This is a genomic window from Asticcacaulis sp. P2_C5, assembly GCF_056404555.1.
The window spans coordinates 1-115343 of the sequence record NZ_JBFUDU010000006.1 but is presented as its reverse complement, the minus strand read 5'-3'; the positions used below and the strand labels follow the sequence as shown (position 1 = coordinate 115343).

Here is a 115343-nt window from a genome sequence, read left to right as displayed (position 1 = left end):
GCGTACAGATGCTGGCGGCCGCTTTCGAGATGCAGCAGATGCGTGCCACGCGGCACTGTGGCGTGGTGGAAATATCGCGCATCCAGTTGGTTGCCTATACGGTGCATGTCTTCATGGCTGCACACGCTGTCCCATTCGCCGCGCACAACAAGAGTAGGGCGGCTCAGTCCGGCGGGGTCATAGGCGGGGCGTCCGCTCCACGCCGCAGATATGTCGTTGTAGGGCGCAGACGGCACCCGAACCGCCGGCGGGCTCCGCATCGAGCTTTCAGCATCACTATTCAACCAGTCCGTCGCCCACGCCGCGAAATGCGCCTGCGACAGTACGGCAGTTTCGCCGGCCGGCACGTCGGCGGTGAACCGGACATATTGATCCTGAACCGAAATTAGCAGGTCTTCGCGCAGTTCCGGTACGGCGGGACCGTCGCGCCGGGCAATCGGGCCGAACAGCGCCAGCGCCTTTAGTCGTCTCGGATAGAGACAGGCAAAGGCGCCGGCGGGGAGGCTTCCCCAACTATGCGCCAATATCAGGATTTTCTCGTAACCTGTTGTCTTGATGATATAATCAACGGCGTCGAAAATCTGATCCGCCGCATCAAACCACGGCCGCCCGCGCGACCGGCCATGCCCGGCGAAGTCCAGCCCCCAGACGTCGAACCCGGCGGCCGACAGACTGTCGGCCCACGACACGCCATCGAAGCGATAGCCGATCGACAAGGCGATGGGGAAGGTCGAGCCGTGGACATACAGCACCGGCCAGCCTCTGCCTGCCTGCCGCCAAAGCGCCAATCCATTGTTGAATCCGTGTACCTGCATGGCGTGATTCATAGAGCCTTGACGCTTGATCATGCTTCGATCACCATCAAACCATGCTCGCCTTTTTCCGAGGTACTTGGTCCCATGAAACTCGGTCCTGACATAGCTCGCATAGCCGCCCTGATCGGCGACCCCGCACGCGCCAATATGCTGACGGCGCTGATGTCAGGTCGCGCCCTGACGTCTTCGGAACTGGCCCTCGAAGCCGGTGTCACGCCAGCCACCGCGTCTTCGCACCTCGCAAAACTGGCGGAAGCCAATCTGATCCAACCCACGGCCCAGGGCCGGCATCGCTACTGGCGCCTGTCCGATCCGCAGGTCGCGGCTGTGCTGGAAAGCCTGATGGGCCTGGCCGCGCGTGACGGCACCACCCGCGTCCGCACCGGCCCGAAGGAGCCGGCGTTGCGCAAGGCGCGCGTTTGCTACGACCATCTGGCCGGCGATTACGGCGTGCGACTGTATGACAGCCTGATCGAAAAAGCCGTTATCAGCCAATCTGGCGAACGCCTGACACTTGGTCCCGCCGCCAACCGCTTCATCGAAGACCTCGCCCTTGACTTGGGCCCGTCGACCCGCCCGACCTGTCGCGCCTGCCTCGACTGGAGCGTTCGCCAGCATCACCTCGCCGGGCGTCTCGGCACGGCACTGCTCAACCGGTTTTTCCAACTGGGCTGGGCGCATCGCGACCCCGCCAGCCGCGCCGTTCATTTCACCGCCGACGGTGAACGCCAATTCTTGCTGCAGATTCGTCCAGCCGATGCGGCAGCCTGATCTATTCGACCAAAAAGTGCGCCTGCAAGGTGGCAATCGGATGGTCGCGCTGCTCCTGCCACGCGGTCACCTCGACATTGGCCACCGTCCGCCCGACGCGATTGAGCACTGCCCGCGCATAGGTCCTGACCGGCTTGCCTGAACGCAGATATTGGACCGTGACATTGATCGGCTTGGGGATGTGGTCGAAGCGTTCCGAAAACGCCAGTTGCGCCATGGCCGTGATTTCCATGAACGCCCCGATCACCCCGCCATGCAGGGCAGGGATCATCGGATTGCCGATCAGCTTGTCGTCGAACGGCAGATGCGCCGTCAACTCGTCGCCGGCCAGTTCGATCTGCACGCCCAGAAAGCCGGCGAACGGAATGGATTTAAGAACCTCTGCCGGGTGACAGGGCTCGCTCCGGTTCATCTTGCCCAGATCTGCGCTCATGCCTTGGCCTTCAATGTCGGAGAGGAGATGATAAAGGCCGCCTGTGCTGCCGCCACGGGATCGTCCGGGCTGACCTCGTAGGCAAAGGCGCGGACGAAACCCACGCTGCGCGTCAGCTTATAGCACTTGGCCGTCGCTTTCAAATCGTTGTCGGGCATGGCCGGGCGCATATAGTCGATACGCAGGTCCAAAGTGGCGATCGGCTTGAATTCGTTGATCCGGTCCCACACGGCCATGCCGCATGTATTGTCGAGCAGGGCGGTCACCACGCCCGACGCGAAGACGCGCGTCTCCGGATCCCCGATCAGATCGGCGCGATAGGGCAGGACCATGGTGGTGCCGTTCTTGTCGCTGCCGACATAGCGCGCGCCAATCGCCTTCATATAGGGCGTGTGGTCGATAATGGTGGCGAACATCTCGGCGAAGGGCTGGCTCATGTCGGTAGTTTCGCCTATCTTGCCGCACGCGTCAAAGTGTAATCCCTGACGCAGCGCAGCAAAAAGTCCTTGCAAATTCAACCAAAGGGGCTTTTTTACATAACGTCATTCCTGCTCTTACGAAAGCCGCGCCATGTCCGCGTTTCTGGACTCCGTTCCCGCCGCCAAATCCGCTCTGGTCCTGTTCTCGGGTGGCCAGGATTCCAGCGTCTGCCTGGCCTGGGCGCTCAATACCTATGAACGCGTCGAAACCATCGGCTTTGACTATGGCCAGCGCCACGCGATCGAGATGATGGCACGTCAGACCGTCCTAATGCGCTTCCGCGAAGTCTACCCGCTGGCCCGCGCGCGCCTGGGTGACGACCATGTCTGCGACCTGAAGGGTTTTGGCGCCGTAGCCGAATCGTCTCTGACGCGCGAGTCGGCGATCGTTATGACCGAACGCGGCCTGCCGTCGTCCTTTGTCCCCGGTCGTAACCTTGTCTTCTTCGTCTATGCCGCCGCAGTGGCCGATCGCCGCGGTATCGACCATCTGGTCGGCGGTATGTGCGAAACCGATTTTTCCGGTTATCCCGACTGCCGGGCCGATACGCTGAAGGCGATGGAAACGGTCCTTAATCTCGGCGTCGAGCGGCCCTTCACCATCGATACGCCGTTGATGTATCTCAACAAGGCGCAGACCTGGGCCATGTCCCAGGACCTGGGTGGTACGGCCCTGGTCGATCTGATCCTGGAAGAGACTCACACCTGCTACATGGGGGAACGCGGCGAGCGCCATCCGTGGGGCTATGGCTGCGGCGACTGCCCGGCGTGCCAGTTGCGAAAAACAGGCTTCGAGCACTTTCTCGAGATGAAACAACACGCGGAGCGGTGAGCCGAGGGCGTGATCTACAGATTTTTGGTTCGCGCAACGCAGTGACGGCACGTCTTCTACGGTGGAATTTTTGATCACGAAAAGCACGAAAATCAGAAAAGCACGAATGGGAGAGGGCTGCATCTTCCTCGCCCGAAGGGCATTCGACCACGTTGCGGCCCACTTGAGTTAATGCGCTTCGCGCGGTCCACTGCAACTTTCATTCGTGCTTTTCTGATTTTCGTGCTTTTCGTGATCCAAGATTCCACTATCGAAGACGTGCGGTCACCACGTTGCGCGAAACCATTCTACACTCAGTTGGGAGTTACGAAAACCTGTGTTTATCCGCGACATCAGCGGACAAACCCTTAGCTTTTCACAGCCATGTACAGTTTCAAAGAAATCTTCCTGACCCTGCAGGGCGAGGGCGGCCAAGCCGGTCGCGTCAACGTCTTTGCGCGTTTCGCCGGTTGCAACCTGTGGAGCGGGCGTGAGCAGGACCGCGCCACGGCGGCCTGCGATTTCTGTGACACCGACTTTGTCGGCACGGATGGCGAAAATGGCGGCAAGTTCGCGACACCCCACGATGTCGTCGCGGCCCTCGACGCCGTTTGGGGCGAGGGCAGGGCAACCGAGAAGGCCGTGGTCTTTACGGGCGGCGAACCTTTGCTGCAATTGGATACCGACCTGGTAACCGCTGTAAAATCAGCCGGTTACTTCATTGCTGTCGAAACCAATGGCACTTTGCAAGCGCCCGCTGGCATCGACTGGGTCTGCGTATCGCCCAAGGGTGAAAATCGCTTGCGCCAGACAAGCGGTCAGGAGCTTAAACTTGTCTGGCCGCAAGCAAGTGTAAATCCGTCCGAATTTCTGGAAATGAATTTCGAGCGCTTTTATCTACAGCCCAAGGATTCTGCCGATCAGGCTGCCAATACGCAGTCTGTCATCGACTATTGCCTGGCCCATCCGCAATGGCGGATGAGCGTGCAGACCCATAAGCTGGTGGGCTTGAAATAGAGTTAGTCTTCGCCGCCCTGGCCGCCGGCGGTCATCTCGGCTGTACTGATCGCGCAGCCCTTCAGGGTCTTGCCGTCAATTGTCGCTTCCGCGGTCAGGGGATAGACGCGATCGCTCATGCCGTCCGAACAGGATTTGTCGCTGAGCGTGACGCTGAGGGCGCCGCTGGTCAGGCTGGCCGCATTGCCTTTGAGCGCGAACGCGGCCCCGGCGAAGTGTCGGCCCTGGTCTTCGGGTGTCGAATAGACGATGTCGCCGGCGGCGATTTGCAATCCCCAGAAGGGTTCCGTGCCATTGACGCTGACAGGCTGGCTCAGATCGATGCCGCCCAGCACCGGCGCCGACACCGGCTCCGGGACCGAACTGACTGCAGCAGCAGATGGCGCGGCCGCCGGTTCTCCGCCGGAAACTTCCGGTTGGCAGGCGCACAGGGCCAGCAGGGAAAGGCAAATGAGGGGTAAGCGTCGCGACATAACCGGTTCCTCTCAAATCAAAAAACACGGAACCTGTTCTCCAGGCCCCGCGTTTCAAAAAGCGTTCATTCCTGCGGGGAGGGGCTTACAGCAGTTCTTTATACAGGGTGAACACCTGCGTCAGGACCTTGCGATAGGTGTTCGCCCACTTCAACTGGCCAACATTGGTACCCAGAGCGGCGCCGGCAGCATCACTGAGCAGTGACTGCGTCGCGCGCGAGGCGAAGTCCAGAGCAGCCTTGTTCTTTTCCAGCTCGAGCTGGGCTTCTGCACGCTTGGTATCTGCTGCACTCGCCATATCTATGGTCTCCAAATAAATGAGTAACAACGGTCTTGTCGCTTGCTTTTCAACATTGTGCATCGCGAAAAAGCCACAGACAGTCGTTTTGGCGCCACCTGTGACTCCTTCGCCACGCATCGATTATTTACTTTTTATGCAGCGTCCAGCAGCACGACTTCGGCGTCTTCCAGTGCGGTAATCCGCAACTCGGCCTCGTCCTTGATCGCCGCGCCGTCGCGCGTGTCGAGTTCGACGCCATTGACGGCGACCCTGCCCTTGGCCACGACCAGGTAAAGGTACCGAGCGCCGCCCGTTTCCACAGGTCGGTAGGTCTCTGCCTGGTCCTTCAGCAGGGTGGCGCCCAGCAGCCGGGCCGGCGTATGGATCTTCAGCGCATCGCCGTCATTGTCGAAGCCCGAGGCCAAGGGCACGAATTTTCCCGCCCGATCGGTCTTGGGGAAGGGCTTGGCGCCCCAGCTCGGCGCATGACCGCGCTCGCTGGGCAGGACCCAGATCTGGAACAGCGTCGTCGGGACGTTTTCGACATTGTATTCGGCGTGGCGGATGCCGGTCCCGGCCGACATCACCTGAACGTCGCCGGCTTCGGTCCGGCCCTTATTGCCCAACGAATCCTCGTGGGTAATGGCACCTTCGCGAACATAGGTGATGATTTCCATATTGTCGTGCGGATGGGGCGGAAAGCCTGACTGCGGCGCGATCTCGTCGTCGTTCCACACGCGGATGGAACCCCAGCCCATCTTGGCCGGGTCGTAATAGCTGGCGAAGGAAAAATGGTGTTTGGCGTTCAGCCAGCCGTGATTGGCGCCACCCAGTTTGTCATAAGGCCGTTTGTCGATCATGGAAATCTCTCCCAAAAGCAGTGCCAGAAACAATGATGGGCGGTATATAAGTGTAACTGTATCGATTACAATAGGCCGACGCTATGTGCCCCACCACCGGTCTGGCCGCGATGGCGGAGGAAGGCGTCGAGCAGCACGCACGACATCATGGCCTCGGCCACCGGCACGGCGCGGATGCCGACGCACGGGTCGTGCCGGCCCTTGGTGAGCAGTTCAACCTCCTGGCCGGCCACATCGATGCTCTCACGCTTGGTCAGGATCGACGAAGTCGGTTTCAGCACCATTCGGGCTACGACCGGCTGGCCGGTGGAAATCCCGCCCAATATCCCGCCGGCGTGGTTGGAGCGGAACACCGGCACGCCGTTGTCCATCCGCATTTCGTCGGCATTGTCTTCGCCGGACAGTTCCGCCGCGCCGAAACCTTCGCCGATCTCGACCCCCTTGACGGCATTGATGGTCATCAGCCCGGCCGCCAGTTCGGAGTCGAGCTTGGCATAGAGCGGCGCGCCCCAGCCGGCCGGGACGCCATCGGCAACGACCTCTACAACGGCGCCGATACTGGAACCTGCCTTGCGGATGCCGTCGAGATAATCTTCCCACAGGGGGACGGATGCTGCGTCGGGCGAAAAGAACGGGTTTTCCGCCGTCTGGGCCCAATCCCAGTTGGCCCGGTCGACACGATGCTTGCCCAATTGGACGAGAGCGCCGCGTACCTCGATGCCGCCGACCAGGGTTTGCAGAACCTTTAGCGCTACGGCGCCGGCCGCGACACGCGCAGCGGTTTCCCGCGCACTGGACCGGCCGCCGCCGCGATAGTCGCGGACACCATACTTGGCGAAATAGGTATAGTCGGCGTGGCCTGGGCGGAATTGGCGGGCGATTTCGCCGTAATCCTTGGAGCGTTGATCGGTGTTTTCGATCAGGATCGAGATCGGCGTGCCCGTGGTAACACCTTCGAACACGCCGGACAGGATCTTTGCCTCGTCGGCCTCGCGGCGCTGGGTAACGAAGCGCGAGCCGCCGGGCTTGCGCCGGTCCATGGCCCACTGGATATCGGCTTCGCTCAGGCTGATGCCCGGCGGGCAGCCGTCGATAACGCAACCGAGCGCCGGCCCGTGGCTCTCGCCCCAGGTGGTAACACGAAACAGATGGCCGAAGGTGTTGTGCGACATAGGATTTCCTACATGAATTCCGGACGCAACGCGTTCGGCAAGGCCAAGCGGCCGCCCGAGCTAATGCGAGGAGCCATGCGGCGTTTGAGCTAAATCAAACGGCTAGGCTTTAGCCGCATTCATCTCAGGCTGCAATTTTTTTAGTGTGCAAATAGGTGCGGCTTCGCTCATATCTGACACCGTTGGTTGCGAGAGAAATCATTATGCTCAAGGCGCTTGGCAAAATCCCCTTCTGGCTGCGGACCGTCATAGCTTTTGCCGCTGGTATCGCCGTGGCACTCTATTGGGGCAAGGCTGCCCTGCCGGTGCTCGATCCGATCGGCAACACCTATATCCGCGCTATCAAGATGCTGGTGGCGCCGCTCGTCTTCTTTACCATTGCTGCCTCTGTGGCGCGACTTGGCCACGGCGAAGAGTCCGCCGGTGGGGGCCGGGCCGTGCGCCTGGGCATCTATACGATCTTCTGGTTCATGCTGACCTCCGCCATTGCCGTCTCGATCGGCCTGGCCATCGGCTACTATTTCCAGCCTGGCACGGGGCTGAGCGGTCTGCCTTTGGAAAATGTGACACCGAAGGTCATTCCGCCGGTCGTGGATGTCGTTACCGGCATCGTGCCATCTAATATCTTCAAGGCCTTTGCCGAAGGCCAGATCCTCAGCATCGTCTTTTTCGCTATTCTGGTGGGCGCTGCCCTCGGTGTACTGGGCCAAAAGACGCGCGAGCTGGGCGTCCTGGTTGAGCAGGGCTCGCAGGTCATGTTCCGCCTTACGCGCTGGATCATTCAGTTGACGCCGATCGGCGTCTTCGGCCTGATCGGCTCGGTCGTGGCGTCATATGGCCTTGAGGCGCTACGCCCGCTGATCCCCTATATCGGTCTGATCTATATGGGGTGCCTGATTGAAATCTTCCTTGTCTATCCAGCCCTGCTCAAACTGCATGGCCTGCGCATCCTGGGCTTCTACAAGGGTATTTTCCAGGCTCAGCAGACGGCCTTCTTTACCTGTTCGTCGATAGGCACCCTGCCGGTTTCGCTACAGGTAGCGGTCGATAATCTGAAACTGCAAAAGGGCTATGCCGGCTTTGCCTTGCCGCTGGGCGCCAATATGAAGATGGACGGCTGCGGCGCCATCTACCCAGCGATTTCCGCGATCTTCATTGCCAACTATTTCCACGTCCCCCTGACGCTGCAGCACTATATCATCATTGCCCTGGCCAGCATCCTGGGTTCGCTGGCGACGGCGGGCGTGCCGGGCGTGGCGACGGTCATGCTGACAGTTACCCTGTCGGCCGCCGGCTTGCCGCTGGAAGGGATTGCGCTGTTGGCGGCGATCGATCGTATCCTGGACATGATGCGCACGGCGACCAATGTGACCAGCCAACTGGTCTGCGCCACCCTGGTGTCGCGAGAAAACGGCCTGATCGAGGCGGGATCGCCTCTGCTGACAGATAAGCCGCTGGCTGGGCAGAGACCTGACTAGCTACCAAGCGCCGCCTTCTGCCGACCGGCGGCATCGAAATTCGACGGGTCCAGCCAGGCCTCCAGGCGCGCACGGACTTCGGGCCAATCCTCGACGATGACCGAGAACCAGGCCGTGTCGCGCCGCCGGCCCTTGGTCACCACGGCATTGCGAAACACGCCCTCGAAGGTAAATCCAAGCCGTAAAGCTGCCCGCACCGATGGCGCATTCAACTGGTCGCATTTCCACTCGTAACGCCGGTAACCGGCGTCGAAGGCCTGTTTCATCATCAGATACATGGCTTCGGTCGCCGCGGTCGATCTCTGCAGGCCGGGCGAAAAGGTCAGGCCGCCAACCTCGACCGATCCATTGCTCAGGTCGTAACGCATATAGCTGGCCAAGCCCACTGGCGCTTCGTTCCGACAAATAACAAATGTATGGAAGTCCCTGTTTTTGCTGTAGTCCTGGACAACGTCATCAAGTTCCTTCGCAGAGACAAAAGGCCTCCACGGCAGATAGCTGAACATGCGACCGTCGTCCTGGGCAAAGGCATCGAACAGCCCCTGGGCGAACCGCGTGTCGTAAAGGACGACCCGGCAGGTGCGTCCCTGCAGGGCCACGTCCGGCAATCGCTCACGAGCCGTCCAGCCGGGCAGGGCCTTGCCAACCGGGTGGCCGAAACCGTCCGGACGCACACCCAACGACGGGCTGATTGTATCGGGCCTTACGACGCCCATTTCAGCCGGAATTCGCTCAGGGCCTCCGCATAGGACGCCACCCGATTCATGGCCGCTTCCAGGCGGACATGCAGGTCGCCGGCGGGGCTGGAGTCTGTCGCCGGCAGCCCAAGCCCCTTCAGGCACAGGCTGGAGCCACGCGGCGCGTCCTTTTCGATCGCCACCTCGTGCGGGCCGTGCGGGGTGTCGATGCGTGCCAGCCCGCCGATGGCAAAGATGCGCGCCTCGACCTGCGCCGTCATCCAGATATCGTTACCCCACACCCGCACGCCATCGCCGGCTTCGATATGGATGCGGAAGATTTGGGCTTCGCGCACGGCGCCCTGGGTCGCCACACGAACAATGTCGCCATTGCGCAGGCCGGCCAGCAGGGGCACACTCAGGGTCTTCATCTGCGTCAGCGAGGTCAGCTTTTCATAGGGGCCCGACACTTCCAGAGCCGGTACGTCGCAGGTCGTGTCGCCGCCGTACAGCGCCTGGGCCAGGCTGATATCGAGGCGGACGGATCTTTCGAGATCACTTGGCGGCTTGGGTAAATTCGGAACCAGATCCGTGGCTTCACGGAAAATCTTGTTATCCGACATCAGCAATTCGCGGGCCAGCAGCAGGCGGCGCAACAGGGCGTCCGTCCCGCCGTTGATATCGGGATGGGCGTCCTTCAGCTTCAGGCGAAAGGCCGCGCGGACCTCATCATCGCTGGCCGGACCGGCCAGGCCCAAAGCTACCAGAGCCTCGGCGCGGTTGGCCGGCTCGGGGATCATTTCGATGACGGGGAAGGATTTGGGGGTCTTTTTTGCGCGGGCCATGGCGATCTCGGAATGGGAACGGCCTGTTATCTCCCGCAAACCCTTAACGCGCCGCTAACCATGTTTCATGGTTTCAAAATTCCCTCAGCCGCCCTATACCCACGTTCTGGAGCTTCATCATGTCCGATACCCTGATCCCCGCCAGCCCGTCCGATGCCGACTACGCCGAGGCCCACGCGGCGCATGCGGCGGAGATCGATGTCGCGGAGCCATTCTCCCTGTTTGCGCAGTGGCTGAAGGATGCCAGGGCAAAGGAACCCAACGACGCCAACGCCATGGCGGTGGCAACGGTCGACCCGGACGGCCTGCCTGATGTTCGTATGGTGCTGCTGAAGGATTTCGACGCCCAGGGCTTCGTCTTCTACACCAACACCCACAGCGCCAAGGGTCAACAGTTGATGGCCCACCCGAAAGCAGCCTTGCTGTTCCATTGGAAATCCCTGCGCCGTCAGGTCCGTATCCGCGGCGAGGTCACGACGGTCAGCGACGCCGAAGCCGATACCTATTTCGCCTCGCGCGCCCGCCAAAGCCAGATCGGCGCCTGGGCTTCGGATCAGTCGCAACCCCTGCCGGACCGGTTTGCCCTGGAAAAGCGCGTCGCCGAGTATGCGCTGAAGTTCGGCCTGGGGAAGATCGAGCGCCCGCCGCACTGGACGGGTTTTCGCGTGGCGCCGCTGAGTTTCGAATTCTGGCGCGACATGCCGTTCCGCCTGCATGATCGCGTACACCTGACACGCGTTGACGGTGGCTGGACCCGGGAAAAGCTGTATCCGTAGATCTACCAGGTCGCCGGATCGCTTTGGTACCAGGGCCTGATATCGGTCACCGTCATACCGGCGCTGCGTGCCGCTGCGACACCCTCGTCGCTGTCTTCGAAGACGTGACAGGCTGCGGGATCAATATTGAGGTTTTCGGCTGCCTTCAGGAACAAGTCGGGCGCTGGTTTCGGTACGCCGGTGTCTTCGATCGTCACAACCGTGTCGAACAGGTCGATAAGGCCGATAGCTGTCAGCGATGCCCTCACAACAGCCTTTTGCCCGGCGGAAGCCACCCCCAACCGCAGCCGCCCATGGTGTCGGCGCACCATGTTTTCCGTGAAGGGCACGGCCTTTACCGCGCCGACATGGTTGAGGAACATGGCAGGCGTGCGCACGCGAATATCTTCGTCATCGATGACGACGCCTGTTTCGGCTTCCAGGGCCGCGAGCAGTTGCCGTCGCGACAGACCGACGCGTGCGGCATAGAAGGCAGCCGTAAACTCGACATCGTAAACGGCGATGGCCTCGCGAAACGCACGAAAATGGGCGGCGAAGGTGTCGGCGAGCGTGCCGTCGCAATCGAAGATCAGGGCCTGAATATGGGCCTCGATCACGGGTACCGGGGGGAGTGACATCGGGCTTCTCTGCGCCATGACATAGGCCGGGTCAAGCCGACTGCAATATTTTCGAACCATGGCTGATATCGCCTCTACATGGCGGCAATTGGGGGCCGTATTGGCACGGTGCGCGACATGATGGGCGCCCCAGGACCAAGAGTAGGAAGCGTCAGTTCCAGTCCGCAAACGCGCCTGAGCGGTTGCCAGATGCGTGAAAACGTCCTACCGGCATGGCATCGCCATTTCGGATATGCCCATGTCGCTCAGCCAAGTCCTGTATCACCTGAAAGAAGGCGCCGACCAGGTCATCGAGACCTCCTGCGCCGTCGTCATCCTGAAGGGCACCAAGGCCTACAAGGTCAAGAAAAGCGTCGACTACGGCTTTCTCGACTTCACCTCGGCCGAAAAGCGCCGCGCCGCGCTGCTGCGCGAGTTACGCTACAACCAGCGCATGGCGGCGGACATCTATCTCGGCGTCGAGGAGATTGCCGGGGAAAGCGTCCTGGTCATGCGCCGCTTCGACACCGCCGGTGTGCTGGGCGAGCAAAGCGCCGTCCAGCCGGACTGGGCACCCGATCTTGATCTGATGCACGACCTGGGCCGCCTGATCGCCCGCTTTCATGCCGGATCGGAAATCTGTCGCGATAACCAACATATCAATAATATTAAATATGTCATTGATTCCAATAAGCGAAACATTGACGTCTTTCGCGATCAGTTGGGCCACGATGCCGTCGACGCCTATGATGCTGCCATCTATTCCGCCTATGACGCCGTGGAGCCCGACGTCTTGGCACGGTTTGCCGACGGCCATGTGCGGCATTGCCACGGCGACCTGCACCTCGGCAATATCCTGATCGAGAACAACGCGCCGGTCCTGTTCGACTGCATCGAGTTCAACGAGCGCCTCAGCCAGATCGACGTCCTTTACGATCTGGGCTTTCTGCTCATGGACCTGTGGGTGAGGGGGCATGGTGACGCCGCCAATCGCGTGCTCAATGTCTATCTCGAACAGGCTGCCCGCCTCGAAGACGACGTGCAGAGCGTCTATGCCGGGCTGAAACTCCTGCCACTCTATCTTTCGGTCCGCGCCGGTGTGCGCTGCCACGTCAATGCCAACTATGGCGGCGAAGGGCATTATGCCATGGATAAGGCGCGCATGTATCTTGAGGCTGCCCACCGTTTCCTCGATCTCAAACCAGCACAGCTTACCGCGATCGGGGGGTTGTCCGGTTCCGGCAAGAGCACGCGCGCCCGCCGGATAGCGCCGGACAGCGGCCGCGCGCCGGGCGCCGTGGTCCTGCGCAGCGATGAGATCCGCAAACGCCTGTGGGCCTGCCCGGAATATGAGGCCCTGCCGAAGGACGCCTATGCACCGGACGAGAACCACCGTGTCTATGCCGAGATGTTCACCCTGGCCCAGACCGTCGCCGGCACCGGCCAATCGGTCGTTCTGGACGCCACCTTCCGCGAAAACCCGTGGCGCGATCGGGCCGAGGCTCTCGCCGGGGAAGCGAATCTAAACTTTGTCGGACTCTGGCTCGATGTGCCGGCGGCTGACCGCATTCATCGCATTAATGCGCGGACGAAGGATGTTTCGGATGCAACGCCCGATGTCGCGGAGCGGCAGCAAGCTATTGATCTCAAAACGATTTCGTGGCAGATTGAAGTTTAGTCAAGCCGTAAAAACGCCCCAATCGCGGCGTTAACTATGTTTGGGGTAGGGGAAAGATACGGCACTTTATGGGAATTGGCGACGTTCGGCCGTGAATTTTATTCCGGGGGCTTCAACAAATTTTCGCGTTTTAAAGGTAAATTCGTGACGTGGCCTCACCGAGGTCTAAGCTAGGCGAATCCGTTCCACATGAAACCAATCACAATAAAAGGGAAAACCCATTCGTGACGGAAGACACGCCGACAACGAAAGCCCATAGTTCCAAGCCGAAAAAGGGTTTGGCCTTCGCCCATTTCGCCTTCATGGTCGCTCTGGTTACGCCCCTGTATCTGTTGGGCGTCATGATGGCCTGTCATCTGGGCTACCTGGATTACGACATTGGTTTCAAGACCCTGACCCTTATGGTCGCGCCGAAGCTGGCGCTGGGCGCCATCGCGGTCGCCGGCCTGTCCCTGCTGATCTCCCTTTTCAGGGCGCCCGGCCGCTATGGCCCGTGGGCGTTTGCGGCCGTCCTGATTTCGGCTGCGGTCCTGTGCGGCTTCTATGCCTATCAGAAGACGTTGAAAGCCAATCCGCCCATTGGCGACGTCGCGACCAACTGGGATGCGCCGGTCACCTTTTCAGACAAGTTGGTTGAGGCACGCGGGCCGGGGGCGCGCCGTGTCGAGGATCTGCCACGCGTGCCGCGCAATGAATCGATGGATTGGGGCGGCAAGACCATCCCCGAAATCAACGCCCAGTATTGCCCGCAGGCGCGGACCATTACCAAGAAACAGGGTGTAACGGCGGAACGGATCGCTGCCATGCTGACGGCGAACGACTATGTGGTGTTCGGCACGTCGGACTGGCGCGTCGAAGCGACCTATCAGGACAATTTCTTCGGTTTCAAGTCCGACGTCGCGATACGCCTGGACCCCCAGGGCATCGACGTCCGCTCGGTCGGCCGTTATCCCATGCCCGACCTCGGCGGCAATTGCCGGCGCGTCGTCGACATTATCCACAAGATCGAAGCCCTGTGACAGCTGGCCGGCCAGAGGTGGCTTAACTTTTGCTTAACCCTGATCAGATTTGACAGGGGTGACGCATGGCCGGGCACATAGTTCTATACGTTTCAAGGCGTACACAGCGTTTGATGGTGGCTCTGCTGGGTCTCGTTCTGGCACATACCCTGGTGGCCAGTTGCACACCTGAGCCGGTATCGCCCATGGCGGCCCGGATCGACGTCCGTCACGGCTGAGTCTGTCGTTTATCCTGAGGCATTTTGGGGCCCGTATTTGGCCGCATATCTTGGCGATTTTGTTGCAGTGCAGCCTGCGCAAGGCGGACAAACTGGCTGTGTCTCCGGCGCAACAGAGTTTCGTGTTTGCAGGTTCGCAATGCGGTCTATCGGCGCAAAAATAGCCAGCCAATACAATTAACAACAAGGTCTGTGCATGTGTGTCCGCGATGACATGAACTGACGCAACTGAGTCCGTCAGGATTATGGTCTTGTGGCCGCTCTACGGCCGTTGCAAGTTCGCCTGAAGGCTGCGGTGGCGATTGAACCAGACTTTTCCACAGAAATGAATATATCGTACCCTGCGTTATCCGGGGTTATTTTTTTCACAACCCCGGATGTTTTCGATATACCATATATTAAGACTTATGCTGTTGATTAAGCGGCGAAAATTTGCCCTTTAAACGGTGAAAGGCGACCTGAGTGACGCCTGCAAAAATCGTCCCCGAAGCGCTTATTAACCTTACCTTACGGAAGGTTACCTCTGTGACTTTATTGAAACAGGTTTCAAATGATATAGACAAAAATGTGTCGTGCGATTGACGTATTTGCGACACGGGTCTTTAAGTTTGTTAACAGCGTGCAATGCTGGAAACTGCGGCGGGTGCGCCTACACCCTCATGTAACCCGGAGAAACAAGAGTGAAAAACAAAACTTTGCGATCTGGCCTAATGGCCACGACGACAATTTGCGGTGCGGTATTGTCGGCCCTGGTGGCTATGCCCGCAATGGCGCAGGATGCTGCTCCCGCCGCGGCGGAAGAGACCACCACCGTCGTCGTTACCGGCTCGATCATCAAGCGCAAGAATTTCCAATCCATCTCGCCGCTGACCGTTCTCAGCGCCGCTGACCTGGAAAAGCGCGGCGTCACCACCATTGAAAGCGCCGTGCAGAACGTTGCCGGCAACAATGGCGGCGCCATGAACAACAACTGGAGCGCTGCGGGTAACTTCGCGGCCGGCGCCTCGGGTGTCTCGCTGCGCGGCCTGACCACCAACTCGACCCTGGTCCTGGTCGACGGCATGCGCCTGTCCTACTATCCTCTGGCCGACGACGCCACGCGTAACTTCGTCGACCTCAACACCATCCCGGACGGCATCGTCGATCACGTCGACGTCCTGCTGGACGGCGCTTCCGCGACCTACGGTTCCGACGCCATCGCCGGCGTTATCAACGTTGTCACCAAGAAGCAGATCAAGGGTTGGACCCTGAAGGCTTCCGTCGGCGGCCCGACCGGACACGGCGGTGCTGGCACCAAGTCGATCTCCGGTTCCTGGGGTATGGGCGACATCAATACGGACGGCTATAACTTCTATGTCGCCGGCGAATATCAACACGACGATATCCTGCTCGCCAAGGACGCTGACTTCCCGTACAACACGGCCGATTTCAGCTCAATCTGCGCCCAGTCGCAAAAGTCCCCAGCAACCGCTGCTCCCGGCGCCATCGACGCCAGCGGTAAGACCTGCATGACCAATGGCATCGTCAATGGCACGCAGTTCGACGGCCGCTTCGCCGGCATCGGCACGACGACCGTTCCGATGGTCCGTCCGTACAACAGCACCAATACCGGCGCCGCGCAAGGCAACTGGCAACTGCTGAACCCAACCGCCGGCTGCCGTGACCTGACGGCCTTCACAGTTGGCGCGGCCAATCTGCCGACCGCGGTCGCTGGCGTTCCGGCCGGCACCAAGGTCTGCCAACAGGACCTGGTCAAGCAATTCAACACCATTGCGCCGGAAGACACGCGCAAGAGCGTGACCGCCCGTCTGACGAAGCGCTTCAGCGACACGATGGAAGGCTATGTTTCGGCGACCTTCTATCAAAACGAAACCTATTACACGGGCCGCGGTGGTCCGCGTAACATCCAGGCCGCGACGACTCCGGGTGCTGCTGGTACCTCCGTCAACCTGACGGCGATTGCTCTGCCGGTGTGGATCTGTAATCTGCCTGCGTCCAACGGTAACATCTACGCCTGTGACGCCAACTCGCCTGGCGCGAAGCGCAACACGGTCAACAATCCGTTTGCCGCCAATGACCAAACGGCGCGTATCCTGTATCGTTTCGGCGATATACCTAACTACACCAAGACCAAGTCGGAAACCATGCGCATCGCGGCCGGTCTGTCCGGTTCGGCTGACGGTTGGGATTACAACGTCAACTTCACAGCGATGAAGACCAAGCTCGACTATGACAAGTACGGCTCGATCCAATTGTCGCACCTGAAGCAAGCGATCCGCGACGGGTCCTATAACTTCTTCGATCCGTCGGCCAACAGCCAAGCGGTTCGTGACTTTGTTGCTCCCCCCAGCCTGCAAAAGGCCGAATCGGAACTGGTACTGGGGCAGGTCGATGCCTCCAAGCCGCTGATGCAATTGGCTGGTGGCCCGCTGACCCTCGGTGTTGGCGCTGCCCTGCGCTATGAACGCGTCAACAACCCGTCTGCCAACCCGGATCCGGGCGCACCGGCTGATCCGTTCGATCGCTACGATGGCAACGTCAACCCGTTCGGCGCTGTTGGTTACCGTCACGTCACCTCGGCCAGCTTCGAACTCGACGCGCCGTTCACCGACAACCTCGACGTCAACTTGGCCGGTCGTTTCGACAGCTATTCGACGGGCTTCGCCAACTTCTCGCCGAAGATATCGGCGCGCTACAAGCCGATCGAGACCCTGACCCTGCGTGGTACCTTCTCTAAGGGCTTCCGTGCACCGTCGATTGCGGAAACCAATTCCGATCCCTCGACCGGCTTCATCACCCTGGACGCGCCGGACGATTTCATCGCCCTGCACAATGCCAACGGCACGCCGAACTATGGCGTTGGCTACAACGTCGGTCTGACGACAGTCGCGGCCAAGGACCTGGGACCGGAAACCTCGGAAAACACCTCGCTGGGCGCCGTTTGGCAACCGACGAAGTGGCTGGGCTTCAGCTTCGACTACTTCAACATCCACAAGGAAGACATCATTGCGGGCGGTGACTTTGCCCCGGCGCTCGATGCCTACTTTGCCGGTCAACCGATCCCGGCTGGTTACGCCGTTATCCCTGGCCAAGTTGACCCGAACCTGCCGAACGCTCTGGCTACCCCGGGCTTCATCCAGTACGGTCTGCAAAACCTGAATGCTCAGGACATTGCCGGCTTCGACGCCTCGGTCCAGGGCCGCTTCAACCTGGGTCCGGTCAAGTACACGACGTCGCTGGACGCCAGCTACATTCAGTACTATTCGCAAACCTATGCTGACGGTAGCAAGCAACGCTATGACGGCACGCTCGGTAACAACCAGATCACTTCGGGTTCCGGTACGCCGAAGCTGAAGGGCAATTGGCAGAACGTGTTCGAATTTGGCCCGGCCTCTCTGACGGCTACGGCCTACTATGTCAGCGGCTACAAGGCTGTCGCAGCCGACAACGGAGACGACATCTACGGCACCTGTGCTGATGGCTCGACCGCCGCGAAGTATCGTGACAACTTCACGGTCATCCAGTGTAACGTTGACAGCTTCGTCAGCGTCGACCTGCACGGTGCGTACAAGATCAACGCCAACTACCTGGTCTATGTCGACGTTCTGAACGCTTTCGGCGCCGAAGCTCCGTTCGATCCGTCCGGCACGTACCGCCTGACTCAATACAACCCGGCCTTCCACGGCTCGGGCATGATGGGCCAGTTCGTCAAGGTCGGTGGCAAGGTCACCTTCTAAATTCAGGTCACAAGCCTGAAAACGGAAAAGGCGGTGCTTCGGCACCGCCTTTTTTGTTTGCCGCTGCCGGGATTGCCGGGCACGACGCGTACCTGGAATTACGGTAGGTTGGCAGTTTAGGCTTTTTGAACGAGATATTTCCCATGGCACGACGCGCGCGCATGATATTTCCGGATGTTGCCCATCTTGTGACCCAAAGAGGCAATCGTCGCGAAAGCATCTCCTTCGAAGACGGCGATCAGCAGATTTATTTTGATCTTATGTCGACACAGCTCAAGCGATACGGTGTGGCGTGTTGGAGCTATTGTCTGATGCCGAACTCCGTCCACCTGACCCTGACGCCGTCGGACGAGGTCGGCCTGACACGCGCTGTCGGCGAAGCGCATCGTCGCTAGACGGCTCTTGTCGGCGCGCGAGGTCGATGGACGGGACATCTGTTCCACGGCCGTTTCGGCTCGGTCGCCATGGTCGAGCGCTGCGACGCATTTGGATGGACGCGACACAAGCTATGTCGAAGTCGGGCTGGCCTTGTCACGGGTCAGTAACTTTGCCGAGTTTATCCGCCTGTGGTTGACACTGACCCCAGATGGACAAGTGTGCTACGAGCGGAACTCATCGGTCGCCCGGTCGGTGTTGCGGAATGGGTCAAGAAATTGGAAGCTGACTATGGGCGAAACTTGCTGCCGTAGAAGCGGGGCCCAAAGGCGAGGGGCAATGTGGTTATAGTAATTATGCACCGTAATTGCAGGGCTATTTCGGGGGCTTGTATCCAGGTGGGATAGAGCCTGTAGCCGCACGCACGATAAACCGGACATGGAAGAGCTCCGACTTATCGATGCGACCCTTGTAAACGGCTTCCCGCGCCTCCCAATCCAGGGCTGTGATCTGGGTGGAAAGTGCTGCGCCCAGCTTGCCATTTTCAAAGGTCTTGATCGGAACCTCTGAAGGGTGGCCGGAAATGCGCGTGGTCATCGGAACGATGATGCACATGCCGGACTTGTTAAGGACCGCTGGACTCAGCACGACACCAAAGCGCAATCCATCTTGTTCGTGGCCAACTACAGGCCCGAAGTCGAGGTGGAGAACATGTCCCTCGTCAGGAACATATTTCTCCTCAGTTTTTGGAGCCATCAGAATTCTTCCTGACCACGACGATCGCGGCGCAGAAGATCGCGATGCACATGTTCGGGACCGAAGTCCGCGAAGAGCTCCTGGATCAGGGCGTCTTCCGCTGAGGTGTCATCGCCGATGATAGGCGTAATTACGATCGAACCATTACGCCAGTCCATATCGAACCCCTTCACTTTCTCCAGACCGTGGGCTTTGATGAACCCGGCCGGAACTGAGAAGGCGCGGCTGTTGCCCGTCTTCTTCAGTGTTGTCGGAATGCCCATGACGCCTCTCCAGTGCGGAATACATTGTAGGTACATAACCCTTTCTCGTTAGGATTTCAATTCGCTTTGATCGTTGAAAATTGGCGCTCAACAATTTATTGGATCAAGCAGCCAACGCGACGCTGGGAGACCTTATTACCGAACCGCGCGGCGTATGTCTTACAATTGCCAAACGCACTGCTTCCATGCCAAGTGACATTCCGCAGTTTCCACGGCAGGTTTGGCATGAAGCGCATTTTCTTCCTCATCTTTATGTTGACGGCCGCCTTGGCGCAACCGACCTTGGCGGGCCATGCGGCGAACCGAGTTTCACAGTCGCTCGACAAGGCGTGGGTTTTCACACGCTCCGATCCCGCCGATGGCGCCGCCGTGAAGGCCGATATGACAGATTGGCAAACTATCAACCTGCCGCACAGTTTCGACAACACCGACCCGGACGCCGATGGCAAATATTATCGTGGCCCGGCCTGGTATCGTCATGTCCTGACCGTCGCCCATATCGCGCCCGGCGAACGGCGCTATATCGAATTCGACGGCGCGGCACTGGCGACCGATCTGTGGGTCAATGGCCAACGGGTGGGGCGCCACGAAGGCGGTTTTGCCCGCTTCCGTTTCGATCTGACGCCCTATCTCAAGCCGGGCGCGAACCTTCTGGCCGTCCGTGTCGACAACAGCCGTTCCGAGTCCGTCCTCCCCTTGAGCGGTGACTTCACGCTGTTCGGCGGCATCTACCGCAGCGTCCGCCTGATCACCACGCCGGCCGTTCACTTCGATATGCTGGACTATGGCGGACCAGGTGTCTACTTGGCCCAATCTCAGGTCACCGCCCAAAGCGCCAACCTGCAATGGACGGCTGGCGTCGCCAATGACAGCGATATGAGCCAGCCAGTCACCGTGGCGGTTCGCCTGTACGACGCCCATCATAGCCTCGCGCAAACCATCGTCCAGACAGCCGATGCTCCGGCGCACGCTGTTTCACCTGTCACTCTGACCGCCATCCTCGACAATCCCCACCTTTGGCACGGCGTCAATGATCCTTATCTTTACACAGCCGAGGTCACGCTAGTAGCCGGTACGGCGCAAGACGGCGTGAGCCTTCCTATCGGTCTGCGTGATATACGGCTCGATCCCGATCGCGGCCTGTTTCTCAATGGCCGGTCCTACAATGTCCATGGTGTCAATCTGCATCAATCCATGCGGCCGGGCGTCGGTCCGGCGGTGAGTGATGCGGCTGTTGACGAAGACTTCGAAATCCTGGCCGACCTTGGCGTCACCGGTCTCCGCCTGGCGCACTACCAGCATGATCAGCGCGACTATGATCTCAGCGACCGCGCCGGTTATCTGGTGTGGACGGAGATGCCCCTGGTCTCCGAAGCCAACGGCTCGCCCGAATTTTTGGTTGACGCAACCCAGCAGTTGCGTGAACTGATCCGCCAGAACAGCAACCATCCCAGCGTCATGGTCTGGGGCCTGGGCAATGAGATCTACAAGTCCGACGACGACAGCAATAGAGTCCTCGACGTCCTGCAGACAGTGGCCCGCGAAGAAGATCCGTCGCGCCCGACGGTCTACGCCAATTGCTGCGGGCCCGTGACCCAACCCCATGCAAGCCACACCGATGCCCTGGGTTCCAATGTCTATTTTGGCTGGTATAGCGGAGACTTCAGCGATCTGGCGGGCTGGGGCGCGACATCGCACGCCTCGCGTCCGACGACGCCGTTGTCGCTTAGCGAATATGGGGCAGGAGCGAGTATTCTGCACCAGGAAGATCCGCCGGTCCGTCCCAAACCCGGCAGTCGCTGGCACCCGGAGCAATACCAGGCCCTCTATCACGAAGCCGCCTGGCGGCAGATCCGCGACGACATGTCCTATCTTTGGGGCACCTTCGTCTGGGTCGGCTTCGACTTTCCGTCGGCGGGGCGCAACGAAGGTGACCGCGCCGGCATCAATGACAAGGGTTTGGTGACCTTTGACCGCAAGGTGAAGAAGGACAGCTTCTTCTGGTATCAGGCCAACTGGTCATCCAATCCCATGGTCTATATCACCTCGCGTCGTGATACTGTGCGCAGCCAAGCCTCCGTCACCGTAAAAATCTATAGCAACCAATCGGTTGCTCACCTGACGCTGAACGGCGCCGACCTGGGCGAAAAGCCGGTCGATGACCATGTCGCCGTCTGGCAGGTCGACCTGGCGCCCGGCCGCAACAGCATCAAGGTCACCGCAGGAACATCAGCCTCCGACCATGTCGAATGGATCTATCAACCCCGTATCGCAACACCCTGATTCCGTGCGGCTTACCGATGGCGTAACTCCTGCGCGGCGCTGAGAGCCTGGCAACCCTCCGTCGGCGTTGCCGACACCTCCCCCGCAAGCGGCTAGGCCATGCACACATCTTTAAAATATTTTAGTATTCAGTTGCTTGCGTAGATTGCCGAGATTGGATTTCGACTCCAAGCGCATCGACGGCGACGGGAAGGCCCCCACCACCCGCCTTCGGCCAGCGCTTCACTTCGTTTCGCTTGACCTTGGGCGGTCCCCCTCCCCGCGTGGCGGGGAGGTATAAGTCTTTGTTTCAGCTAACTTATACTCCACCGCTACGCGGGGGAGGTGGCGGCGCAAGCCTCTACGACCTTTTTAGGTCGTTAAAGAGGCTTAGCGCTGACGGAGGGGGGCCTTGCTAAGCTCAAAGCGCCGCTCAATGTCGAAAAGACTGCCAAAACTCTTGGTATTACATGGATTTATGAGATGTGTGAATCGCCTAGCCGCGTAGCGGTGGAGCATAACTCAAGGATTACGTGGCGCAGACCGTAACCCGATAACCAGTTCACGCTATCCACCTACCAAAAACGCCCGGCGGTCAGCCGGGCGTTCTGGTTCTGTGGGCTCGGCTTTAAGTCTTACCGCGCCGTATTCTCATACGGTTCCGGAGCCATGACATTGGCGCCCTGTTCGCGCAGGCGCTCATCGGCGACATGATCGATCACAGCCTCCGCTTTCGGATCGCTCATCGCCCAGCCCAGGAAGGACAGGGTCTTCAGGCCGGTCAGGCTCATCTTGACGCTGTTCTGTACGCCGCCGAACATGCCCGGCTTGCCGGGGTAATCGACCAGGCGTACGGGCGCAGAGGCCTCGATCTTGGCCAGGGATTTGGCCGTGTCGACGGCGTCATAGAAGCCGCCCGTCTTATCGACCAGGCGCAGATCGACCGCCTGGGCCCCGGTCCATACCCGGCCCTTGGCGATTTCACGCACCGTGTCTTCGGGGATGTTGCGGCCCGAAGCGACGTGCAGGATAAAGCTGTTATAGATCTGGTCGATCCAGCTGGACAAGGCTGCCCGCTGCGTCGGCGAGAAGCCCTTGGATTCGCTGAAGGCCTGGCTGTAGTCGCCGCCGACCGAGATGTCGCGAATATCGATGCCGAAACGGCTGAGCGCGTCGCCAATGGCGAACTTGCCGCCGAACACGCCGATCGAACCGGTCAGGGTGCTCGGGTTGGCGACGATGGCCGAAGCCCCCGACGAAATCCAGTAGCCGCCCGAAGCTGCGTATTCACCCATCGAAACGACGACGGGCTTGCCGGCTTCCTTGGCGGCCTTCATAGCATTGGCGATCTGCTCGGACGCCGTGTCGGAACCGCCCGGTGACGAAACGCGGAAAACGATGGCCTTGACCTTGGGATCCTTGATCGCGGCATAGAAGGCGTTGGATATGTCGTCCGACATCATCTTCTTTTCGCCGCCGAAGCCTGCACCACCGGCCTTGCCGGTCATGATGGCACCTTCGCCGTCGATAATAGCGATCACCTCGCCCTTGCTGTCGGGCACCAGGGTGCGTTCATATTCGCGCAGATCGACGATCTTGGCGTCGGTGCCACGCTTCAGCGCCGCATCCTGGGCGTCGTGAACCTGGCCCAGATTGGTGATCAGGCCCAGTTCCAATGCCTTTTCGGCGCCGTAGGGGCCGGCTTCCAAGGTCGTCTTCAGGGCGGCGGCATCGATGCGCCGGTCGTGGGCGATATAGCCCAGCATGGACTGATAGATGCTGCCCATCCACGACAGGGTCGCTTCACGGTGAGCCGGGGTATAGTCGTCATACAGATACGGATTGACCGCGTTCTTGAATTCGGCGCGCTGCTCGTACTGCGCCGAGATACCGTACTTGTCGAAGGCCTTTTTCATGAACATGGTCGAGGTGGCGATGCCGGTCACCTGGAACGACGAGCGCGGTTGCATCCACAGCTCGCTGGCCGAGGCGCCCACCATATAGGACGAAATCACCATGGTGTCGGGATACAGGCCCTGGCTGTGGGCGATCACCGGCTTGCTGGCGCGGCGGACATAGATGATGGCGTCGCGAATCTCTTCGGCAGCGGCAGGGGACATGCCGCCTTCGGGCAGGCGCACGAAGACCGCCTTGACGTGCGGATCATCGGCAGCCTTGTGCAGGGTTGTCACGACCTCGAGCGTCGACAGGCTCTTGCCGGTCAGGAAGTCGAACGGCGCATTCGAACCCTGGTCACTCATCTTTTCGCGCAGGTCCAGCGACACCACGACGTCGCCCGTCGTGTGCGGCTGGGCCGACGACGCCAGGCCAACGATCAGCGCGATCGGCAAGCCGACCAGAACGATGATCATGCCCGCAATCACGGCCGACAGAGTGATAAAAAACTGTTTCATGCGAAACCCATCATCCCCACGCATTTATGCACCGGACAGCATAATCGTTAATGGCGGAAGGTCAAATGAAGTCCGCATTATAATTAACGATTTGAACAGGCTTGTGACCGGCCTGCACCATCCAAAGGCAGTTTCGCACGCAAATTCTAAAATTTCGTGCGGCCGGTGTATTTTACCTGACCCTGGCCCTGACCGGGCGGCGTATCGTGGGCATATTTTGCGTCACCGTGACAGTGAGGACAGGATACGCCCTCGACATAGGCGGGATCGGCCTGGTCGCTGGCTGTCAGAGCGTGGTCGCAATGTTTGCACAGGGCGGCGGTGCGCGACGGCTGCAGATCGTGGTCGACGGCGATTCGCTCATCGAAGACGAAACACTCGCCCTGCCACAGCGACTCGTCGCGCGGCACATCCTCGAGATACTGCAATATGCCACCCTGCAGGTGGTAGACGTCCTCGACGCCCTGATCGATCAGCCAGGATGTGTATTTTTCGCAGCGGATGCCCCCCGTGCAAAAGGTCGCGACCTTTTTGCCCTTAAGCGCATCCATATGGTTGCGTGTCCAGGCTGGAAGCTGTTTGAAATTGCCGATTTTCGGATCCAGGGCGCCGCCGAATGTGCCTAGATTGACCTCGTAATCGTTGCGCGTATCGATCATAACCACGTCGTCCTGACGGATCAAATCGTTCCAGTCGGCTGGCCGGACATATTGGCCGAAGCGCTTCATCGATACGGGCTCGCCGAGTGAAATGGTCTCTTTCTTCAGCCTTACCCGTGCCTTGCCGAAGGGTTGGTAGTCGGCATAGGACTCCTTCCATCGAATGGGGCCGCCTGTGACCTCATCCTGCAGATAGACCAGGAACTGATCAATCGCCGCGCGTTTCCCGGAAATCGTCGAATTGACTCCCTCGCGCGCAATCAGCAGCGAGCCCTTGATGTCCAGGGCCTTGAGGCGGTCCAGCAGCGGCTGTTGCATCGCTTCGAACTGCGGAAAGTCAAAGAAATGATAGAAGGCGGCGATCACGAACATGACGTGCAAACTTGTACAAAGGGCAGGATATGGGCCTCCGTAAGGCCTTTTGCGTCGCTTTGGAAGATCATGTGCGGCAAATCGACAGGAACGATGCTCGCTCCGGCCAATCCACCGAAATGACGCGGCAGCCAGGGTGGGATCAGCCTGTCCTGGGCCGCGTTCAGGCAGAGGACGGGCAGGGGCAGCCTGGCAAACAGGGTTCGCATGTCGCAGCCCAGAACCGCCCGGACACGATCCAGCAAAACCCTGCGCGGTATGGGCTTGACGGTGTTGTGAATGCGTTGCGCCATCGTACGGTTGCGGCCGTTGAACAGCATCAGGTCGATCTGCCACGTCCATAGCGGCAGGACCTCGCCCAGCCACAAAAACAGCTGCGCTATACGGCCGACGACGCCGAACGGGGAAGCGGCAAAACTGGCGCCCAGGATCAAGCCGGCGGGCTTACGGCTTGCATGCGTGCAAAGCCATATGGCCAAGGGACCGCCGAACGATTCCCCGACCAGGATGTAGTCACGATCGTCAGGCATCCTCGGCAATAGCAACCTGCCCAGCGCTTCATAGCCTTGCGGTCCGGATTGCGGGTAGGCGATGACGCGCACCTCGGCATGGGGTGACAATTCCGCGACCAGATCTGCGAAGAAAGCGCCGGTGCCGTCGGTACCCGGCAGCAGGACAATAAGTGGTAACGGCGCCAAATCGCTGGCTTTCCAAAAGCTTGGGGAAAATTTCGTGACAGGGATTGCATGTCATAAAAGGTTGGGCTAGTGAAGCGCCTCTCTTGGCTTAGGCCAATAGAGGCCAGCTTCTGCTGGGGAATGGTGTAATGGTAACACTCCGGTTTTTGGTACCGTCATTCTAGGTTCGAGTCCTAGTTCCCCAGCCAATTCTCCCTATCACAATAAAATCTATCCCGCCCAGCCGTCACCTTCCGGCTGATCGGCCTGTGGCAACAGGTCACGGGTCATGAAGACCACGTCCAGCCAGCGGCCGAACTTGTAGCCGGCGCGCGGCAGGCTGCCGGTCACGGTGAAGCCGCAGGCGCGATGAACGCCGATCGAAGCCCCATTCTCGCCGTCGCCGATCACCGCGATCATGCTGTACAATCCCCGCGCCGTACACAATCGTATCAATTCATTGAGCAGTATCTTGCCCAGCCCCTGACCCATGGCGTCGGGGGCGATATAGATGCTGTCCTCGATACTATAGCGATAGCCCGGACGCGTACGAAAGGGCGAGGCATAGGCATAACCCTGGATGACGCCGTCACGCTCGGCCACAATATAGGGCAGGTCCATGCTGAGGATTGTCTGGCGATTGGCCAGCATCTCGGCTTCAAGCGGCGGCTCCAGCGCAAACGTGCCGGTGCCGGTCAACACGTGGTGGGCGTAGATGGCGGTAATGGCCGGGAAATCGGCTTCGGTCGCGTTGCGAATCATAGGCTGAGCCACTCCTTGTCATGCGCCCAGATCGCAAAGGCATAGTCGAATGCGATCTCCTTGAGAAATTCAAACCGGCCCGAGGCGCCGCCGTGGCCGGCCTCCATATTGATTTTCAACAGCATGGGCGCGCCCGAGGTCGACTTTTCGCGCAGTTTGGCGACCCATTTCATCGGTTCCCAATAGGTGACGCGCGTATCGCTGAGACCGCCGGTCGCCAGGACCGGCGGATAGGGCGCCGTGACGATATTGTCGTATGGACTGTACGAGACGATATAGTCGTAGGCGTCCTTATCCTCGATCGGATTGCCCCATTCGGGCCATTCGGGCGGCGTCAGGGGCAGGGTGGTGTCGCTCATCGTGTTCAGCACGTCGACAAACGGTACGGCGCCGATAATGCCGGCCCACAGGTCGGGGCGCATATTGGCGACGGCCCCCATCAGCATGCCGCCGGCCGAGCCGCCATAGGCGACGACCTTGCCGCGCGATCCGTAGCCGCGGTCGCACAGGTTTTCGCAGGCGGCGATAAAGTCGGTGAAGGTATTCTTTTTATTGTATTTGCGGCCGTCGAGGAACCAGCCATAGCCCTTTTCCGTGCCGCCGCGGACGTGCGCAATGGCGTAGATCCAGCCGCGATTAACAAGGCTCAGCGAACGGATCGAGAAACCGGGCTCCATCGGCATGCCATACGATCCGTAAGCGTACAGCAGAAGCGGTGAGGTGCCGTCCAGCTTGGTGCCGGCCTTCATCAGGACGGTCACCGGTACCTGTTCGCCGTCGGGCGCCGCGGCATAGAGGCGACGTGCGACATAGTCGGCGGGATTGTGGCCCGAAGGGATGGTCTGGGTCTTCAGCAGCACCTTTTCGCGCGATTCCATATCGTAGCCGAAGGTCTGGGCCGGCGTGGTCGGCGAGGTGTAGGTGTAGCGGATAATATCGGTATCGTATTCGTAACCGCTGCCTGCGCCCAGGCTGTAGGCCTCTTCCTCGACACTGACAAAGTGCTCGCTGAGGTCGGATTTGCGCGTGATGACGATGCGCGTATTGGCGTTTTCACGCTCGCTGCGGATCATATGGCGTTTGGTGACCTCTGCGCCGGTGACATAGATGCCCGGACGGTGGGGTACGAAATCCTGCCAGGAGTCGCGCGACGGGTGGCCGGCGGTCGAGGTCATGATCTTGAAGTCGATGGCGTCGTCGGCATTGGTATGGATGATAAAGCGGTCGTCCCAATGGTCGACGCTGTATTGAATTCCGGTTTGTCGAGGCTCGACGCAGACCGGCATGGCCGTCGGGTCGGTCGCAGGGATCAGCCAGGATTCGCTGGTCTCGTGATCACCGGAGCCGATCAGTATAAACTGTTCCGAACTGAGCGTGCCGATGCTGAGGAAGAAGCCGTCATCCTGTTCGTCATAGACCAGGACATCCTCACCGCCACGCGCCGGCCGGCGAAAGATCTTGGCAGGGCGGGAGTTTTCGTCGCGCCAGGTCCAGAAGAGATAGGCAGAGTCCGGCGAGAAGGCGAAACCGCCGTCGCAACTGGTAATCGGGTGGGGCAGGATTTCGTCCGTCGCCATGTCCTTGACGTAAACTGTATAGTATTCCGACCCCTGGATGTCCTCGCCCCAGGCGAACAGGCTGTGATCGGGGCTGTGCTGGGCGGCCGAGGTCTCATAGAAATCATAACCCTTTGCACGCGCGTCTTCGTCGAGCAGGATCTGTTCCTCCGCCAGGGTTGATTCGATGGACGGCACACCCTCGGCAAACGGCTGCGTGGAGCGCGGCCGGCGGGCGGTAATCGGATGCTGGCCACCGGTGACATAACGTGAATAATATTCCCACCGGCCGTCGGCCAGGGGGACCGAGCCATCGTCCTCCTTGATGCGTCCCTTCATCTCGGCGAAAAGCTGCGCCTGCAAGGCCTGGGTCGAGGCCAGCATGGCGCTGCTATAGGCGTTTTCGGCGTCGAGCGCCGCCTTCACATCAGGCCGGATCAAGCCTGGGTCGCGCAGGACCGCCTGCCAGTTGTCGTCCTTCATCCAGTGATAATCGTCGACACGCCTGTAACCCAACTGCTCGATTTCGAACGGCTTTTTTTCGGGTACGGGGGCTTGGGGCAGGCTCGGCTTGATTTGGGGGATCACAGGGGAGGGAGCTTTCTCGAAACTTGGCTTTTGGCGGCTGTCAAGTGTGGCGGCAAAGCCAGACTTGACCATAAAACGCGTCGCCACGGAGGTGAAATGACGTTTCTCAGGGTGAGGCGGCTTTTCATGCGCGCTTTCACCTGACACATTAAGCATGTGACGCCAAGGATTGACCCATTCCACAAGACGCGTCAAATGGCTTGTGTAGAGTCATGATAATTTTGGCAGATCCGTTTGGGCGGGGGAGCACGGGGCGCGATGTTTGTTGACCTGACGGTAGATCTGATCAAGGCGACCGTACAGATTGATCAACCGATCAATGAAGCCAAACGCATGGTGGGCACCGGTTTCCTGGTGTCCGTACCCAGGGCGGATGGTTCGTCCCAGGTCGTGCTGGTGACTGCGGCGCACGTCTTCGAAAAAATGCCGGCCGGAGATGTGCGAGTCGGTTGGCGGTATCAGGACGCGCAAGGCGCGTGGATCTACGAGCCTTCCAACATTACCATCCGTAACACCGGCGGCCCGACCTGGTATCAGCATCCGACGCAGGATATTGCCGTCATTCCGGTTAGCGCTCCGGCCAGTTTCAAGGATCAAGCCATTCCGCAGGCCATGCTGGCTGACGACACCACCTTTGCCGCCGAGCACGTCAAGGCCGGCGAAGAGATGATGACCCTGGGTTATCCGCACGGCCTGTCGGCTAATGTAGCCGGCTTTCCAATCCTGCGCGCCGGTCGTCTGGCGTCCTATCCGCTCGCACCTTCCTCGGCCTATCCGACCTTCCTGATCGACCTGACCGCTGTGCCCGGCAATTCGGGCGGACCGGTCTTTATGACGACGGACGGACCCAAGGGCCGCACCTTTGTCGCCGGCGTCTTGATCAAGCAGGTCGAGGACGATAATCAGCGCCTGGAACTGGGCGTGGTGACCGACGCCATCTTTGTCCGTCAAACCATCGATATCATGTTGAAGGCCCAGGCGACGGGCCTGCGTCCCGAGGCCAATCTTAAACCGGTTGCGCCCGCGCCGGTGACAACACCGGGCGGGCCAACGACGGATACCGAGGACATGACGCGGTCGCGGACCAATCCGGCCGGTCAGGCCGCCAAGCCCTCGGGTACCACCAATTAATAGGCGTCGCGCAGGCGACCGCCCAGGGCGGCGCTGACACTGGCGATAAACGCGCCGATGACCAGCGACAGGAAGAAGATAATCGACACATTGACGATCGTCTTGCGCGCGGCTTCGGCGGCTTGCGCAGCCTTTTGCTTTGCGCTGTCGATCTGCGCCACAATCGCGTTGACGCGTGCTTCGGCCTCGGGTTGCGCCAGACCCGTTCGCGCCGAGACCTGACGGGCGAGATAGGCCTTGTCGTCTGCCGGAACGCCGCCATTGGCCGCGCCGTTGAGCAGAATGCGGGCGGTTTCGGCGTTGGCGTCGACGGGTGCCGCCGACGGTGCGCCACGATACAATCCGTCGACGAAGTAGCCGACCTGGTCGTTCGTTGCCGGACTGGCGGCGGCGGCCAGGTTGGAGCCGGCAGTGACAGCCGTACTAACCGTTGACCCTGCCGCAAAGGCAAAGATGGCGATGGTCAGGATCGTCGCCACGGCCCAGGCAATAAAGCCATGCGCGGTATCGCGAAAAAAGACCTCGTCGCTATGGGTGTCTGCCCATTTCACGCGCAATCGACCGGCAATATAGCCACCGACCAGGGACGATACCCATTGCATGACAACCAGCCAGATTGCACAGCCGGCCGTGAAGACGACGGCGTTCTGGCTGGTCGCTGTGAAGACCGAGAAGGACGAGAAGCCGAGCGCTGATCCCAGGGGTAAAAGAACCAGAGAAATTGCAGTGGCCGTCGCGGCGCCCCCAAGGATGGAAGCCCAATGTATGCCGGACTTGGTGGATTCGAGATTGGGGCCGTCGGCGTGGCCCAGGACTGATGGCGTATCCATGACTCTGTCCCTCAGTGATGAAACAGGATGGCGAGAATGATGATCACCGGGATTGGAACCCCAAGCAGCCAAAGCAGTATTCCCTTACCCATTGTAGCCTCCTTTTATGAAAACAAGGCCTATCGATACTCGGAGACCGGATATTCGGAAAATGCAGGAAATGAGACATATTTGTAATGAAAGCGTAATATCGGCGCGCAACGCCTCATTTTGACGGCAGGGCCGCCACTGTCTGAAAAGCTGTTGATTTATATCGGGCTTATATAAGCTCGCCGCGCTCCTCATGGCTTTCCCGCCTTGGCCAAATCTATAAAAAAGCTCCAGGGTTGGTCATAGGCTGAACTGACCGTGGCTCACGGCAAAAGGGGAAATCCATGACCATTCGCTACAAGCTGGGATGTGAACTGTCTTACAACGTCCTGGGGCCGGCCGTCTTTATTTTCAACATCGAGGTCGCACGGCTGTTGCGCCACCATGATCTCACAGAACAACTGATCATCACGCCGGATCTGCCGCGCAACACCCATACGGTGGTCGATATCAACAACCGTTATGTCAGCGTCGATGCGCCACCCGGACCGCTAAAGGTACTTTACGAAGCGGAGGTCACGCTCGACGTTTACCGCGCCGATCCGGCGACGATCAATGAGACATCCGTGGCCGGTTTGCCACTCGACATCATACCGTTTCTGCTGCCGTCGCGGTTTGTACCTTCCGACCGTTTGTCAGCCTTTGCCCAGCGCGAATTCGGCGGAATGCCAAGAGGTCATAGCCGCGTCACCGCGATCTGCAACTGGATTTACGACCATATCGATTACCGGCGCGGTACATCCAACGAACAGACAACCGCGACAGAAAGCCTGATCCTGCGGGCCGGGGTATGCCGCGATTTTGCCCATCTGGGCATTGCTTTCTGCCGCGCGCTGAACATTCCGGCGCGTTTTGTAAGCTGCTATGCCTATGGCCTGGAGCCACGCGATTTCCACGCCGTCTTCGAGGCCTATCTGGATGGCCGGTGGTGGCTTTTCGATGCGACCCGCCAGGCCAATCTCGACGGCCTGGTTCGTATCGGTGTTGGCCGCGACGCGGCGGAAATCGCTTTTTGCTCGCCGTTCGGCCCGATGGAACCGGGCCCAATCAAGATCATGATCGAGCATGCCGACGGCTCGAAGGAACAGCCAGGTCGCACGACCGATGCCATATCGACCGAAGAGCCGGCGCCCAATGCCGGCGCGAACTGACCCGACATCGATATTGAAAGCGTAAGTATGAAAAAGAAAACCGTGGACCATACAGCCGTCGATGATCGCACCAAGGTTCTGGGCGACCTGCGGCGACTGAAAATGGCGCGGTCGGCTCACGCCTATGTCCGCGGCAATACGGCGCGTTTTTATGAATGGCTGGCCCAGACTGGAAGCTATGTGCCAGAAGGGCCGCCGGTATGGATCTGCGGCGATTGCCATATCGGCAATCTGGGACCGATCGCCAATGCCAAGGGACAGATCCAGATCGAAATTCGCGATCTTGACCAGACGGTGATCGGCAACCCTGCCCACGATATTATCCGGCTGGGCCTGTCCCTGGCCAGTGCCGCGCGCGGCTCGGACCTGCCCGGGGTCATGACATCGCGGATGATGGAACAGCTGATCGAGGGCTACACATCGGCCTTCGATGACGACAATAGCCAGGACATCGAACGGCCGCAGTCGGTCGAAGCGGCCATGCAGTTGGCTCTTCGCAGGCAATGGCGGCAATTGGCCCAGGACCGGATTGGCGGCGCCCACCCCTCCATTCCCCTGGGCAAGCGGTTCTGGCCATTGTCGCGGGACGAGCAGGTAGCCTTGACCGCCCTGTTCGACGACGAACATATACGTCGTCTGGTGACATCGCTGCGCAGCCGCGACAACGAAGCCCAGATCGAAGTGCTCGACGCCGCCTTCTGGGTAAAGGGCTGCAGCAGTCTTGGTAACCTGCGCTATGCCGTGCTTGTTGGGGTAGGTGGAAAAGGAGGCGAATTGTGCCTGATGGACGTCAAGGAGGCTGTGACGGCCCTGGCGCCGCGCAGTTCTGACCGCAAGATGCCGCGTGACAATGCTGAGCGGGTCGTGGAAGGCGCCTGGCACCTGTCGCCATCCCTTGGCGAACGGATGGTACGGGCGCAGGTTGTCGACCGTTCGGTGTTTCTTCGTGAACTGTTGCCACAGGATCTGAAGTTTGAGATCGAGCACCTCAATCCGCCCGAGGCCTTGAAGGTGGCGCGGTTCCTGGCCGTCATCGTAGGCAAGGCCCATGCGCGACAAATGGATGCTGCCACGCGCAAGGCATGGCGGTCGGAGCTGAACCGAAACCGTTCGAAGACCCTGGACGCGCCGTCATGGCTGTGGACCAGCGTCGTTGAACTGGTGATGGCGCATGAGGGCGCCTATCTGGACCATTGCCGCCGGTACGCCAGTCAGACGGCGGCCTGAGTCGACTTTATCCAATTTCGCAACGAACGCCCCGGTCTCCTGATTGTTCCCTTATCTGCCAAATGACCATCTGGGGCCATTCGCAAATAATAAAGGTGGTAACATATGGACAGGTTCGAAACGAAGCAAGGCAAGGGCGGCGAAACGCATCAGCAGGTGCATCATCGCGGTGGCGAACATAGCCCGACGAGCGACAACATCCATCTGACGACCAATCAGGGCATCCGCATTTCGGATAACCAGAACAGTCTCAAGGCCGGCGCACGGGGGCCAACCCTACTCGAAGACTTCGTCCTGCGCGAAAAAATCTTCCACTTCGACCATGAGCGCATTCCGGAGCGGATCGTCCATGCCCGCGGTTCGGGCGCCCACGGCTATTTCGAATTGACCGAGTCCCTGGCCGATATCACCAAGGCCGATATCTTTCAGCGCGTCGGAGAAAAGACGCCGCTGTTCACGCGTTTTTCTACAGTCGCTGGCGGCGCCGGCAGTGTTGATACCCCGCGGGACGTGCGCGGTTTCGCGGTCAAGTTCTATACGAAAGAAGGCAATTGGGACCTGGTCGGCAACAATATTCCCGTCTTTTTCATCCAGGACGCCATCAAGTTCCCCGACCTGATCCACAGCGTCAAGATGGAGGCCGACAAGGCCTATCCCCAGGCCGGATCGGCGCACGACACCTTCTGGGACTTTGCTTCCCTGATGCCGGAGACGACGCACATGCTGATGTGGGCCATGTCAGACCGTACCCTGCCGCGATCCCTGCGGATGATGGAGGGCTTTGGCATCCACACCTTCGTCATGGTCAATGCCGAAGGCAAGGAAAGCTTCGTCAAGTTCCATTGGCGGCCGATACTGGGTGTCCAGTCGACGCTGTGGGACGAGGCGCTGAAACTGCAGGCGGCCGACAACGACTATCATCGCCGTGATCTTTTTGAGGCCATCGACACCGGCAACTTCCCGGAATGGGAACTGGGTCTTCAGGTGTTCGACCAGGCTTTTGCCGATGCGCAGCCCTATGATGTGCTCGACTCGACCAAGCTGATACCCGAGGAGGTCCTGCCCTTGCGCATCGTGGGTCGCATGGTTCTGGATCGCAATCCCGACAACTTCTTCGCCGAGACGGAACAGGTCGCCTATTGTCCGGCCAATATAGTGCCAGGCATCGATTTTTCGAACGATCCGTTGTTGCAGGGGCGGCTGTTCTCCTATCTCGATACGCAGAAGTCGCGCCTGGGGACAGCCAATTTTCACCAGATTCCGGTCAATGCGCCGAAATGCCCGATGCACAATTTCCAGCGTGACGGCCTGATGCAAACGGCCGTTCCCAAGGGCCGCGCCAATTACGAGCCGAACTCCCTGGCCGATAATGGCGAAGATGGCGGGCCGCGTGAATGTCCTATGACAGGCTTCGTGACGTTCGAAGGCCGCGACGACCGGGACGAGCAGGGCGGAAAACTGCGCATCCGGGCCGAACTGTTTGCCGATCATTACAGCCAGGCACGCCTGTTCTGGCAGTCGCAAACCGACAATGAACGTGCCCATATCGCGTCCAGCTTTGTTTTCGAACTGTCCAAGGTAGGCCTTGCGCCGGTCCAGACGCGGACGCTGGCCAATCTGCGCAATGTCGATGACGACCTTGCGAAACGTGTGGCGGAAGGGCTGGGAGTGGCCTTGCTGAAGGCCAATCCGGCGGCTCGCGCCCCAATCGATATGGCCCCATCGCCGGCGCTCAGCATCCAGAAGAATATGCTGGATACCCTGAAAGGACGTTGCGTCGGCATCCTGATCAATGATGGCAGCGATGCCGCGTCTGTGGCGTTGCTCAAAAAGGCGGTGACCGATGCCGGCGGCAAGGCCTTTATTGTCGCGCCCAAGGTCGGCGGCGCCAAATTGTCGGACGGCAAGGTCATGAAGGCCGACGGCCAACTTGCCGGATCACCGTCGCAGATCTTTGACGCGGTGGCTCTGGTTCTGTCGGAAGCCGGCACTGCCGCCTTGCTGAAAGAAGCGGCGGCCGTGCAGTTTGTCATGGATGCATTCGGCCATCTCAAGGCGATCGGCCACACTCCTGAAGCGAAACCCTTGCTCGACAAGGCCGGCGTCGTAGCGGATGCCGGGGTTGTGGGTCTGAAGGATCTGCCGGCAGCAGGCGCCAGCCGTTACTATGTGCGTGAACCGGCTGTGCGTACCCTGGCCTGACGAGACGGCTATTTGAGCAAGGAGACGCCCGGTATTTGGGTGACCATATCGGTAAATTCTCGCGCATCCTTGCTCAAGGTCGCCTTGTTGGTACCGAACCAGCCGCCGGTACGATAAAAGCTGGCCGAGACCGGCTTGCCGGCGCCGCCATAGCGCGTGACATTGATATGCTCGTCCTTGGCCTGAAGCAAAATGATGATGGCGCCCGGCGTATCCGGCTGATCAACGAAGCCCATTTGCCGCGCCGTGGCATAGTTTCGCACGGCCGCTATGAAACCGGCTTCGGCCTCGGGCGCGACCGAGAAGGTCACGGTCTGGTTCGGCATGACGACCGGGCTCTTCTTGTTGTTCATCGTCACGAACACAAACAGACCGAAAGCTATGGCCGCTGCGGCAAACAGGGTTTTCTTGAATTTCATCTTTGTCGCCCGATTAGTCGAGCACCAGTTCTAGACCTTCGAGTGCGCCAAATCCAGCCTTGATCGCCGCAAGTTGGGCAGGTGCATGCGACAGGACATGGGCGCAATAGATGCGCGCCAGCCGCGCCCGATCAGCCAGCCAGGCGGCGTCGCCGGCTGCGGTCTGGGCGGCTACGGCGCCGCGCAACAGCAGCCAGCCGCCGACCAGATCGCCACACAGCGCGAGATAGGTGGTGGCGCCGGTCGCGACATCGAGCGGCGCCGCGGATTTTTGCGCCAGCAGGTGATCGGTGGCCGTCATGAAGGCCGACAGGGCACCACGCAGGACAGCCATTTCCGTCGCAAAACTATCGTTTCCTATTTTCAGGAAGTCTTCAATGTCGGCCGCCAGTTCCCTGGCCGATGTGCCGTCGCTACTCAGCTTGCGGCCGACAAGATCGGCGGCCTGGATGCCGTTGGTGCCTTCGTAGATCGGTGCGATACGGGCGTCACGATAATACTGCGCAGCACCGGTTTCTTCGATAAAGCCCATGCCGCCATGGACCTGGACGCCCAGCGAGGCGACCTCGACGGCCACGTCGGTGGACCAGGCCTTGGCGATGGGAACCAGGAAATCCTCGCGGCGTTTGCAGCGGGCACGGGCGTCGTCATCCTCGGCAATCCGGCCTTCGTCGATGGCGGCCGCGGTCAGCATACAGATGCCGCGTGCGGCTTCGGTCTTGGCCTTCATCCGCGCCAGCATCAGACGGACATCGGGATGGTCGTAGATGACGGCGCTGTCTTTGCCCGTGATGGCCGAGCGGCCCTGGCGGCGTTCGATGGCATAGGCCTGGGCCTTTTGCCATGCGGCGTCGGCCAGGCCGACCCCCTGGAAACCGACCGCCAGCCGGGCGGCGTTCATCATGGTGAACATGGCGGCCAGACCGCCGTGGGCAGGCCCGATCAGTTCGCCTTGCGCGCCTTCGAAGGCCATGACGCAGGTGGGGGAGGCGTGAATGCCCAGCTTATGTTCCAGCCCAACGCATTTTACGCTGTTGCGCATGGCGGGCTGGCCGTTGCTGTCGACCAGGAATTTCGGGCACAGAAAAAGGGAAATGCCGCGCGTCCCTTTGGGTGCGTCGGGCAGGCGAGCCAGGACAAGGTGCACGATGTTGGCCGCCCCGTCGTGCTCGCCCCAGGTGATGAAGATCTTCTGTCCGGTAATGGCGTAGGTGCCGTCGCCATTCGGCTCGGCTTTGGTCGTCAGGGCGGCGAGATCGGAGCCGGCCTGAGGTTCAGTCAGGTTCATCGTGCCCGACCATTCGCCGGCGGTCAGGCGCGGCAGATAGATGTCTTTTTGCGCCTGGGTGCCGTGGGCATGGATGGCCTCGATGGCGCCCTGGGACAGGGTCGGCAGCAGGGTGAAGGCCATGTTTGCGCCGTTGAACAGGTCGAAACAGGCCTGCTCGAGCGACTTCGGCAGACCTTGCCCGCCATAGGCTGGATCGGCCGCCAGACTGTACCAGCCGCCGTCGGCATAGGCCTTGATGGCCTCGAGAAAACCGGGCGCCACAACCACACGGTCGCCGTCCAGCTTCGTTCCGTTCAGGTCGCCCACACGATTGAGCGGCGCCAGTACCTCGCCAGCCAACTGGGCGGCGGCGTCGAGCACGGCGTCGCGCAGATCAGCATCAAAATCCGGAAAGGCCGGGCTGTTATAAAGCCTGGAGGTGCCGATGACATGGTCGAGGCAAAAGGTGATGTCCTTGACGGAAGGGCGGTAGGTCATGTTCCTGACTCATTTTTTTATGCGGCTGATAATGTGGCGGCATTAAAGCGTGATGACGTTAGGTCAGGCAAGTTTATTTTACGTGAACGTCAACTTATTGGCATCAACCGAAATAGAATCAGTTACATTTATTTCCGCATGACGACGGCTCTGCCTGTGCTATATGTCGCCAAATTGTGCCCGCCGGAGACTCCCCATGTCCGTGCCAGAGACCGCGCCGTCCGCGCTTACCCCCGCTTCCTACAATCGTTATAGCCGATGGCTGCACTGGTTGATCGCCGGATTGATTATATTCATGATCTTCCTCGGCTGGCGCCTGGAGGATCATGATTCAATGCGGCTGGCGCGCGTGACCCTGCACAAATCGGTGGGCATAACGATACTTTTGCTTAGCCTGGTGCGCATCGGCGTACGCCTGGCCTATCGCGCACCCGCGGAACCGCCGGTGCCGAAATGGCAGTTGCTGGCAGCCAAGGCTCTGCATTTGGGTTTCTATGTCGTGATGATCGGCATGCCGCTGACCGGCTGGTTGATGGTATCGACCAGCGTGCGGCCTATTCCTTATTTTGGTCTGTTTGACTGGCCCCACCTGCCGGTCCCCCAGACCCATGACGCCCACGAACTGTTCGAAGCGATACATGGTCTGATCGCCAAGGCGATTATCTATCTGATGGTGCCGTTGCATGTCCTGGCTGCGTTAAAACACCAGTTTATTGATAAGGACGAGGTGTTGGAACATATGGTCCCGGGCCTTAAGCCGCAACCGATTGCGAATTGGCGCTGGATCGTCCCCCTGGGCGTTGCCGGCCTGGCGACGGCGCTGGGCTTTGGGCTTTATCGTGGCGTTCCGGATAAGAAGGAAGCGCCCGTGACACCACCGCCTACCGAAGGTGCAGCCGCGGAAAGCACGGCGGAGGTGTCGGCGTCGACCTCTGTCGCGGCCTCGACCTCTGCCTCCAGCAGTTCCGTCGTGGCGGTCACCTCCTGGACGGTCGACAAGTCTGCCAGCGCAATCCAGTTCGCCACCACGTTCGAAGGTGAGGCCATCAAGGGCAGCTTTTCGAGCTATGCCAGCCAGATCGTTTTCGACCCGGCGCAACTCGACAAGTCGCATGTCAAGGTCAGCATAGACTTGACCTCCGTCTCGTCGGGTGACAGCGATCGCGACGCTACGCTGAAAGGTGGGGACTTCTTCAACACGGCAGCAACGCCCAAAGCCGTTTTCGAGTCAAAATCCTTTACGAAAAAGGATGCCACGCACTTTGTCGCCCACGGCAAACTGACCCTGCGCGGTGTCACCAAGTCCTGCGAGCTGCCGTTTAGCCTGGTCATCAAGAATGGTATCGCAGACATGTCAGGCAGCGTCGATATCGACCGGACCGTCTTTGGCGTTGGCGCCGGTGAATTTGCCGCGACCGACAACCTGCCGGCCAAGGTGTCGGTCAGCATCAAGCTGAAGGCCAAAGCGGCGTCATGACGGTTGCCGCGGCCGTTGCCGCCCTGCGTGAAGGCCTGCTGATCCATCTGCCGACCGAGACCGTGTACGGCCTGGGGGCACGTGCCGACGACCCGGTCGCGGTTGTCAGGGTCTTCGAAGCCAAGGGCCGCCCGCGCTTCAATCCCTTGATCGTCCATGTCGGCACGACGGAACTGGCCGAACGGATTGGCCAGTTCGATGACCGCGCGCGCGTCTTGGCGGCAGCCTTTTGGCCGGGCCCCCTGACCCTGGTCGTACCCCTGCGCGATGGCGATGCTGCCTGCGACCTGGCGCGGGCAGGGCTCGACAGTGTGGCCCTGCGCATGCCCTCGCATCCCCTGGCGCTGGAAGCTTTGCGTGCCTTCGGCGGCGGTGTCGTGGCGCCGTCGGCCAACCGCTCCGGCCGTCCCAGCCCGACAACCCAGGCCGACGCTTATGACGAGACCGGATCGGCCGTCGCTGTATCGCTTGATGGCGGCGCCTGTCCGGTGGGCGTGGAATCAACCGTTGTCAGCCTGCTGGGCGATGCGCGCTATCTGCGGGCAGGGGCGGTGACGCGTGCGCAAATCGAGGCCGTGATTGGATCTCTGGCGCCGGACGACGCCGAAGGTCACCGCTCGCCTGGGCGGCTCAGCCTTCACTATGCGCCCGATGCACCCGTGCGGATCAATATTGACCGGCCCGAAAAGGGGGCTGCTTACCTGGCTTTCGGCCCAACGGACTATGCCGGACCAGTGATTCAGCTGAGTGCCGGCCGCGACGTAACGGAGGCAGCGTCCAGGCTGTTTTCCGCCTTGCGCGCGGCCGACCGGCTAAAGCCTGACCATATCGCCATCGCTCCCGTACCGGAAGACGGCATAGGCGAGGCGATCAATGATCGCATTCGTCGCGCGGCCGGGTTTGTAGGGTAGGAAAATTTGACCACGGAATACACAGAAACGATGGCCTGCGGCCATCGCCACGGAATGACACAGAACATTGCGCGTTCAGTTCACAAAACCCGGATTTCCGCGCTTTTCTGTGCTGCCGCAACGCGGCCTTCCGTGGCTTCCGTGGTCAATCTTCTTTCTTCCTCGCCTTGCCGATCAATTCCGGCTGCGGTCGTGAGAAAACCCAGTCGCCGTCCTTGGACAGGTCCGGCCGGTAGGTGTAGCCTGCGACGTTGAAGTCCTTCAGCCCGTCGGCCGTGTCGATACGATGGTCGATCATGAAACGCGCCATCAGGCCGCGCGCCTTCTTGGCGAAGAACGAGATGATCTTCGCCTCACTGCCTTTTTCTTCGAGAAAGCGTGGGCTGATCACCCGCACCTTCAGAGCCTTGGTCAGGGCAGCGCGGGCATATTCGTTGCTGGCCAGATTGACCAGGGTATCGGCGGCCTGAGCCTTCAATTCAACGGTCAGGGCCTTGGCCAGGGTGTCGCCCCAGAATTCGTACAGCGAATTGGCGCGCCCCGATTTCAGTTGCGAACCCATTTCCAGACGGTAGGGCCGTATGGCGTCCAGGGGACGCAATACGCCGTAGAATCCCGACAGGATCCGGATATGGTCCTGCGCCCAGGCCAAAGCCTCACCGTCCAGGGTGCGCGCTTCAAGGCCGGTATAGACGTCGCCGTCGAACATGAAGGCCGCGCTCATCGCTGTCTGATCCTCAAACCCTTGATAACGCTGATAGTTCAGTTCGCTCAGCGCCTTCGAGATGTCCATCAATTCGCCGATCGCCCTGGGCTTCAGTCGCTTCAGCGACTTCAACAGCTTTGCGCTCTGCTCCGGGAAGCGGGGTTCGGTCGCTGCCGGACCCGCCTGATGCGGCGTAAGATCGAGCGATTTGGCGGGGGAGAGAAGGGTCAGCATGGGGTTCCCGGGATTCGATGTTCAGGTACCATAAGGAGCCCGGCGCCGCCTGACAACCATGCGTCTGGGCGGTGGTAAGCACTTATATTTCCTGTATTTGCGCGTCGCGTTTACCTTGGCCTAACCCGGGCGTGATAGTCTCAATATTAACAAGAGAAACGCCCATGAGGATGACACGATGTCGTTAGGCACGGTGCTAGTACTCGAAGACAGCCGCGTACAGGCGCAACTGATATCGAAGATGGTGACGTCCCTGGACTGGTCGGCCGTGCTGGCGTTCGACCATAAGGCGGTCTACAGCCAGTTGCGCACATCCAAGGTCGATCTGCTTCTGCTCGATGTCTATGTCGAAGGCGGCAATACCTTGCTGCATTTGCCGGAGATACGCGAACTGACGTCCGATATCCCGATCGCCATTATGACGGCCGGTGGCGCCGGCGGTCAGGCGCTCAACTCTACCCTGAACGCGGCGCGTCGCGCCCAGGCTGATTTCGTCCTCCCCAAACCGTTCACACCCGCCGATCTGCGCGTCATTCTCGACGAAGCCTATCAGATGCGCCGTGCCGCGAGCCCGCCAAGGCATGTTCTGGTGGTCGATGACTGCCGCGTCATTCGCAAACTGACCACCAACGCCCTGGCCGAAAAAGGTTATCGCATCAGCGAGGCGCGTTCGATGGAGGAGGCATTTGAACGGATCGACATCGCGCATATCGACGTGGTCATCACCGATATCTTCATGCCGGGCATGGGGGGGATCGAAGGCATCGCCATCATCAAGGCGACGTGGCCCGAAGTGGCCATCATCGCCATGTCGGCAGGGGCGAATGAGAAGGTCGCCAATACCCAGGTCCTGTCAGCCGCCCGGCACATGGGGGCCAATGCGCTTTTGCCAAAGCCCTTTACCGCGTCGGACCTGACCTATCTGGTCGAGGCCGTGCTTACGGAAAAAAGTATAGCTGCATGAAAGCGCTTACATACTTGTCTTCAATGAGTAGTGTTTCAAAATGATCGTGGCGCTTCACTTGTTAAGTAGCTGCAAGACAAGGCTCGGTCGCACGGATTGAGTACTGCAATATCGGCAACTGTCACGCGTTGTTAAGATATTAAGACATTTAATTCTAGAATGCGTGAAGGGAAAAGCCTTTGAGGCTGGGAGCGCGTCATGAATCTGGGTAGCGTGCTTATCCTGGACCCCAACAGGGATCAGGCGCAACGCATTTCAGGTATGCTGAGTCAGCAGAAGTGGACGTCTGTGCTGAGTTTCGATCAGCGCATGGCTGTTCGTCAACTCAAGGCCAGCCGTTTCCATCTGTTGTTGTTCGACGCCTATGTTACGGGGCTCGATTCACCGGCCATGCTGGAACAGATGCGATCACAGGCCCACGATGCGCCGCTGGCCATGATGTCCGACAATGTCCTGAAAGGCCAGTTGACCAAGTCGGCCCTGGAACTGGCGCGGGTGGCCGGCGCCGATTTCGTCGTCCCCAAGCCGTTTACGCCTGACAAGCTGAAGAGCCTGCTGGCCGACACCAACAGCTACCATCGCAAGCGCATGAAGGAACACCATATCCTGGTCATCGAGGATGATCCGGAACTTCGTCGCGATGTCTGCGCCGTTTTGAAGCAGGTCGGCTATAAGGTGTCCTATGCCGCCAATATGGAAGACGCCTTCTTCGACCACAATCTCGGCATGATCGACGTCGTTTTGACCTCGGTCCTGATTCCGGGCATCGGAGGCATTGAAGGCACAATGCAAATCCGTCACGACTGGCCGCATGTTCAGGTTATTGCCACATCCGACGGCGTCGACGACAAGATTACTGCCGTTCACGTGCTGGGCGCGGCGAAGATGGCGGGCGCCCACGCCTGCCTGCCCAAACCCTTTGTCATGCCGGAATTGCTGCGCACGGTGTCTCAGGTTATACGCGCCCACCACGAAGCTGAAGAGCCGGCCCAACCCGTGGCGGCGACAGCTTAGAAGAGCACGTGCGGGTTCATGATCCTTTTCGGATCCAGTGAAGCGCGAACCGCCTGCATGGCCGCTATGGTCACCGGGTCCTTGTAGATTCCGGCTTCATGGGTCTTCATCCGGCCCAGGCCGTGTTCGGCCGAGATCGAGCCTTCATATTCATTGACCAGATCGTGCACCACCCGGGCGCCGGCGTCACGCAGCGCGTTGAATTCAGCGGCATCCATGCCTTCGGGGGCAATCACGTTAAAATGGACATTGCCGTCGCCGGCGTGGCCAAAGGCAACGAGACGGGCACCGGGCAGGAAGGCTTGCACCGCCTTGTCGCCTTCGACTATGTACTCCGCCATGCGTGACAGCGGCACCGAAATATCGTGCTTCCATGCCGGACCTTCGGCCTTTTCCGCCGCGGAATGATCCTCACGCAGCCGCCAGAACTCCGCCGCCTGGGTTTCGTTCTGGGCGATGACGCCGTCGACGATCAGCTCTTCCTCGAATGCCGCGCCCAGCAGGCGCTCCATCGATGAAGCCGCCCCGTCCGGATCGCCGGAGGCGACCTCGATCAGGGCGTACCAGGGATATTCGGCTTCCAGCGGCTCGCGCGTGTCGGGAATGTGCTTCAACACCAGTGACAGGCCATATCGTCCCATCAGTTCGAAGGCTTCGACCTGGCCGCCGGTTTCCTGCTTGGCGCGGACCAGCAGATCGATGGCCTTCTGGGCGCTTTCGAACGCCACAATGGCGGTCGAGCGCGAATTCATGATCGGGAACAGCTTCAGCGAAGCGGCTGTGATGATACCCAGCGTGCCTTCGGCGCCGATGAACAGGTGCTTCAGATCGTAGCCGGTATTGTCCTTGCGCAGCCGTTTCAGGCCGTGAAAGATATCGCCGTTGGGCAGTACGACTTCCAGGCCGGAAACCAGTTCGCGCGTGACGCCATAGCGCAGGACCGCCGTGCCGCCGGCATTGGTGCTGATGACGCCACCGACGGTGGCCGTGCCTTCGGCCGCCAGTGACAGCGGGAAATAGCGCCCGGCGCTCTCGGCGATCTGCTGGGCCTCCAGCAAGGTCAGGCCACTTTCCAGCACCATGGTATCGTCGGTCGGAGCAACGTCGCGGACGGCCTTCATGCGCTCAAGCGAAATGAGGATTTCGCCGAACGGGATCTGGCCGCCGACCAGTCCGGTATTACCGCCCTGGGGGGTCACGGCGACGTTGTTGTCGTAGCAGATCTTCACCACGGCGGCGACCTGCGCCGTGGTCTTCGGCAGGACCAGCAGGGGGGTGTGGCCTTTCCACTTGCCGCGCCATTCGGTCAGCTTGGGCTCGACCCGGCCGGGATCCTCGCTGAATCCGGCTTCACCCACGACGGCCTTGATCCGGGCAATGATCTCGGGATCGACGGCGGGAATGGCATTGGCGGGGGCGGGCGTAGACATTGCATTAACCTTGAGTAACATCCGGGGAGTCGCCGTTGGCGCTTAAGGGAGGCGAACCGCAAGTGCAAGACACAATAACTAATACAACGGCTAAGTTTGGCTCACATCCGGTTCCGGCGGTGGGTGTGGTTTGCCTGCGCGGCGACGAAGTCCTGATGATCCGCCGTGGCCGTCCTCCGCGTCAGGGCGCGTGGTCGATCCCCGGTGGTAAGATAGACCTGGGCGAGAGCCTGCATGACGCCTGTCTGCGTGAGTTGTTTGAAGAAACGGGCGTGCGCGCGACAATAACCCGCCTGCTCGACGTCTACGAAATTATCGAAAACGATCACCACTATGTGTTGATCGACTACGCCGCGCAATGGATTGCAGGCGAGCCGGTCGCCGGCGACGACGCGGCCGAGGCGCGCTTCATGTCGCGTGAAGAGGCGCTGAAAAGCGTTACGCAGCAAGACTTGCGCGATGTCCTACATAAGGCGTTTGGTTAATTTGCGCCTTTAGGGCGAGAAGCAAACTCGCCCCTCGCGTGTTGCGATCTGTCTGCAGCATTTGAGCGACAGGTAACGATTTTTTAACGCACATCTTGCGCGAAAGTAAAAAAACAATTAATAAAAGATTAACGGCTCACATTTGCTGGGGAAAACTCCCCCACCGGTTGTGTTCCGGGTAAGGCAGGCCGGGCTCTTACAGTGCTCGCGCTGGCCCAAAGAAAAAACCGGCAAAATAGCCGGAGCGTGATGGTTGTTGGTGAGTTTTTAAAGGAGTAGCTTATGAAGAAGTTGTTGATCGCCGTTGCCGTTCTGGCCGCGGCTACAGGTGTTGGTGTAGTTGCAACGAGCGCGATGGCTCAAGTCACGCATTGCAATCCAATGATGTGCTCTTAATTCCAGCCAAAAGTTGGATAAGGAAGGCGGGTTTCTGTTGGAGACCCGCCTGTTTTTTTTCTGTATCGCCGTATGAGAAACCGTATTTAATTGAATAATAAGTAGTTTGTGCGCCTAGTGATGTCCCGAACTAAGGTGGGCAAGGCGTACACGTGGCATATGTGCTGACACTAAAGACATGCGGCCGCAATCTGGCGTGCTTGCTCGTCTGTCTGGGGATGGGTTATGCTGGCGTTGTGCATGCCCAGTCCGCGACGCAAGCCGACCTTCCAAAGCAGAACGTCGAAACGGTCTATGAATTGATCGCTTCGACGCCCTTTGTATACAAAAAGGATGAAGTAGAAGACTACGGCCGTTCCGCGCTAAGCCTGTCCGGCGACGCCAGGATCTATGCGCTGTGGCGCGTCTTCTATGCCTACAAAATCGGGCAAAACAAAGCGAAAATCGAATACTGGAGAAATATCGTCTCGGCTAGGGCCCAAGCTGAAAACGATAGTAACCTGGATCTTTTCGCCCGCTTTATGTGGCAGTCCTTCGAAAACGAAGGCAAGGGTTTCACGCTCATGACGGATCGCGAGTGGGCGACCTATCTCGAGGCGCCCGACGAGGCCGTGCAAAATATTGCCATGATTGAAAGGGAGCGGCATCTTCAGTATTTCGCACAGTGGGCCGATGCCATTGACCTCGGCCACAGCCTGATCGTCAGGCTCGAAGCCAAGGGCGCGCCAGCACGCGCAGCTCTGATAGTTGCCTATCAAAGTATGGCCTATGACCTGACGCGGGTCGGCGATTTCGATGGCTACGCGCAAAATATGTATTCTGCGGCTTTATTGTCCAAGGCTGACTCCTTCTTCCTACAGAAGATGGATATGCTGTATGATCTTGCCTATTTAGCGGCGCTGAGAAACGATATCGCCCCTGCGCAGCGTCTTCAAAAACTGTATGCCGCAAATGTTGCCCGGCACGGCATTTCGGACTTCAAGCCGATGGATACGGAACTGTGTGCCATGGTCGCGGACAAGGCCGGCGATTTTCGCAGCGTCATAAGCTGTCTGAAAAATGAACCCGCCATGCAGGGGAAAATCGCCACAGAACAGGACGCCTTCAAGCTTCGCCTGATTGTAAAAGCTTTTGCGCGGCTTGGAAACGAAGCGCAGACAAAGCGTTATCTGAATATACTCGACGCCGTCTCTTCAAATTTTTACGCGCAAGACGGCCATTTCGAAGAGTCGCTTCAGCCCTATCTGCTGGCCGGAGCTGGTCGTTATCACGAAGCCTTTGACGCTCTGGACGCTTGGTCCGAAGATTCCGCCAAAATGGCCGAAACGCGTCGGATTGCGTCCGTTCGGAATATGTATAAGGCCCTGCGCAAAGAACTGGACAGCAAGACAGAGGAAAGCCGCCTTCTCGTCAAACAAGTCCAGATGCAGCGCATGCTGCTGGGGGCGGCGGGTGTTATCGCCCTTCTGCTCATCGTTATCGTAGCCGGTGGCGCCTTCTGGGTCATGCGTATGCGTCGCTTGCACGCCAGCCTGAACGAAGCCCACGAACACGCCGAAGCCGCCAACTCAGCCAAGTCACGCTTCCTGGCGGTGATGAGCCACGAACTGCGCACGCCGCTCAATGGCGTCCTCGGTATGGCTCAGGCCCTGCGCAAGAAGGACGACCTCAATCCGACCCAATTGGAACAGGTCAATATTCTTGTCGATTCCGGCCAGACCCTGCTGGCCCTGCTCAACGACGTTCTCGACATGTCGCGCATAGAAGCTGGCAAGGTCGAACTGGCGCCCAGCCCGGCGTCTCTGAAAGACACGATCGAGCGCGTGATCAATACCTACAGTTCGCTGGTCGAGGCCAAGGGCCTGGTCCTGCGCTATGACCTGGACCCAAGTGCCGCGCCCGTCATGCTGTTCGATGTGCTGCGCGTCTATCAATGCCTGTCCAACCTGGTCTCTAACGCCGTCAAGTTTACCGAAAAAGGCACGGTCCGCATCCTGGTCTCAGCCGAAGAACGCCGCGGCGGTGGCTATGTCGTGCGCTGTGAAGTCCGCGACACCGGTATCGGCATGACGAAAGCGGTCATGGAACGCCTGTTCGAAGCCTATAGCCAGGCCGACGCCATGACGGTGCGCAAATACGGCGGCTCGGGCCTCGGGCTCAATATCAGCCGCCGCCTCGCCGAACTGATGGGCGGCGCCCTGACGGTCACCAGCCAGGAAGGCGTAGGCTCGTCCTTTGTCATGACGTTCAAGTCTGAGGCCGTGGCCGAAGAAGCGCCGCATGCCGAGGCGCCGTCACAGACGATCCTCGCCGAGGAAGACGAAAACCTGCCCGGCATGCGTATCCTGCTGGTTGATGACCATCCCGTCAACCGCAAGGTCGCCCGCCTGTTCCTCGAACCGTTCGGCTTCATTATCACCGAGGCGGCCGACGGCCAGGAAGCGCTCGATTGCGACATGTCGCGCTTCGACCTGGTGCTGATGGACCTGAACATGCCCAAGATGGGCGGGCTGGAAGCCACACGCCTGTTCCGCGCCGGCGAGGCCCCAGGCCGCCACGTGCCGATCGTTGCCCTGACGGCCGATGCCATGAAGGACCAGGTCGCAGGCTGTTATGCCGCCGGCATGGACGCCCATATCGCCAAACCGATTATCATGGATACGCTGATCGGTACCGTGACCCGGCTGCTGCACTTGCAGGACGGTGTCGAGGATGGGGCCGAGCAGGATGCCGAAGACGCGCCGCAGGCGGTCACGGCAAGTTGACGCCGGAGCAATTGCGTGTAACGCCTGCCTCAACCATATAGAAGATGTCCACCCGGACACACATAAGGGGGCTGAGACATGTCGATTGTTTTCACCATACTTGTCGTCGCGCTGATCATCGTCGGGCTGATGGTGCTGTTCAGCATCGTCAAGATCGTGCCCCAGGGCTACGAATATACCGTCGAGAATTTCGGCCGATATACCCACGTCCTGAAACCCGGCATTTCCTTCCTGACGCCGTTTGTCCAGGCGATCGGCCGTCGGGTCAATGTGATGGAACGTGTCTTCGACGTGCCTCAGCAGGAGGTCATCACCAAGGACAATGTGGCGGTCAAGGTCGACGGCATCGTCTTTACCCAGGTCATAGACGCCGCCCAGGCGGCCTATCGGGTCGATAATCTCGACAATGCCATTACCCAGCTGGCCATGACCAATCTGCGGACCGTCGTGGGCTCAATGGAGCTGGACGAAGTCCTGTCGCAGCGCGACGCCATCAATTCGCGCCTGCTCAATGTCATCGACCACGCCACCTCGCCGTGGGGCGTCAAGGTCAACCGCATCGAAATCAAGGATCTCAAGCCACCGCACGACATCACGGACTCGATGGCGCGCCAGATGAAGGCCGAGCGCGAACGTCGCGCTGTCATCATCGAGGCCGAGGGCGAAAAGCAGGCCGCCATTACCCGAGCCGAAGGCTCGAAACAGGCGGCTGTCCTCGAATCGGAAGGCCGCAAGGAAGCCGCCTTCCGTGACGCCGAAGCCCGCGAACGGTCGGCCGAGGCCGAGGCGCGCGCCACCGACATGGTATCGCAGGCCATTTCCAAGGGCGATGTCAATGCGCTCAACTATTTCGTGGCGCAGAAATATGTCGAAGCCTTCGGCCGCTTTGCCGACTCGCCCAACACCAAGACCCTGATCATGCCGGCGGACATGTCGTCACTGGCCGGCACGGTGGGTGGCGTCGCCGAGCTGATCAAGTCTGTCACTTCCTCGCCGCCGCCACCGCCGGCGCGTAAGTAGGGGAGGGCGCGATGAGCGATTTGACTCCGATCATCCTGATGCCGCCCATGGGCTTGCAGGCCTTCTGGGTGTGGCTGACCATAGGCATACTGTTGTTGGGCGTGGAGGTGCTGATTGGCACGCAGTGGCTGCTGTGGGCCGCCGCAGCTGCCGGTCTTGTGTCCGTCGTCTGCCTGACGGGCCTGCCGTTCGGCCTGGTCGCCCAGGTCATAGCCTTTGCCATACTCAGCATTGCCGGCGCCCTCCTGACCAAGCGCTTTCTCGCCGTTCATGGCCATGGACCCGATGTCAACGACGCACAGTCACGCTATCTCGGCAAACAGGCGGAAATTCTCAGCGGCTTCGCCCCGGTGGACGGTGGTGAGCGCACGGGCCGGGTATTGTTTGATGGCGTTGAATGGCCTGCCGTTCTGAACGACGGCGAGGCCTTGACCATAAAGCACAAGGATCGCGTCGTTATCGAGCGGGTGCACGAAGGCCGCTTATACGTCAAGGCCGCCGGCTAAAGCGCCCTGGTGGTCTGCAAAGCCACGTCTTTCTGCGCGTCCTCGCTCATGTACTCAAGTACACATCGCTTCGGATGCTCGAAAGCCATGCCTTTTCGACTCACCATGCCGCTTAGCCATTCTGCGTCACTTCTCTTCCCCTACGTCACTTGGCTTTGCGCGCAGTTTTGATTTGCAAATTGCGCCTATCCGGCTCCATATCGGGCAAAATGGATAAGGAAACGCCATGCCCCACGATGATCAAACCGCCTTGCGCGCCCATATCAGCGACGGCGAATGGCAAAAACGCTGCGACCTGGCCGCCCTGTATCGCCTGGCCGCCCTCTATGGCTGGGATGACTTGATCTTCACCCATATTTCGGCCCGCGTACCCGCCGCCGAATCCTTCGTCAAACAACCAGATGGAAGTTATGCGCCGGCCGAGACAGATCATTTCCTGATCAATCCCTATGGCACGTTTTTCGATGAGATGAAGGCGTCGGATCTGGTCAAGATCGATATCGACGGCAATGCCGTCGGCGATAGCAAGGCCATGATCAACCCGGCCGGCTTTACCATCCATAGCGCCGTCCACGGCGCCCTGCCAGACGCCCACTACGTCATGCATCTGCATACCGACGCCATGACGGGCGTGTCGGTGCAGCACGAAGGCCTGCTGCCTCTGACCCAGAACGCCCTGCTGTTGCGGCCGCAACTGGGCTATCACGACTACGAAGGCGTGGCGCTCGACCTGGAAGAGCGCGGCCGGATTATCCGGGATATCGGCACCAAAAAGGCGTTGATGTTGCGCAATCACGGCACCCTGACCTGGGGAACGACGGCGGCCGAGGCCTTCACCATCATGTATTTCCTGGAACAGGCCTGTCGCCAGCAGATCGCGGCCCTGAGCGCCGGGCGTGACAAGGTGATCGAAGTACCGCAGGCCATCCAGGACAAGGTCGCGCCGCTGTCGATGGGCGTCGGCTTTGTCGGCGTCCTCACCTGGCCAGGCCTGATCCGCAAGCTGAAGCGCGAAAATCCCGGCTACGATACTTAATTGGACGACGTGGATTCCGCGACTGCCGGCTCAGGTGGTGGCGTGGCCTCCAGCTTCAGATAAGCGATCAGATTACGGCGCTGATCGGCGTCCTTTATGCCCTGAAAGCTCATCTTGGTGCCCTTGACCACGGCCTGGGGCGCTTCGAGATAGGTGTCGAGCGTTGCGAAATCCCAGGTGACATTGTGCGCCGTCATGGCGTCGGTGAAGCTGTAACCGGCCACAGTGCCGGACTTGCGACCGAAGACGCCGTACAGGTGCGGACCTGTCAGGTCCTGTTTTTCCGCTGTAATCGTATGGCAGGCGCGGCATTTGGCGAACTGTTTCTCGCCATCGGCCAGGTCGGCCGCGTTGTATGGTGCCGGGAAGGTCGCCAGCAGGGCCGCCTTTTCTTCCGCACTGTATTCGACCGGCTGGGCCAGTTGCACCACCGCGCCGTCGTCATTGTCCGCCTTGCGTTCGCAACCGGCCAGGGCCAGGACCGCCGCGCCGATAATCAGGAACCGTTTCATATAATCACCCCATGATGTCGCCGAAGTTTTAAGCGACTCTTATGGTTTTGGCGACAGCGAAATCGGCTGTTCGACGCACTGTTCCATCAGGAAGGTGTAGCAGGCGCCGTCCTCGTCGTCCTTGAAGCCGGGGCGATTGACCAGGGCGATCAGCGTAGGTGGATGGCCGGGATGCAGCGCCAGGGCCGTGGTAACGCTTTGGTCGAGCGGCACCTGATCCCATGCAACCGCGTCGCCATCCCGCCGCGACACCCAGACCTGACGACCACAGTCCAACCGGGTGCAGAAATCGAATTCTTCCAGTTCGGCCGGCGTTCCGTCGGCATAATCGCAGCTGAGATAAAACCCGTCATAGCTCCAGTCGTCGATGCCGTCGCCGTTCAGGTCGGGCATGCGATTGGCCATGCCTTCGGGTGACAGGCTGCCCTTGAGGTCGGCACAGGTCGCAATCTGCGCCGCTATCAAGGTCTGCAACGGCGCCGGCGCGCTATCGACGGCCGGACTGTCGCCCGGATCCAGCGCCTGAGGCGCCGCGCCGGCGTGAATTGAATTCTCGTTGAGGAACCTCAGACTGGCCCGCAAGGCAGGTTTTCCCAGCCCATCATCGCGCCACTCGAAGCCCCACGGGCAGGCGACTACACCCGCCTGGCCGCACACGTAGCCATGGAAATCGACCTCCATCCAGCCATGATCGGTGCCGGGAATATGGCGGAAATGGCGATCGCGGATCTGGTTATGGAATATCTTGACGTAGCGACCATCGGCGCCGGGTGACCAGATTTCGATCAGGCAACCACCCGTGCCGCACCAGGCGGCCGGATATTCGGTCTTTTCGGTGTCGATCAGGTAGTCTGGCAGAGGCCCGGGCGTCAGGTTGATCCGTTTCAGCAGGCCTGTCTTCTGCCAGCGTTGAATCGTGGCGTCGTCGACTTTCGGTGGCGGCGGACCGCTGTCGTCGGGATTTTCTGCGTCATAGGGCAGCCAGCCATCGACGACCAGGGCCTGGACGGCGTCGATGACCTCCCGCGGCGGCGCAGGGGATTTGGCCTGTGCGGCACTGGCCATTAAACACGCCGTCAGTATCGCCAGATAGAACCGTTTCATGCCCATTTGTCCCTCGAAGATCGCCATTTTGCGCCGTTTTCGGGACGTCGCCAAGCGGTTCCCGGGTTACAAATGATGACAGGTTGCCGCATGCCGTGGCCTTCGTGGACAGGACGTTTTAAGAAAGGCCATGCCGTCTCTCCAAGCCCGCTTTACCCTGACCTACAGCCTGATCGTCCTGGCCGTGACGGCGGCCTTGGCCGCATGGATCTGGTACCTGATTGGGCCGTTGGCTGCCGGCTGGTCGTGGCGCAACGGGATGTTGATGGTCACGAAAAATACGGTCAAGATGGTCCTGCTGACGCCCCTGATGCTCGCCGTCTTCGCCACGCAGGTATGGGAATTGGTGGGACGCAAGCCTGTCTTGATCCTGACCGCATCGGGTCTGCATGATCGCCGCCTGACGCGCGGTCCGCTGTTGTGGAGCCAGATCGAGCGTATCATCGTCTATCGCAAGGGCTGGCAATATGTGGCGCAGATCGAGCCCAAAGCCCTGACGACCGAGAGTCATGACATGGGCCTGGGGCCTATGCCGGTCTATGCCTTCAACCGACTGTGCGCGCGCTTTCTAAAACGGTCGGAATTGATCGTCGGCCTGGGCGGTATGACCGCCTCGAGCGCGGACCTGCTGGCCTTCCTCCGCCAGTATTTCAAAGGCGAGCTACAGCAATAGCGGCGTTTCGAATGCCAGCAACTGCTGTTTCAACGCCAGGCCACCACCGAAACCGACCATGGCGCCGTTTTTTCCGATCACCCGGTGACACGGAATGATCAGCGGGATCGGATTGCGGTTGTTGGCCTGTCCGACGGCCTGCGCAGCCCTGGGGTCACCGACACGGCGCGCCAGTTCCTGATAAGAGATGGTGTGGCCGAAGGGTATGCCACGCAGCGCCTCCCATACCCTTAACTGAAACGGCGTGCCCGTCGGCCGCAAGACCAGATCGAAGGTTTCCAGCCTGCGGGCAAAGAAGGCATCGATCTGGCGCTGAACCTGCGCCAGCCGCGCAGTGTCGCGCCGCGCCCGGCTTTCCAGCGCTTCGATATCGACATGAAAATTGAAGTCCGTCACCGCGCCGTCGTCATCGACAATGGCTGCAAAGGTGTCGAAGGGGGTGTCGATTGTTGAATAGTAGTGCGCCATGTCAGGTTCCTGATTTGACGGGAACATAATGTGAACTGAACGGCCATGCAAATCACAAGGCGCAGGGTTAATTCGTATCGCACCACGAATAAACTTGACCCCGGCGTCGTTAACCTGTAATCCGGCACCATCGATTTACACTTGTCTGCTGATTTGTTTCGCGTTCGATAAGAACGCACCTTGCAAACCTTCCCATTCAAATTTGAAGCGAGAGGCATCCGGGCATTCCGTCCGGCTGCGTATACAATACTGTTATTTGAAAGGGTTTATCATGAGCCAAGGTACAGTGAAGTGGTTTAACGCGACCAAGGGTTTCGGCTTTATCGAGCCTACCGATGGCGGCCAGGACGTTTTCGTTCATATCAGCGCTGTTGAGCGCGCGGGCTTCTCCAGCCTGAACGAAGGCCAAAAGGTCAGCTACGAACTGGCGCGCGACGCCAAGTCCGGCAAGATGTCGGCTGAAAAGCTCGAAAACGCCTGATTTATCAACGCTTTTAGCGCTGAGATCATGAAGGTCGGTCCGCAAGGGCCGGCCTTTTTCGGTTTTAGATCTGGGCTTTCGCTTATAGCCACCGCTTTCGTTTGAACCAGACGTAAGGCACGACCGCAAACAGGCCCATCACCACCATTGCGAAAACATAGCCGTACTTCCAATGCAGCTCCGGCATGTTGGCGAAGTTCATGCCGAAATAACCGACAACCAGCGACGGTGGCAGAAAGATCAGGGCGACAACCGAGAAGATTTTGGCGATCAGGTTCTGTTCGACATTGATCATCCCCAGGCTGGTCTCGAGCTGGAAATTGATCTGGTTATTGAGAAAGTCTGTTTGCTCCGACAGTGACCGGCAGTCCTTGATCAGACGTTCGGCGTCCTTCTGGACGCTTGTGCTGCCGTGGTCATGGTCTTCCTTGAAATAGGTCAACATGCGGGTCAGGCTGTGGACGCTTTCATTGATTTTCGAATTGAGATCGGCGAGATAGCCCAGTTCTTTCAGCACCCCGCGCATCAGGATCGACGGGTCGCCATGGCGGCTGTCAAAGGCACTATCGCTGAAGATTCGGCGCGACAGGGCGTCCAGTCCCTTGATGACATCATTGTGGCGTGTGGCGACGCGCACGATCACCTCTTCCAGCAGGCCCTCCAGCAGGTCGGCGCTGGTCGGGAAGCGCTTTGGATTAAGCAGAAGATTTTCGGAAAAGCTGAGGAACGAGGTCGGGTCGATGCGACGAATCGTAATCAGGAACTCCGGCGTCAGGATGAAGGTGACCGGACTGGTCCTTGGAGCGCCCTTGTCGACGTCGCACAGCATGGCCGCCGTCATGTAGGAAATGCCGTCGCGCGTATACATCCGGTTCAGGGCGTGATTGCGCCAGATCTCGTCCTGACGGGGCAGGGCGATATTGAGGTTCTGGGGCAGGTTGCGCTCTTCCTCCTCGGTCGGATTGATCAAATCGATCCACACCGGTTCATCGGGTACATTGTGAGTGGGGTCGAGCTGCATTTCGGCAACGCGACCGTTACCGCTCGCCGGCAAATGGAAAACCGTAATCATGAGCTCACTCCCGGACTTTTCAGGCAACCTAGCAGCAAGCCGTTGAGCGATCTTTAACCGTATCGGGACGAACGCTTTCGATCAGGGTTTTTTGCCCCACCGCCAGCGCCAGCCGCCTTCGGTCTTCGCCATGCAGATGACACACAGGACGACGGTGGCAATAAGCACAACCACACCCGCCAGCGGGAAAAAGATGGCGGGCTTAGGGATAATCAACGGCAGGATGAGCGCCGTTCCGCAGCAGGTCACGACATAGGCGGCGAGCACGGCCCAACCTTGCCACGCAATCGGCAGTCCGGAACCATAACCATACGGCTTCGGCGCAAACCATGGCTTTGAAGGATTTTGGCGCATTTACGTCCCCTTAGCTCCATTCCATTATCGTCACCTGTTGTCACGACAATACGTGGAGAGATGCCTGCCCGACGTCCGATCGTGAAGGCTCTGTACATAATTATTTCGCGTCTGACGCGATAAATTTTGCGTGATTTCGCGTGTTGGCCTTGCAAGCACGCTGAAAAATCTGAGGTAAGTGTTATGGGGTTGCGGCGGCGACTCAATCAGAATTTGTATCGGGGAGCACAAGTATGGGCGCAAGCCTAGTCCAACTATCCGCCGCGCCGCCGCGGTCATCCTGGTATGTCCACGCCATGGAGGATCTTGTCGGGGTGGTACAGGGCCTGTCTCAGGCGCGTGATATCGATGCGATTGCCGCGATTGTCCGCGATGCGGCGCGGCGCCTGACCGGAGCGGACGGCGCCAGCTTCGTCCTGCGCGACGGTGATAAATGCTACTATGCCGACGAGAACGCCATCGCTCCACTGTGGAAAGGTATGCGCTTTCCACTCGAAAGCTGCGTCAGCGGCTGGGTCATGATGCATGCCGAAGCGGTGACGATCGAAGACATCTATGCCGATCCGCGCGTTCCGGTCGACGCCTATCGCCCGACCTTCGTCAAAAGCCTGGCCATGGTGCCAATTCGCCGTGAAAGACCTATCGGTGCCATCGGCAACTACTGGGCGACCAACCGCCGGCCGACCGCTGAAGAGATGGCGGTTTTGCAGGCCCTGGCCGATACGACCTCGGTGGCTTTGGAAAATGCCGGCCTGTACGACTCGCTGCGCGAAAAAGTGCGCACGCTGGAAGCCCAGCAGGAGCGCATCGCCGCCCAGCATGAATCGCTGGAGGTGTTCGCCCGTGCATTGGCTCACGATCTGAAGGAGCCGGTGCGTACTGTGCGCGCTTTTTCCGAATTGATCGCCATCGGCGAGGATCCGCCCGAAACTCAGGCCGCCTATTTCGACCTTATTCTCCGCGCTGCCGAGCGAATGGATATGCTGGTCGATACCGTGTTCCAATACACTCAGCTCGACGATCCGGCCCGCGTGGTCATGCGGCCGGTCGACATGGCCCAGATCGTCCGGGCAGCCACAGACAATCTGGCGCAACTGATTCGTGAACGCCACGCCGAGGTCACCACGGGCCCGCTGCCGGTGATCGAGGCGCACGCCGCTCATATGATGCAGCTTGTTCAGAATTTGATCGCCAATGCCATCCGCCACGGCCCGCCGGGCGTGAAGGTGCGCGTCGAAGCCCAGGATATCGGCGACAGCTGGCGGTTCAGCGTTCTCGACAATGGTCCCGGTCTGGACGCTCGCGACGCCGAACGCATATTCCAACCCTTCAAACGCCTCAACCTCAGCGAAGAAGGCGCCGGTCTGGGCCTGGCCATCTGCCGCAAGGTCATGGCGCTGCACAACGGCCGTATCTGGTGCGAGCCGTCTTCGGAAGGCGGGCGCTTTTTGTTCAACATGGCCAAGGCAGGCGCCGCGGCCCAACCGACGGCGGGTGCCGGTGATAACGATAAGGCCTACATGACGACGTCCGGATTCCGCCTTGCCAATGTTCTGCTGGTCGACGACCGCGAAGCCGATGTTGAATTGACACGTGTGCTGTTGCAGGTCCGTGATCGGCTGCGCTTTAACCTGCATATCGCCCACGGTGGCCGCGAGGCGCTGGACATGCTCCGCCGTACGGCGGAGCGCGGGGACGCGATCGATCTGTTGCTGCTCGATATCAACATGCCGGGCATGAGCGGGTTTGAAATGCTCGAGGAGTTGCGGCAGGACAGCGGCCTTCGCGACACGACGGTGGTCATGTGCAGCGGTTCGACCTATCACGACGACCTGAGCCGCGCCCAGGCCCTGGGGGCGGCGGGCTATATGGTCAAGCCGCCGTCGCTGGAGCAGCTGAAGCCGATGCTGGCGACCATGCCCGACCTGTATCTGCAGCAGGACGGCGCAGACAACAGGTTGGTGCGGGCGGCGTAACAGGCTGGTCTGTCTTGGGCGCTACTAATTAACCTAGCTCATGGTTTAGGTTAGTGCTATATTCAGTTGTGCCTACAGTTCTGACAATACGAAATATTCGAGTGGCGATCTATACGAACGACCATCCGCCGCCCCATGTCCATGCTCTTAAAGGTAATGAAGGTGAAGCGCGCTTCAAGCTGAACTGCCCGGACGGACCGGTTGAGCTCTGGGATCATGAAGGATTTAAATTGACCGAGTTAAATGAGGTGGGTGAAGCCGTCGCCGAAAATATTGATGCCATATGTGCCAAATGGAGCGAAATTCATGGCTGAATTCAAAACTGTCACGCTGGGCGATTTTGCGAAAAAAAGGCGAAACAACGCGTTATTTCGAGCTGAGAGCGCAAAGTATGATGCACGTTCGAAGCGCATACTTATTCAACTAACGAATGGCGTTGTAAGTGCGTTTCCAATAACGGCCATCAAGGGACTTGAGCATGCTACACCCGCGACCTTGAGGAAAATTGAGGTGCAGGGGCTGGGGTTTGGTCTTCATTTACCTTTACTTGACGCGGATATCTCAGTTTCGCGACTATTCGCTGATCTGCTCGGGTCGCCTGTCATGGCCAAGGCTGAGCGTCGATTAATCGCGAGCCGAAATAACGGCCAAAAAGGCGGGCGTCCGAAGAATGTGGTTCGTGCACCGGTGTAAAACCTGAACCACCATTTTCCGGATGGCACGCGCGGCCGCTGTTGACGGCAAACTTATCGCCGTAGCGCAAAACAGCACGACATTCTCACGCGCCGGAGCCTAGTGGTGACTGCACCTCATAAGGAGTTGCCGCGATGAACCTGCCACCCGATGATGTCAAATACAGGGGGGCTGAACTGCGGGCGTGTAGTGTCATATGTTTCCTGAGCCTGGGTTTGGCGGGGTGCGGTGAGACGGCCCGCCTGCCGTTGTCCGCCGGCACGGGCCATAACCCGGAACTGCCCGCGCCGGTCAGACGCGCCATTCCGACCACCAAGATCGCTCCGGCGATCGGCTGGGCCGAAGGTCAGACTCCGACTGCCGTGCAGGGACTCTCGGTCCGGGCCTTTGCCAAGGGGCTGGATCATCCGCGCTGGCTGTATGTCCTGCCTAATGGCGATGTCCTGGTCGCCGAGACCAATGCACCGCCCAAGCCCGATGACGGCAAGGGCATTCGTGGCTGGGTGATGAAGCAGGTCATGGGCAAGGCCGGCGCTACGGTCCCCTCCGCCAACCGCATCACCCTGTTGCGCGACAGCGACGGCGACGGCGTCGCCGATGTGCAGACGGTATTTCTGAGCGGCCTGAACTCGCCCTTCGGCATGGCCCTGGTCGGCCAGACCTTCTACATCGCCAATAGCGACGCCGTGGTGAAGGTGCCCTACGCGGATGGCGCGACAGCCATCACAGCCACACCGCAAAAGGTCACGGACCTGCCGGCGGGGACGATCAACCATCACTGGACCAAGAATATCCTGGCCAGCCCGGACGGCACCAAACTGTACGCCACGGTCGGGTCCAACAGCAATGTCGGTGAAAACGGAATGGCGGCGGAAGAGAACCGGGCCGACATCCTGGAAATCGATCTGGCAACCGGCGCCAAGCGCGTCTTTGCTTCGGGCCTGCGCAATCCCAACGGCATGGCGTGGCAACCAAAGAGCGGCGCCCTGTGGACCGTCGTCAATGAGCGCGACGAATTGGGCAGCGATCTGGTGCCGGACTATATGACCTCGGTCAAGGACGGCGCCTTCTACGGCTGGCCCTACAGCTATTATGGCCAGCATGTCGACACCCGTCCCAAGCCGCAACGGCCCGACCTGGTGGCCAGGGCGATTGCCCCCGACTACGCGCTGGGGCCGCATACGGCGTCGCTGGGCCTGACCTTTTACACGACGGGCGCCTTACCGGACCGCTACAACGGTGGCGCTTTTGTCGGTCGCCACGGCTCGTGGAACCGCAATCCGCTTAGCGGTTATGACGTTGTGTTTGTGCCGTTCAGTGGCGGCATGCCGGCTGGGCCGCCCGAGACGGTCCTGAATGGTTTCGTCAATGACGACGGCAAGGCGCGGGGTCGGCCTGTCGGCGTGACGATCGACAAGGCAGGTGGCCTGCTGGTCGCCGACGACGTCGGCAATGTGGTGTGGCGTGTGACAAAAGGCGGGTAGGCGGCTGGACAGGTGCGCCTTCAGTTGGTAATGCGGGCGTGCAGTGGCGCTGCCGCCGTCTTGGACGGTGGAAACATCTACGCTCCTCAGGTTTCGGGGTCCGAAACTGTTTACAGGAGCATGCCCCATGTCTTCTCTTACGTCCTCCGATACCTCTTCCGAAAATCGCGCCGGCTATGACCGATGGGCGAAGCTATATGACGGCTATGTCAACTCGACGGTCGCCGTCGATGACCTGTATTTCCCACCCGCCTATGCGCCTGTACGCGATATGGATGTGCTGGAAATCGGCTGCGGCACGGGGCGCCATACTGTGCGACTGGCCGGGCAGGGCAATCGTGTCACGGCGCTCGACCTGTCGCCCGGCATGCTGGCCGTGGCGCGAGAGAAACTGGCAGGGTTTGATGATGTGAGTCTGGTTGAGGCGGATTTTCTCACGGCCGATGTGGGCGTGTTTGACGCCGTGGTGACGGCACTAGTTCTGGAACATATAGCGGATTTGCCGACGTTTTTTGCGCACGTTGCGGGCTGCCTGCGTGCAGGCGGGCGATTTTATATGTCGGAGATCCATCCCGATCGCATTGCCGCGGGCACCCAGGCTAATTTCGTGGCGGCCGATGGCGAGCACGTGCGGCTGGCAAGCTTCGCCCACAGCGAAGTCGATATCCAGGCGGCGGCCCACGCTGCTGGGTTGAAGCTAGTGTTTCAGCACGATGTGATCGGTGGTGAAGACCTGGTGGCGCTGAATGCCGACTGGACGCGGCATCTGGGGCGGGCGATGATCCGGATGTGGGTATTTGAGCTGTGAGTTGTAAAAGATTCGGCCACGGATAAGGCACGGATGCCGCTATGCGGCGACACGGATCGACGGTGGATGACATCCTTATCAGGTGAGATTGGGCTGCGGTCATCCGTGTAGATGCGCCAGCGCATCATCCGTGCCTTATCCGTGGCCAAATCTTATGACAGGCTGATGGTGCGAATGTCGTAAATAATAGCCTTGTCCTGCGGCGTCAGCGTTGTATCGAAATTCAGCTTGGCGGTTGGAACAAGTGGATTCATGAACACCCGTTCGCATAGTCGCGCACCAGGGTTTGCAACGGAAAGTATACCGTTCCAACACGCGTCATACGACACCTGATCGCAGTAGGAACCGAAGTCCGACAAGGAAAAGGCGTCGAAACGGCCCAGTTCACGCATATCGGCCAAGCCGCCATCGACGATGCGCAGACGGTCGAGACGACTGCGGACGAAATTCAGATGGTGCGGACGAAGATGGACCGGCAATGCGTTGACATCATGGCGGCCGTAGAAAATCAGCCAGGCAAAATCGCTGTCGCGAAAGAAGAACTGACTGGCCGCGCGGCGAAAGGCACCGGTCAGGCGTTCGACGCAAACATCGGGGCTGGGCAAAAAGGCCCCGCCGGGTTCTCCGATGATGTGCTGCCAGAAGCCGCGTGCGCAAAGCAGGCGGATGGCCGAACGCCATAGGGCGTCATCGAAATGTTGCGCCCAGATGGCCGCCTGATCTTCCAGTGATTTCGCGGCGAACAGGGCGTCGATATGGCGACCGCGCAGCAGGCGCGTACCCAGGGCGCCAAACCGCAGGACCTTTTCCCACCGTCCGGCATACCAGATGCCGTTGCGGAGGGTATGTAGGCGTGGCTGCCAAAAGGCAATATCCGCGGCGGCGAGGGCGGTTTCAACCCTGCGATAGAGGGCGAGGCGATCGCCCGGCGCCAGGCCCAGGAAGGCGTAGAGGTCGTCCCTATCAAGCGTGCGGATGGCGGCAATTTTCAACGCCAACAGGCGGTTCTGCGCCGGGTTGAGGTCCAGGGCCACCACTTCGGCGACATCATCCGCCAGCAGGTCGAGCGGTCGCGTGCCGCTGGCCGTCAGGCACAGGACGCGGTCAGTCGGACGCAGGGCGAGGGCGCGGCGTTCGGTGTCACCATCCTCGTTCGACGAGGTAAAGTTCAGGCTGGTGAAGAAATTCATACGCGGATAACCGGGGCCGTGGGGGCCGCGACGGGCATTTCGCCGCGCAACAGGGCGTCGATGCCGGCGCGCAGCAGGTCCTGGGGCGCGATATATAGGGGCGAGCGGCCAAAGGCGGCACGATTGGCGGCCACGGCGGTCAGGATCACGCGGTCCTCGGCGATAATGCGGCGAAACAGGTGTTTCAGCAGCCAGATCTGGGCGCGTGCGACCATCGACGTGCCGATCACCGACATGATGGCGAAGGCGCGAATACGCCCGCTGTCCGTGGGTGTCAGATGGAAACGGACGGCGAATTTGAGGGCGTCACCCTGCCGGTACTCGACCTCGGTCAGGTTGGGCGGGCGAAAGCGGTCGGTGATATGGTAGCCTCGGGTGCCCATAAACCGGCTCATAAAGCCATCGGGCGTGGCGGCCGGCGGATAACGGGCTTCGATCCAGTCAGCGCCCGTAACGATGGCGGGGACGATATGCCGGCGGTCTTCACTGCCGCGCAGATAGCCGGCATGGACCACCGAGGTGTGGGTGGTATCGAGGATGTTTTCGGCGAAATCGGCCAGGGTCGTGGTGACTTCGCCCGTCATGATCACGCTGGAGCTGCTGGTCATAAGCGGCGTTACAGGCAGACTCGTCGGGGGCAACTGGCGACTAGCGCCCGGCCACCACAGGAAGACCAGGCCGTCACCCTCTGCCGCCGCCAGGGCCAGAATATGGGCGGCCGGCGGTGCGCCGTCCAGCGCCGGCATGTGGGTGCAGGTGCCGCGGCCGTCAAAGCGCCAGCCATGATAGGGGCAGGCGATCCGGCCTTCGATGATCCGGCCCATCGACAGGGGCGCGCCGCGATGCGGACACAGGTCGAGGACGGCGTGGAGCCCATCCCGGCTACGCCATACGGCATAGGCCTGGCCGTTGAAAACGAGGCGATGGGGCTTGGCCTTCAGGTCACGCGACAGGGCAACGGCATACCAGCCGGCCCGAAGCCGCGCCGGATTGGCGCCATGCCCTGATTGATCGTCCATATCGCTGCCCCATTTATTTGAACAATGTTCAATATGACGGAAGCGGCGAGAAATGGCAAGAGGGGAGCGTTACGAGCGGCGGTAATTCTCGTCCTGGTCGTCGGCATTGGTTTGTTCCTCGGTGCCGTCGATATAGACCTTGACCTCGATGGTGCCGTCCGTCAGTTCGCTTTCCTCGACGCGATTGACAATGGCCGGGCCGCCGAAGCGGTCGCGCAGTTCGGCATCATGGATGCGGTGTTCGGGAACCGGCGGGGCCGTAAAGGCGAAGCCGTCGGAGGCATAGACTTCTTCGCCGGTATTGTTGTCGATCAGGTGATAGGTATAGGTCGTCATGATGCGTCTCCTTGGGCTGGCATGCCACCTATAGCGCTAGCCGTGATCGGCATAAGTTGTCCATGATCAATTCAACCCGAAATATTTGATGTCGTGAACTTTCCGGGATGGATCCAAAAGGCGTTTATTGACCGTGTGCTCGCGCTACAGCCACTCCTTGCGCCTGAACCAGAAAAAGGTGCCCAGGGCCGCCGCGATCATCAGACCGATGGCGAACGGATACCCCCACAGCCAGTTGAGCTCCGGCATATGGGCGAAATTCATGCCGTAGATGCTGGAAATCAGGGTTGGCGGCAGGAAAAACACCGCCGCTATGGTGAAGACTTTGCTGATCATGTTCTGTTCGACATTGATCATGCCGAGTGACGCGTCCAACTGAAAACTTATCTGGTTGCCGAGGAAGGTCGATTGATCGGCCAGGGTCTGGGTTTCATGCAGCAGCACTTCGATCCGGCGCTTGAGGGCGGAATGTTCATTTGCCAATTCGTCGCGATAATAGTTGAGCAGTCGCAGGAACGAGCTCAGGCTCTCATAGGTTTTCGCATTGCGCTTGTTCAGGCTGCCCAGCTTCTGCAACAGTCGTCGCATGATAAGCGAAGGATTGCCCTGCTTGTTCTCAAACGCGTGGTCGTCGAAGATCTTGTACGACAGGTCGTCCAAACCTTGATCGATCAGTTCGGCATGGTAGGCCACGCGGGCCACCATCTCTTCCAGCAGGCCCGACACGATATGGTCAGGTGTTGGGAAATTCTTTGCGCTGCCGCTCAGCCGGCGTTGAAAATGTTCGAAACTGGTCGGGTAGATGTAGCGTATGGTGACCAGGCAGGTCTCCGCCACGATAAAGGTGATGGCGCTGGTCTTGGGATGGGCGCCATCGCTATGATGGATGACGGCGGCGTTCATATAGACAACGCCATTGTCAGCATACATGTGATTGGTAATGTGGTTGCGCCAGATTTCTTCGCGGTTCGGAATGGTCACGCCCAGCAAGGCCTTCACGCGGCGCTCATCTTCAAAACTGGGGTTATTCAGGTCGATCCACACCGGATTGTCGGGGATGGCATGGTTCGGCCGCGCGAAAGCCTGCTCGATCCGGTCGCCTTGACGGTAGAAGACGGTCATCATCGGCGTGCGCTTTACGAAGACTGGTAACCGTCAAGCTATAGAGGTGGTTTTTGAAGCTTTTACGACAATGGGGGCTGTGGCCGCTGCGAACTCAGGCTGTTAAACCGCTGTTGGCGCCAGCCGCAATTCGATGACAGTGACGGCCGGTCCGCGTGAGGAGGGGGGCACCGACAAGGTGTAACCATCGCCCTGTGCGCTCCATGTCACGACCTCGCCGGACAGGTTCCTGGCTTCAAGGACCTTGCCGGGCAGGCGCGGCAGCGACAGTTCGTCCGCAGGCCAGCCGACGATATGGACGAAGACGCTGTCGTCGGCGGTTGTCGTGCCATAGACGTCGTCGACGGGCTGGAGCGGTCCCGGGCGCGTGCCGTAGACAGCCTGGCCATGGCGTTTCAGCCAAAGGCCAACGCCTTTCAGTGTCTCGGTTTGCTTCGGCGGAATGACACCGTCGCGGTCCGGACCGACATTGGCCAGGACATTTCCATTGCGGGTCACCGCATCGACGAGCAGCCGCACCAACTGGTCGGTGCTCATCACCTTGTCTTCCGGTGTATAACCCCACCCGCCCTGATTAATGGAGAAAGCTTTTTCCCAAGGGCGAGGACGAATTGGGCCGGTGATGGGGCTTGGCCCTTCAGAGGTATCGAAATCGCCCTGCCAGCCCGAGCGCGGATTGATGACGATCTCCGGCTGATAGGTGCGTACCATTTGGTTCAGCTTGTCCGGTTCCCAGAACCAGGCGGCGTCGGCATCCGTGCCCTTGTGTGCCAGCCACCCGCCGTCCCACCACAGGATGTCGATGTGGCCGTAGCGGCGCATCAACTCCTCGACCTGGGCATAGGTTTGACGCTTGAACAGCGCCGCATTGTCGGGAAGTTCCTTCGGGTGGAAATAGGCCGGGAACCGCCAATCGAGCGGCGAATAGTAAAGTCCGACGCGCAGACCTTGCCCGCGGACGGCCTTGACGAACGGCGCAACCAGATCGCGATGCGCCGCCGAATGCATGGCGTCGAAATGGCCGTAGCTGGCTGGGCTGTCCCACAGGGCGAAGCCGTCGTGGTGGCGCGCGGTCATCACCATGTAACGGGCGCCGGCCGTTTTCGCCAGACTGGCCCAGTTGTCCGGATCATAGTGGCGCGGGTGGAATTCCCTGGCGAGTTTCGCATAGTCTTCCGGCGAAACCTTGTCATTGAACATATGCCACTCGCCCTTGGCGGGGATCGCGTAGAGCCCCCAGTGGACGAAGACGCCGAACTTGGCGTCGCGCCACCACGCCATGTCCTTTTCAGGCAACAGCAGGTCGGGGGCCAGGGTCGGGTCGGTATTGGCGATCTTCTGCGCCGATCGCTGCTCGTCGGTCAAGGTCTGGGCGGATAGTGTAGACGGCGCGAGCGCAGTTGCGGCCAGGCTGATTAACAGATGGCGACGATCCGGCATGAGTACTCTCCCCTTTTTACGGCCACGCTAAGCGACACATAGGGCATTTTCAATAGGAAAAATAGTTTCAGATATGATTGTTGGCTAACCATAGCCGGCCGAATTATCGTTTCGGGGTCAATACGATGACGCCGCCGCCCGCTGCCGTCATGGCGAGCGAGACATGTCCCTTGGCCGTTACTTCCGAGACGCTTTTGCTGACATCGTTCGGGCTGGAGCCATCGCTCCACTGTTGCGCGGAAAATGTGCCCTTGCCCAGGAATGAGAGGGGCAAATCAACGGTGCGGCCCTGTTCGTTGGTCATGGCACCGACATACCAGGTGTCGCCCTTGCGGCGGGCGAGGGCGACGTAGGTTTCAGGCGTGCCCCCGATAAAGCGTGTTTCGTCCCAGGCGGTCGGAACCATCTTCACGAAGTCGAAGCCGGGCGCATCGACATAGACGCTTGGGTCGTCGGACACCATCTGCAGAGGGCTGTCATAAACGACGTACATAGCGAGGGCCTGACCGCGGGTCGATTGCGTCATGGGCATGATTTCGCGCTCAGCATAGGTATCGGGCGTGGCATTGTGAAAACCACCCGGCGTGTAATCCATCGGCCCCAGCAACATCCGCGTATAGGCGAGCCGGACATTGTGGGCCGGAGTCACAAATTTGCTGAACTTGTTCCACTCGGCGCCCAACACGCCTTCCTGCGTAATGTAATTCGGGAAGGTGCGCTGGAGGCCGGCCGGCGGATAGGCGCCGTGCATGTCGAGCAGCAAATGCCGTTTCGCAGTCGCCTGGGCCAGGTCATGGTAAAAATTCACCATGACCTGGTCGTCCCGTTCCATGAAATCGACCTTGATGCCCTTGATGCCCCAGCCCTGATAGGTGTCGAGGACCTTTTCCATATGCGGTTCGACATGGCTCCAGTGGGCCCACAGGAGCAGTCCGACATGCCGATCCGCCGCATATTGCACCAGGGCCGGCATATCTATGGCAGGATCGGCCCGCGTGACGTCGGTATTGGGATCGGGATAGCAGCAGGGCGTGGCGCCGTAAGCCCAGCCGGCATCGATCAGGAAGTACGGAAAACCGGAAGCGGCCGCGAAGTCTATGAACCGCTTATAGCGTTCCATGCTGGGCTTTTCGCCCGCGGTCGGCCCCGACCACCAATCCCACGCGACCTTACCGGGCTTGACCCACGAAAAGTCGCCCTGGGCCTGTGGGGCAAGATTGCCGACCAGGTTCGACGGGATCAAGTCGCCCGCCCGATCGCCCATCATGATGACCCGCCAGGCTGTCGAAAGGCCATCAGGGGACTGTACCGCGACGTCCGGATTGCCGGGCAGGGTTGTGAGACGCACGTGCAGCCCGTTGGGCACAGCCTCAAGCCCGCTGCCGGCGTAGCCGACGATGTTGGACTGCGCGATGGCAAAATGCGTCCGGCCGCTGGCCGAGGCGCACACGGCCGGCATGTCGTAGAGCTTGGTGGTCGCGAGCTGGGAAATTTTCAGGTTGGTCCAGGTCATTTCGTGGGGGCCGGCATATTCGCTGACTTCGCACGCCGCATCGTTCGGGAACAGGAATCCCGTCGCCTCGCCCTTTACGGCGTAGCCGGCGCCAGTGGGCAGACGATAGCGGAAGGCGATACCCCCATTATAGGCCCTGGCCTCGACGGACACTTCACGATGAAGGCCTGTGGTCTCACGGTAGGTCACAGTGATACCGTTATAGGCGTCGACCGCGCTATCGGCCTTGGTGGCGACCAGTTTTATAGTTTGCCGGCGCCTGTCCTTGTGCACGCCGACGGCGGACATGGGCGCGTAAGGCGCGGCCTGCGAAGGCACCAGACCGAGGGGCGACGATGCGACAATCTCTTCTCCGTTGCGATAGACCGAGTAGTGGGCGCCGTCCTGCGACAATTTAAATTCAACCGACTTGTCTGGCGATGTGATGAAAAGAGCCGATGCTGCCACGGTCAAGATTGCGAACATAGAGAGTATAGTCCTGTTTATAGAGTGGAGATTGCGATCGGTGCTCAGGCTTCATCGCCAGATCAGGCACGCTAATATCACAAGTGATATTAAATTTCACAGGTAAATTTCACTCAATTTTTATGGGTGCCCCGAAATTGCTGGTTGGCGGACTGCCGGATCGCTGGCCTGGGTGCTGCACAAGGACGTCGGCGATGCCAGCCTCAACCCATCATCGACCAAGTCGGTGACGATCCCTCGCAGGTCCTCGCCTGGCAGCGCGTATCAGCGTGTGTTCGATTTAAAATCCGGGATTGCGGCATTGTCTATCAACAGTTCGGCGACGACGCGTCTCAGCTTCGTATTTTCTTCTTCGAGCTCACGGATGCGCCTCATCGCTGGAAGATCGCCACGAGCCATCACAAGACGGCAGAGCTTGTCGGCGAGTACGTACCCCGTCTGGCCCTTCGGAAGTTCGATATATTCCCGACGTTCCAGCACGCGGACCATGCGAAACAGCTCGTTGGCGGACTTGTTCAACTTTCCGGAAATTCTTGCAAGCGTCATTGGCCTGCCGGCCCGGGCCAGCAGTTCAATAATGTCGAGACCTTTATCTAAGGCGGGGGCCCGGTAGTCCGGCGGCGAATTGTCGAGCGCCTCAAGAGATCCGCAAGTCGTGGTGTCTCGTATCATCATTTTCATTGTATGCCCTGCAACCGACAGTCGCGACCGCCTCAGCGCGATTCTTTGATCGTCCTTCGGCTGGCGGCGCGTCACGATTTAGACAGCATCATGACTGCAAAAGCGCTCACATCCTAACCGTCAGAAAACATTTGCTAATTTAAGAAATCTTCATTAGGGGTGTTCGGTAAATCGTTCGCACTGCTCGGAAATGTAACAATGCCAAAATCCACATACAGCGTCCTATTTGTGGATGACGACCCGGATGTAAAAAAGACAGCGGAATTTCCGCTGCGAAAGGCGGGGTATGAGTTTTATAGCGCTTCCAGCCCTGCCGAAGCCATAAGTCATCTTGTTTCGAATTCAATCGACGTCGTCCTTCTCGACCTGAATTTTTCAAAAGGACTAACCACCGGCGAAGAAGGACTGGAGTGCTTACGCAACATCCTCAGACACGATCCTGGTGCGATCGTCATCGTTGTTACGGGCCATAGCGGACTATCGATTGCCATTGAGGCTTTGCAGGCCGGCGCCGCCGATTTTATCATGAAGCCGTGGAATAACGAGCGATTGCTCCAGGCGATTGCGAAGGCCGTGGCATCGCGGCGGCACGGTACGGCCGAGGCGGATGACCCGTCCATACTCGTGGGCGAAACTGAGGTCATGAAGCGGGTGTTGGCTGCGGTCGATCGCTGTGCGCCCTTGAACATTCCGGTCCTGCTGACCGGAGAAGCTGGGACCGGAAAGACACTGGCGGCGAAAATTATTCATCGTCAATCTGGTCGCACCAACCTGACAGTCGTGGATGCCGGCGCACTCACGATCTCCGACCTGGATGACAACCCCGACAAAACGCTTTTGCTGGAAAATGTTGACCGGCTCGATTCGGGGAACATTCCGCATTTGGTCAATTGGATCTATGCCGCACCCAGAAGAAATAGCCGCCTGATCTCAACGACGACAAAACTCAGATCACAGGTCAGCATGGATCGCGGTCTGACCTATGCTATCAGCCGGTTAGATTTCGCAATGCCTCCACTTCGCGACCGACGGGACGACATAGTCCTGTTAGCTGAGCACTTTGTACGCGTTATGTGTCAGCAGCTTAGTATCAAAATAAAGAGTTTGGCGCCCGAAGCCAAAACGCTCTTGTCGGCGCAAACCTGGCCGGACAATATTCATGAATTGAGGTATGTCGTTGATAACTCTGTCTTGAACACTGAGGGAGACGTCATTTCCAGGGCCGAACTCGAGCTGGATAGTCGCTCAGAGCTTGGATTGGCCGCGGTGAACGTCAGCCTGGCTGCCACGGAAAAGACTATGATCGAGGACGCGCTCAAAAGGAATAATTCCAATGTGACCGCGACCGCCAGCGAACTGGGCCTCAATCGGAACGCGCTTTACAGGCGAATGGCGAAATATGGTCTTTAATTCCCGTAGCTTTCAAATGCTGGTGGTCGGCGCGCTAATCGCCATGTCGATCTTTACATACGACTCCGCCATAAATGGACGTTGGGCTAACCTCGTGCTCGGGGGCTGCCTTTGCGCCGCTCTGCTAATGGCCGTGGCGGCAACCTATGAGATACGGCATGTCACAAGCACGGACCCCTTGAGCCCGGCGAAAACGAGCCCCGAAAACCATTATACCTTGTTCGACCAGTTGCCGATGCCCTTGGTAAGTTCGTCGGACGGAACGGTTCTGATGGCGGTAAATCGCGCTGCGCGGGCACTCTTTGAGACGGATGATGTTATTCGAACCGGCACTGGCGAATTATCCAGGGCGCTAAGCGAACCCATATCGAGTTCACGGCCGATTTTGCAGATTCAGGGACGACGATACGCCTTAAGCGTCAGCGAGATTTTTTCCGAAGGCGCTTCTGTCAGGATGGCTGCACTCACTGACGTCCAGGGCGAGATCAATAAGGCGGAAGCATCGGCGTTGAAGGATACACTGCACATACTCAGCCACGAAATTATGAACTCGTTGACACCTGTATCCGCCCTGGCCGATACCGTTGACGGCTATCTGCAGTCGGACCCGAACCCGGCCGCCCAGCCGGCGAAGGAAGCCCTGGAGATGCTGGCGCGGCGCGCCAACAACCTGACCCGGTTTATCGAGGCCTATCGTTCCGTGGCTCGCCTTCCGGACCCTGTACTGCAACCGGTCGATCCGGGTCGACTGATTGTGGATCTGATTTCCGTATTGCGGCACCACCCGATGGCGATCGATATCGACTTCCAGCTTGAACTTGCTGATAATCTCCCGAAAATTGCCGTGGACGAGTCGCTGGTAGGTCAGGCCATGATAAATATACTGACGAACGCGATTGAAGCGACTGAAGACATTGCTCCTCCACGGCGCATCGGTTTGACCGTACAGGTGTTGCGTGAGAATCTTGTCTTCAAGATTTCTGATAATGGCGTAGGCGTTCCGGAAAGTATAAAAAAAAGCATGTTTATGGCATTTACGACGACGAAGTCAAAAGGCACAGGTGCCGGCCTGAATCTGGCTCGACAAATTGCGCTTGCCCATGGCGGAAATCTGGAACTCCTCGAGACAGTTGGCAGCTGGAAGACAACATTTGCATTCACATTCCCAGTCAACCTTTAGGGCTCAATCGACTCTAATGTTTATAGATAGGGCAGGTCCGGGACTTCAATGGCGCTGATAAGCCTTCACGATATATACCATGCCTATGGGGACACCGACCACTCTGTGTCGGCCGTACACGGCGTATCATTGGAGATCGAGGCTGGAGAATTTGTCGCAATCGTCGGACCATCCGGTAGCGGCAAGACGACACTGCTGAATATCGTCGGCACCTTGATCCGGCCCACCAAAGGACGATATATTTTTGACGATAAGGATGTGAGCGCCCTGTCCGTTTTTCAACTCGCACAGATCAGAGCGGCACAGATCGGATTTGTCTTCCAAAACTTCAATCTTATCGACCATTTGACCGTCTACGATAATATTAAACTTGGATTGCGCTATCGTCGCGATCGCCGGAAGGGTAGTGAACGCGACCGGATTGTAGCGATAATGGACCAGGTTGGCCTAAGTCATCGAGCCAACCATCTGCCCCATCAGCTGTCGGGCGGGCAGCAACAGCGTTGCGCAATTGCGAGGGCCATAGTCGGTGACCCTCAGGTTATATTGGCCGACGAGCCAACCGGTAGTCTGGATTCCAGAAACGCAGCGCAGGTCGTGAGCATTTTGAGAGACTTGAACACCAAAGGTACGGCGCTGATCATGGTGACCCATTCCATGATTCAGGCGGACCGCGCCTCGCGCGTCCTGGAAATGCATGAAGGCAGAATTCCCAATTCGAGTCGATGGCAATGACGGAAAGTTGGCATTGGAAAATACTTTCCGCTTTGCGACTTATTTTTGGGCGATGGGTAATTTATCTCCTGATGATCAGCGGGCTGACACTTGGTTTTTGTACAGCCTTGATCATAGGACTTTATGTTCGCAATGAACTTACCTTTGATAGCTTTCTACCAGGTGCCGACCAGATTTACCTGATAGCGACGAAATATGGCGCGGAGGGCCAGTCGCTCATCGAAAGCGATATGGCCCCAGCGGGCGTGGCCAGATGGGTTAAAGCCGACCTTCCCAACGTCGAAGCCGTGGGGCGGCTCATACCCTCGGAATGGCCTCTTTTGACCACCCGTAAAAAGACGAGGGGACAATTCTATTGGGCAGATCCAAACATCTTCGACATACTGAAATTGCCTGTTGCCCGGGGCGATTTGAAGACGGCTCTGACCGAGCCCGGAAGCGTCGTTCTGACCGAAAGGATGGCCATTGCCTATTTTGGTCGTGCCGACGCCATTGGCCAAAAGCTTATGACATGGGACAAGATTGGACTTCATGTCACCGCTATCTTGAAGGATTTTCCGGCAAATACGAGTTTGGACCGGGAGATCTTTATTTCCGGTCGCGGCGTTTTTAGCGAAATATCGGTCCTCGACGCCAAATCGATCGCCTTATGGCCAATTGCCTATACTTACATCACATTTAAACCGGGCACCGCAGTGGTTGAAACCGAACAGGCGCTCTTGCGGATCGGCCTAAGACAGTGGCAAGGCGAAAACACTGTACCGGTCGGTTTTGAGCTTATCAGAATGCCTGAGCTGCATTTTCATCCGCCCGGTGACAATCAAATGAAGCCGCGTGGCCACTGGGAGCTGGTCATATCTCTGTGCGCGGTAGCACTTATTGTTATTACTCATGCGGGAGTCAACCTGGCCGGACTCATTCTTGCCGAAGCCAACGAACGCGGCGACGAAATGTCTCTGCGGGCTGCTCTTGGAGCCAGTCGCCACGACCTGATCTGGCAAGTCATTCAGGAGGCCTTATGGGTAAGTTGCTTCAGCGCCCTGACGGCCACGGCCCTGGCCGAACAAATCTTGCCGGCCTTGAATAGTGCGTTTGCCCTGGGGCTGTCGCTCTGGAAAGAGCCCTTCGGCCTGTCCGCCGCGATTGTTGGAAGCGCTTGTCTTTTCGGCTTGCTCAGCGGGCTGTTTCCGGCACTCATCGTGTCAAGGCCCTTTCGTTATAGTGAGTCAACGTCAAGGTTGACGACTAAACTTCATCGGTCTGGACGGTGGCGAGGCTGGATCGTCGCTCAGCTGGCCCTTGTGATTGTGTTGCTGATTGCGGCGGGGACCATGTCCCGGCAATGGGCCTATGCCACGGGCGCGGCGCTGAATTTTGATGGCGCCAACGTCTTATTGGTCAAACACACCGATTGGCGCTTTTCCCTTAAAGTCTCTGCTTTCATCTCGAACTTGCGAACCGTCGAAGGGGTTGAAACCGTTGCAGAATCCTTCGGCACGCCGACGGCAGGATTTATTCGACCCGCCTGGGTTAAGGGGCGTGACGGGCGATTGATCGCCTTGGCGCGAAATTCTGTCTCACCGGATTTCTTTGAAGTTTTTCACGTGCCGTTCCTGGCCGGCGGCAATATGACGGGCACCTATGTTTTTCCTGACGCGCCAAAAGAGATTATCCTCAACAATTCTGCTGCACGGGCTCTTGGATTTTCCGCACCAAGCAGCGCGATAGGCAAGACCGTAGAGTATGACGCCGATCAGTTACATTTCCGGTCTCGTATTGTCGGCGTAATTCCGGATATGCGATTTGCACCTGTATACGAGCCTGTTCAGCCGATGGTTTTCGACAATGATGGCACTTATTTTTCACAGATCAGCATTCGTATAAGTCCTGATCATCCCGACAAGACTATAGGCCGGATCGATCAACTGTGGGACAGCTTGACGGCTGGCGAGGTGCCCATCATTCAAAGTACGTTTCACGACTATCTCACGGACCAGTACGCCGAGCTGCACCACCAAATTCTCGTCGCTGGAATTGTATCCTCTGTCTCGGCTGTCCTGTCGATCCTTGGATTCGTCGGGCTGTCCATATTCCAAACTCGCCATCAGGTTCGGGAAACGGCCATTCGGCGCGCCCTGGGAGCCTCTTTTCTCGACATTGTCCACGATAGGCTGAGTGTTTTTTACGGTCCAATCCTGATCGCGAATCTGGTCGCCTGGCCAGCAGCCTGGATACTCATGGGTGGCTGGCTCGATTCCTTCGCGGATCATATCCCGCTATCCATTGGCGACTTTTTCGCGGCGGCCGCGATCTCATCCGGCTTCGCGCTCATCGTGTCTGCGGTGTATTCCACGATTTCAACGATGGATCCGTCGATATCGGTCCTCGGCAGCGAATAAATAATCTTCCGGGCAACCACGGCACAAATGACCGGCTATCAGTGTTCGTATCCGAGCAATGCGAACGACCAACGCCGTGCATCGCGCGTCAAATCAATTATAATATTAATATATTCAATGGTTTAGATTTGAAGGCCGAAGCTGCTAACTTGTGCAGGCGCGGTCAGGGTTCAGCCTAATTAAATTGCAGCCCGTACCTAACCCACCTCCGCTGAGGTGGGTTTCTCGCGTCACAACAAATAGTCGGAGCGGTGATCCACACCAGCCCAGGCATCAATGAAACACGGTCCTAGAGGGAACAGAGATGAAGTATTTTACACGCAAATCTTTATTGGGGGCAGGCGCGTCGGCTTTGGCTCTGGGCGCAATCGCCCTGACATCGGGTCAGGCGCAAGCGCAGAGTGCCACGCCTGACCCTACGCCGACGGCAGAAGCCGCTGACAGTACGGTCGTCGTCGTTACCGCGCGCCGTAAGGCGCTGCAGAACGCGACCGAGCGCAAGAAGAATTCCGACACCATGATCGATTCCATAGTGGCCGATGAAGCGGGCAAGCTTCCAGACAATTCGGTCACAGAAGTTCTGCAGCGCGTCGTTGGCGTCTCGATCACGCACTCCAGCCTCAGCGATCCGAACCATTTTCTCGTAGAGGGGTCCGGTTTGCAGATTCGCGGCTTGAACGGGGTTGCCAGTTTTGTGAACCGGCGCGAAGTTTTCAGCGCCAATGGTGGCACCGGCCTGCAATGGGGTGAGGTAACGCCGGAACTGGGTGCATCTTTTGACGTCTACAAGGCCAACCGGGCCGACATGATCGAAGGTGGTACGGGTGGGACCATTGATATGGGCACCAGAATGCCCTTTGACTACAAGAAGCCGGAAGCGGATATCACTCTAGGCGCCAACTATGGCGACCTGGCAGGAAAGGTGTCGCCGACCATCTCGGGGCTGGTTACGCGCCGGTTCGATACGCCTGTCGGAGAGATGGGGCTGCTTCTCGATCTGGCCTATTCGAAACTTGAATCGGGCGATAATTTCATCCGTACAGAGCCGTATGCTTCAACCTATGTGCCTTCCCTGAACAAAAACGTCTTTATCCCTTCGGGATTCAACTTCGGCAACGACTTTCAGACTCGTGAACGTCGTGGGCTGTATGAAGCCTTTCAGTGGCGGCCGAATGACAATTTGACCATCTGGCAATATTTCTTCGGGTCTGCTTACAATTCGACGAGCTTGGGTACGGAATCCAATATTGGGGGCGGCAAGCCTGAAGTCGACGGTGTGGTCTTGCCGGTTCCGGGGGCGGATGCAGTTTACGACAGCCACGGCGCCTTGCTTGCCGGTACAGTCAAAAGGTATGGCGGCTCATTCGGCAACAATGGCTCTACTATCGGACAGGGCTGGCTGTCTCCCGAGCAACAAGTAAGCTGTAACGATTCTTATGGCGGTATGTATCACAGCACGCTGAACTGGAGTGTGTTCCCGCCGAATTGCACCGTGGCACCGTTTAAGATGACGGGGCAGTCTATCCGTGGACGGGCTATTCAAATGGGGGCGACGGTCGATGCAAGCCAGGGATTTACCTGGAACGCTTCTGAGAAGCTCCGCGTTAAAGGCGCGCTGCAGTACGTAAGGTCCTGGGCGGGCCAGGATCTCATGAACGTCGGGGTGGGCCAAAGTTCTCCGTCTCTGAACGGTTATTCATTTGACATCCGCGGCGATGGTGTTCCGCATTTGGCGATCACGGACACGTCGGCCCTGGCAAACCAGAGCAACTATACGTGGGATTGGATGGGCACTATACGGCCGAGAAATCTTGGCACCATGGCGGCGGCCAACATCGATCTTGATTACGAACTGAGTGGCGGATTCTTCCGCACGGTGCGCGGTGGAGTGCGTCTCGCGGATCACTGGGAACATGATAATTTCCACGGCTCTTATTGGGCGCCCCTGGCCAATGACTGGGATGGCGGCAACTGGACCGGAGGTCCTAACGCATACCCCAATGGCAATTTCCACCTTGATAAGGTGCCTGCCGACTCCGAACTCTATGTCTTCAAGGACTTCTTCCGCGGCGAGGCGACGGCACTGCCGGACTTCTGGTATCCGAGCGAAGCTCTGATGAAGGGCATGGATTATAATTATTTCGGTGCAACCTATGGCTTCGATCACGGGTCGGAGACGCGACCGTATAGCAGTGAGGCGGAGCGGCTCTTTGGCGACGATCCAATTCAACAGGTTAAAACGCGCGTATTTAACAAGGCGCTTTACATTGAGGGCGACTTCAAGTCGGATGAATGGCACGGCATTATTCCGCCTTTCAGCGGTAATCTCGGCATGCGGGGTGTTCAAATCACACTCCAGTCGACTGGCAACCTCCAGCAGACCTATATACCCTTCTACGCAAGCCAAAACGACGCAAATGCTGATCTGGAGGCTCATAATGGTGTGGCGACGAATTTTAACTACCTGATTCCCACATCTACGCCGGTTGAGGCGGAGTTCCGATATTCGCGCGTTTTGCCCTCGCTGAACCTCAATTTCAAACCGACGGACAAGTTCTTTATTCGCGCAGCGATAACCCGGACAATGTCGCCACCGGGCTATGGCAGCGCAAATCCCTCCTATCGTATCACGCTTGAGAACGCGGTAGGGAACACCCGTAATACTGGTCAATCTGTCGACCCGGTTACCCATGTCGTTACTCCGGGTAAAACCTACCCGGTGGTTGGCGGCAATTGGACTGTGCAATACGGTGGCAACCCACACTTGAAACCAACCATGTCAAACAACTATGACCTGGCGTTCGAGTGGTACAAGAGCGATAGCTTCAACGCGCATATGTCTTTCTTCTATAAGGATCTTCAGGACGAAATCGTACAATATGATAGTCGGTTTAATGGAAGCGGTGAGCAGGTTAAGGCCAATTTCTTTTGGCATAATGCAGCCACGGGGAAGGACGAGATTAAGGAATTCTCTGCTTCCACGAACCAACAGGTAAATTGGCCCGGCAAAGCCAATCTCAAAGGTGTCGAGATGGGTCTGCGCAAATATCTCGACAACCTTCCGATCAAAGGGTTCGGCGTCGAGGCGAACTTTACATATCTGGAAAGCTATCTGCCGCAACCTTCCGGCACTGATGTATTGTTCCATCCGTTCGACCGAAAGTTCGCGCTTCCTGGACTCTCCAGGTACAATTACAATATCAATCTCTACTATAGCCGCCATGACTGGGACATCAATTTAGCCTATACTTGGAGGAGCCGTTATCTCGAGAATACGGCGGCAAACGGAACAACGGGTGATTACCGAGTATTTACCGAGAGCACCTATAGGTTGGATTGGCCGGAACGGGACAACCCAGTTACAGGCTCGCCCCGCCAGCACTTTAGTCTGCCGACCTATGCCGACGACTATGGCACCCTGGATTTCGGTATGAGTCACAAGTTCACTGATCACGTGCGCGTATCGATCCAAGCCAACAATATCCTGGACGCCAAGTACAAGACGGTCATGGAATTGACGCCTGGCTGGTTTGTAACGCGCAGCTATTACATCTCCGATCGTCGCGTGAACTTTAATCTTTTCTTACGCTACTAGAGCGCAATCCAAGAAAGTGGACGCCCCACACGGGCGGCCACTTTTTGGTGAATTTCCGCGCAAAAACAAAAAACTGGAGAAAAATGACGATTTTACCTTAAGTCATTTTGCTCCAGGTTAAGTTGGCTACCGATAAAAGAGCGGGCTCTCGTCGCAACAGACGAAAGCCCGCTCTTCATCACTGATAATAAGAACGCTCGCGCGGTTGGCTTTTAAAGTTGGCAGGAAGCGGGCAGGGGCAGGTTGGAGTGGTCAGGCAAGTCGTTATTGTGGGCGGAGGCACGGCGGGTTGGATGACCGCGGCTTATCTGGGACGGATGCTATCCGCCGATATGCCAGGTGGCGTGAGCATACGGCTTATAGAATCCGAGGAAATCGGCGCCATCGGCGTCGGAGAAGGCACCTTTCCAAGCATAAGAAAGACTCTGCAGCGACTGGGAATGGATGAAGCCAGCTTAGTTGCCAAGGCCGGAGGAACCTTTAAACAAGGTGTACAGTTCGTAAACTGGAGACATGGTCCGCAAACTCCAGACGAATACCTCCACGGTTTTCAGATCAACGACCAGCCCAGTGGTTTGCAACTCCTGCCATATTGGTTGCTCGGCGCAGCGGGCGAAAGGGAGTGGGCTCAAGTCTGTACTCCTCAATGGCGTGTCGTTCAGGATATGAGGGCGCCCAAGCAAAGCGAACATGCTGATTTTGACGGGCCGTTGGCCTATGCCTATCATTTCGATGCCGTGGAATTGGCAAAACTGTTGAAAGCCAGAGCCTTGTCGAGCGGCGTGCAGCATATCTCCGATACTGTTCAATCGGTGAACATGTCTGAGGACGGGAGCATAAGAAGCGTCAAGACGCTGAAACACGGCGATATTGACGCGGATATTTTTATTGATTGTACGGGGTTCAGGGCGCGACTGATAGAAGGTGCCATGAAGAGTCCCTTTAGGTCTTGCCGCGATCAAATATTTGCTGATCGCGCGGTAGCCATGCAGGTTCCATACAACAGACCTGATGCGCCAATATCTTCGGCGACTGTTTCCACGGCGCAGGCGCATGGTTGGACCTGGGACATTGGTCTCAGTACTCGCAAGGGCATTGGATATGTCTATTCCTCGGACCACTGTTCAGACGATGCTGCGGAAAGTCTTTTGCGTACCTATGCGGGCGCTTCTGCCAAAGACGTCTCAGCTCGCTTTTTGAAATTCGAGGCAGGTTACCGCCCGGTCCAATGGGTGAAGAATTGTGTCTCCATCGGTCTGTCGGCCGGCTTTATTGAACCTCTGGAGGCGACCGGTATCGGCTTTATTGAGGTCGCGGCTCTCTATCTGGCAACCTTATTTCCGTGGGACGGACCTATTGACGCTGGTGCGGCCACATTCAACCGGTTCATGAGACGGCGTTATGAGAATACGGTCGACTTTGTAAAGCTCCACTACGCGATCAGCAAGCGGAACGACTCGGATTTCTGGCTGGACAATCGAAATCCTTCGACCTTGTCGGACGGCCTTAAAGATCGACTGGAGCAATGGCGTTTTCGGATACCTGACTATGTTGACGTTGATCTCAGCGCCGATATTTTTACACCTGCAAATTGGCAGTATGTTCTTTATGGAATGGGATACAAGACGGATTTATCTGCTCGCGCAAAGGCATATAAATTTCACGATGAAGCGCGTGCTGCCTTCGCGGAAGTGCGCCGACAGGGTGAATACGCTTTAACTGTCCTGCCGAAGAACCGCGATCTTGTTTCACAAGTCGTCGCAAAACAATCTGATGCATCCGGAATGCAAAACAAAATGGTACAACAATGACAGAGTCTCGCTCTAGGATCCAAAACATCATCATCGCCGGAGGTGGTACCGCCGGTTGGATGACGGCTGCTGCGCTTTCAGAAGGGCTGAAGGGGCTGAATGTCAAGATCACGCTGATTGAGTCCGAAGAGATCGGCACGATTGGCGTTGGCGAGGCGACGATTCCGGCTATGCACGCTTTTCATGGCCTGTTGGGAATTGATCAGGCCGAATTCATGCGGGAATGTAATGCCACTTTCAAACTGGGCATTGAGTTCATCGACTGGGGCCAATTAAATCAAAGCTATATCCACCCATTTTGCACCTATGGTCGCGACAACTTCAATATTGCCTTTCACCAGATGTGGTTTCGCTATGCCGCCGCAAAGCGCGCCCGAGGTGAAGACTGTAATATTGAAGACTACAACATGTGTTGCGTGGCGGCGCGAAAGGAACGATTTGCTCACCCGATTTCCGGCAAGGATGTCGGCGTCGCACCCCTGGGCTATGCCTTTCACCTTGACGCGGGCCTGTATGCAAAGTTTTTGAGAAAATACTCGGAACTTCGCGGCGTTACGCGAATAGAGGGTAAAATTTCCGGCGCGCTGAGAAACGCAGAAAGCGGTGACATCGAACGTATTCTCATGGAAGACGGTCGCAGCTTCACAGGTGACTTTTTTGTAGATTGCAGTGGTATGCGCAGTCTGCTCCTTGGTCAGGTTCTTGATATCGGCTTTAACGACTGGCGTAACTGGCTACCGTGTGACAGGGCCGTTGCCGTTCAATGCGCGAAAATAAAAGAACCCATACCCTATACGCGCGCCACCGCCGACGCCGCGGGTTGGCGCTGGCGTATTGCCCTTCAAAACCGCACGGGCAATGGATACGTCTATGCCAGTCCCTTTATCAGTGATGATGAGGCAAGAGCGCGCCTGATGGAAACGCTCGATGGGCAAGTTCTGACGGAACCGAGATTTATAAAATTCTTGCCCGGACACCGCAAGAAATTCTGGGTGGGCAATTGCGTGGCGATCGGTTTGTCCGCTGGTTTTCTGGAACCACTTGAATCGACTGCGATCTATCTCATTCAGGCTGGCATCCTGAAGTTTCTGGCGCTTTTTCCCACCTGCCAGGGCAACTCCCGCGAAATCGACAATTTCAATGAGATGAGTGAGAGGGAATATCTCGATATTCGTGATTTTCTCATGCTGCATTACAAGGCGACGATCCGTGACGACACGCCATTCTGGCGGCATTGCCGGGACCTGGAAGCACCAGAGACTCTCATCAACAGGATGGAACTGTTCAGCGGTCACGGCCGAATGTTTATCTCGCAGGATAATCTTTTTACGCCGCCGAGCTGGCTGGCTGTGATGGTAGGACAGGGTCTGATTCCGCGCGAATATGATCCCTTGGCAGACCGTATCAGTGATCAAGAACTGCACGAATATATGGACCACGTTCGCAACACGATTGTACGCAATGTCAACGCCATGCCCGGGCATGGAGACTATATTCAACGCTTTTGTGCCGTCAAAGCCGCCTCATGAACCCGTCTGCTATCCGCGAAGTCGTTATTGTCGGGGGCGGAACGTCGGGCTGGATGTCCGCCGCCCTGCTGACACGCATGCTGCCGGCGTCCCAGGTATCGATTACTCTGGTGGAATCGGACGAAATCGGAACGATCGGCGTGGGGGAGGCTACGATTCCCTCAATTCAAAACTTCAATACCATTCTGGGTATTGAAGAAACCGACTTTATGCGAAAGACCGGCGCCACCTTCAAGTTGGGGATAGAGTTTAGCGATTGGGGGGGGCTGGGGGAGCGCTACATCCATCCTTTCGGCGCCTATGGGCTGGACAGGCCCGAGGTGAAGTTCCACCAGATGTGGCTGAAGCTGAGGTCACTGTCGCCAGATATAGGGGATATCAGCGATTATAATCTAACGCTCATGGCGGCGCGACTCAACCGTTTTGGCAGGTCGAGGGCCAAGGGCGATCTGGTTGCGTCCCTGCGCTATGCCTATCATCTCGACGCAACGCTGTATGCCCGCTACCTTCGCGACTATTCGCAAGCACGTGGCACGCAAAGGATCGAAGGTCTTGTCACTGAGGTCAAGCAAAGTGACGATGGGTTCGTCACCTCCTTGGTGCTGAAAGATGGACGCACGATTGAAGGCGATCTTTTCCTGGATTGCAGCGGGTTTCGCGGCGTCCTGATCGAGCAGACACTCAAGGCGGGATATGTGGATTGGAACCACTGGCTGCCATGCGATCGTGCGGTCGCCATGCCAAGCGAAAATACGGGTCCATTGCTGCCATATACCCGCGCCATGGCGGATGCCGCGGGGTGGCGCTGGCGCATTCCGTTGCAACACCGACAAGGCAATGGCTACGTCTATTCCAGTTCACATCTTGATGACGAAAGCGCTGCTGCCAGACTGCGTGTGAACCTGGATGGCAAAGCCCTGGCGGAGCCGCGCTTCCTGCGGTTCAAAGCGGGCCACAGGCGAAAACTTTGGGACAAGAACGTGGTCGCTATCGGACTGGCCGGCGGTTTTATTGAACCGCTGGAATCGACCAGCATCCATCTGGTTCAGACCGGCATTTCGAGACTTTCGCTCTTGTTTCCGGACAAGAATTTCAGTCCGGTATTGCGCGAAGAATTCAACCGCGCCGGCATCATGGAATATGAGCAGATCCGCGACTTCATCATTCTGCACTACAAGGCCACGCGGCGCGGCGATACGGATTTCTGGCGGTATTGTCGCGATATGGATGTGCCTGACAGTCTGAACCACAAGGTTGAACTGTTTCGCGACAGTGGCCGGATATTCCGCTTTCAGGATGACCTTTTTACGGAAAACAGCTGGTTGGCGGTCATGCTTGGCCAAGGTGTCACGCCGGCAAGATATGACCCGGTGGCCGATAGCATCCCTGCGGAGGAGATGCAGCGCGCCCTTCTTAATCTGAAGGCGAGCATTCTGAAGGCGGTCCAGCTGTTACCCGAGCATGCCGCCTACATCCAATCCTATTGCAGGATGGAAATACCGGCCTGAACAAGCCGGCGCGTCAAACAAAAAAAGCGCACAGATGGAGAGAAACATGAGAAAATCGATGGGGTCATGGTTATCGTGCAGCGCCGCTGTAGCGGCCATTTTGTTTTCCCTGCCGGCATGGGCTGAGGCGGCCGAAAAGTCCCAGCCCTATAGTTGGGCTACAGTGTCCTGGGGCGGTGGCGGTTATGTCGATGGCATCGCCTACCATACGAAGGTCAAGGGGCTACTCTACGCGCGCACAAATGTTGGTGGAGCCTATCGCTATGATCACGCCAACAAGCGCTGGATTCCGCTGGTTGATAGCCTCAGCCGCGACGACGGGCGTTTCACGGGCGTATTAAGCCTTGCGCTCGACCCGAACGATGCCAGCAAGGTCTATATGGCCTGCGGCCTCGGCACAGGTACCTGGGACCAGGAAGGCGCTGTGCTGCATTCGGATGACCAAGGCGCCACATGGAAGACAACGAACCTGACCTTCAAGGTGGGGGGAAATGCGGACGGTCGAGGGACCGGCGAACGCCTGCAGGTCGATCCAAATGCGGGAACGATCCTCTTTCTCGGCAGCAACAATGACGGCCTGTGGAAGAGTGTGGACGGCGCCAAATCATTTACCAAGGTGACGAGCTTCTCCGTACCCGACGTCAGTCTGGTCGTGTTCGACCCTGCCTCAGGCGCCACGGGCGCGCCCAGCCAAACCCCGTTTGTCGGTTCGGGCGTTATGGGCGCTGCGGACGGCCATGGCGGCCTCTGGGTCAGCCGGGACGGCGGCGCAAGCTTTGCCCTCGTCCCTGGCGCACCGAGACAAATACCCCAGCACGCGGTGATAAGTCAGGATGGCAATCTATACGTTGCTTTTGCGGCCCCCGCTGAAGACAACAAGAATGACGTCAATCCCAACAACGCCGTGGTCGGCGGGATTTGGAAGATGAATCTCAAGACGGGCACCTGGACCGATATCACGCCCGTGAAACCCGTCCCGGGCGGTCAGGGGTTTGGCTATTCTGGCGTGGAAGTGGATCCGGCGCATCCCGGCACGGTCATAGCGTCGACGATTGACCGCTGGTGGCCGGAGCAGGACGACGTCTTCGTGTCGAGAGATGATGGCGCCCATTGGACGGCGTTGCGAAAGACATCACGGTTCGTCACGCGGTTTCCATGGCGCGATGGCGAGCGGATGGGCAGTTTGATCTCTGATGTCAAACTTAACCCATTTGATTCCAACGAGTTGACCTACGGCACTGGCAGCGGTCTGTGGATGACGCATAATCTGTCGGCGGCAGATTCCGGAAATGGCGTGGATTTTGATTTCGCCGATGACAACCTCGAAGAAACGACTATCCAGCAGTTGGTTTCCCCGCCTGCCGGTGGCGTATTGCTCGCCGCGTTCAACGATGTTGGTGGCGGGGTATGGGATGATGTGACCCAATCACCCCCGGCTTCCGGAGTATTTCAGGGCGGCACGCATCGATCTGTCGCCGTGGCATGGCTGAATCCTGCCTTTACCGCGCGCTCGTTCGATAATAAGCCTTACGGATACTATTCCGAGGATGGCGCTCTGACCTGGAAAGCTTTCCCGACGACGCCCTACTCACCGCAGGACGCCAAGGGAAACTGGCGACCGATGGGCAAGCTGGCTGTGTCGGCAGAGGGGACCTCCATCGTCTGGGACATCCCAAATGACAAGGCATACTATTCGGTCGATAAAGGGGTGACCTGGGCGCCGACGACAGGTTGGCCCGACAACAGCGACGGAAAAACGGATCCCGTGGCCGACCGCGCCCTGAACGGGGTTTTCTACGTCTATGACCATAAAGTCGGCAATATACTTATCAGCGCAGACGGCGGCAAGAACTACAGTCCTGTGGTCAAGGGGCTTCCTACGCTGCAACCTTGGGACAATTCCGAGCTGGCGGCGGCACCTGGTCAGCCGCGCGATCTATGGCTGGCTGGGCCGTTCGGACTTCTGCACTCAGCTGGCGCCGCTAAACCGATGGTCAACATTAAGGATGTCAGCGAGGCCTGGCATATCAGCTTCGGCAAGGCAGGGCCCGGATCGAACTACCCTGCGGTCTTTATGTCAGGACGCGTAAAAGGCCTGTCCGGCATCTGGCGATCTGACGACGAAGGCAAGACTTGGGTGCGCATTAATGACGACGTCCATCGCTTCAATGACGGCGGCGCTATTGCCGGTGATCCGATGGAATATGGCACGGTTTATGTCGCGCGTGGTGCTGGCGGCATTGTAACAGGCAGGATTTCAACAAACTAGACGCTGAATGCGCGGCGATCGGTGTCCAAACAGTCCGCTTCGAAAGATCGGGGGCGCTGATCAGCGTCTCAGGAGGCGCCGATCCTGTTTACCTCGCCAGATGCGTGCCGTTTTAGGCATTTTACACCAGACTCTTCAGAGAGAAAAGCTGGAGTACCGTCCTGCTTGGCCAGGGGCTAGAGCGCAATCCGATAAAGTGGCTGCCACTTTTCGGTTAAATTGCGCGACAAAACAAAAAGTTAGAGCGAAATGACGATTCTATCTAAAGTCATTTCGCTCTAATGCCCGAGGGATATGATCCGCAAGCCGATCTCATGCCGGAGCCGAGGTCCGAATAGCCTTCAAAGCTTGAAAAGCATCATTAAAAACCGTGCAAACACCTTGCCCGATAATGACGACTTCCTGAGGCAGCGACGTGCGGCGTCATGACCTGTTCAGATCTGTCATGCAGTAGAGCGAAATGACTTCAGGCTGAATCGTCATTTCGTTCTGACTTTTTGTTTTGTCGCACAATTTAACCGAAAACGGGTTGCCCGTGCGATGGCATCCACCGCACGGGCGATCCGTTTATTAGATTGCGCTCTAGTTGGCGCCCTTATTGACAACGGAGATCGGTCCGAGATCAATGGTTTGCTTCCCCGAATTCAAGAGAATTGCGACCTGCGTAGTGCCTGCGGGAAAAGTGTCCGTAGCCACAAAATCGAGCGTTTGCTGGGACCAGTCCGTCCCGATATCAATGTTACGCTCGCCAACGCGAGCCGCACCTGCTCGTGTTTCGATGCGGAAGACGAACTGAGCGGGGACGCTGGATTTCACCCAAACGCTCGCTACGATACGGTCGCCTTTTGCAATTCCGCCATCGACCGGGTGGATCCCGGCAACTTCCCAAATGCCGCCCGTGCCGGGCGCCTGCACCTCTTCCGCCTTGCCGCCCTCGACCTTGGCATCATTGATGGGCTGGTGCGGTCCCGCACTGTAAATGATCCAATCCGCCGTCGGGGCAAGGATGGGCGTGCCGGCGGTCTGGGCAGAGGCGGCCGACGCGAGAATCAGGGTGCTGGCGGCCAGGAGTGCTGCTTGAATTTTCATGTGTCTCTCCGTGTTTTAACCGAAATCTCGGTTTGATTGGTTGGTTAAGATGGAAGCGTATCGGATCACGCCTGGACGCTCCGACTATTCGAGACCAAGCACCGTCACCGATGCCGGTGCCACGGTGACGGTCAGCTTGCCGCCCGCGACCTTGGCCGACATGGCCTTGGGCGCGACGGTATTGGGTGCGTCGAAGGTGTTGATACTGTTGACCTTAGGCGCCGAAAGGGTCTGGCCCGAAGCCTTCGTAGCTGTCACACCGGTAAGTGAAACGCTGAAGGTCGCTGGCGACTTCGGGTCGATATTGGTGACGGCAATCCATACCTTGCCCGTCTTGTCCCGAGCCGCGATAGCGTCGACGCGCGGCATGGTGATGCCGTCCGTCGTATAGATGCCGGCGTCGAAGATGAGCGGTACGAAGGTCGCGTCCTGGAACGGCACGTACATGTGAAAGACGTGATAGGTCGGGGTCAACACCATCTTGTCCTTGTCGGTCAGGATCATGGCCTGAAGGACGTTGATCATCTGCGCGATATTGGCCATGCGGACGCGGTCGGCGTGGCGCGCGAAGATGTTGAAGTTGAGCGCGGCCAGCACAGCGTCGCGCTGGCTGTTCTGCTGCACCGCGCCGCCCGAATTCGTTCCTGACGACGGCACCAGCCATGCGCCCCATTCGTCGACCACCAGGGCGACCTTCTTTTCGGGATCATACGTGTCCATGACCGCCGACTGCACCTTAAGCGCGTCGTCCATGCCCATCGTGTCTTTCAGCAGGACGGCGTAGTCCTTTTCGTCAAAACCGGTGTCCGGCATATGCGGCGGCCAGCCGCCCACGCTGTAGGAATGCAGCGACAGACCTTCGATATCCCAGGCCCAGGAACGTGTCTTCCAGGCCTTCATGACGGCATCTGTATAGGTGGTGTCTGTACCGCTCGGGCCGACGGCCACGCGCTTCATCGGTTGGGGGGCGTTATAGTTATGGATAAAATGCGAAAAGCGTTTCATTTCGCTGATGTAAAATTCCGGTGTCATCGCGCCGCCGCAGTCCCAGGATTCGTTACCTAGGCCGAGGATCGCGACCTTGTACGGCTCAGGATGGCCGTTTTTGGCGCGCTCGGCACCCAGGGCGTGGTCGGTCGACGCGGTCATGTACTCAAACCATTCGGCCGCTTCCTGCGCGGTGCCGGAGCCGAGATTGACCGAAACAAAAGCTTCGGTGTCGATCTGCTTGGCGAAATCCATGAATTCGTCGGTGCCGAAGGTATTGGGCTCGCCCCCGCCGGCCGGCATGCGAACAGGGCCTACTCCACGGCGCCAGTTGTATTCGTCGGCGAAGCAGCCGCCCGGCCAGCGAACGTCGGGAATCTTGAGCGCCTTCAAGGCCACGACGACGTCGTTGCGGATACCGCGCGTATTTGGGATCGTGGAATTCTTGCCGACCCAGATACCGCCGTAGATACCGCTGCCCAGGTGCTCGGCGAACTGGCCGAAGATATGGCGGTCGATCACGGCGCCGGGTTTGGACGCGTCGAGTGTTACCTGAACCGGAGTATCAGCGGCATGGGCCACAACCGGCAGGATCAGGGCAGCAGCGATTGCGGCCACGGAGGTCAGAAGGCGCATTGATAGTATCCCATGTGAATTATCGCGCTATTAGCAGCGCAACTTTATGTCTGAGTAAAAGCAGATCGACAGCTGACCTACGTCTTGCCGGCGCCCTCGAGCAGGGCATCCAGCGAGGCCTGGTCCACAGCCCCCAGGGTGCGCCGGTCGATGATAGTTCCGGCATCGAACACAAAGGGCATGATGCCGTTGGCGAGCGCCCGTTGCGTGACATATTTCATCCAGTACGTCACGGCCGCGTTATGGGTAGGCAGGTCCTTCGGGTTGGTGCGGCGTATGCAGCCATATTCGCCCAAAATGACAGGAATGCCGGCGTCGACGAAGCGTTGCTTCATCGCCAGCATCTGCTGATCGACAAAAGCCTCGTCACTATGTGTTGCATTGCGGTCGGGCTCGATCATGGAGTGATGATCCTTGCCCCAATAATAGAACATCTTGCCCCAGGACTGGTCGGAATCGAGGAGCGCGAACTGGAAGGGTGAGTAAAAATGCACTTCGAACATGAGGCGGCTTGCCACCGTATCGACGGGCATTGTCTTCCAGAACGAAACCGTCTTTTCCGTATCGGTGCCCGGCCCCTGGACGATCAGCACACGATGGGCGTTCTTGCCACCGGTTGAGCGAACCGCGTCAATAAAGGTCTGATGATAGGCAAGCAGGGCGTCCATTTGCGCGGCCGTATCGACCGAAGGCTCGTTCGCGCTGGCGAACATCAGGCGTTCGTCAAAGTCGCGCAATTTTGTGGCGATCTGCTCCCAGAACGCCTTTTGCTTGGGGATGACGGCGTCCTTGTTGGCGGTATCGACGTGTCGTTCCAGCCAGCCGCCGTCCCAATGGATGTTGAGCATGACGTAGAGATCGGCGTTCATGCAATATTGCACGACGTCCTTCACGCGATTGAGCCAGGCGTCGGAAATCTTGGCGGTCGTCGGGTCCGCATTCTGATCCCAGGCGCAGGGCAGGCGGACTGCATCGAAGCCGAGAGCCTTGATCTTGTTGATCAAATCCTGGGTGATCGCCGGATTTCCCCAGGCGGTTTCGCCGCCAATGGCTTCCAGGGTATTGCCGGCGTTCCAGCCAAGCTTGATGTGCCTGGAAATATCCATCGCCGTGCTGGTCATGCCCGTGGAATCGCTTGCGATAGGGCTTGTATTGTAGCTCGGATAAAGTCCGGAAGCGGACAAGGATAAGGACGCGGAAGACGACGAGTTGGCGCTTGCAGCACCGCCACCGGTCGTGCAGACCGCAGCTATAGCAACCGACGAAAAAAGAAAATGACGCCTACCGAATATCATACGCATTCCTCACCGATACTGTTCTTATGGCTTAATGTTCTGAGCGCCACGCGCTTGGACAAAAGCCCGACAATTTCAGCCTTCCCCTGTGGATATGTGCCTTCTTCTGGCTTTACAAGCTTAATTTATTTAATGTTTTACAGGTAAAATTAAAATTCGATTCCACTTGTGAACGCCGGCTCAGATGATATCAAGGGCAAAAAAGGAAGCGTCATGCGTGGGTTAAAATTGTCCGGAATGGTCCAGTCTGGCCTGGTGTCTTGCCTGGCCTTGACGATGATGTCATGTGCGGCGCCGGTGTCTGCATTGAACCAAGACGGTCCGGTGGCGAGCCCGTCCAAGGGCCTGTCGACCGCGACCTGGACGCCGGATAACGGCAACGGTACCTTCACCAATCCTTTGTTTTATGACGAATTTTCGGATCCCGACCTGATCCGCGTCGGCGACTGGTTTTACCTGACCGGCACCACCATGCACACCATGCCTGGCCTGGCGGTCCTGCGCTCGAAGGACCTGGTCAATTGGGAATTCGTCGCCTATGCCGTGGACAAGCTCGACCTCGGTCCAGCCTTCCGGCTGGAAGATGGCAAGAACGTCTACGGCCAGGGCATCTGGGCGCCGTCCTTCCGTTACCATGACGGCAAGTTCTACATCTTCTCGAACGTTAACGGTCAGACTACACAGGTGTTCACGGCCACCGATCCGAGGGGGCCGTGGACGCACACGCAGATGAAGCGCGGCTTTCACGACCTGTCCGTCCTGTTCGACGACGACGGCAGGGCCTATGTCGTCTGGGGTCACCAGGATATGCACCTGGCCCAGCTTACGGACGACCTGACCGACATCGTGCCGGGCACTGAGCGTGCCCTGTTCACCGCCGACGCCGGGATGGGCGAGGGCGCGCATTTCTACAAGATCGATGGCAAGTATTACATCATCAGCGCCGAATATGCCGGCGGCTTCCGCATGCCGGCGGCGCGGGCGGATCACGTGTTGGGCCCCTACGAGGTCAATCGATCGATCAGTTTGCACGAGGACTTCGGCATGGCGTCCAGCATACGCCTGGGAGATGCCAAGCCGCCGTTCGGCACCTGGGGACCTGATCCCGCCGCCAAACATAGCCTGGCGATGCACCAGGGGGGCATTATCCAGACGCCTGCGGGCGAATGGTGGGGCTTTTCCATGATGGATTTCAATTCCGTCGGCCGGCTGACATCCTTGTCGCCGATCACCTGGAAGGACGGCTGGCCGTATTTCGGCCTGCCGGGTAATGAGACGCGCTCGCCGCGGACCTGGGTGAAGCCGAAGACTGCCGCGCCGCAGCCGGTGAGCGTGCCCTATCGACGCAGCGACGATTTTTCGGCGGCGCAGCTCCAGCCGCTGTGGCAGTGGAACCATGTCCCGGTCGACGGCAAGTGGTCGTTGTCTGAACGGCCGGGCTTCCTGCGGCTTCACGCCCTGCCGGCGACCACCTTCTATGACGCGCGCGATACCCTGACGCAGCGGGCGATCGGACCGATGTCGACGCCGACCGTCGTGCTCGATGCGTCCAACCTGAAGCCGGGCGACACGGCTGGCCTGGGGCTGCTCAACCTGCCTTATGCGACTTTAGGCGTCGAAAAAAGCGCCGGCGGACTTGACGTCGTCTTCTTTGACCAACGCCTCGACAAGACGGCGCGGGTGAAAATGACCGGGACGCGCATCTGGCTTCGAGCCGACTGCGATTTTCTCACCGAAAAGGCGCGCTTCAGCTATTCGTTCGACGGTGTCACCTTTAGCCCTATCGGCGACGCAGTCGCGCTGCTCTACCAGACCTATACCTTCCAGGGCGTTCGCTATGGATTGTTCAGCTACAATACGACCGGCGCTGAGGGCGGTTTTGCCGATTTCGACAGTATCGACGTCTATCAGCCGCATACCCACGGCCTGATGCGGCCCATTCCCTATGGCCGATCGATCCAGCTGACTTCGTTTCATGGGACAACGGGATTGGCGGCAGGCCCCTCGGGCCTGGCTTCGGCCGTCCCGGCTCGATTCGAGGTCGTCGACCGCCGTCTGGGCCGCGTCGCCCTGCGATCGGACGGGCGCTATGTCACGGTCGGTGCGGACGGAGCCGTAACGCTGGTGTCCGGCCAGTCCGGCCCGGCGCAAAACTTCCAGTGGATTGAAACGCCGACGGGCGAACTGGTGCTGATGTCATTGGCCACCAACCGCTTCCTGCGTATCGATCCGCAGACAGGGGATATCCGGGCCGACAGTCCCGGACCCATGCCGGACAACAGCGACGGTGCGCGCTTTATCTGGTCGGAATAAAAGCGGCGGCACCGGTGCATCGTGTGTTCAATTGATGACTGAACAGGGTGCTGTCTATTTGTAGGACAATATGAGTCCGCCGTGGCAAGGGTTTCGACGACTGGCGCCACGACCGGGCTCAAGTAACACAGGAGTTTTGAATGAGGTTTCACAAACAAATGCGCCACCGCATCGTTCTGTCGGCCGTCCTGGCCCTGGCTGTCGCCGGCTGCGGCGGCGGCGGCGGCGGATCGTCCGCTCCGGCACCTACGCCTCCACCTCCACCCCCTCCGGCGCCTACGCTGTCGGCCGTCACCACGGTCCAGCTCGGCAGGGGCTTAAACATCGGCAATACGCTTGAGTCGTTAAATGATTACAGCCCTCCCTATACGACCTCGCAGGAGACCGTTTTCGGCAATCCGGCGGTAAACCAGCAATTTCTGAACGCGGTCGCGGCCGCCGGTTTCAAGAGCGTGCGTATTCCTGTCGAGTGGAAACAATATATCGACAGCTCCGGGAACGTCACTCCGTCCTGGATGGCCAGGGTCACGCAAGTGGTCGATATGGCACGTAACGCCGGGCTGTACGTCATCATCAACCAGCACAGGAGCGACTGGTACAACCCGACGGCTGCAAACCAGGCTGCCGGCAATGCGGCGTACAAAAAATTGTGGACGCAAATCGCGAACAATTTCAAAGATTATGACAACCACTTGCTGTTCGCTGGCACCAACGAAATCCACGTCGACTATGGCGTGCCGTCGACGGAAAATTGCACCGTTCAGGAAGGCTTCAATCAGGCTTTCATCGACGCGGTGCGCGCGACCGGCGGCAATAATGCCTCGCGAACACTGGTATTCCAGGGGTACAATACCGACATCAACAATACGCTTGGAGCGTGCGGAGCTCCCGTGCCAACCGACACGATCAGCGGCAGGCTGATGATGGAGTTCCATTATTACGATTCGTACAACTTCACGCTGAACGACGCGAGCGCCATCTGGCAGTGGGGTTCGATCGCGACCGATCCCACAGCAGCCGAAGCGTGGGACAATGAGGCCCATGTCGATGCCCAGTTCGACAAGGCGAAGGTCGCCTATGCCGACAAGGGCATCCCTGTCATCATCGGCGAATATTGCGCCATATCGAAGACCGAATATGATCCATCGCTGAAGTACAGGGACTATTGGACCAAGTACGTCACCGGATCCGCGATCCGGCATGGCTTCGCACCCTATTATTGGGATACCGGCTCATACCCAAATCACTCGTGCGGCCTGTTCAACCGCACCACCGGTGCCGACTTTAATCCGACGACAATTGCCGCGGTCTTCGCCCCGGCCTAGAGGGCAATCCGACAAACGGGGCTGCCCGTGCGGCTTCGTTTTCGGTTAAATTGCGTGACAAAACAAAAAGTTAGAGCGAAATGACGAGTCTACCTAAAGTCATTTCGCTCTAGCAGCCGAGCCACCGGTACGCCGTGCAATCAACCGATGCTTCGGCACACCCGGATGAAGGGCGCTGCAGCTTTCTGGCAAAAACCGCGGCGTCCGTGGAACCTTCCAAATCGTGGAGGACCGCCACCATCCATATGTTGAAAGGTTTCGAGATGAACATCAAACGCATAGCGCTACTCGTGTTAGGCATCTTGCTGGGTGCCGCCCTTTGCGGCAATAGCTGGGCTCAGAAGGCTGAAGGCCTGGCCAGCACCCCGCAAATGGGATGGAACAGCTGGAACAAATTTGCCTGCAATATCGACGAGCGCCTGATCCGCGAGACCGCCGATGCCATGGTCGAGACGGGCTTGAAGGACGCTGGCTACCAATATGTGAACATTGACGATTGCTGGCAGAGCGAGCGTGACGCCGACGGCAACATTCACCCCGACCCCACGCGCTTCCCGTCCGGCATAAAGGCGCTGGCGGACTATGTGCATGGCAAGGGACTCAAGCTGGGCATCTACTCGGACGGCGGCGCGACCACCTGCGGCGGCCGTCCGGGTAGCCGCGGCCACGAGTATCAGGATGCGCGTACCTATGCGAGCTGGGACATCGATTACGTCAAGTACGACTGGTGCAACACCCCGGGCATGAACACCGAACCGGCCTATACCACGATGCGCGACGCGATCGCCAAGGCGGGCCGTCCGATGTTGTTCAGCGCGTGCGAATGGGGCATGAGCAAGCCGTGGGAGTGGGCCGGCCCGGTTGCCCATTCGTGGCGCACCACGCCCGATATCTATAATTGCTTCGATTGCGAATACAGTCCCGGTTTCTCGACGGGTCTGGGCGTGCTGCGCATCCTCGACAAGCAGGCAGGCCTGCGCAAGTTCGCAGGGCCCGGCCACTGGAACGATATGGACATGCTCGAAGTGGGCAACGGCATGACCGAAGATGAAGATCGCGCCCATCTGTCAATCTGGGCCATGATGGCCTCGCCCCTCATCCTGGGCAACGACCTGCGTACCATGTCCGATGCGACCCGCCGCATCCTGACCAACCCCGGCGTGATCGCGGTGAGCCAGGACAAGCTGGGTGTGCAGGCGCTGCGTGTGATCGCCGACGGTCCGCTGGAGATCTATGCCAAGCCACTCGACGGCGGCCAATGGGCACTGATGTTCCTGAACCGCTCCAATCAGCCTCTTGATGTTCGCCATGACTGGAAGGCGCAAGTCCTGACCGATGACATGAGCAACCGGTCGGCCGATTTCAAGCAGGCTGTCTACAGCTGGTCTGACCTGTGGAGCAAGAAGACAGGTGATACCAGCACTACACTGCAAGCGCGGCTTGCGCCGCACAGCGTGTTGATGCTGCGCCTGACCGGCCCTGCGAAGCCCTAGGGCGCGCCGGGCCGCGTGGCACACAACGTGTCATCCACAACTGCCCGCCTGAATCGCGCGCGCCGCGCCGATTTACGCCTGCCCACCCACCCTGGCGGCCACCATCGCCATAGCCGAAGAAAGAACCCGAATGATTTCATGCCTGTCACCCCGCACGACCTTTACCTCGTCTTCAGGGTTCCGGTCGGTCCGACGCTCTTCATCGCTCCTGGCCTGGGTTGCCCGCAGCGCCCTGCTGCTGTGCGTCGCCCTGCCTGCCAGCCTGATGGCTGCCGAACCGGCGCCGGGCAGCAACCCTTTGCTGCGCGACGTATTTACCGCCGACCCTGCGCCGCTGGTGGTGGGCGACACCGCCTACCTCTATGTCGGCCATGACGAGGCGAAGGGCGACGAATTTTTCCGCATGAACGAATGGCGCGTGTATTCATCGCACGACCTCAAGCACTGGACGTCGCACGGCGGCATCATGAAGCCGACCGACTTCAGCTGGGCGGTAGGCGAAGCTTGGGCGTCGCAAACGGTGCAGCGCGACGGGCGTTTCTACTTCTACGCCACCATGACACATGACAACAGCCACCCGGGCAGGGCCATCGGCGTGGCAGTGGCCGACAATCCGTTGGGCCCCTTCAAGGACGCGCGCGGCTCGGCGCTGGTCACCGACACCACAACGCCCGGCCCATACGGCTGGGACGACATAGATCCCACCGTCCTCGTCGATGACGACGGCACGGCGTGGCTGGCCTGGGGCAACCCGGTGCTCCACATGGCTCGTCTCAAGCCCAACATGACGGAGTTTGATGGGCCCATCGAGACTATCGCCCTGCCCAACTATACCGAGGGACCGTGGTTGTCCAAGCGCAACGGCCTTTACTACCTGACCTATGCGGCGATGGCCCACCAGGGTACGTGGGAGCACCTCGCCTACGCCACGGCGCCCAGCCCGCGTGGGCCGTGGACCTATGGCGGCCTCATCATGGGCCCGGTCAAGAACAGCTATACCGTCCATCCCGGTCTGCTCGACTTCAAGGGCCAGTCCTATATGGTGTATCACAACGGCACGCTGACCCTTGCCAACGGCGAGACCGGCGCCGGCGCGCGCCGCAGCGTCACCATCGAGTACCTGCACTACGGCGCCGACGGCAGCATCGCGCCCATCACACAGACCGAGGCCGGCATCAGCGTGCCGCCCACGCCCGCCGTACCTGCGCCGGCCATTGACTACGGCCGCTCGGACCCCGCCGTGCGCGTCCAGCAATTCGCGCAGGGTTATCCGACCGCATGGACCGGCACGCCGGCGCTGGCGTCTGTGGCCGACCCCTTCAACCAGGCGCCGGAGCCCGTGGGCTTCAACAGCGACGGCGGTCACAGCCGCATCGCGCAGACCTTTGTGCCATCCGCCGATATTGCGCTTTCACGCATCAGCCTCTACGCGGGTGACGGCCTCGGCACCGGTGACGGGCGCTCGCTGCGGCTTTCGCTGCGAGACCTGGGCGAGGCGGAAGGCATCGACGGCGGCACCGAACTGCTCGGCGCCCCGGGCGGCCTGGCCATCGCCTACCAGCCCCAGGGGGCGGGCCTGCTGAGCTTCGACCTGGCAACCGCCAAGCCGGTCCTGCTGAAGGCGGGGCACCACTATGTGCTGGAGCTGGCTGGCGAGCGCCAGGCGCTCACGGTCTTCCTGCGCGCCAGCCGCAGCGACGTCTATCCTGCCGGCGCCGCGCAGGGGGACGGCCAGCCGCTCAAAGACAGGTCCGGCGCCTCCATCGACTTCGCCTTCGCTCTCTACGACAAGCGATGATCAGGACTCCGATTACCACAAGGTCACGTCGTTTGATGACGGGCCTAATAGGAGAGAAAACGTGTTGAAAAAGATATTGCTGGCGACGGCAGCGGTCGTCATGGTTATGGCCACGGCGCCGCAGGGCATGAGCGCTGAGACAAAATCGGACAAGGCACGGCTGATTGTCTTGACCGATATCGAAGCCGATGCGGACGACTCGGAATCGCTGGTGCGCCTGCTGCTGTATTCGAGTGAAATCGACATCGAGGCTATCATCGCTACGACGTCCGTGCATCAGAAGACGATGGTGGCGCCAGACACGATCCGGCGCACGATCGAAGCCTATGGCAAGGTGCAGCCGAACCTGTTGAAGCACGAGGCGGGCTATCCCGATGCCGCGAGCCTGTTGGCGCGGGTAAGCGAAGGCCCGGCCGTCTATGGCATGGCCGGCGTCGGCGACGGCAAGGAGTCGCCGGGTTCGCGGCGCATCGTGCAGATCCTGGACGAGGCCGACGACCGGCCGGTGTGGGTGGCGGTGTGGGGCGGTCCCAACACGCTGGCCCAGGCGCTGTACACGATCCGCAAGAGCCGGTCACCAGCGGAGGCGGCGCGACTGGTCGCCAAGCTGCGGGTCTATACCATCTCCGATCAGGACGACAGCGGGGCATGGATGCGTAAGACGTTTCCGGGCCTGTACTATGTGGTGAGTCCGGGTGGCTATGGCGCGGGGACCTGGACAGGGATAATGCATGCCGAGCCAGGGCTAGATAATAGCGAGATCAGCACCAGCTGGCTCAGTGACAATATCCAGCAAGGGCACGGGCCCCTGGGGTTGATGTACCCGGATGTCGCCTACGGCATGGAAGGTGATACGCCGTCGTTCCTGTGGCTGATCCCCAATGGCCTGAATGCACCGGATCACCCGGACTGGGGCGGATGGGGCGGCCGGTATAAGCTCTATATACCTCAGATGGCGGACATGGACCCGACCGGGTTTACCGGCGGGGTGCCGATAGAGACCGAGACGCGGCCAATCTGGACCAATGCGATCGACACCTACACACCCTATGTGGCGGCGGACCATGGGCGGGCCGTCGCACCGGCGGGTGCGTCATCGACCGGCTACAGGACGACCCTGTGGCGGTGGCGGAAGGATTTCCAGAACGACTTCGCTGCGCGCATGGACTGGACGATCAAGCCCTACGGCGAGGCCAACCATCCCCCGGTTGTCAGGCTGGGCCACGCCGATCATTTCACGGTCAAGTCGGGTGAAACGTTTTTTCTGAGTGCGGCTGGGTCAACCGATCCGGACGGAGACAGCCTGAGCTATCTGTGGTTCAACTATGTCGAGGCGGGCAGCCTGGCCAAGCCGATTGCCCCGAACTGGGCGGAAAACCTGTACCGGGTGCCGGTGACGGCGCCGGTGGTCACCAGGCCCGAGACGGTGCATTTTATTTTGAAGGTGACCGATAAGGGATCGCCGCCGTTGACGCGGTATGCGCGGGTCATCGTTACAATCGTTCCGTGAAGATTTCGACCTTCGCGCAATCTATGGAACATCATTGCCATCGACCTGGCCTTCGCGCTCTACGACAGGCCATAATCAAGACTCAGATTCCCGCCTGCCGGGCTTCTCGCCGCTAAACGTCCGTTGGAAATAACCGAATCGGTTCGCGCGGCGACCTTCTGATTGGATTTGTCCCTGTCGTCGTGATGACGCCCAACGTGTAAGGCAACTTGATGTCGTCGTCGACATGCGCGTTCGCGCTGATAAAAAAATCCTCCCGGCATAAGAACGCCGGGAGGACAAGGTGGGGGAGAAGAGTCCTTGAGACTTCGATGCAACTCCAGAAGGACTCGGCGGGAATTGCAAGGGCTGATCGGTTGGGAGGCTACCGATCAGCCAGACCAAGGCCGGTGTAAGGTCCTTCTCGGGGAAACCAACCGGCTCTGGTCTATTGGGTGCACATGTCCGCGATGGGATTTGATCCCTTGGCTGTCAGAAGGCCCAGTCGGTACGGAAGCTGGATGTAATCGGAAGGGTGGATCAATGGGTCGTTACCCTGGAACAGGAAATGAAGCGGCTTGCACGGGTCAATAACCTGGGTCTGATCTGCCGTGTCCCGGAGCAGTTCGCCATGAGAGATGCCCTCGGACCAGATGCTTTCCACGTTGTCGGCGGACGCGAGGGGATTCTTGCTAGCTGTGCCCAGCGGTACCCAGGCGCCTTCCAAACCGTCGCTTTTCCATATCCGGAAATAACGCCCCTTCGGGCCGATCGCCTCTACGACGGTAAGGTAGGTGTTGGTGCCTTTTACCCGATAGTTGCTGCTGCCTTCGAATGCGTCGTTCCTGGGCTCGTTGATGACGACGACGGTATTGTGGAAGCCATTCGGAAATTGATCTATCGATGTTTCCGACCGCATGACACGGCCATTATCATCGGTATTGAAGAGGTAGCACTTGGTGTCGTTGCAGATAATGTAGAAATCGAGCCAGCCCGTCCCGGCGGGCGGCTTCGTTATGTCCGGCGCCGTGGCAAAGAAGGGGCGAGCCGGGCTCCAGGACATCGGGTCGTCGATGTTAGTCGTCGTGGAATAAAAAGGGTCGCCGCCCTGGAATATCAGGTACCAGAGCTTTTGCGGAGCAAAGTAGAACACTTCCGGCGCCGCGCGGTAGCCAGGGCCTATCGGCGATTTGTCGAGGGGGAAGATCGGCGCCGTCGCGGCGGACGACCAATCGGCAAAGCTGGTGTAGGCGATACCCCATCCGTTTGATCCGGCCGTGGTCATAAAGACATGGTATTTTCCGTTCGCAAACACAACGGAGGGATCCTTTACCGCGTAAACGGTTTGGGACGGGTCAGGTTGCGGACCGATCAGCGGCGCGCTTGATGTCCAGTGAAAGGTTCCGTCAGACGGCGCCCATGACGAAGACGACGCAGTGGAATTGGCAGATGCCACTCCACCACCTCCGCCACATGCGGCCAACAAGGCCACCGCCGCCAGACTCACGGAGAAGACGATCCGGGCCTTCATTCCCCGCAGGTTTTTTTTGGAGTTCATATTTATGAATATCTTTCAGACTTGAGGTGCCAACGTCATAAGGCAGCAGCGATCACAAATTGAGATCGTCGCTCCCATGACTGAGTTTGTGGTGCTACAGTAGCATCAACTGGCAAAATAACTAATGCTTTGAATTATATATTAAAAAATGTAATTTCTCTTAAATGTGTTCGCCCGGATTGACCAGAAAGATCGAAAACGAACACTTTTTAAGTCATTGCCAAAACGCCCGTAGAGAAAACCTCCCAGGTCCCCGCCTGGCGGCACGCGTCAGCGTTTAATTGGAAGGTTTCGGTGGAAGGTCGCGGTGAGACGTTACCAAATGCGAAAAATAACCTGTCCTCGAAATTGCGGAGGCTGAGGAAGCGATAATCCACCGCTTTATCAGGGCGTCGGAAAGACCGGGTGCCATCCGTTGGCCATGTTCCTTGCATTGGAGATCTGAAGCGCCGTCATGCCGGTCGCGACACGTGCCTGCATGTTCACGGCCTCGCTCCGAACCTCATCGTTCATCGCGTAGATCTCGGCCAGGTACAACCACTTATAGGCCTCGACCGGATCGGCTTTCACGCGATTGCCATGGAAGTACATTACGCCGAGATAGAACATGCCGGTATCGGTGCCCTGGTTCGCCGCCTTCTGGAACAGATAAACGGCGCTGCCGGCATTTTGCTGCACGCCGTCGCCGGCAAGGTACATCAGGCCCCAATTGACCTGGGCATAGCCCATACCCTGATGGGCCGCCTTTTCGATCCATTCCGCCGCCGCCGCCGCGTCCTGATGCACACCATGGCCTTCATGGTACAGGCGGCTCAGCGCTGCCTGCGCGCCAGCGTGACCTTGGTCGCCGGCCTTGCGATACCAGGCCGCCGCCACAGTCCAGTTCTGCGGCACGCCGTCGCCGAAGTCGTTCATCTCGCCGAGCCAGAACTGGGCCTGGGCGCTGCCCGCCTCGGCCAGGGGCGCAAGCGCGACCAAAGCGCCCGCTAAGTCGTTGCGGTTATACAGCTCGCCGGCGGCGTTGACCTGTTGCGCCTGGGTCGGGGGCAACGGCTGCCATGCCTTGGCAAGCGCCTTGGCCTGGACAAGCCGATCGGCGGTTATACGGCCGGCGATCGCATCGCGCGCCTTGGCGTCGGCATCGTCGAACAGCTGGCCCCGCGTCGCCCGGGTGCTCAGATCGTACCACAGATAGGCCTGCACATCGTCCTGGGCCACACCAAGGCCGCTTTCGTAAAGCTTGCCCAACTGGTATTGGGCCTCGCCATAACCGTGGTCCGCCGCCTTGCGGAACCAGTCAGCGGCGGCGGCGTAGTCCTGAGGCACACCCACACTATCACGATACATCCGGCCCAGTTCGACCTGTGCGCCTTCGTAATCCTGATCTGCTGCCCTTTTCAGCCAGCCCAGGGCCAGGGCATAGTCCTTGGTCACACCGCGGTAGCCGAGAAAGGCCTGACCGAGTTCGGCCTGGCGAGGGGCATCGCCAAGTTGTGCGCTCAGGGTCAGCCGGATAAGCGCGCGGGTATCGAGTTTGACGGCAGGTGTCGGTATGGGCTTGGGCACAGGCGGCCGCGCCGGCCCGTCATAGCCGGGCTTGCGCACCTGAAGCCATTGCGTGGCGGTGGACAGTTGAGCCGGCGTCAGCCGGGCCGCCACGGCGTCGCGTGCCGCCACCACGTCGTCAAAAACATAAGAATTAGAGGGAATGGCCATGACCCCCAATTCGTAGGCTTCATAGGCCTGGACCAGGTCTCGCGGCAGCCCCGCGCCGCCGCGCTCATACAGGCCACCGAGATGGAAACAGGCAAGCGTGACGTTCTGGTCGCAGGCCTTGACGTACCAGAAGGCGGCGTTGGCGTAGTTCGGCGCCACGCCGCTACCGTCCTCGTACATGCGGCCCATCCAGTACTGGCCGTAGTCGTGGCCCTGCCTGGCAGCCTTGCGGAACCAGTCCATGGCGGCGGTAAAGTCTTGGGGCACGCCCTTGCCCTGGTAATAAACCTGGCCCAGCCAGTACTGGGCGTCGGCTTCACCCGCGTTGGCGCGCGGCGTCCAGCCCGCGATGGCTTCGGCATAGTCGCCGTCGCGATAGTCGGCCATGGCGGGGTCGTCGTTCTGGCTGTAGGCGACCGGAACTGCAACTGCCTGGGCCGCGGCCGCCTGAGCCATAGCCGGCGACGAAAGGGCCAAAGCCCCGGTCAAGCTCAAAGCCAATCCTAACGCGCTTACAAACGCAACAGTCCTGATCCGCATATCTGGCCCCGAATACGCGCCGCCCAGTCTGAACGGCCCCACCTCATCGGCGACACTATAGGCAGCAAAATCAGGTTTGGCGATTGGTGAGGACGATTTTCCCTGCACGCGATGACCGAAACTGCGTTTCCAAGTCGCCCAGTACGCGGTAGCCGTCCCGCACCTGAGCGACACATTACGGTGACATGCCAATTGCAGAATTTTGCGACTGATTGGCCGTTATGAAAAATATTTCCCGCTAAGATCGCTGTAAAACGCTACTCTGCTGACCCAGGGGCTTGCCGAGAGGCTAGAAATGGGGGGACAGGAGGACTATTCCCCAAGCGCTGCGTCTAAAACGTTGAGGAATATTGCTCCTGTCACCCTATTCGACTTGCATGGAATGAAGGCTCGGCAGAAGGCTTTCGCAGATCGCATGATGTGATGACAGAGTTAATTACCTCGCGAAATTCCCCTGAACTGAGATTGTGAATGACAACTATGACGAGATTGCCGTAAGGGTTTGGATAACCGCTGCAAGCAGTTGCATGGTGAGAATATATGGCAAGATATCAATTCAATCCCAGCGCCCTTAATTCTGCGGAGAAAAAGATCGTTGCCGCCACGGCAACCGGACAATGGGCTAGCCTTTTGTCGCGATCTAGCGATCCATTGATTCAGCCATCGGGTAGAAAACCTATAGTTCGATCGGAATTTCTTCGGCATTTACTGTTGGGCCTTCCAGTTGAAGGCCATGACCGCAAGCCCTGGTTCATCGCACCCACAGGAGTGCGGATTATTGGAGCGAAAATCAGCGGAACGCTGGATTTGACTGACGCCTGCGGAATAGGCGGAAGTAACTTGCCTGCCCTGGCATTGGAGTATTGCGACATCGCCGATCCAATTCGATTGGATCATGCAGATGTAGAACGCCTATCTCTCAGAGGCAGCCGCCTGCGGGAGCTATCCGGCCGTGAAATGAGCGTCGGCGGTCAAGTTGATTTGTCGTACGTTGTGCCAATGCCAGTCCGAGATCTGCCTGAGCAATGCTGGGTGAATATGGATGGTGCCCGAATCGATGGCGATTTGAGTTGTATACGGGCGCAATTTATCGCACCGCAAAAGCGATCACAGGTGCCTGCTGAGATGCACTATAACTACGCCTTAGAGTTGCGTGACGCCGAGATTACCGGGCGATTACGTGCTTTTTTCGTGACCGCTATAGGCGGAATTATTCTGGCCGGAGCAGATGTTGGCAGTGAAGCTTGGTTTATTGGCGCGACGTTAAAATCGGCGGAAGGTTATGCCTTCAATGGCCAGTCAACCAATTTCCGCTCGAAGTTGCTAATATGCGCTTGTTTGGACACTGGAAAGCCCTTTGAAGCAGACGGGTGCGTGTGGTTGAATGGAGCAAGGATTGCGGGCAATCTAGACGCAAGCGGCGGCAAGTTCCGAAATTATTCTGAAAATGGCAGTGACTGCGCCTTGGAAGTTCAGAACGGTTACATTGGTGGATCATGTTATCTACGCAATAATTTTGAAGCTGATGGTTGCGTTTGGCTAAAAGGGGTGGAAATTTCTGGAAATTTGGAAATGTCTGGCGGTAAACTCCGCAACTGTGTCCAAGATGGTAGTGGATGTGCGCTTGATGTTCAAAATGGTCATATTGGTGGATCTTGTTTTTTTAACAAAAATTTTGAGAGTATTGGTTGTGTTTTATTGTTTGGAGTGAGAGTAGATGGATCTATCGATGCCGAGGATAGTAAATTTAGAAACTCGAATTCGGATGATGATTTTATAACTATAAATGCTTGCAATATACATGTTGGGCAAGACTTACATATAGGGCCAAAATTTTTCAACACTGGAAAATTAATGCTGATTGGCGCAAGAATTAATCTAATTTTACTTGTTGACTCTCTTGATTCATCGAAAACTGAATGGGATTTAACTGATGCATCGGCAGGAACGTTGATAGATAATGATGGTGAGGGGTGGGGTGGGGCAGGAACAAAATTGTATTTGCAAGGTTTTACTTACAATAGGATTGTATTTAATAATTGGTTTACGTGGTCATCTAGAAAACGGTGGTTCCAAAAATATGTGGAGCCGTATAATGATTTCAGACCTCAGCCTTATGTACAGCTTTACACCGTATTTTGCGCAATGGGCTTGTATGATGCGGCCAGAAATTTGGCAAAATATTGGCGTCAGAGAAGCTGTGACTCTCAAGCTCTTATTTGGATTCGATTAAACCGGTTACCTATGGATATATTTAGAGGATGGTTTATAGAAGCCAGAGCTAAAAATTATTCAAAATTTATTATATACTCTGTTGTGCCTATTGTTGTCACAATTTGCTTTTTGATTTTTATTTTTACATTTATTATTTCTTTAATTCTGCTTATTGTGGCCTGGTTACCTAGGCAGCTATTTGGATTTTTGTTTGGCTTCGGACTCTCTCCAATTCGAGCGCTCGCAACCTTTCTAGTTTCCATCTCTGTTGGAAGTGTCGCCTTTAGCTATGCTAACAGTCATGGAATGATGGATGTAGATGCAATGCCAGTATCGGGCACACCATTCATTACTGTCAAACCTCTGCCTGGAATTGCTTTTGTGTCAAATACGGATCCGAATTCAGTTAAAACTCCTTGTGGCGATCTAATTGAACCCACTTTATACGCCATAGACGTCTTTATACCATTCATTGACTTGCGCCAAGAAAGCAAGTGTGAGCCCGGACAAATGATATCGGGCGGCGACGAAATTTCGCAGCCTCCATCAAATCTCGAGAACCCTAAATTTTGGCGTTGGTTTAAAGCATTTTATGCCTTGGCTGGCTCCCTGATAACTTCTCTATTCATCCTGACTTTCTCGGGTATTTTACAAAACCGGAGTCGGGAACAGGGATAGCGTGGCATAAATTACAATATTTTTGGCGTGTAATTTTGGTGATAGTTTATGCTTAGGCTATTTCATCATTTCGGACAAATCGGATCGCGATCTTGACATCGCTCGCAGCAAAAAGTCGGCGCTGCCGCCCGTAACGGCTCAGGTTTTCGACGCCACGAAACTGGATAGCCCCGTTTTCGTTACTGCCGAGCTCCATTAGGGTCTTTCAGAGTTTTCGGTGAAGGTTTACGATATTCCGAAATTGTCCAGAGCATTTTCCGATCAGTTTGTTCGGTAGTCGGTGACAGGTCGTCAAATAGGAATTCTCCGGGCAGGGTGCCAAGAATTGGCTCTAATAGAATAGTTGTGTTTAGATACTGCATAAGGTGTTACCGAATTTCTGAAATTGAAACTAGCGTTTTGGCAGGTGAAAAGGGCAGTGGAATATATGCTGATCCTAATAAGGGCATGATTTTCGTAACAGGAATTTCGAGCTCTGGTAAAAGTCATACTGTGGCGCGCGCGGTCGAGGCGGCGCCAGGGTTTGTTCATGTCAAGGCAAGTGAGCTTTTACGTGAATGCGGTCAGCCTATACGTCCTCTAACTCGGCAACAGGCCATGGATAATCAAGCAGTATTGATCGAAGCATTGCGATCGCACCATTTTATTGGCCGTACTGACATTTTGCTCGATGGTCATGCAACCATAGAAACCGACGACGGACCTATGCCTGTTCCAGAGCAAATTTTTGATGCCCTATCGCCCAGCTTGATTGTGCATGTGGAGGAGAAACTTGCTCGGATTGTAGAGCGCCGCAAGAGACGGCATTTGCCGTGGAGCCGAGCAGAAGCGCAGGCATATCAGAATATGGAGAGGGAATGTTCATTAACCCAAGCAGAACGACTCGGTATTCCTTTTGTAACGATCTCGTCGGGCGACATTCAATGCCTATTGAGTGCGATTGGACGTTTAGTCAAAAAATGACGGGCGTACTGTCAAATAAGGCGTTCTACTTGGGGCGCTCTATTAGTGGTTGTCTCCGCCAAGTACGAAGAAGTGCTGTAATTGACAGGATTAAGACAAATGCCAGAGTTGGCAGCAAAATTAAAGTTGCAATATTAGGCCACGCGCTGATCGGGCCACCAATCGTTTTCATGTAACTTGCGCACGCGGCCGCAGCGGCACTGCCCGCGCCGCCGATCGCAATAACGCCAATAGCATATTTCCACAGGTTGGATATGCTCGCGCGAAAACTGGCAAACGCAAGGAAGTCCTCAACATCGGTTTTGCCGGGCTTGTTAGAATCGATTTTACGCCAGTAGTAGATAACCATGCGCCGGGCGACCTTTTCGTACATACTAAGCTGCTCTTCATTTGCGTCGCCAATTAGGTAGTTGCGCCATAGCATACCTTCCAACCGCCTGACTTTTCGAAAGGTTTCATGCTGCATGAGCAAGTGGTATTGCAGATCTCGAATAAGGAAGTAATGTATACTTGTAATGAAGAAGGCTTTCCGTTCCGACCGAACGGCAACACCTTTAGGGTAACTACGCTTTTCATTTAAACGGAATTCTATCAGTTCTAACCGAGATAGAGACGACACGAAGAACCCTCCATTCCCCGTCACCTCTTGGCTGAAAAGTTCAGCCGCGTTGCCGTGGAGATCGAGCCGAATGCGCAGGTACTGGTCTTTTTCGTGGTCGTCCGATTGCAGGGCATGCTGTCTTAGCCGAGCGCAGAGTGCTTCACTAAATACTATTACTGTGCCGCGAGTACCGTCGTCATTTTCTAACGGCTCAAGCCATATATCACTACTCTCGCCGATGGTGACTTGGTGAATTGTAACATGATGCTTTTCATCTTCAGTTGTTGTAAAATAATCATCGCCTTCATCGGTTATGTCGATTACGCTATTGAATATTGCGTTTAGCGTCGGCCCTAATTTCAAAAGGGGCGAGAGGTCCCTAATCTGACTGGCTTGCAAGCTTGTTGGAACATAAAGGTGAAATCGACGCAGTTTTCTGACGGATTTAAAGCGGAAGCCAATATCAAGAAAATTAAGGTCGGCTGTGTGCTCGCGCCAGAGATTAAAATGCAGTTCTACTTTAGATTTACTTGAGTCGTCTTCTTCGCCAGCGGGAGTTACACTTGGAAGAACTTCCTGGAGCACAGGTACAGGTGACAATTGTTCGTGCCAGAGTGCAAGCGTCCCGTTCATTTTTTCTATTCTTTCCGGAATGGAGTGTACAGCCAGTAAGATCTCATAAAAGCACGAGTTGGTCGCTCTGACGCCATTGCGAGGGGGGGCCGTCATTTACGTACATGTAGGACTGGGGAGGGGTGAAATTTTCAATGACTTCTAACGGATTGTACGGCACGGCATAAATCCGCACATCACCAATCTCGAGCGCATAGGCGATGTCGCGCCCTTCGAAATAGTTATCAAAAAAAGCTCTGGAAATACCCGACTGACTTTCGGTTTTTGACCAGAGATCGTCAGGCGGAGCGCTCAGAATTGCCCGCACATCGAATTCACCGACAATCATGCCTACCGGTTTCGTCGAATAGATAACGACGGTTTGTACGCTTCGATTGAGGTAAGGCTTTCGCCGGAATTCAAAGCGTTTCGTCCTATCAAATATGCGCTCAACATATTCGGGTTTAATCGACAATAAGACGCGCATCTACCCCACCTAATTCTAACATCCTGAACAGCTGATCTCGTGTAATCGGTTTTAAGTCCCATCTTGGCTGTTCAGGTATTCCGACATCGTCCATTAATAGCCCACGGGTCAAGCGTTTTTGAAAGGCTGCGTTGTAAGTCAGCTTGGCGACATAGAGACGGCTCCAAGTATTATATTGGTGGCGGAGCTCTTCCTCGGTAAAAACGCTGCCCTTTAGCGCGTAGGCCAGATAGGCGTCGACGTTGATGAAATCCTTACGCGTTTTGACTTCCTCGACCATACACACCGAAGTTGCTACCGACCGGAAGCGCGCGAGTCCTTTTCCGTCGGAAGTGCGATAGAAAATGACAATATCACCCCTTTTCATCCGATTAAGGAAAAGACCCGATGTGTACATTTTATGTATGGTGTTTGTATGCGACACGTCCTCAATGATACTTTGAGGTTCGTTATTGAGGATGGAATCCGGCAACAGTTGACTATGATATTTTGGATAAATAGCCAAAAGCCACGAGGCTTGGCCTTTAGTATGAATAAATGGATAGTCGGCGCGGAGATCACCGGTGAGTTGGGAGAACAGGCGGGCCAAAACAATCTCAGTGCCGTTCACTGTGGTTTTGGTTGCATGCCGTGCAAAACCATACCGCTCAAAAAGTTCAATCAGACTCTTGTGTATTTCAAAAACAGTTACGTAAACACCGTCTGCTTTTTCTGAAATGGCGAAATCAAGTATTTTTTTAATGATCCGCTCTCCCAGCGTGGTGCCCTGCGCCACGATCTTTAGGGTGCCAACCTTTATCCATTTCGCCTTCGGTAAAGGTGGGACGACGTCGTCAACTGACCCATGTTCGGGCTTGAGATATATGAAACCGGAAAGTTTGTCTCCATCGTCAACGACGAAGACGTTTTCGTTCAATTTCTTAGCAAACCAGACCGGGAATTCTTCGTAACCAGCCTTCAGGCTATCAAAAAAAGGATCGGCCAAATTAAGATCTTTAAACTTACAGAGCCGTAATCGTCTGGACACGTGAGGACCTTTTGTGTGATTCTTCTATTAATGATTGCACGGACTAACTTGGCTGCATAGATGCTTCACTTTAAGCATGGTTTCGGTGACAGGTTGCCAATTGCGGAAATTCTCTAACTTCGGATGGTTGAGTCGTCAGAAAATAAGCCCCGCCAAGTTGGCCACTACTCAATTGCGTAATTGTCCTAGGGAGCTTGCCGAGCCGTAGCGAGCGGCCACCGGTCCGTCTTCGCCCATTTGTGCTTCGACGCGACGGCGTTCTCTAAACTGCACTGGAGAAGACATGGTGCCGGCTACAGGAATCGAACCCGTGACCTGATGTTTACAAAACAACTGCTCTACCATCTGAGCTAAGCCGGCGCACCACGAACCGCGCCTTATGCCGAGGTGCAAACGGATTGTCCAGTACAGTTTGCGGCGTTTTGGTTGACAAAATCACCATGGCAACCGATTTGGGCGACAATAGACATTGTCATGATCAACCTGACCCGTCTATGACGCACACTCTCCTCATTTGAGAGCCTGAAATCATGTCCCGCATCCTTATCACCTCCGCGCTTCCCTATATCAACGGCATCAAGCACCTCGGAAATCTGGCCGGGTCGATGCTGCCGGCCGATGTCTATGCGCGGTTCATGCGGGCGAGGGGCCATGAGGTCCTCTATATCTGCGCCACCGACGAACACGGCACCCCCGCCGAGTTGGCCGCCGCCAAGGCCGGCCAGGACGTGCGGACCTATTGCGACGAGCAGCACTTGGTCCAGAAAACGGCCGGGGAGGCGTTTGGGCTCAGCTACGACTGGTTCGGCCGCTCGTCGTCGCCGCAGAACCGCGATCTGACCCAGGCCTTTTGCGACGCCCTGGACCGCAACGGGCTGATCGAAGAACGGGTCGACAAGATGGTCTTTTCCATCGACGACGGCCGCTTCCTGCCCGACCGATATGTTGAGGGCACCTGTCCGCACTGCGGCTACGACAAGGCGCGCGGCGACCAGTGCGACAATTGCGGTCGCCTGCTGGATCCGACCGACCTGATCAACCCCTATTCCGCCGTGTCGGGATCACGCAATCTCGAGGTTCGCGACACGCGGCACCTGTATCTGCTGCAGACCAAGGTCGAGGACCGGCTGCGCGAATGGATAGGCTCCAAGGATCACTGGCCGCAACTGGCGCGCTCGATCGCCAACAAGCATCTCGACGAAGGCCTGATCGATCGCGGCATCACACGCGACCTGGCCTGGGGCGTGCCGGTGACCAAGGACGGCGCGCCGCGGCCGGGCTTCGAGAACAAGGTCTTCTATGTCTGGTTCGACGCGCCGATCGAATATATCGCCGCGACGCGCGAATATTTCGATGCGAAGGGCGAACCCGACGGCTGGCAAACCTGGTGGCGGCTGGACCAGGGCGCCGACGACGTCCGTTATGTCGAATTCATGGGCAAGGACAATGTCGCCTTCCATACGGTCAGCTTCCCGGCGACCATCCTGGGGTCCGGCGAACCGTGGAAGATGGTCGACACGCTGAAGGCGTTCAACTGGCTGAACTGGTACGGCGGCAAGTTCTCGACCTCGATGAACCGCGGCGTGTTCATGGACCAGGCGCTGGAGCTGTTGCCGGCCGACTACTGGCGCTGGTATCTCATTTCCAATTCTCCGGAAAGTTCCGACAGCTCGTTCACCTGGGAGCAGTTCCAGACGGTGATCAACAAGGACCTGGCGGACGTGCTGGGTAATTTCGTCAACCGGATCACCAAGTTTACCGAGGCCAAGTTCGGTGCCGTGGTGCCGGCGGGCGGTGAGGCGGGGCCGATCGAGGAAAAGCTCTATTCCGACATCACCGAGATGCTGGCCGAGGCAACCGAAGCCTTCGAGACGATGGAGATGCGCAAGGCGGCCCAGGCCGTGCGGCGTATCTGGGTGCTGGGCAACGAATATCTGCAGGAGGCTGCCCCGTGGACGGCCTTCAAGACGGATGTCGATCGCGCGGCGGTCATCGTGCGTCACGGGCTGAACCTGGTGCGGCTGTATGCGGCACTGGCCCAGCCTCTGATGCCGGCAACAGCCGCAGCTATCGCGAAATGCGTCGGGGCGGATCTGCCGCTGAACTGGCCGTCAGGCGATGCGCGGATGGAACTGAACCAACTGACAGCCGGTCAGGCCGTGGCGGCAGGTGAGTTGCTGTTCCGCAAGATCGAAGACACGCAGGTCGCCGAATGGACCGAACGCTTCGGTGGCAGCGAAGACTGACCAAGGCAGAATATCGTTGACACACGGACCCGTTGCCGCTTTGTTTTGTAACAGGGTGCATTTGCGCGATAGGGGGGAGTGATGTCTTGGATGACCATGTTGTTTAACGCCGAGGGGCGTATTCGCAGGCGCGACTTCTGGATTTGGATGATCGGTAAATTCTTCGGGGCCGCGATCCTGTTCCTCGCGGCCTTTCTGATTATTTCGGCCCTTCGCCTCAGCGAAAATGGCAGAACGTTTGCCATCTTAGGCGTCTATTCCGTGCTGCTCGGGGCCCTGGCTACGGCAAATGTCTGTCTTATCGCCAAACGCTGGCACGACATGGGCAAGTCGGGATGGAGGTTTATGATCATATTTATTCCGTTTGTCGGCGTCCTCTGGACATTGATTGAATGCGGGCTTGTCGATGGTACGCCGGGCCGAAACCAGTATGGACGCTCTCCGAAGGGACTCGGCAACGAACGAGCGGCTTTCTGAACCTTACTGCGAATTCACTGGAGGCGACTCGCACGCCGTCTATAATCGTCATCAAGCTTTGGGAGGCTATCATGTCGATTGTTCAGTTTCTGTTCGATTTCAACGGGCGAATCCGCCGTCTTCATTTCTGGCTGTTCTTCCTGTGCCTGAGCGCCGTGTATGGCGGGCTGTTCTGGCAATTCGGGCACTGGGAGGTCCATCACAACGACCACCATTTCGTCAGCCTGGGTGTCACTTACCTGCAGCACAATCCGTTGTTCGGCCTGCTGGGTTTGGCGGCGATCTGGGCCAAGCTGGCCGTGACGGTCAAGCGCTGGCACGACCGCGACAAGTCGGGATGGTGGATATTGATCGGCCTCGTGCCGGTCATCGGCTGGCTGTGGCAACTGATTGAATGCGGCTTTATGGAAGGCACGCCGGGCGATAACCGCTTCGGCCGGTCGCCGAAGTAGCTTGGCGTCTAAGTGGCTTGGCGCTGAAGTTGCGCGCTTTACGGGCTATCCGTTTCGTGGTTAGCCTTAGGCATCTGAAGGGGGAGATTCCAATGACGTGGCAAAATATGCTGTTCAGCGCCCAGGGGCGCATTCGGCGTACGGACTACTGGTTGTGGTCGATCGGCAAGTTTATCTTTTTTATGGTGCTCTACGCCGCAATCGGACTGCTCACTCGCGCGAGTATCGGCGTGGAGAGCGAGACACCTAATCCGATCATGTTACTGACCTACGTGATCTGTGTGCCGTTGTCGTTGTGGACCAGCGTATGTATCGGCGCCAAGCGTTGGCATGATCGCGACAAGTCGGGCCTGATGTACCTGATCCTGTTGATTCCCTTGGTAGGTGTTATCTGGACCTTTATTGAGTGCGGCTGTCTCGACGGTACGCCGGGGCGCAATCAATACGGGCCTTCACCCAAGGGAATCGGCAACGAATCCGCAGTATTCTGACCGCGTAATTCGCCCCATTCGGGAATGTGTCCCGCTGTGATATAAGCTCTCCCAAATGACGAGTCGCCCAAGCGCTCGCACAACTGGGAGGACGGATATGCGTATTACCGATACCTTGTTAAGTCCCAATGGTCGCATCACCCGCGCCGGCTTCTGGGGCGCGTGGCTGGCCGTAATATTTCTGACCCTGGTTGCAGGGATCACCCTCGCTATGTTGGGCGATTACCTGACCCAGCAAGGCGGCGAAGGCCTGCTGGCGTCGCTTGCCGATGATCTCAAACGTCCGCTGTGGATCGGGTTGCTGTTGGCCCTGCCGGTAGCGTGGATGGCGTTTTGCTTGTTGGTCAAGCGCTGGCATGATCGCGGCCGGTCCGGCTGGTGGCTGTTGCTGGCTCTGGTGCCGCTGGTCGGGCAGGTATGGGCGCTGGTCGAATGCGGGTTTCTGGCCGGTACGCGCGGCGGCAACAAATACGGGCCGTCGCCGCTGCGGGGCCGATATGATCATGCGCTGCACTTTGGCGACGAGATCCCCGAAGATATGGCTTAACGCCTGCGGTCGATGGTTAGAGAAGAGCCCCGCCCAGCGCCTTCGGCGGTGGGCGGGGCTCTTTTCTCGAAGCAAAAGGTAGTGGCAAAAGTTGGTATGAGGCTTGCATTCAAACCCTTGGGTTCAAGGGGTTGGGTCATGAAGCTGTTGGTATTCCTGTTCGATGTATTTGGCCGCGTGCGCCGGCGCGATTTTCTGTTGTACCTGCTGGCCTTGACGGCTTTCTACGCGGTATCGTTCATGCCGGCCATGGCGCAACACGAGCGCGACATGGCGGGTTTTGTCCAGGCCTGGCTGGGGACTGACTGGCGCTTTATACTGTTCGTCGTCGTCCAACTGGCGACCATGTGCGTCGTCATCAAGCGTTGCCATGACCGCGACATGTCGGGGCTGTGGACCCTGTCGCTGCTGGTGCCGGTTCTGGGCTGGATCTGGTTCGGCTACGAGCTGTGCATCAAGGAGGGCACCGAAGGCGCAAACCGCTTCGGTCCATCACCCAAGGGCGGCTACCGCAGTCTTTGGTAGGTGGTAAGGAAGTCCGCCTCTTCCCGTCGCTTACGGGGAGAGGACGAGAGCTGAGCGCAGCGAAAGCGATCGGCGCGGGGCGGCGAGCCTGAGGGGCCAAGTCTAAAGGCAGTAGTCGTCCGCGATTGGTTGTTATTCCGCAGAACAAAAACTGCGGTGCACTGTTCTTTATTGCGATAACCAATAGTACGAATTTCCACGGTCGAAGCGACCGCTTCGTCGGTGGAATTGCCCCTCACCCGGCGCTTCGCGCCACCCTCTCCCCGTAAACGGGAAGAGGCGGTTTAAGGTTCAGCGGCTTTCACGAATTTACGGAGGTGTTCACTCAATGCCCGAAGTGGGACTTCGCGGCGCCCGGAAGGTGATCGGCGAGATATTTCAGTGTGTCTTCCATCGACAGGCCGGTCTTCTCCGAAATGGCCGACAGCTTGTCGCCCAGGATATCCTTGAGGTCGTCCGGGCCAACAGCGTGGTGATGGCCGTCCTGCCATTTTTCGACAACGTGGCTCATGCCGTTGGAGACCAGGTGCGCCAGCAGAGCGGTGACGCCGCCGATCAGCGCGCCTTCGATCATCATATGGATAATGCCGTGGCTGTGGTGGTGGTCGCCGGATTGCTTCAGGCGGTGATGCAGGTCGGACATGGCAGGGTCTCCGGATCGTCAGGCAGGAAGATATTGCGCTTTCATGGCTTTCAGCCATTCCAGTCCGTCATGGGCGGCCTTGGGGACGCATTTCAGGGTCATGTCACAATGGCCGGCGTGCCATAGCTCCATGGAGCCTTCATACATCATGCGCAGGGCGATGAAGAGCACGACGGCGACGCCGACATAGCCGATCCAGGCGAACTTGTGCAGCATCGTGGCGATCAGGTTGGCGGCCAGGCCCATCGCGGCAATGGCGAAGATCAGGCCGAACGCCATGACCCAGACATGGTTTTGCGCCGCGCCGGCCACAGCCAGGACATTGTCGAGCGACATCGAGATATCGGCAGCCAGAATCTGCAGGACGGCGGAAAACAGCGTCTTGCTCTTGGTTTTGGGCGAAGCGATGGGCTCGGGCGGCGCCCGGCCTGCTGCAACAGCGGCATCGTGGGCCTTGGTGTGAGCGGCCGCGGCGGCTTCGGCGGCATGGTGGTCGCGTAACTCATGCCACATCTTCCACGTGACCCAGAGCAGCAGCAGGCCGCCGGCGAGAAGAAGGCCGACAATCTTCAGCAGCTCGACGGTGATCACGACGAAACCGATCCGAATGACCACAGCCCCGATCAGTCCATACAAAATGGCTTTGCGGCGCTTGTCGGGCGCAAGTCCCGCTGCGGCAATGCCGACCGCAACCGCATTATCGCCGGCCATGACGATGTCGATAAATACGACCTGGATAAAGGCCAGGCCCTGCGACAGGACATCGGCATCAACCATGCCTTTCAGGCTGGCCACAAGGCTGTTTAGGTCGAAACTCACATTCGGCTCCTGTCGGCGATACCGTCTTAACGATAAGCGATCGGTCGCCGGTGTCCAGAGCTAAACGCGCGCGCAGGCCTCATAAAGCGAAATCGACGCCGCATGGCTGACGTTCAGGCTCTCGAATCCGCCGGGCATGGGTATGCGCGCCAGGTGATCGCAGTGTTCCGCCACCAGGCGTCGGATGCCTTCGCCCTCCGAGCCCAGGACCAGGACCAGCTTGTTCAGTGTCGTACCCCAACCCTGTTGCGCCAGCAGGTCGTGGAGATTGTGCTCGCCTTCGCCGGCCAGGCCGACACTGACATAGCCGTTCTCATTCAACTGTTCCAAAGATCTGGAAAGGTTGGTGACGCGGGCAAACGGCACCTGATCGATGGCGCCGGCCGCCGTCTTGGCCAGCACGCCCTGCAGCGGCGGCGAATGGCGATCCTGCATGACCAGGCCCTGGACACCAAAGGCGGCCGCCGAACGGAAAATGGCGCCGATATTCTGCGGATCGGTGACCTGGTCGAGCATCAGTATGACATCGCGGCCGATCGGACTGGGCGTCTCCATGACGGCGTCCAGCGAATCGCCCTCCAGCACCGGCGCATGCAAGGCCATGCCCTGATGCACCGCGCCCTGGGGTAAAAGCCGGGCAATATCGGGCATCATCAGGGTCGAAACCCGCACGCCGGAGCGGTTAAGCAGGGCGGATGCGGTCGATTTTGCCCGTTCTTCGCTCAAAAACAGCTTCAAAGGACCATCGCGCTTCACATTTTTGAGCGCAGCCTCGACCGCGTGGACACCCCATAGCCAGCCGTCATCATTGACCTTAGGTTTATGAATTTGTTGCGGTTTTTTAGCATGATCCGGGGCGCGCGCCTCGGGGCGCGGGCCGGCTTTTTGTGGCGATTTGAAAATTTGTGCCGGGTTTTTGCCTTTCAGGCGTTTCGGGTCGTTGCGTTCGCGATGAGAGGACACTATAAGACGCGCTCCGATTTGAGGCCTATGAAACGGGCTTTTTGACAAGCAGGGCGTCTTTACGACCAAAGCCTGTGAATCAAAAAGTTTTTTTTCATTTTGGACTTGAGCTTTTTCACGGGTTCGAGTTTAAGGCGTCCGGTTTATGACTTTGTGAGTGCATGGGGGAATGTCCCGAGCGGCAAAGGGGGGGGACTGTAAATCCCCTGCGTAAGCTTCGCAGGTTCGAGTCCTGCTTCCCCCACCATCACTCACATTATCACGACCCGGCTCAGATCACACAGTTCGAGGCCCGGACGCCGCAAGGCGAACGGACTTCGGCGGGTATAGCACAACGGTAGTGCAGCAGCCTTCCAAGCTGAGGATGCCGGTTCGATCCCGACTACCCGCTCCATTTACTTCGCGTTGAAAGTCCTTCGCTGACGCTCAGTGTACTTTCAACGCGGACCATGCGGTCAAGACAAAGCTCGGGGTGGCCCTTCGCTTTGTCTTGGCTTTTTTGCTTTGTCATTTCGATTTTTCTCGAAATGAATTCAACCTTCGCCCAACTGGGCATTACGGAGCCTCTAGAGTATGGCCAAGGAAAAATTCAACCGCAGCAAGCCTCACTGCAACATCGGCACCATCGGTCACGTTGACCATGGCAAGACGACCCTGACGGCGGCGATCACGATGACGCTGGCCAAGTCGGGCGGTGCGACGGCAAAGAAGTACGAAGACATCGACGCGGCGCCGGAAGAAAAGGCACGCGGCATCACGATCAACACGGCGCACGTCGAATATGAAACGGCGAACCGCCACTACGCCCACGTCGACTGCCCGGGCCACGCCGACTATGTGAAGAACATGATCACCGGTGCCGCGCAAATGGATGGCGCGATCCTGGTCGTTTCGGCCGCCGACGGCCCGATGCCGCAAACGCGCGAGCACATCCTGCTGGCCCGTCAGGTC

Annotated in this window: 99 protein-coding genes and 4 tRNA genes (1 of these 103 running past the window's edge); 57 read left to right on the top strand and 46 right to left on the bottom strand. The window is 58.3% G+C overall.

Translation table 11 applies throughout. The features are described 5' to 3' along the window. A protein-coding gene (locus AC1DXO_RS12135; RefSeq protein WP_476978411.1) for an alpha/beta hydrolase crosses the window boundary here: on the bottom strand, nucleotides 1-848 show its 5' portion. It extends 46 nt beyond the left edge of the window; only the first 848 of its 894 coding nucleotides appear in the window; its start codon is at nucleotides 846-848; its stop codon lies beyond the left edge, outside the window. 51 nt (nucleotides 849-899) lie between these two features. Here AC1DXO_RS12135 and AC1DXO_RS12130 point away from each other — a divergent pair, with 51 nt between their 5' ends. Beyond that, a complete protein-coding gene (locus AC1DXO_RS12130) occupies nucleotides 900-1586 on the top strand; it encodes an ArsR/SmtB family transcription factor (RefSeq protein WP_476978410.1) in 687 nt (228 codons plus the stop codon). 1 nt (nucleotide 1587) lies between these two features. On the opposite strand, the gene AC1DXO_RS12125 is transcribed toward AC1DXO_RS12130, so the two are convergent. Together AC1DXO_RS12125 and AC1DXO_RS12120 are read right to left on the bottom strand one after the other, a co-directional pair. Beyond that, nucleotides 1588-2019 (bottom strand): PaaI family thioesterase, encoded by a 432-nt coding sequence (locus tag AC1DXO_RS12125; protein ID WP_476978409.1) that lies wholly within the window; start codon nucleotides 2017-2019, stop codon nucleotides 1588-1590. Next, entirely contained in the window at nucleotides 2016-2456 is a 441-nt protein-coding gene (locus tag AC1DXO_RS12120; RefSeq protein ID WP_476978408.1) for a PaaI family thioesterase, read from the bottom strand. The genes AC1DXO_RS12125 and AC1DXO_RS12120 overlap by 4 nt, the downstream gene beginning before the upstream one ends. Nucleotides 2457-2589: 133 nt before the next feature. Between AC1DXO_RS12120 and queC the strand changes: the two genes are divergently transcribed. Continuing rightward, nucleotides 2590-3330, top strand: coding sequence for a 7-cyano-7-deazaguanine synthase QueC (queC, locus tag AC1DXO_RS12115; protein ID WP_476978407.1), 741 nt, complete (start codon nucleotides 2590-2592; stop codon nucleotides 3328-3330). Between the two features lie 363 nt (nucleotides 3331-3693). Continuing rightward, nucleotides 3694-4326 carry a 7-carboxy-7-deazaguanine synthase gene (gene queE, locus AC1DXO_RS12110; RefSeq protein ID WP_476978406.1) on the top strand — a complete coding sequence of 211 codons (633 nt, stop codon included), beginning with the start codon at nucleotides 3694-3696 and terminating at the stop codon, nucleotides 4324-4326. Between the two features lie 2 nt (nucleotides 4327-4328). Here the strand turns inward: queE and AC1DXO_RS12105 are convergent, their stop codons facing one another. The 4 genes from AC1DXO_RS12105 to aroC form a co-directional block, all read right to left on the bottom strand. Continuing rightward, nucleotides 4329-4799, bottom strand: coding sequence for a COG3650 family protein (locus AC1DXO_RS12105; RefSeq protein WP_476978405.1), 471 nt, complete (start codon nucleotides 4797-4799; stop codon nucleotides 4329-4331). 85 nt (nucleotides 4800-4884) lie between these two features. Beyond that, nucleotides 4885-5097, bottom strand: a complete 213-nt coding sequence (locus AC1DXO_RS12100) for a hypothetical protein (RefSeq protein ID WP_476978404.1) — start codon at nucleotides 5095-5097, stop codon at nucleotides 4885-4887. 134 nt (nucleotides 5098-5231) lie between these two features. Further along, nucleotides 5232-5939, bottom strand: a complete 708-nt coding sequence (locus AC1DXO_RS12095) for a pirin family protein (protein WP_476978403.1) — start codon at nucleotides 5937-5939, stop codon at nucleotides 5232-5234. A gap of 65 nt (nucleotides 5940-6004) precedes the next feature. Further along, entirely contained in the window at nucleotides 6005-7111 is a 1107-nt protein-coding gene (gene aroC, locus AC1DXO_RS12090; protein WP_476978402.1) for a chorismate synthase, read from the bottom strand. Between the two features lie 203 nt (nucleotides 7112-7314). Between aroC and AC1DXO_RS12085 the strand changes: the two genes are divergently transcribed. Beyond that, nucleotides 7315-8589 (top strand): dicarboxylate/amino acid:cation symporter, encoded by a 1275-nt coding sequence (locus tag AC1DXO_RS12085; RefSeq protein WP_476978401.1) that lies wholly within the window; start codon nucleotides 7315-7317, stop codon nucleotides 8587-8589. Here the strand turns inward: AC1DXO_RS12085 and AC1DXO_RS12080 are convergent. Both AC1DXO_RS12080 and AC1DXO_RS12075 read right to left on the bottom strand, forming a co-directional pair. Beyond that, nucleotides 8586-9305 (bottom strand): GNAT family N-acetyltransferase, encoded by a 720-nt coding sequence (locus AC1DXO_RS12080; protein WP_476978400.1) that lies wholly within the window; start codon nucleotides 9303-9305, stop codon nucleotides 8586-8588. The genes AC1DXO_RS12085 and AC1DXO_RS12080 overlap by 4 nt on opposite strands. After that, nucleotides 9293-10111, bottom strand: coding sequence for a DnaJ C-terminal domain-containing protein (locus AC1DXO_RS12075; protein WP_476978399.1), 819 nt, complete (start codon nucleotides 10109-10111; stop codon nucleotides 9293-9295). The genes AC1DXO_RS12080 and AC1DXO_RS12075 overlap by 13 nt, the downstream gene beginning before the upstream one ends. Nucleotides 10112-10230: 119 nt before the next feature. Here AC1DXO_RS12075 and pdxH point away from each other — a divergent pair, with 119 nt between their 5' ends. Then, nucleotides 10231-10887, top strand: a complete 657-nt coding sequence (gene pdxH / locus AC1DXO_RS12070) for a pyridoxamine 5'-phosphate oxidase (RefSeq protein WP_476978398.1) — start codon at nucleotides 10231-10233, stop codon at nucleotides 10885-10887. Between the two features lie 2 nt (nucleotides 10888-10889). On the opposite strand, the gene AC1DXO_RS12065 is transcribed toward pdxH, so the two are convergent. Beyond that, entirely contained in the window at nucleotides 10890-11504 is a 615-nt protein-coding gene (locus AC1DXO_RS12065; RefSeq protein ID WP_476978397.1) for an HAD family hydrolase, read from the bottom strand. Between the two features lie 238 nt (nucleotides 11505-11742). On the opposite strand from AC1DXO_RS12065, the gene AC1DXO_RS12060 reads away from it, so the two are divergent. The 5 genes from AC1DXO_RS12060 to AC1DXO_RS12040 all read left to right on the top strand — a co-directional run bounded on the left by AC1DXO_RS12060 (nucleotide 11743) and on the right by AC1DXO_RS12040 (nucleotide 18530). Next, entirely contained in the window at nucleotides 11743-13161 is a 1419-nt protein-coding gene (locus tag AC1DXO_RS12060; protein ID WP_476978396.1) for a bifunctional aminoglycoside phosphotransferase/ATP-binding protein, read from the top strand. A 224-nt stretch (nucleotides 13162-13385) separates the two neighbouring features. Beyond that, entirely contained in the window at nucleotides 13386-14180 is a 795-nt protein-coding gene (locus AC1DXO_RS12055; RefSeq protein ID WP_476978395.1) for a DUF1499 domain-containing protein, read from the top strand. A 65-nt stretch (nucleotides 14181-14245) separates the two neighbouring features. Beyond that, nucleotides 14246-14398 (top strand): hypothetical protein, encoded by a 153-nt coding sequence (locus AC1DXO_RS12050; protein WP_476978394.1) that lies wholly within the window; start codon nucleotides 14246-14248, stop codon nucleotides 14396-14398. A 710-nt stretch (nucleotides 14399-15108) separates the two neighbouring features. After that, nucleotides 15109-18135: a TonB-dependent receptor plug domain-containing protein gene (locus tag AC1DXO_RS12045; RefSeq protein WP_476978393.1), complete on the top strand. Its 3027-nt coding sequence runs from the start codon at nucleotides 15109-15111 to the stop codon at nucleotides 18133-18135. A 143-nt stretch (nucleotides 18136-18278) separates the two neighbouring features. Further along, nucleotides 18279-18530 carry a transposase gene (locus AC1DXO_RS12040; RefSeq protein WP_476978392.1) on the top strand — a complete coding sequence of 84 codons (252 nt, stop codon included), beginning with the start codon at nucleotides 18279-18281 and terminating at the stop codon, nucleotides 18528-18530. Nucleotides 18531-18885: 355 nt separating this feature from the next. Here the strand turns inward: AC1DXO_RS12040 and AC1DXO_RS12035 are convergent, their stop codons facing one another. Both AC1DXO_RS12035 and AC1DXO_RS12030 read right to left on the bottom strand, forming a co-directional pair. Further along, the gene (locus AC1DXO_RS12035; protein ID WP_476978391.1) at nucleotides 18886-19266 is read right to left on the bottom strand and encodes a type II toxin-antitoxin system PemK/MazF family toxin; all 381 of its coding nucleotides are present in this window, start codon (nucleotides 19264-19266) and stop codon (nucleotides 18886-18888) included. Beyond that, nucleotides 19266-19529 carry an AbrB/MazE/SpoVT family DNA-binding domain-containing protein gene (locus tag AC1DXO_RS12030; protein ID WP_476978390.1) on the bottom strand — a complete coding sequence of 88 codons (264 nt, stop codon included), beginning with the start codon at nucleotides 19527-19529 and terminating at the stop codon, nucleotides 19266-19268. The genes AC1DXO_RS12035 and AC1DXO_RS12030 overlap by 1 nt, the downstream gene beginning before the upstream one ends. 225 nt (nucleotides 19530-19754) lie before the next feature. On the opposite strand from AC1DXO_RS12030, the gene AC1DXO_RS12025 reads away from it, so the two are divergent. Beyond that, nucleotides 19755-21812: a glycoside hydrolase family 2 protein gene (locus AC1DXO_RS12025; protein WP_476978389.1), complete on the top strand. Its 2058-nt coding sequence runs from the start codon at nucleotides 19755-19757 to the stop codon at nucleotides 21810-21812. Between the two features lie 614 nt (nucleotides 21813-22426). Here AC1DXO_RS12025 and sppA read toward each other — a convergent pair. From sppA to AC1DXO_RS12010, 3 genes are all read right to left on the bottom strand, one after another. Next, complete coding sequence (gene sppA, locus AC1DXO_RS12020) at nucleotides 22427-24205, bottom strand: signal peptide peptidase SppA (protein WP_476978388.1); 1779 nt, start codon at nucleotides 24203-24205, stop codon at nucleotides 22427-22429. A 146-nt stretch (nucleotides 24206-24351) separates the two neighbouring features. Then, nucleotides 24352-25236, bottom strand: coding sequence for an oxygen-dependent tRNA uridine(34) hydroxylase TrhO (gene trhO / locus AC1DXO_RS12015; RefSeq protein WP_476978387.1), 885 nt, complete (start codon nucleotides 25234-25236; stop codon nucleotides 24352-24354). Further along, nucleotides 25227-25934, bottom strand: coding sequence for an alpha/beta fold hydrolase (locus tag AC1DXO_RS12010; RefSeq protein WP_476978386.1), 708 nt, complete (start codon nucleotides 25932-25934; stop codon nucleotides 25227-25229). Before AC1DXO_RS12010 ends, trhO begins: the two co-directional genes overlap by 10 nt. Nucleotides 25935-26048: 114 nt before the next feature. Between AC1DXO_RS12010 and AC1DXO_RS12005 the strand changes: the two genes are divergently transcribed. After that, a tRNA-Gln gene (locus AC1DXO_RS12005) sits at nucleotides 26049-26122 on the top strand. A 22-nt stretch (nucleotides 26123-26144) separates the two neighbouring features. On the opposite strand, the gene AC1DXO_RS12000 is transcribed toward AC1DXO_RS12005, so the two are convergent. Both AC1DXO_RS12000 and AC1DXO_RS11995 read right to left on the bottom strand, forming a co-directional pair. Beyond that, a complete protein-coding gene (locus AC1DXO_RS12000) occupies nucleotides 26145-26675 on the bottom strand; it encodes an N-acetyltransferase family protein (RefSeq protein ID WP_476978385.1) in 531 nt (176 codons plus the stop codon). Then, nucleotides 26672-28819, bottom strand: coding sequence for a S9 family peptidase (locus AC1DXO_RS11995; RefSeq protein ID WP_476978384.1), 2148 nt, complete (start codon nucleotides 28817-28819; stop codon nucleotides 26672-26674). Before AC1DXO_RS11995 ends, AC1DXO_RS12000 begins: the two co-directional genes overlap by 4 nt. Before the next feature lie 258 nt (nucleotides 28820-29077). Between AC1DXO_RS11995 and AC1DXO_RS11990 the strand changes: the two genes are divergently transcribed. Next, nucleotides 29078-29950 (top strand): S1 family peptidase, encoded by an 873-nt coding sequence (locus tag AC1DXO_RS11990; RefSeq protein WP_476978383.1) that lies wholly within the window; start codon nucleotides 29078-29080, stop codon nucleotides 29948-29950. Here AC1DXO_RS11990 and AC1DXO_RS11985 read toward each other — a convergent pair. Beyond that, the gene (locus tag AC1DXO_RS11985) at nucleotides 29947-30780 is read right to left on the bottom strand and encodes a hypothetical protein (RefSeq protein WP_476978382.1); all 834 of its coding nucleotides are present in this window, start codon (nucleotides 30778-30780) and stop codon (nucleotides 29947-29949) included. The two genes, AC1DXO_RS11990 and AC1DXO_RS11985, sit on opposite strands and share 4 nt — an antisense overlap. Before the next feature lie 374 nt (nucleotides 30781-31154). Between AC1DXO_RS11985 and AC1DXO_RS11980 the strand changes: the two genes are divergently transcribed. From AC1DXO_RS11980 to AC1DXO_RS11970, 3 genes are all read left to right on the top strand, one after another. Continuing rightward, nucleotides 31155-32021 carry a transglutaminase-like domain-containing protein gene (locus AC1DXO_RS11980; protein ID WP_476978381.1) on the top strand — a complete coding sequence of 289 codons (867 nt, stop codon included), beginning with the start codon at nucleotides 31155-31157 and terminating at the stop codon, nucleotides 32019-32021. A 27-nt stretch (nucleotides 32022-32048) separates the two neighbouring features. Then, nucleotides 32049-33248, top strand: coding sequence for a DUF2252 family protein (locus AC1DXO_RS11975; RefSeq protein ID WP_476978380.1), 1200 nt, complete (start codon nucleotides 32049-32051; stop codon nucleotides 33246-33248). Between the two features lie 105 nt (nucleotides 33249-33353). After that, a complete protein-coding gene (locus AC1DXO_RS11970; protein WP_476978379.1) occupies nucleotides 33354-35450 on the top strand; it encodes a catalase in 2097 nt (698 codons plus the stop codon). A gap of 8 nt (nucleotides 35451-35458) precedes the next feature. On the opposite strand, the gene AC1DXO_RS11965 is transcribed toward AC1DXO_RS11970, so the two are convergent. Both AC1DXO_RS11965 and AC1DXO_RS11960 read right to left on the bottom strand, forming a co-directional pair. Next, nucleotides 35459-35869 carry a hypothetical protein gene (locus tag AC1DXO_RS11965; protein WP_476978378.1) on the bottom strand — a complete coding sequence of 137 codons (411 nt, stop codon included), beginning with the start codon at nucleotides 35867-35869 and terminating at the stop codon, nucleotides 35459-35461. A 13-nt stretch (nucleotides 35870-35882) separates the two neighbouring features. Continuing rightward, nucleotides 35883-37637 (bottom strand): acyl-CoA dehydrogenase, encoded by a 1755-nt coding sequence (locus AC1DXO_RS11960; RefSeq protein ID WP_476978377.1) that lies wholly within the window; start codon nucleotides 37635-37637, stop codon nucleotides 35883-35885. A 196-nt stretch (nucleotides 37638-37833) separates the two neighbouring features. Between AC1DXO_RS11960 and AC1DXO_RS11955 the strand changes: the two genes are divergently transcribed. Then, nucleotides 37834-39114, top strand: coding sequence for a YceI family protein (locus tag AC1DXO_RS11955; RefSeq protein ID WP_476978376.1), 1281 nt, complete (start codon nucleotides 37834-37836; stop codon nucleotides 39112-39114). Next, nucleotides 39111-40025 carry an L-threonylcarbamoyladenylate synthase gene (locus tag AC1DXO_RS11950; RefSeq protein ID WP_476978375.1) on the top strand — a complete coding sequence of 305 codons (915 nt, stop codon included), beginning with the start codon at nucleotides 39111-39113 and terminating at the stop codon, nucleotides 40023-40025. The genes AC1DXO_RS11955 and AC1DXO_RS11950 overlap by 4 nt, the downstream gene beginning before the upstream one ends. Before the next feature lie 145 nt (nucleotides 40026-40170). Here AC1DXO_RS11950 and yaaA read toward each other — a convergent pair whose 3' ends face one another. After that, complete coding sequence (gene yaaA / locus AC1DXO_RS11945) at nucleotides 40171-40965, bottom strand: peroxide stress protein YaaA (protein ID WP_476978374.1); 795 nt, start codon at nucleotides 40963-40965, stop codon at nucleotides 40171-40173. 178 nt (nucleotides 40966-41143) lie between these two features. Here yaaA and AC1DXO_RS11940 point away from each other — a divergent pair, with 178 nt between their 5' ends. Both AC1DXO_RS11940 and AC1DXO_RS11935 read left to right on the top strand, forming a co-directional pair. Beyond that, complete coding sequence (locus AC1DXO_RS11940) at nucleotides 41144-41929, top strand: response regulator (protein ID WP_476978373.1); 786 nt, start codon at nucleotides 41144-41146, stop codon at nucleotides 41927-41929. Nucleotides 41930-42127: 198 nt separating this feature from the next. Further along, complete coding sequence (locus AC1DXO_RS11935; protein WP_476978372.1) at nucleotides 42128-42943, top strand: response regulator; 816 nt, start codon at nucleotides 42128-42130, stop codon at nucleotides 42941-42943. On the opposite strand, the gene AC1DXO_RS11930 is transcribed toward AC1DXO_RS11935, so the two are convergent. Next, on the bottom strand, nucleotides 42940-44373 hold the full coding sequence (locus AC1DXO_RS11930; RefSeq protein ID WP_476978371.1) for an FAD-binding oxidoreductase: 1434 nt from the start codon (nucleotides 44371-44373) through the stop codon (nucleotides 42940-42942). The two genes, AC1DXO_RS11935 and AC1DXO_RS11930, sit on opposite strands and share 4 nt — an antisense overlap. Before the next feature lie 74 nt (nucleotides 44374-44447). On the opposite strand from AC1DXO_RS11930, the gene AC1DXO_RS11925 reads away from it, so the two are divergent. The 5 genes from AC1DXO_RS11925 to AC1DXO_RS11905 all read left to right on the top strand — a co-directional run bounded on the left by AC1DXO_RS11925 (nucleotide 44448) and on the right by AC1DXO_RS11905 (nucleotide 50581). Beyond that, nucleotides 44448-44858, top strand: a complete 411-nt coding sequence (locus AC1DXO_RS11925; protein ID WP_476978644.1) for an NUDIX hydrolase — start codon at nucleotides 44448-44450, stop codon at nucleotides 44856-44858. Between the two features lie 632 nt (nucleotides 44859-45490). Beyond that, nucleotides 45491-48019, top strand: coding sequence for an ATP-binding protein (locus tag AC1DXO_RS11920; protein WP_476978370.1), 2529 nt, complete (start codon nucleotides 45491-45493; stop codon nucleotides 48017-48019). Between the two features lie 78 nt (nucleotides 48020-48097). Further along, complete coding sequence (locus AC1DXO_RS11915; RefSeq protein ID WP_476978369.1) at nucleotides 48098-49039, top strand: SPFH domain-containing protein; 942 nt, start codon at nucleotides 48098-48100, stop codon at nucleotides 49037-49039. 11 nt (nucleotides 49040-49050) lie between these two features. Beyond that, on the top strand, nucleotides 49051-49545 hold the full coding sequence (locus tag AC1DXO_RS11910; protein WP_476978368.1) for an NfeD family protein: 495 nt from the start codon (nucleotides 49051-49053) through the stop codon (nucleotides 49543-49545). 226 nt (nucleotides 49546-49771) lie between these two features. Continuing rightward, nucleotides 49772-50581: a class II aldolase/adducin family protein gene (locus AC1DXO_RS11905; protein ID WP_476978367.1), complete on the top strand. Its 810-nt coding sequence runs from the start codon at nucleotides 49772-49774 to the stop codon at nucleotides 50579-50581. Here AC1DXO_RS11905 and AC1DXO_RS11900 read toward each other — a convergent pair. Beyond that, a complete protein-coding gene (locus AC1DXO_RS11900) occupies nucleotides 50578-51093 on the bottom strand; it encodes a c-type cytochrome (protein ID WP_476978366.1) in 516 nt (171 codons plus the stop codon). The two genes, AC1DXO_RS11905 and AC1DXO_RS11900, sit on opposite strands and share 4 nt — an antisense overlap. A 39-nt stretch (nucleotides 51094-51132) precedes the next feature. After that, nucleotides 51133-52197: a hypothetical protein gene (locus AC1DXO_RS11895; protein ID WP_476978365.1), complete on the bottom strand. Its 1065-nt coding sequence runs from the start codon at nucleotides 52195-52197 to the stop codon at nucleotides 51133-51135. Between the two features lie 130 nt (nucleotides 52198-52327). On the opposite strand from AC1DXO_RS11895, the gene AC1DXO_RS11890 reads away from it, so the two are divergent. Next, entirely contained in the window at nucleotides 52328-52870 is a 543-nt protein-coding gene (locus AC1DXO_RS11890; RefSeq protein WP_476978364.1) for a hypothetical protein, read from the top strand. Here AC1DXO_RS11890 and AC1DXO_RS11885 read toward each other — a convergent pair. Then, a complete protein-coding gene (locus AC1DXO_RS11885; RefSeq protein ID WP_476978363.1) occupies nucleotides 52859-53338 on the bottom strand; it encodes a methylated-DNA--[protein]-cysteine S-methyltransferase in 480 nt (159 codons plus the stop codon). The genes AC1DXO_RS11890 and AC1DXO_RS11885 overlap by 12 nt on opposite strands. Nucleotides 53339-53609: 271 nt before the next feature. Here AC1DXO_RS11885 and AC1DXO_RS11880 point away from each other — a divergent pair, with 271 nt between their 5' ends. After that, the gene (locus AC1DXO_RS11880) at nucleotides 53610-53819 is read left to right on the top strand and encodes a cold-shock protein (RefSeq protein WP_476978362.1); all 210 of its coding nucleotides are present in this window, start codon (nucleotides 53610-53612) and stop codon (nucleotides 53817-53819) included. Nucleotides 53820-53901: 82 nt separating this feature from the next. Here AC1DXO_RS11880 and AC1DXO_RS11875 read toward each other — a convergent pair whose 3' ends face one another. Then, entirely contained in the window at nucleotides 53902-54891 is a 990-nt protein-coding gene (locus AC1DXO_RS11875; RefSeq protein ID WP_476978361.1) for a magnesium transporter CorA family protein, read from the bottom strand. Nucleotides 54892-54972: 81 nt separating this feature from the next. Continuing rightward, nucleotides 54973-55245: a hypothetical protein gene (locus tag AC1DXO_RS11870; RefSeq protein WP_476978360.1), complete on the bottom strand. Its 273-nt coding sequence runs from the start codon at nucleotides 55243-55245 to the stop codon at nucleotides 54973-54975. 233 nt (nucleotides 55246-55478) lie between these two features. On the opposite strand from AC1DXO_RS11870, the gene AC1DXO_RS11865 reads away from it, so the two are divergent. The 5 genes from AC1DXO_RS11865 (at nucleotide 55479) to AC1DXO_RS11845 (ending at nucleotide 60206) form a co-directional block, all read left to right on the top strand. Continuing rightward, the gene (locus tag AC1DXO_RS11865; protein ID WP_476978359.1) at nucleotides 55479-57221 is read left to right on the top strand and encodes an ATP-binding protein; all 1743 of its coding nucleotides are present in this window, start codon (nucleotides 55479-55481) and stop codon (nucleotides 57219-57221) included. A 101-nt stretch (nucleotides 57222-57322) separates the two neighbouring features. Further along, a complete protein-coding gene (locus AC1DXO_RS11860; RefSeq protein ID WP_476978358.1) occupies nucleotides 57323-57535 on the top strand; it encodes a DUF4160 domain-containing protein in 213 nt (70 codons plus the stop codon). Then, nucleotides 57528-57914, top strand: a complete 387-nt coding sequence (locus AC1DXO_RS11855) for a DUF2442 domain-containing protein (RefSeq protein ID WP_476978357.1) — start codon at nucleotides 57528-57530, stop codon at nucleotides 57912-57914. Before AC1DXO_RS11860 ends, AC1DXO_RS11855 begins: the two co-directional genes overlap by 8 nt. A 134-nt stretch (nucleotides 57915-58048) precedes the next feature. Further along, the gene (locus tag AC1DXO_RS11850; protein ID WP_476978356.1) at nucleotides 58049-59398 is read left to right on the top strand and encodes a PQQ-dependent sugar dehydrogenase; all 1350 of its coding nucleotides are present in this window, start codon (nucleotides 58049-58051) and stop codon (nucleotides 59396-59398) included. A 127-nt stretch (nucleotides 59399-59525) separates the two neighbouring features. After that, complete coding sequence (locus AC1DXO_RS11845) at nucleotides 59526-60206, top strand: class I SAM-dependent DNA methyltransferase (RefSeq protein WP_476978355.1); 681 nt, start codon at nucleotides 59526-59528, stop codon at nucleotides 60204-60206. A 152-nt stretch (nucleotides 60207-60358) separates the two neighbouring features. Here AC1DXO_RS11845 and AC1DXO_RS11840 read toward each other — a convergent pair whose 3' ends face one another. The 7 genes from AC1DXO_RS11840 to AC1DXO_RS11810 form a co-directional block, all read right to left on the bottom strand. Further along, nucleotides 60359-61396: a DUF3419 family protein gene (locus AC1DXO_RS11840; protein ID WP_476978354.1), complete on the bottom strand. Its 1038-nt coding sequence runs from the start codon at nucleotides 61394-61396 to the stop codon at nucleotides 60359-60361. Then, nucleotides 61393-62415, bottom strand: a complete 1023-nt coding sequence (locus AC1DXO_RS11835) for a Rieske 2Fe-2S domain-containing protein (protein ID WP_476978353.1) — start codon at nucleotides 62413-62415, stop codon at nucleotides 61393-61395. The genes AC1DXO_RS11840 and AC1DXO_RS11835 overlap by 4 nt, the downstream gene beginning before the upstream one ends. A gap of 69 nt (nucleotides 62416-62484) precedes the next feature. Next, nucleotides 62485-62751, bottom strand: coding sequence for a hypothetical protein (locus tag AC1DXO_RS11830; protein WP_476978352.1), 267 nt, complete (start codon nucleotides 62749-62751; stop codon nucleotides 62485-62487). 144 nt (nucleotides 62752-62895) lie between these two features. Further along, complete coding sequence (locus tag AC1DXO_RS11825) at nucleotides 62896-63876, bottom strand: magnesium transporter CorA family protein (RefSeq protein WP_476978351.1); 981 nt, start codon at nucleotides 63874-63876, stop codon at nucleotides 62896-62898. A gap of 99 nt (nucleotides 63877-63975) precedes the next feature. Further along, nucleotides 63976-65313 carry an alpha-L-fucosidase gene (locus tag AC1DXO_RS11820; protein WP_476978350.1) on the bottom strand — a complete coding sequence of 446 codons (1338 nt, stop codon included), beginning with the start codon at nucleotides 65311-65313 and terminating at the stop codon, nucleotides 63976-63978. 103 nt (nucleotides 65314-65416) lie between these two features. After that, nucleotides 65417-67291 (bottom strand): glycoside hydrolase family 97 protein, encoded by a 1875-nt coding sequence (locus AC1DXO_RS11815; protein ID WP_476978349.1) that lies wholly within the window; start codon nucleotides 67289-67291, stop codon nucleotides 65417-65419. Between the two features lie 264 nt (nucleotides 67292-67555). Continuing rightward, on the bottom strand, nucleotides 67556-67972 hold the full coding sequence (locus AC1DXO_RS11810) for a helix-turn-helix domain-containing protein (protein ID WP_476978348.1): 417 nt from the start codon (nucleotides 67970-67972) through the stop codon (nucleotides 67556-67558). Between the two features lie 198 nt (nucleotides 67973-68170). Here AC1DXO_RS11810 and AC1DXO_RS11805 point away from each other — a divergent pair, with 198 nt between their 5' ends. The 9 genes from AC1DXO_RS11805 to AC1DXO_RS11765 all read left to right on the top strand — a co-directional run bounded on the left by AC1DXO_RS11805 (nucleotide 68171) and on the right by AC1DXO_RS11765 (nucleotide 84408). Then, a complete protein-coding gene (locus tag AC1DXO_RS11805) occupies nucleotides 68171-69382 on the top strand; it encodes a sigma-54-dependent transcriptional regulator (RefSeq protein ID WP_476978347.1) in 1212 nt (403 codons plus the stop codon). Next, entirely contained in the window at nucleotides 69372-70562 is a 1191-nt protein-coding gene (locus AC1DXO_RS11800; protein ID WP_476978346.1) for a sensor histidine kinase, read from the top strand. Before AC1DXO_RS11805 ends, AC1DXO_RS11800 begins: the two co-directional genes overlap by 11 nt. A 48-nt stretch (nucleotides 70563-70610) precedes the next feature. Then, nucleotides 70611-71297: an ABC transporter ATP-binding protein gene (locus tag AC1DXO_RS11795; protein ID WP_476978345.1), complete on the top strand. Its 687-nt coding sequence runs from the start codon at nucleotides 70611-70613 to the stop codon at nucleotides 71295-71297. 71 nt (nucleotides 71298-71368) lie between these two features. Then, nucleotides 71369-73696 carry an ABC transporter permease gene (locus tag AC1DXO_RS11790; RefSeq protein ID WP_476978344.1) on the top strand — a complete coding sequence of 776 codons (2328 nt, stop codon included), beginning with the start codon at nucleotides 71369-71371 and terminating at the stop codon, nucleotides 73694-73696. 304 nt (nucleotides 73697-74000) lie between these two features. Continuing rightward, nucleotides 74001-77291 carry a TonB-dependent receptor gene (locus tag AC1DXO_RS11785; protein ID WP_476978343.1) on the top strand — a complete coding sequence of 1097 codons (3291 nt, stop codon included), beginning with the start codon at nucleotides 74001-74003 and terminating at the stop codon, nucleotides 77289-77291. 248 nt (nucleotides 77292-77539) lie between these two features. Further along, on the top strand, nucleotides 77540-79102 hold the full coding sequence (locus AC1DXO_RS11780; protein ID WP_476978342.1) for a tryptophan halogenase family protein: 1563 nt from the start codon (nucleotides 77540-77542) through the stop codon (nucleotides 79100-79102). After that, nucleotides 79099-80631: a tryptophan halogenase family protein gene (locus AC1DXO_RS11775; protein ID WP_476978341.1), complete on the top strand. Its 1533-nt coding sequence runs from the start codon at nucleotides 79099-79101 to the stop codon at nucleotides 80629-80631. The genes AC1DXO_RS11780 and AC1DXO_RS11775 overlap by 4 nt, the downstream gene beginning before the upstream one ends. Further along, nucleotides 80628-82139 (top strand): tryptophan halogenase family protein, encoded by a 1512-nt coding sequence (locus tag AC1DXO_RS11770; protein ID WP_476978340.1) that lies wholly within the window; start codon nucleotides 80628-80630, stop codon nucleotides 82137-82139. The genes AC1DXO_RS11775 and AC1DXO_RS11770 overlap by 4 nt, the downstream gene beginning before the upstream one ends. After that, nucleotides 82093-84408 carry an exo-alpha-sialidase gene (locus AC1DXO_RS11765; protein ID WP_476978339.1) on the top strand — a complete coding sequence of 772 codons (2316 nt, stop codon included), beginning with the start codon at nucleotides 82093-82095 and terminating at the stop codon, nucleotides 84406-84408. Before AC1DXO_RS11770 ends, AC1DXO_RS11765 begins: the two co-directional genes overlap by 47 nt. Nucleotides 84409-84990: 582 nt before the next feature. On the opposite strand, the gene AC1DXO_RS11760 is transcribed toward AC1DXO_RS11765, so the two are convergent. The 3 genes from AC1DXO_RS11760 to AC1DXO_RS11750 form a co-directional block, all read right to left on the bottom strand. Further along, nucleotides 84991-85497: a hypothetical protein gene (locus tag AC1DXO_RS11760; RefSeq protein ID WP_476978338.1), complete on the bottom strand. Its 507-nt coding sequence runs from the start codon at nucleotides 85495-85497 to the stop codon at nucleotides 84991-84993. Nucleotides 85498-85581: 84 nt separating this feature from the next. Beyond that, nucleotides 85582-87120, bottom strand: coding sequence for an alpha-N-arabinofuranosidase (locus AC1DXO_RS11755; RefSeq protein WP_476978337.1), 1539 nt, complete (start codon nucleotides 87118-87120; stop codon nucleotides 85582-85584). Between the two features lie 77 nt (nucleotides 87121-87197). Next, on the bottom strand, nucleotides 87198-88241 hold the full coding sequence (locus AC1DXO_RS11750; protein ID WP_476978336.1) for a glycoside hydrolase family 5 protein: 1044 nt from the start codon (nucleotides 88239-88241) through the stop codon (nucleotides 87198-87200). Nucleotides 88242-88628: 387 nt separating this feature from the next. Between AC1DXO_RS11750 and AC1DXO_RS11745 the strand changes: the two genes are divergently transcribed. The 5 genes from AC1DXO_RS11745 to AC1DXO_RS11725 all read left to right on the top strand — a co-directional run bounded on the left by AC1DXO_RS11745 (nucleotide 88629) and on the right by AC1DXO_RS11725 (nucleotide 96854). Continuing rightward, the gene (locus AC1DXO_RS11745) at nucleotides 88629-90728 is read left to right on the top strand and encodes a family 43 glycosylhydrolase (RefSeq protein ID WP_476978335.1); all 2100 of its coding nucleotides are present in this window, start codon (nucleotides 88629-88631) and stop codon (nucleotides 90726-90728) included. A gap of 140 nt (nucleotides 90729-90868) precedes the next feature. Next, nucleotides 90869-92053 carry a glycoside hydrolase family 5 protein gene (locus tag AC1DXO_RS11740; RefSeq protein WP_476978334.1) on the top strand — a complete coding sequence of 395 codons (1185 nt, stop codon included), beginning with the start codon at nucleotides 90869-90871 and terminating at the stop codon, nucleotides 92051-92053. A gap of 263 nt (nucleotides 92054-92316) precedes the next feature. After that, a complete protein-coding gene (locus tag AC1DXO_RS11735) occupies nucleotides 92317-93546 on the top strand; it encodes a glycoside hydrolase family 27 protein (RefSeq protein WP_476978333.1) in 1230 nt (409 codons plus the stop codon). A 130-nt stretch (nucleotides 93547-93676) separates the two neighbouring features. Continuing rightward, nucleotides 93677-95344, top strand: a complete 1668-nt coding sequence (locus tag AC1DXO_RS11730; protein ID WP_476978332.1) for a glycoside hydrolase family 43 protein — start codon at nucleotides 93677-93679, stop codon at nucleotides 95342-95344. Nucleotides 95345-95405: 61 nt separating this feature from the next. Continuing rightward, nucleotides 95406-96854 carry a DUF1593 domain-containing protein gene (locus AC1DXO_RS11725; protein WP_476978331.1) on the top strand — a complete coding sequence of 483 codons (1449 nt, stop codon included), beginning with the start codon at nucleotides 95406-95408 and terminating at the stop codon, nucleotides 96852-96854. Nucleotides 96855-97281: 427 nt separating this feature from the next. Here AC1DXO_RS11725 and AC1DXO_RS11720 read toward each other — a convergent pair whose 3' ends face one another. After that, complete coding sequence (locus AC1DXO_RS11720) at nucleotides 97282-98391, bottom strand: glycoside hydrolase family 62 protein (protein ID WP_476978330.1); 1110 nt, start codon at nucleotides 98389-98391, stop codon at nucleotides 97282-97284. Nucleotides 98392-98775: 384 nt separating this feature from the next. Then, complete coding sequence (locus tag AC1DXO_RS11715) at nucleotides 98776-100602, bottom strand: tetratricopeptide repeat protein (RefSeq protein WP_476978329.1); 1827 nt, start codon at nucleotides 100600-100602, stop codon at nucleotides 98776-98778. 585 nt (nucleotides 100603-101187) lie between these two features. Here AC1DXO_RS11715 and AC1DXO_RS11710 point away from each other — a divergent pair. Together AC1DXO_RS11710 and AC1DXO_RS11705 are read left to right on the top strand one after the other, a co-directional pair. Then, nucleotides 101188-103539: a hypothetical protein gene (locus AC1DXO_RS11710; protein ID WP_476978328.1), complete on the top strand. Its 2352-nt coding sequence runs from the start codon at nucleotides 101188-101190 to the stop codon at nucleotides 103537-103539. Nucleotides 103540-103938: 399 nt separating this feature from the next. Then, entirely contained in the window at nucleotides 103939-104502 is a 564-nt protein-coding gene (locus AC1DXO_RS11705; RefSeq protein ID WP_476978327.1) for an ATP-binding protein, read from the top strand. Between the two features lie 25 nt (nucleotides 104503-104527). On the opposite strand, the gene AC1DXO_RS11700 is transcribed toward AC1DXO_RS11705, so the two are convergent. From AC1DXO_RS11700 to AC1DXO_RS11685, 4 genes are all read right to left on the bottom strand, one after another. Then, a complete protein-coding gene (locus AC1DXO_RS11700; protein ID WP_476978326.1) occupies nucleotides 104528-105736 on the bottom strand; it encodes a hypothetical protein in 1209 nt (402 codons plus the stop codon). 43 nt (nucleotides 105737-105779) lie between these two features. Beyond that, entirely contained in the window at nucleotides 105780-106202 is a 423-nt protein-coding gene (locus tag AC1DXO_RS11695) for an ASCH domain-containing protein (protein WP_476978325.1), read from the bottom strand. After that, the gene (locus AC1DXO_RS11690) at nucleotides 106180-107187 is read right to left on the bottom strand and encodes a GNAT family protein (RefSeq protein WP_476978324.1); all 1008 of its coding nucleotides are present in this window, start codon (nucleotides 107185-107187) and stop codon (nucleotides 106180-106182) included. The genes AC1DXO_RS11695 and AC1DXO_RS11690 overlap by 23 nt, the downstream gene beginning before the upstream one ends. 326 nt (nucleotides 107188-107513) lie before the next feature. After that, a tRNA-Thr gene (locus AC1DXO_RS11685) sits at nucleotides 107514-107589 on the bottom strand. Between the two features lie 170 nt (nucleotides 107590-107759). Between AC1DXO_RS11685 and metG the strand changes: the two genes are divergently transcribed. The 6 genes from metG (at nucleotide 107760) to AC1DXO_RS11655 (ending at nucleotide 111967) form a co-directional block, all read left to right on the top strand. Then, nucleotides 107760-109475, top strand: coding sequence for a methionine--tRNA ligase (metG, locus tag AC1DXO_RS11680; RefSeq protein ID WP_476978323.1), 1716 nt, complete (start codon nucleotides 107760-107762; stop codon nucleotides 109473-109475). An 81-nt stretch (nucleotides 109476-109556) separates the two neighbouring features. Continuing rightward, entirely contained in the window at nucleotides 109557-109952 is a 396-nt protein-coding gene (locus AC1DXO_RS11675; RefSeq protein WP_476978322.1) for a DUF805 domain-containing protein, read from the top strand. A gap of 71 nt (nucleotides 109953-110023) precedes the next feature. Beyond that, nucleotides 110024-110404 carry a DUF805 domain-containing protein gene (locus AC1DXO_RS11670; protein ID WP_476978321.1) on the top strand — a complete coding sequence of 127 codons (381 nt, stop codon included), beginning with the start codon at nucleotides 110024-110026 and terminating at the stop codon, nucleotides 110402-110404. A gap of 92 nt (nucleotides 110405-110496) precedes the next feature. Continuing rightward, complete coding sequence (locus tag AC1DXO_RS11665) at nucleotides 110497-110895, top strand: DUF805 domain-containing protein (RefSeq protein WP_476978320.1); 399 nt, start codon at nucleotides 110497-110499, stop codon at nucleotides 110893-110895. Nucleotides 110896-110992: 97 nt separating this feature from the next. Then, nucleotides 110993-111442 carry a DUF805 domain-containing protein gene (locus AC1DXO_RS11660; protein WP_476978319.1) on the top strand — a complete coding sequence of 150 codons (450 nt, stop codon included), beginning with the start codon at nucleotides 110993-110995 and terminating at the stop codon, nucleotides 111440-111442. 138 nt (nucleotides 111443-111580) lie between these two features. Next, a complete protein-coding gene (locus AC1DXO_RS11655) occupies nucleotides 111581-111967 on the top strand; it encodes a DUF805 domain-containing protein (protein WP_476978318.1) in 387 nt (128 codons plus the stop codon). Between the two features lie 325 nt (nucleotides 111968-112292). Here AC1DXO_RS11655 and AC1DXO_RS11650 read toward each other — a convergent pair whose 3' ends face one another. The 3 genes from AC1DXO_RS11650 to rlmB are packed head-to-tail and all read right to left on the bottom strand — an operon-like array spanning nucleotide 112293 to nucleotide 114392. Continuing rightward, nucleotides 112293-112610 (bottom strand): YidB family protein, encoded by a 318-nt coding sequence (locus AC1DXO_RS11650; RefSeq protein WP_476978317.1) that lies wholly within the window; start codon nucleotides 112608-112610, stop codon nucleotides 112293-112295. A gap of 18 nt (nucleotides 112611-112628) precedes the next feature. Continuing rightward, complete coding sequence (locus AC1DXO_RS11645; RefSeq protein WP_476978316.1) at nucleotides 112629-113429, bottom strand: YjbE family putative metal transport protein; 801 nt, start codon at nucleotides 113427-113429, stop codon at nucleotides 112629-112631. Between the two features lie 60 nt (nucleotides 113430-113489). Continuing rightward, nucleotides 113490-114392 (bottom strand): 23S rRNA (guanosine(2251)-2'-O)-methyltransferase RlmB, encoded by a 903-nt coding sequence (gene rlmB / locus AC1DXO_RS11640; RefSeq protein WP_476978315.1) that lies wholly within the window; start codon nucleotides 114390-114392, stop codon nucleotides 113490-113492. Nucleotides 114393-114555: 163 nt separating this feature from the next. Between rlmB and AC1DXO_RS11635 the strand changes: the two genes are divergently transcribed. The 3 genes from AC1DXO_RS11635 to AC1DXO_RS11625 form a co-directional block, all read left to right on the top strand. Next, a tRNA-Tyr gene (locus tag AC1DXO_RS11635) sits at nucleotides 114556-114639 on the top strand. 73 nt (nucleotides 114640-114712) lie between these two features. After that, a tRNA-Gly gene (locus AC1DXO_RS11630) sits at nucleotides 114713-114786 on the top strand. A gap of 179 nt (nucleotides 114787-114965) precedes the next feature. Continuing rightward, nucleotides 114966-115343, top strand: a 378-nt coding sequence (locus AC1DXO_RS11625) for a GTP-binding protein (RefSeq protein ID WP_476978314.1), incomplete at its 3' end; no start/stop codon positions are given.

Coding starts and splice junctions, on each gene's coding strand:
- AC1DXO_RS12130 (WP_476978410.1), top strand. CDS start 900: ATGAAACTCGGTCCTGACATAGCTCGCATAGCCGCCCTGATCGGCGAC.
- AC1DXO_RS12125 (WP_476978409.1), bottom strand. CDS start 2,019: ATGAGCGCAGATCTGGGCAAGATGAACCGGAGCGAGCCCTGTCACCCG.
- AC1DXO_RS12120 (WP_476978408.1), bottom strand. CDS start 2,456: ATGAGCCAGCCCTTCGCCGAGATGTTCGCCACCATTATCGACCACACG.
- queC (WP_476978407.1), top strand. CDS start 2,590: ATGTCCGCGTTTCTGGACTCCGTTCCCGCCGCCAAATCCGCTCTGGTC.
- queE (WP_476978406.1), top strand. CDS start 3,694: ATGTACAGTTTCAAAGAAATCTTCCTGACCCTGCAGGGCGAGGGCGGC.
- AC1DXO_RS12105 (WP_476978405.1), bottom strand. CDS start 4,799: ATGTCGCGACGCTTACCCCTCATTTGCCTTTCCCTGCTGGCCCTGTGC.
- AC1DXO_RS12100 (WP_476978404.1), bottom strand. CDS start 5,097: ATGGCGAGTGCAGCAGATACCAAGCGTGCAGAAGCCCAGCTCGAGCTG.
- AC1DXO_RS12095 (WP_476978403.1), bottom strand. CDS start 5,939: ATGATCGACAAACGGCCTTATGACAAACTGGGTGGCGCCAATCACGGC.
- aroC (WP_476978402.1), bottom strand. CDS start 7,111: ATGTCGCACAACACCTTCGGCCATCTGTTTCGTGTTACCACCTGGGGC.
- AC1DXO_RS12085 (WP_476978401.1), top strand. CDS start 7,315: ATGCTCAAGGCGCTTGGCAAAATCCCCTTCTGGCTGCGGACCGTCATA.
- AC1DXO_RS12080 (WP_476978400.1), bottom strand. CDS start 9,305: ATGGGCGTCGTAAGGCCCGATACAATCAGCCCGTCGTTGGGTGTGCGT.
- AC1DXO_RS12075 (WP_476978399.1), bottom strand. CDS start 10,111: ATGGCCCGCGCAAAAAAGACCCCCAAATCCTTCCCCGTCATCGAAATG.
- pdxH (WP_476978398.1), top strand. CDS start 10,231: ATGTCCGATACCCTGATCCCCGCCAGCCCGTCCGATGCCGACTACGCC.
- AC1DXO_RS12065 (WP_476978397.1), bottom strand. CDS start 11,504: ATGTCACTCCCCCCGGTACCCGTGATCGAGGCCCATATTCAGGCCCTG.
- AC1DXO_RS12060 (WP_476978396.1), top strand. CDS start 11,743: ATGTCGCTCAGCCAAGTCCTGTATCACCTGAAAGAAGGCGCCGACCAG.
- AC1DXO_RS12050 (WP_476978394.1), top strand. CDS start 14,246: ATGGCCGGGCACATAGTTCTATACGTTTCAAGGCGTACACAGCGTTTG.
- AC1DXO_RS12045 (WP_476978393.1), top strand. CDS start 15,109: ATGGCCACGACGACAATTTGCGGTGCGGTATTGTCGGCCCTGGTGGCT.
- AC1DXO_RS12040 (WP_476978392.1), top strand. CDS start 18,279: ATGGCACGACGCGCGCGCATGATATTTCCGGATGTTGCCCATCTTGTG.
- AC1DXO_RS12035 (WP_476978391.1), bottom strand. CDS start 19,266: ATGGCTCCAAAAACTGAGGAGAAATATGTTCCTGACGAGGGACATGTT.
- AC1DXO_RS12030 (WP_476978390.1), bottom strand. CDS start 19,529: ATGGGCATTCCGACAACACTGAAGAAGACGGGCAACAGCCGCGCCTTC.
- AC1DXO_RS12025 (WP_476978389.1), top strand. CDS start 19,755: ATGAAGCGCATTTTCTTCCTCATCTTTATGTTGACGGCCGCCTTGGCG.
- sppA (WP_476978388.1), bottom strand. CDS start 24,205: ATGAAACAGTTTTTTATCACTCTGTCGGCCGTGATTGCGGGCATGATC.
- trhO (WP_476978387.1), bottom strand. CDS start 25,236: ATGTTCGTGATCGCCGCCTTCTATCATTTCTTTGACTTTCCGCAGTTC.
- AC1DXO_RS12000 (WP_476978385.1), bottom strand. CDS start 26,675: ATGATTCGCAACGCGACCGAAGCCGATTTCCCGGCCATTACCGCCATC.
- AC1DXO_RS11990 (WP_476978383.1), top strand. CDS start 29,078: ATGTTTGTTGACCTGACGGTAGATCTGATCAAGGCGACCGTACAGATT.
- AC1DXO_RS11985 (WP_476978382.1), bottom strand. CDS start 30,780: ATGGATACGCCATCAGTCCTGGGCCACGCCGACGGCCCCAATCTCGAA.
- AC1DXO_RS11980 (WP_476978381.1), top strand. CDS start 31,155: ATGACCATTCGCTACAAGCTGGGATGTGAACTGTCTTACAACGTCCTG.
- AC1DXO_RS11975 (WP_476978380.1), top strand. CDS start 32,049: ATGAAAAAGAAAACCGTGGACCATACAGCCGTCGATGATCGCACCAAG.
- AC1DXO_RS11970 (WP_476978379.1), top strand. CDS start 33,354: ATGGACAGGTTCGAAACGAAGCAAGGCAAGGGCGGCGAAACGCATCAG.
- AC1DXO_RS11965 (WP_476978378.1), bottom strand. CDS start 35,869: ATGAAATTCAAGAAAACCCTGTTTGCCGCAGCGGCCATAGCTTTCGGT.
- AC1DXO_RS11960 (WP_476978377.1), bottom strand. CDS start 37,637: ATGACCTACCGCCCTTCCGTCAAGGACATCACCTTTTGCCTCGACCAT.
- AC1DXO_RS11955 (WP_476978376.1), top strand. CDS start 37,834: ATGTCCGTGCCAGAGACCGCGCCGTCCGCGCTTACCCCCGCTTCCTAC.
- AC1DXO_RS11950 (WP_476978375.1), top strand. CDS start 39,111: ATGACGGTTGCCGCGGCCGTTGCCGCCCTGCGTGAAGGCCTGCTGATC.
- yaaA (WP_476978374.1), bottom strand. CDS start 40,965: ATGCTGACCCTTCTCTCCCCCGCCAAATCGCTCGATCTTACGCCGCAT.
- AC1DXO_RS11940 (WP_476978373.1), top strand. CDS start 41,144: ATGTCGTTAGGCACGGTGCTAGTACTCGAAGACAGCCGCGTACAGGCG.
- AC1DXO_RS11935 (WP_476978372.1), top strand. CDS start 42,128: ATGAATCTGGGTAGCGTGCTTATCCTGGACCCCAACAGGGATCAGGCG.
- AC1DXO_RS11930 (WP_476978371.1), bottom strand. CDS start 44,373: ATGTCTACGCCCGCCCCCGCCAATGCCATTCCCGCCGTCGATCCCGAG.
- AC1DXO_RS11915 (WP_476978369.1), top strand. CDS start 48,098: ATGTCGATTGTTTTCACCATACTTGTCGTCGCGCTGATCATCGTCGGG.
- AC1DXO_RS11910 (WP_476978368.1), top strand. CDS start 49,051: ATGAGCGATTTGACTCCGATCATCCTGATGCCGCCCATGGGCTTGCAG.
- AC1DXO_RS11905 (WP_476978367.1), top strand. CDS start 49,772: ATGCCCCACGATGATCAAACCGCCTTGCGCGCCCATATCAGCGACGGC.
- AC1DXO_RS11900 (WP_476978366.1), bottom strand. CDS start 51,093: ATGAAACGGTTCCTGATTATCGGCGCGGCGGTCCTGGCCCTGGCCGGT.
- AC1DXO_RS11895 (WP_476978365.1), bottom strand. CDS start 52,197: ATGAAACGGTTCTATCTGGCGATACTGACGGCGTGTTTAATGGCCAGT.
- AC1DXO_RS11890 (WP_476978364.1), top strand. CDS start 52,328: ATGCCGTCTCTCCAAGCCCGCTTTACCCTGACCTACAGCCTGATCGTC.
- AC1DXO_RS11885 (WP_476978363.1), bottom strand. CDS start 53,338: ATGGCGCACTACTATTCAACAATCGACACCCCCTTCGACACCTTTGCA.
- AC1DXO_RS11880 (WP_476978362.1), top strand. CDS start 53,610: ATGAGCCAAGGTACAGTGAAGTGGTTTAACGCGACCAAGGGTTTCGGC.
- AC1DXO_RS11875 (WP_476978361.1), bottom strand. CDS start 54,891: ATGATTACGGTTTTCCATTTGCCGGCGAGCGGTAACGGTCGCGTTGCC.
- AC1DXO_RS11870 (WP_476978360.1), bottom strand. CDS start 55,245: ATGCGCCAAAATCCTTCAAAGCCATGGTTTGCGCCGAAGCCGTATGGT.
- AC1DXO_RS11865 (WP_476978359.1), top strand. CDS start 55,479: ATGGGCGCAAGCCTAGTCCAACTATCCGCCGCGCCGCCGCGGTCATCC.
- AC1DXO_RS11855 (WP_476978357.1), top strand. CDS start 57,528: ATGGCTGAATTCAAAACTGTCACGCTGGGCGATTTTGCGAAAAAAAGG.
- AC1DXO_RS11850 (WP_476978356.1), top strand. CDS start 58,049: ATGAACCTGCCACCCGATGATGTCAAATACAGGGGGGCTGAACTGCGG.
- AC1DXO_RS11845 (WP_476978355.1), top strand. CDS start 59,526: ATGTCTTCTCTTACGTCCTCCGATACCTCTTCCGAAAATCGCGCCGGC.
- AC1DXO_RS11840 (WP_476978354.1), bottom strand. CDS start 61,396: ATGAATTTCTTCACCAGCCTGAACTTTACCTCGTCGAACGAGGATGGT.
- AC1DXO_RS11835 (WP_476978353.1), bottom strand. CDS start 62,415: ATGGACGATCAATCAGGGCATGGCGCCAATCCGGCGCGGCTTCGGGCC.
- AC1DXO_RS11830 (WP_476978352.1), bottom strand. CDS start 62,751: ATGACGACCTATACCTATCACCTGATCGACAACAATACCGGCGAAGAA.
- AC1DXO_RS11825 (WP_476978351.1), bottom strand. CDS start 63,876: ATGATGACCGTCTTCTACCGTCAAGGCGACCGGATCGAGCAGGCTTTC.
- AC1DXO_RS11820 (WP_476978350.1), bottom strand. CDS start 65,313: ATGCCGGATCGTCGCCATCTGTTAATCAGCCTGGCCGCAACTGCGCTC.
- AC1DXO_RS11815 (WP_476978349.1), bottom strand. CDS start 67,291: ATGTTCGCAATCTTGACCGTGGCAGCATCGGCTCTTTTCATCACATCG.
- AC1DXO_RS11810 (WP_476978348.1), bottom strand. CDS start 67,972: ATGAAAATGATGATACGAGACACCACGACTTGCGGATCTCTTGAGGCG.
- AC1DXO_RS11805 (WP_476978347.1), top strand. CDS start 68,171: ATGCCAAAATCCACATACAGCGTCCTATTTGTGGATGACGACCCGGAT.
- AC1DXO_RS11800 (WP_476978346.1), top strand. CDS start 69,372: ATGGTCTTTAATTCCCGTAGCTTTCAAATGCTGGTGGTCGGCGCGCTA.
- AC1DXO_RS11795 (WP_476978345.1), top strand. CDS start 70,611: ATGGCGCTGATAAGCCTTCACGATATATACCATGCCTATGGGGACACC.
- AC1DXO_RS11790 (WP_476978344.1), top strand. CDS start 71,369: ATGATCAGCGGGCTGACACTTGGTTTTTGTACAGCCTTGATCATAGGA.
- AC1DXO_RS11785 (WP_476978343.1), top strand. CDS start 74,001: ATGAAGTATTTTACACGCAAATCTTTATTGGGGGCAGGCGCGTCGGCT.
- AC1DXO_RS11775 (WP_476978341.1), top strand. CDS start 79,099: ATGACAGAGTCTCGCTCTAGGATCCAAAACATCATCATCGCCGGAGGT.
- AC1DXO_RS11770 (WP_476978340.1), top strand. CDS start 80,628: ATGAACCCGTCTGCTATCCGCGAAGTCGTTATTGTCGGGGGCGGAACG.
- AC1DXO_RS11765 (WP_476978339.1), top strand. CDS start 82,093: ATGCCGCCTACATCCAATCCTATTGCAGGATGGAAATACCGGCCTGAA.
- AC1DXO_RS11760 (WP_476978338.1), bottom strand. CDS start 85,497: ATGAAAATTCAAGCAGCACTCCTGGCCGCCAGCACCCTGATTCTCGCG.
- AC1DXO_RS11755 (WP_476978337.1), bottom strand. CDS start 87,120: ATGCGCCTTCTGACCTCCGTGGCCGCAATCGCTGCTGCCCTGATCCTG.
- AC1DXO_RS11750 (WP_476978336.1), bottom strand. CDS start 88,241: ATGACCAGCACGGCGATGGATATTTCCAGGCACATCAAGCTTGGCTGG.
- AC1DXO_RS11745 (WP_476978335.1), top strand. CDS start 88,629: ATGCGTGGGTTAAAATTGTCCGGAATGGTCCAGTCTGGCCTGGTGTCT.
- AC1DXO_RS11740 (WP_476978334.1), top strand. CDS start 90,869: ATGAGGTTTCACAAACAAATGCGCCACCGCATCGTTCTGTCGGCCGTC.
- AC1DXO_RS11735 (WP_476978333.1), top strand. CDS start 92,317: ATGAACATCAAACGCATAGCGCTACTCGTGTTAGGCATCTTGCTGGGT.
- AC1DXO_RS11730 (WP_476978332.1), top strand. CDS start 93,677: ATGATTTCATGCCTGTCACCCCGCACGACCTTTACCTCGTCTTCAGGG.
- AC1DXO_RS11720 (WP_476978330.1), bottom strand. CDS start 98,391: ATGAACTCCAAAAAAAACCTGCGGGGAATGAAGGCCCGGATCGTCTTC.
- AC1DXO_RS11710 (WP_476978328.1), top strand. CDS start 101,188: ATGGCAAGATATCAATTCAATCCCAGCGCCCTTAATTCTGCGGAGAAA.
- AC1DXO_RS11700 (WP_476978326.1), bottom strand. CDS start 105,736: ATGAACGGGACGCTTGCACTCTGGCACGAACAATTGTCACCTGTACCT.
- AC1DXO_RS11695 (WP_476978325.1), bottom strand. CDS start 106,202: ATGCGCGTCTTATTGTCGATTAAACCCGAATATGTTGAGCGCATATTT.
- metG (WP_476978323.1), top strand. CDS start 107,760: ATGTCCCGCATCCTTATCACCTCCGCGCTTCCCTATATCAACGGCATC.
- AC1DXO_RS11675 (WP_476978322.1), top strand. CDS start 109,557: ATGTCTTGGATGACCATGTTGTTTAACGCCGAGGGGCGTATTCGCAGG.
- AC1DXO_RS11670 (WP_476978321.1), top strand. CDS start 110,024: ATGTCGATTGTTCAGTTTCTGTTCGATTTCAACGGGCGAATCCGCCGT.
- AC1DXO_RS11665 (WP_476978320.1), top strand. CDS start 110,497: ATGACGTGGCAAAATATGCTGTTCAGCGCCCAGGGGCGCATTCGGCGT.
- AC1DXO_RS11660 (WP_476978319.1), top strand. CDS start 110,993: ATGCGTATTACCGATACCTTGTTAAGTCCCAATGGTCGCATCACCCGC.
- AC1DXO_RS11655 (WP_476978318.1), top strand. CDS start 111,581: ATGAAGCTGTTGGTATTCCTGTTCGATGTATTTGGCCGCGTGCGCCGG.
- AC1DXO_RS11650 (WP_476978317.1), bottom strand. CDS start 112,610: ATGTCCGACCTGCATCACCGCCTGAAGCAATCCGGCGACCACCACCAC.